The sequence below is a fragment of the Burkholderia sp. Bp8992 genome, from assembly GCF_003853705.1.
In the GTDB taxonomy this organism is placed as follows: domain Bacteria; phylum Pseudomonadota; class Gammaproteobacteria; order Burkholderiales; family Burkholderiaceae; genus Burkholderia.
In genome coordinates this window covers 344174-445028 of record NZ_QTQI01000003.1, presented here as the reverse complement: position 1 = coordinate 445028, position 100855 = coordinate 344174, and the positions used below count along the sequence as shown (strand labels likewise).

The 100855-nt window shown below is 66.9% G+C and carries 97 protein-coding genes (1 of these 97 only partly in view); 65 read left to right on the top strand and 32 right to left on the bottom strand.

What is annotated here, in order from left to right; translation table 11 throughout:
• Positions 1-88: 88 nt before the first annotated feature.
• From DIE03_RS07120 to DIE03_RS07090, 7 genes are all read left to right on the top strand, one after another.
• Positions 89-1003 (top strand): ABC transporter permease subunit, encoded by a 915-nt coding sequence (locus DIE03_RS07120; RefSeq protein ID WP_124448824.1) that lies wholly within the window; start codon positions 89-91, stop codon positions 1001-1003.
• Positions 1000-1932, top strand: a complete 933-nt coding sequence (locus DIE03_RS07115) for an ABC transporter permease subunit (protein ID WP_124448822.1) — start codon at positions 1000-1002, stop codon at positions 1930-1932. Before DIE03_RS07120 ends, DIE03_RS07115 begins: the two co-directional genes overlap by 4 nt.
• Before the next feature lie 21 nt (positions 1933-1953).
• Positions 1954-3519: a DUF3138 family protein gene (locus DIE03_RS07110; RefSeq protein WP_124448820.1), complete on the top strand. Its 1566-nt coding sequence runs from the start codon at positions 1954-1956 to the stop codon at positions 3517-3519.
• A gap of 26 nt (positions 3520-3545) precedes the next feature.
• Positions 3546-4838, top strand: coding sequence for an FAD-binding oxidoreductase (locus DIE03_RS07105; protein WP_124448818.1), 1293 nt, complete (start codon positions 3546-3548; stop codon positions 4836-4838).
• 71 nt (positions 4839-4909) lie between these two features.
• Positions 4910-5290: a cupin domain-containing protein gene (locus tag DIE03_RS07100; RefSeq protein WP_124448816.1), complete on the top strand. Its 381-nt coding sequence runs from the start codon at positions 4910-4912 to the stop codon at positions 5288-5290.
• Positions 5291-5335: 45 nt separating this feature from the next.
• Complete coding sequence (locus tag DIE03_RS07095; RefSeq protein ID WP_124448814.1) at positions 5336-6751, top strand: amidase family protein; 1416 nt, start codon at positions 5336-5338, stop codon at positions 6749-6751.
• Positions 6752-6776: 25 nt separating this feature from the next.
• Positions 6777-8267 (top strand): aldehyde dehydrogenase, encoded by a 1491-nt coding sequence (locus DIE03_RS07090; protein WP_124448812.1) that lies wholly within the window; start codon positions 6777-6779, stop codon positions 8265-8267.
• Between the two features lie 55 nt (positions 8268-8322).
• Here DIE03_RS07090 and DIE03_RS07085 read toward each other — a convergent pair whose 3' ends face one another.
• Together DIE03_RS07085 and DIE03_RS07080 are read right to left on the bottom strand one after the other, a co-directional pair.
• Complete coding sequence (locus tag DIE03_RS07085) at positions 8323-8835, bottom strand: DUF4262 domain-containing protein (RefSeq protein ID WP_124448811.1); 513 nt, start codon at positions 8833-8835, stop codon at positions 8323-8325.
• 74 nt (positions 8836-8909) lie between these two features.
• Complete coding sequence (locus DIE03_RS07080) at positions 8910-10754, bottom strand: ABC transporter ATP-binding protein (RefSeq protein WP_124448809.1); 1845 nt, start codon at positions 10752-10754, stop codon at positions 8910-8912.
• 302 nt (positions 10755-11056) lie between these two features.
• Here DIE03_RS07080 and DIE03_RS07075 point away from each other — a divergent pair, with 302 nt between their 5' ends.
• The 6 genes from DIE03_RS07075 (at position 11057) to DIE03_RS07050 (ending at position 15356) form a co-directional block, all read left to right on the top strand.
• Complete coding sequence (locus DIE03_RS07075) at positions 11057-11623, top strand: TetR/AcrR family transcriptional regulator (RefSeq protein WP_124448807.1); 567 nt, start codon at positions 11057-11059, stop codon at positions 11621-11623.
• A 224-nt stretch (positions 11624-11847) separates the two neighbouring features.
• Positions 11848-12273: an organic hydroperoxide resistance protein gene (locus DIE03_RS07070; protein WP_124448805.1), complete on the top strand. Its 426-nt coding sequence runs from the start codon at positions 11848-11850 to the stop codon at positions 12271-12273.
• 58 nt (positions 12274-12331) lie between these two features.
• Positions 12332-13366 carry an alpha/beta hydrolase gene (locus DIE03_RS07065; protein ID WP_124448803.1) on the top strand — a complete coding sequence of 345 codons (1035 nt, stop codon included), beginning with the start codon at positions 12332-12334 and terminating at the stop codon, positions 13364-13366.
• A gap of 348 nt (positions 13367-13714) precedes the next feature.
• On the top strand, positions 13715-14086 hold the full coding sequence (locus tag DIE03_RS07060; protein ID WP_124448801.1) for a CidA/LrgA family protein: 372 nt from the start codon (positions 13715-13717) through the stop codon (positions 14084-14086).
• Positions 14083-14817 carry an LrgB family protein gene (locus tag DIE03_RS07055; RefSeq protein WP_124448799.1) on the top strand — a complete coding sequence of 245 codons (735 nt, stop codon included), beginning with the start codon at positions 14083-14085 and terminating at the stop codon, positions 14815-14817. Before DIE03_RS07060 ends, DIE03_RS07055 begins: the two co-directional genes overlap by 4 nt.
• Positions 14818-15050: 233 nt before the next feature.
• Complete coding sequence (locus DIE03_RS07050; RefSeq protein ID WP_124448797.1) at positions 15051-15356, top strand: hypothetical protein; 306 nt, start codon at positions 15051-15053, stop codon at positions 15354-15356.
• Positions 15357-15453: 97 nt separating this feature from the next.
• Here DIE03_RS07050 and wrbA read toward each other — a convergent pair whose 3' ends face one another.
• Together wrbA and DIE03_RS07040 are read right to left on the bottom strand one after the other, a co-directional pair.
• Positions 15454-16056: an NAD(P)H:quinone oxidoreductase gene (wrbA, locus tag DIE03_RS07045; RefSeq protein WP_124448795.1), complete on the bottom strand. Its 603-nt coding sequence runs from the start codon at positions 16054-16056 to the stop codon at positions 15454-15456.
• A gap of 61 nt (positions 16057-16117) precedes the next feature.
• Positions 16118-16843 (bottom strand): pirin family protein, encoded by a 726-nt coding sequence (locus DIE03_RS07040; RefSeq protein ID WP_124448793.1) that lies wholly within the window; start codon positions 16841-16843, stop codon positions 16118-16120.
• 128 nt (positions 16844-16971) lie between these two features.
• Between DIE03_RS07040 and DIE03_RS07035 the strand changes: the two genes are divergently transcribed.
• From DIE03_RS07035 to DIE03_RS07020, 4 genes are all read left to right on the top strand, one after another.
• The gene (locus tag DIE03_RS07035; protein ID WP_124448791.1) at positions 16972-17889 is read left to right on the top strand and encodes a LysR family transcriptional regulator; all 918 of its coding nucleotides are present in this window, start codon (positions 16972-16974) and stop codon (positions 17887-17889) included.
• Between the two features lie 94 nt (positions 17890-17983).
• Positions 17984-19105, top strand: a complete 1122-nt coding sequence (locus tag DIE03_RS07030; RefSeq protein ID WP_124448789.1) for a Fic family protein — start codon at positions 17984-17986, stop codon at positions 19103-19105.
• Between the two features lie 29 nt (positions 19106-19134).
• Positions 19135-19323 carry a hypothetical protein gene (locus tag DIE03_RS07025; RefSeq protein WP_124448787.1) on the top strand — a complete coding sequence of 63 codons (189 nt, stop codon included), beginning with the start codon at positions 19135-19137 and terminating at the stop codon, positions 19321-19323.
• A 130-nt stretch (positions 19324-19453) separates the two neighbouring features.
• Positions 19454-20524, top strand: a complete 1071-nt coding sequence (locus DIE03_RS07020) for a lysozyme inhibitor LprI family protein (protein ID WP_124448785.1) — start codon at positions 19454-19456, stop codon at positions 20522-20524.
• Between the two features lie 23 nt (positions 20525-20547).
• On the opposite strand, the gene DIE03_RS07015 is transcribed toward DIE03_RS07020, so the two are convergent.
• The gene (locus DIE03_RS07015; protein ID WP_124448783.1) at positions 20548-21633 is read right to left on the bottom strand and encodes a LacI family DNA-binding transcriptional regulator; all 1086 of its coding nucleotides are present in this window, start codon (positions 21631-21633) and stop codon (positions 20548-20550) included.
• A gap of 241 nt (positions 21634-21874) precedes the next feature.
• Between DIE03_RS07015 and rbsK the strand changes: the two genes are divergently transcribed.
• From rbsK to DIE03_RS06935, 14 genes are all read left to right on the top strand, one after another.
• The gene (gene rbsK, locus DIE03_RS07010) at positions 21875-22801 is read left to right on the top strand and encodes a ribokinase (RefSeq protein WP_124448781.1); all 927 of its coding nucleotides are present in this window, start codon (positions 21875-21877) and stop codon (positions 22799-22801) included.
• 60 nt (positions 22802-22861) lie between these two features.
• Positions 22862-24181, top strand: coding sequence for an MFS transporter (locus tag DIE03_RS07005; protein ID WP_124448779.1), 1320 nt, complete (start codon positions 22862-22864; stop codon positions 24179-24181).
• 44 nt (positions 24182-24225) lie between these two features.
• Positions 24226-25173: a dihydrodipicolinate synthase family protein gene (locus DIE03_RS07000; RefSeq protein ID WP_124448777.1), complete on the top strand. Its 948-nt coding sequence runs from the start codon at positions 24226-24228 to the stop codon at positions 25171-25173.
• A 294-nt stretch (positions 25174-25467) separates the two neighbouring features.
• Positions 25468-26271, top strand: coding sequence for a transporter substrate-binding domain-containing protein (locus tag DIE03_RS06990; protein WP_124448775.1), 804 nt, complete (start codon positions 25468-25470; stop codon positions 26269-26271).
• A gap of 4 nt (positions 26272-26275) precedes the next feature.
• Positions 26276-27010: an ABC transporter permease gene (locus tag DIE03_RS06985; RefSeq protein ID WP_124448773.1), complete on the top strand. Its 735-nt coding sequence runs from the start codon at positions 26276-26278 to the stop codon at positions 27008-27010.
• On the top strand, positions 27007-27774 hold the full coding sequence (locus tag DIE03_RS06980) for an ABC transporter permease (RefSeq protein WP_124448772.1): 768 nt from the start codon (positions 27007-27009) through the stop codon (positions 27772-27774). Before DIE03_RS06985 ends, DIE03_RS06980 begins: the two co-directional genes overlap by 4 nt.
• Positions 27775-27800: 26 nt before the next feature.
• Positions 27801-29183 carry an LLM class flavin-dependent oxidoreductase gene (locus DIE03_RS06975; RefSeq protein ID WP_124448770.1) on the top strand — a complete coding sequence of 461 codons (1383 nt, stop codon included), beginning with the start codon at positions 27801-27803 and terminating at the stop codon, positions 29181-29183.
• Between the two features lie 337 nt (positions 29184-29520).
• Positions 29521-29934: a DoxX family protein gene (locus DIE03_RS06970; protein WP_124448768.1), complete on the top strand. Its 414-nt coding sequence runs from the start codon at positions 29521-29523 to the stop codon at positions 29932-29934.
• A 237-nt stretch (positions 29935-30171) separates the two neighbouring features.
• A complete protein-coding gene (locus tag DIE03_RS06965; protein WP_124448766.1) occupies positions 30172-31137 on the top strand; it encodes an SDR family oxidoreductase in 966 nt (321 codons plus the stop codon).
• A 234-nt stretch (positions 31138-31371) separates the two neighbouring features.
• Positions 31372-31944 carry a plasmid fertility inhibition factor family protein gene (locus tag DIE03_RS06960; protein WP_124448764.1) on the top strand — a complete coding sequence of 191 codons (573 nt, stop codon included), beginning with the start codon at positions 31372-31374 and terminating at the stop codon, positions 31942-31944.
• A gap of 289 nt (positions 31945-32233) precedes the next feature.
• Positions 32234-33583 (top strand): reverse transcriptase family protein, encoded by a 1350-nt coding sequence (locus DIE03_RS06955; protein ID WP_124448762.1) that lies wholly within the window; start codon positions 32234-32236, stop codon positions 33581-33583.
• A gap of 324 nt (positions 33584-33907) precedes the next feature.
• Complete coding sequence (locus DIE03_RS06945) at positions 33908-34237, top strand: H-NS family nucleoid-associated regulatory protein (RefSeq protein WP_124448758.1); 330 nt, start codon at positions 33908-33910, stop codon at positions 34235-34237.
• A 262-nt stretch (positions 34238-34499) separates the two neighbouring features.
• A complete protein-coding gene (locus DIE03_RS06940; protein ID WP_124448756.1) occupies positions 34500-35747 on the top strand; it encodes an MFS transporter in 1248 nt (415 codons plus the stop codon).
• Between the two features lie 44 nt (positions 35748-35791).
• A complete protein-coding gene (locus DIE03_RS06935) occupies positions 35792-36349 on the top strand; it encodes a DNA-binding protein (protein WP_260434818.1) in 558 nt (185 codons plus the stop codon).
• 83 nt (positions 36350-36432) lie between these two features.
• On the opposite strand, the gene DIE03_RS06930 is transcribed toward DIE03_RS06935, so the two are convergent.
• A complete protein-coding gene (locus DIE03_RS06930) occupies positions 36433-37413 on the bottom strand; it encodes a helix-turn-helix domain-containing GNAT family N-acetyltransferase (protein ID WP_124448752.1) in 981 nt (326 codons plus the stop codon).
• A 203-nt stretch (positions 37414-37616) separates the two neighbouring features.
• Here DIE03_RS06930 and DIE03_RS06925 point away from each other — a divergent pair, with 203 nt between their 5' ends.
• Positions 37617-37991 (top strand): sugar ABC transporter ATPase, encoded by a 375-nt coding sequence (locus tag DIE03_RS06925; protein ID WP_124448871.1) that lies wholly within the window; start codon positions 37617-37619, stop codon positions 37989-37991.
• Between the two features lie 31 nt (positions 37992-38022).
• Here the strand turns inward: DIE03_RS06925 and DIE03_RS06920 are convergent, their stop codons facing one another.
• The 6 genes from DIE03_RS06920 to DIE03_RS06885 all read right to left on the bottom strand — a co-directional run bounded on the left by DIE03_RS06920 (position 38023) and on the right by DIE03_RS06885 (position 46037).
• On the bottom strand, positions 38023-40458 hold the full coding sequence (locus tag DIE03_RS06920) for a PEP-utilizing enzyme (RefSeq protein WP_185658121.1): 2436 nt from the start codon (positions 40456-40458) through the stop codon (positions 38023-38025).
• A gap of 478 nt (positions 40459-40936) precedes the next feature.
• Positions 40937-42115 (bottom strand): ABC transporter ATP-binding protein, encoded by a 1179-nt coding sequence (locus tag DIE03_RS06915; protein ID WP_124448750.1) that lies wholly within the window; start codon positions 42113-42115, stop codon positions 40937-40939.
• Positions 42112-42765 carry an ABC transporter permease gene (locus DIE03_RS06910; RefSeq protein ID WP_124448748.1) on the bottom strand — a complete coding sequence of 218 codons (654 nt, stop codon included), beginning with the start codon at positions 42763-42765 and terminating at the stop codon, positions 42112-42114. The genes DIE03_RS06915 and DIE03_RS06910 overlap by 4 nt, the downstream gene beginning before the upstream one ends.
• Before the next feature lie 10 nt (positions 42766-42775).
• A complete protein-coding gene (locus DIE03_RS06905; protein WP_124448746.1) occupies positions 42776-43681 on the bottom strand; it encodes a glycine betaine ABC transporter substrate-binding protein in 906 nt (301 codons plus the stop codon).
• Complete coding sequence (locus tag DIE03_RS06900; protein ID WP_124448744.1) at positions 43678-44394, bottom strand: ABC transporter permease; 717 nt, start codon at positions 44392-44394, stop codon at positions 43678-43680. Before DIE03_RS06900 ends, DIE03_RS06905 begins: the two co-directional genes overlap by 4 nt.
• 548 nt (positions 44395-44942) lie before the next feature.
• Positions 44943-46037 carry an AraC family transcriptional regulator gene (locus DIE03_RS06885; RefSeq protein WP_124448742.1) on the bottom strand — a complete coding sequence of 365 codons (1095 nt, stop codon included), beginning with the start codon at positions 46035-46037 and terminating at the stop codon, positions 44943-44945.
• Between the two features lie 252 nt (positions 46038-46289).
• On the opposite strand from DIE03_RS06885, the gene DIE03_RS06880 reads away from it, so the two are divergent.
• From DIE03_RS06880 to DIE03_RS06870, 3 genes are read left to right on the top strand one after another with little or no spacing between them, the layout of a single operon-like run.
• A complete protein-coding gene (locus DIE03_RS06880) occupies positions 46290-47681 on the top strand; it encodes an APC family permease (RefSeq protein ID WP_124448740.1) in 1392 nt (463 codons plus the stop codon).
• Between the two features lie 50 nt (positions 47682-47731).
• A complete protein-coding gene (locus DIE03_RS06875) occupies positions 47732-49129 on the top strand; it encodes an aspartate aminotransferase family protein (protein ID WP_124448738.1) in 1398 nt (465 codons plus the stop codon).
• A gap of 30 nt (positions 49130-49159) precedes the next feature.
• Positions 49160-50584 (top strand): aldehyde dehydrogenase family protein, encoded by a 1425-nt coding sequence (locus DIE03_RS06870; RefSeq protein WP_124448736.1) that lies wholly within the window; start codon positions 49160-49162, stop codon positions 50582-50584.
• Positions 50585-50701: 117 nt separating this feature from the next.
• On the opposite strand, the gene DIE03_RS06865 is transcribed toward DIE03_RS06870, so the two are convergent.
• Entirely contained in the window at positions 50702-51556 is an 855-nt protein-coding gene (locus tag DIE03_RS06865; protein WP_124448734.1) for a FadR/GntR family transcriptional regulator, read from the bottom strand.
• A gap of 230 nt (positions 51557-51786) precedes the next feature.
• Between DIE03_RS06865 and DIE03_RS06860 the strand changes: the two genes are divergently transcribed.
• The 8 genes from DIE03_RS06860 (at position 51787) to DIE03_RS06825 (ending at position 60550) form a co-directional block, all read left to right on the top strand.
• Positions 51787-52995 (top strand): ABC transporter substrate-binding protein, encoded by a 1209-nt coding sequence (locus tag DIE03_RS06860; RefSeq protein ID WP_124448732.1) that lies wholly within the window; start codon positions 51787-51789, stop codon positions 52993-52995.
• A 70-nt stretch (positions 52996-53065) separates the two neighbouring features.
• Positions 53066-53926, top strand: a complete 861-nt coding sequence (locus tag DIE03_RS06855) for a branched-chain amino acid ABC transporter permease (protein ID WP_124448730.1) — start codon at positions 53066-53068, stop codon at positions 53924-53926.
• Positions 53923-54966, top strand: coding sequence for a branched-chain amino acid ABC transporter permease (locus DIE03_RS06850; protein ID WP_124448728.1), 1044 nt, complete (start codon positions 53923-53925; stop codon positions 54964-54966). Before DIE03_RS06855 ends, DIE03_RS06850 begins: the two co-directional genes overlap by 4 nt.
• Positions 54963-55730, top strand: coding sequence for an ABC transporter ATP-binding protein (locus DIE03_RS06845; RefSeq protein ID WP_124448725.1), 768 nt, complete (start codon positions 54963-54965; stop codon positions 55728-55730). The genes DIE03_RS06850 and DIE03_RS06845 overlap by 4 nt, the downstream gene beginning before the upstream one ends.
• Positions 55727-56428, top strand: coding sequence for an ABC transporter ATP-binding protein (locus tag DIE03_RS06840; RefSeq protein ID WP_124448723.1), 702 nt, complete (start codon positions 55727-55729; stop codon positions 56426-56428). Before DIE03_RS06845 ends, DIE03_RS06840 begins: the two co-directional genes overlap by 4 nt.
• A 32-nt stretch (positions 56429-56460) precedes the next feature.
• Positions 56461-57741, top strand: coding sequence for a Zn-dependent hydrolase (locus DIE03_RS06835; protein WP_124448721.1), 1281 nt, complete (start codon positions 56461-56463; stop codon positions 57739-57741).
• Complete coding sequence (locus DIE03_RS06830; RefSeq protein ID WP_124448719.1) at positions 57738-59240, top strand: M81 family metallopeptidase; 1503 nt, start codon at positions 57738-57740, stop codon at positions 59238-59240. The genes DIE03_RS06835 and DIE03_RS06830 overlap by 4 nt, the downstream gene beginning before the upstream one ends.
• A gap of 122 nt (positions 59241-59362) precedes the next feature.
• Positions 59363-60550 (top strand): beta-propeller fold lactonase family protein, encoded by a 1188-nt coding sequence (locus DIE03_RS06825; RefSeq protein ID WP_124448717.1) that lies wholly within the window; start codon positions 59363-59365, stop codon positions 60548-60550.
• 73 nt (positions 60551-60623) lie between these two features.
• On the opposite strand, the gene DIE03_RS38680 is transcribed toward DIE03_RS06825, so the two are convergent.
• Positions 60624-60758 carry a hypothetical protein gene (locus DIE03_RS38680; protein ID WP_006405345.1) on the bottom strand — a complete coding sequence of 45 codons (135 nt, stop codon included), beginning with the start codon at positions 60756-60758 and terminating at the stop codon, positions 60624-60626.
• A gap of 401 nt (positions 60759-61159) precedes the next feature.
• On the opposite strand from DIE03_RS38680, the gene DIE03_RS06815 reads away from it, so the two are divergent.
• Both DIE03_RS06815 and DIE03_RS06810 read left to right on the top strand, forming a co-directional pair.
• The gene (locus DIE03_RS06815) at positions 61160-61627 is read left to right on the top strand and encodes a hypothetical protein (RefSeq protein ID WP_124448715.1); all 468 of its coding nucleotides are present in this window, start codon (positions 61160-61162) and stop codon (positions 61625-61627) included.
• An 86-nt stretch (positions 61628-61713) separates the two neighbouring features.
• Positions 61714-62526 carry an alpha/beta fold hydrolase gene (locus tag DIE03_RS06810; protein ID WP_124448713.1) on the top strand — a complete coding sequence of 271 codons (813 nt, stop codon included), beginning with the start codon at positions 61714-61716 and terminating at the stop codon, positions 62524-62526.
• Positions 62527-62572: 46 nt separating this feature from the next.
• Here the strand turns inward: DIE03_RS06810 and DIE03_RS06805 are convergent, their stop codons facing one another.
• The 3 genes from DIE03_RS06805 to DIE03_RS06795 are packed head-to-tail and all read right to left on the bottom strand — an operon-like array spanning position 62573 to position 66641.
• A complete protein-coding gene (locus tag DIE03_RS06805; protein ID WP_260434816.1) occupies positions 62573-64561 on the bottom strand; it encodes a DUF4034 domain-containing protein in 1989 nt (662 codons plus the stop codon).
• Positions 64562-64575: 14 nt separating this feature from the next.
• Entirely contained in the window at positions 64576-65358 is a 783-nt protein-coding gene (locus DIE03_RS06800; RefSeq protein ID WP_124448709.1) for a DUF1266 domain-containing protein, read from the bottom strand.
• Complete coding sequence (locus tag DIE03_RS06795; protein WP_124448707.1) at positions 65352-66641, bottom strand: hypothetical protein; 1290 nt, start codon at positions 66639-66641, stop codon at positions 65352-65354. The genes DIE03_RS06800 and DIE03_RS06795 overlap by 7 nt, the downstream gene beginning before the upstream one ends.
• A 611-nt stretch (positions 66642-67252) precedes the next feature.
• Between DIE03_RS06795 and ampC the strand changes: the two genes are divergently transcribed.
• Entirely contained in the window at positions 67253-68422 is a 1170-nt protein-coding gene (gene ampC, locus DIE03_RS06790) for a class C beta-lactamase (protein ID WP_124448705.1), read from the top strand.
• A 21-nt stretch (positions 68423-68443) separates the two neighbouring features.
• Here the strand turns inward: ampC and DIE03_RS06785 are convergent, their stop codons facing one another.
• Both DIE03_RS06785 and DIE03_RS06780 read right to left on the bottom strand, forming a co-directional pair.
• On the bottom strand, positions 68444-68815 hold the full coding sequence (locus tag DIE03_RS06785; protein ID WP_409364412.1) for a cupin domain-containing protein: 372 nt from the start codon (positions 68813-68815) through the stop codon (positions 68444-68446).
• A gap of 77 nt (positions 68816-68892) precedes the next feature.
• Positions 68893-70011, bottom strand: a complete 1119-nt coding sequence (locus tag DIE03_RS06780; protein WP_124448701.1) for a polyamine ABC transporter substrate-binding protein — start codon at positions 70009-70011, stop codon at positions 68893-68895.
• A gap of 271 nt (positions 70012-70282) precedes the next feature.
• Here DIE03_RS06780 and DIE03_RS06775 point away from each other — a divergent pair, with 271 nt between their 5' ends.
• From DIE03_RS06775 to DIE03_RS06760, 4 genes are all read left to right on the top strand, one after another.
• Positions 70283-71140 carry a helix-turn-helix transcriptional regulator gene (locus DIE03_RS06775; protein ID WP_124448699.1) on the top strand — a complete coding sequence of 286 codons (858 nt, stop codon included), beginning with the start codon at positions 70283-70285 and terminating at the stop codon, positions 71138-71140.
• On the top strand, positions 71133-71846 hold the full coding sequence (locus tag DIE03_RS06770) for an ankyrin repeat domain-containing protein (RefSeq protein ID WP_260434815.1): 714 nt from the start codon (positions 71133-71135) through the stop codon (positions 71844-71846). Before DIE03_RS06775 ends, DIE03_RS06770 begins: the two co-directional genes overlap by 8 nt.
• A gap of 377 nt (positions 71847-72223) precedes the next feature.
• On the top strand, positions 72224-73243 hold the full coding sequence (locus DIE03_RS06765; RefSeq protein ID WP_124448697.1) for an aldo/keto reductase: 1020 nt from the start codon (positions 72224-72226) through the stop codon (positions 73241-73243).
• A gap of 17 nt (positions 73244-73260) precedes the next feature.
• Positions 73261-73677 (top strand): SRPBCC family protein, encoded by a 417-nt coding sequence (locus DIE03_RS06760; protein ID WP_124448695.1) that lies wholly within the window; start codon positions 73261-73263, stop codon positions 73675-73677.
• A 230-nt stretch (positions 73678-73907) separates the two neighbouring features.
• On the opposite strand, the gene DIE03_RS06755 is transcribed toward DIE03_RS06760, so the two are convergent.
• Together DIE03_RS06755 and shc are read right to left on the bottom strand one after the other, a co-directional pair.
• Positions 73908-74819: a LysR family transcriptional regulator gene (locus DIE03_RS06755; RefSeq protein WP_124448693.1), complete on the bottom strand. Its 912-nt coding sequence runs from the start codon at positions 74817-74819 to the stop codon at positions 73908-73910.
• Positions 74820-75117: 298 nt separating this feature from the next.
• Positions 75118-77157 (bottom strand): squalene--hopene cyclase, encoded by a 2040-nt coding sequence (shc, locus tag DIE03_RS06750; protein WP_124448691.1) that lies wholly within the window; start codon positions 77155-77157, stop codon positions 75118-75120.
• Between the two features lie 53 nt (positions 77158-77210).
• Here shc and DIE03_RS06745 point away from each other — a divergent pair, with 53 nt between their 5' ends.
• Positions 77211-77900, top strand: coding sequence for a TetR/AcrR family transcriptional regulator (locus DIE03_RS06745; protein ID WP_124448689.1), 690 nt, complete (start codon positions 77211-77213; stop codon positions 77898-77900).
• Positions 77901-78045: 145 nt separating this feature from the next.
• Here DIE03_RS06745 and DIE03_RS06740 read toward each other — a convergent pair whose 3' ends face one another.
• Positions 78046-78429, bottom strand: coding sequence for an ATP-dependent protease (locus DIE03_RS06740; protein WP_124448687.1), 384 nt, complete (start codon positions 78427-78429; stop codon positions 78046-78048).
• A 451-nt stretch (positions 78430-78880) separates the two neighbouring features.
• Here DIE03_RS06740 and DIE03_RS06735 point away from each other — a divergent pair, with 451 nt between their 5' ends.
• Together DIE03_RS06735 and DIE03_RS06730 are read left to right on the top strand one after the other, a co-directional pair.
• Positions 78881-79435, top strand: coding sequence for a hypothetical protein (locus tag DIE03_RS06735; protein ID WP_124448685.1), 555 nt, complete (start codon positions 78881-78883; stop codon positions 79433-79435).
• A 302-nt stretch (positions 79436-79737) separates the two neighbouring features.
• Positions 79738-79971 (top strand): hypothetical protein, encoded by a 234-nt coding sequence (locus tag DIE03_RS06730; protein WP_006487081.1) that lies wholly within the window; start codon positions 79738-79740, stop codon positions 79969-79971.
• Positions 79972-80170: 199 nt separating this feature from the next.
• On the opposite strand, the gene DIE03_RS06725 is transcribed toward DIE03_RS06730, so the two are convergent.
• Both DIE03_RS06725 and DIE03_RS06720 read right to left on the bottom strand, forming a co-directional pair.
• Positions 80171-80749 (bottom strand): DUF4337 domain-containing protein, encoded by a 579-nt coding sequence (locus DIE03_RS06725; protein WP_124448683.1) that lies wholly within the window; start codon positions 80747-80749, stop codon positions 80171-80173.
• 63 nt (positions 80750-80812) lie between these two features.
• Positions 80813-82108 (bottom strand): citrate synthase family protein, encoded by a 1296-nt coding sequence (locus DIE03_RS06720; protein ID WP_124448866.1) that lies wholly within the window; start codon positions 82106-82108, stop codon positions 80813-80815.
• A 103-nt stretch (positions 82109-82211) separates the two neighbouring features.
• On the opposite strand from DIE03_RS06720, the gene DIE03_RS06715 reads away from it, so the two are divergent.
• The 3 genes from DIE03_RS06715 to DIE03_RS06705 all read left to right on the top strand — a co-directional run bounded on the left by DIE03_RS06715 (position 82212) and on the right by DIE03_RS06705 (position 85925).
• On the top strand, positions 82212-83645 hold the full coding sequence (locus DIE03_RS06715) for a CoA transferase (RefSeq protein ID WP_124448681.1): 1434 nt from the start codon (positions 82212-82214) through the stop codon (positions 83643-83645).
• A gap of 107 nt (positions 83646-83752) precedes the next feature.
• On the top strand, positions 83753-84163 hold the full coding sequence (locus DIE03_RS06710; protein ID WP_124448679.1) for a VOC family protein: 411 nt from the start codon (positions 83753-83755) through the stop codon (positions 84161-84163).
• A 196-nt stretch (positions 84164-84359) separates the two neighbouring features.
• The gene (locus DIE03_RS06705) at positions 84360-85925 is read left to right on the top strand and encodes a methyl-accepting chemotaxis protein (RefSeq protein WP_124448677.1); all 1566 of its coding nucleotides are present in this window, start codon (positions 84360-84362) and stop codon (positions 85923-85925) included.
• A gap of 49 nt (positions 85926-85974) precedes the next feature.
• Here DIE03_RS06705 and DIE03_RS06700 read toward each other — a convergent pair whose 3' ends face one another.
• Positions 85975-86382, bottom strand: coding sequence for a DUF3224 domain-containing protein (locus DIE03_RS06700; protein ID WP_124448675.1), 408 nt, complete (start codon positions 86380-86382; stop codon positions 85975-85977).
• A 175-nt stretch (positions 86383-86557) separates the two neighbouring features.
• Positions 86558-87538, bottom strand: coding sequence for a YafY family protein (locus DIE03_RS06695; protein ID WP_124448673.1), 981 nt, complete (start codon positions 87536-87538; stop codon positions 86558-86560).
• Positions 87539-87637: 99 nt separating this feature from the next.
• On the opposite strand from DIE03_RS06695, the gene DIE03_RS06690 reads away from it, so the two are divergent.
• Positions 87638-88300 carry a glutathione S-transferase family protein gene (locus tag DIE03_RS06690; protein ID WP_124448671.1) on the top strand — a complete coding sequence of 221 codons (663 nt, stop codon included), beginning with the start codon at positions 87638-87640 and terminating at the stop codon, positions 88298-88300.
• A 74-nt stretch (positions 88301-88374) separates the two neighbouring features.
• Here the strand turns inward: DIE03_RS06690 and DIE03_RS06685 are convergent, their stop codons facing one another.
• A complete protein-coding gene (locus DIE03_RS06685) occupies positions 88375-89205 on the bottom strand; it encodes an alpha/beta fold hydrolase (protein ID WP_124448669.1) in 831 nt (276 codons plus the stop codon).
• Between the two features lie 168 nt (positions 89206-89373).
• Between DIE03_RS06685 and DIE03_RS06680 the strand changes: the two genes are divergently transcribed.
• The 4 genes from DIE03_RS06680 (at position 89374) to DIE03_RS06665 (ending at position 92810) form a co-directional block, all read left to right on the top strand.
• Positions 89374-89823: a MerR family transcriptional regulator gene (locus DIE03_RS06680; RefSeq protein ID WP_124448667.1), complete on the top strand. Its 450-nt coding sequence runs from the start codon at positions 89374-89376 to the stop codon at positions 89821-89823.
• A gap of 176 nt (positions 89824-89999) precedes the next feature.
• Positions 90000-90917, top strand: a complete 918-nt coding sequence (locus DIE03_RS06675; RefSeq protein ID WP_124448665.1) for an acetoacetate decarboxylase family protein — start codon at positions 90000-90002, stop codon at positions 90915-90917.
• Between the two features lie 43 nt (positions 90918-90960).
• On the top strand, positions 90961-92205 hold the full coding sequence (locus tag DIE03_RS06670) for a trans-acting enoyl reductase family protein (protein WP_124448662.1): 1245 nt from the start codon (positions 90961-90963) through the stop codon (positions 92203-92205).
• 125 nt (positions 92206-92330) lie between these two features.
• The gene (locus tag DIE03_RS06665; RefSeq protein WP_124448660.1) at positions 92331-92810 is read left to right on the top strand and encodes a MerR family transcriptional regulator; all 480 of its coding nucleotides are present in this window, start codon (positions 92331-92333) and stop codon (positions 92808-92810) included.
• On the opposite strand, the gene DIE03_RS06660 is transcribed toward DIE03_RS06665, so the two are convergent.
• A complete protein-coding gene (locus tag DIE03_RS06660; RefSeq protein ID WP_124448658.1) occupies positions 92807-93514 on the bottom strand; it encodes a type 1 glutamine amidotransferase domain-containing protein in 708 nt (235 codons plus the stop codon). The genes DIE03_RS06665 and DIE03_RS06660 overlap by 4 nt on opposite strands.
• A 132-nt stretch (positions 93515-93646) precedes the next feature.
• Positions 93647-94300 (bottom strand): TetR/AcrR family transcriptional regulator, encoded by a 654-nt coding sequence (locus tag DIE03_RS06655; protein WP_124448656.1) that lies wholly within the window; start codon positions 94298-94300, stop codon positions 93647-93649.
• 99 nt (positions 94301-94399) lie between these two features.
• Here DIE03_RS06655 and DIE03_RS06650 point away from each other — a divergent pair, with 99 nt between their 5' ends.
• Entirely contained in the window at positions 94400-95875 is a 1476-nt protein-coding gene (locus DIE03_RS06650; protein WP_124448654.1) for a coniferyl aldehyde dehydrogenase, read from the top strand.
• Positions 95876-95928: 53 nt separating this feature from the next.
• On the opposite strand, the gene DIE03_RS06645 is transcribed toward DIE03_RS06650, so the two are convergent.
• On the bottom strand, positions 95929-96807 hold the full coding sequence (locus tag DIE03_RS06645; protein WP_124448652.1) for a LysR substrate-binding domain-containing protein: 879 nt from the start codon (positions 96805-96807) through the stop codon (positions 95929-95931).
• Between the two features lie 132 nt (positions 96808-96939).
• On the opposite strand from DIE03_RS06645, the gene DIE03_RS06640 reads away from it, so the two are divergent.
• On the top strand, positions 96940-97572 hold the full coding sequence (locus tag DIE03_RS06640; RefSeq protein WP_124448650.1) for an FMN-dependent NADH-azoreductase: 633 nt from the start codon (positions 96940-96942) through the stop codon (positions 97570-97572).
• Positions 97573-97599: 27 nt separating this feature from the next.
• Here DIE03_RS06640 and DIE03_RS06635 read toward each other — a convergent pair whose 3' ends face one another.
• Positions 97600-98217, bottom strand: coding sequence for a LysE family translocator (locus DIE03_RS06635; protein WP_124448648.1), 618 nt, complete (start codon positions 98215-98217; stop codon positions 97600-97602).
• Positions 98218-98284: 67 nt separating this feature from the next.
• On the opposite strand from DIE03_RS06635, the gene DIE03_RS06630 reads away from it, so the two are divergent.
• Both DIE03_RS06630 and DIE03_RS06625 read left to right on the top strand, forming a co-directional pair.
• Entirely contained in the window at positions 98285-99208 is a 924-nt protein-coding gene (locus tag DIE03_RS06630; protein WP_124448646.1) for a LysR family transcriptional regulator, read from the top strand.
• Positions 99209-99601: 393 nt separating this feature from the next.
• Positions 99602-100243: a hypothetical protein gene (locus DIE03_RS06625; protein WP_124448644.1), complete on the top strand. Its 642-nt coding sequence runs from the start codon at positions 99602-99604 to the stop codon at positions 100241-100243.
• A gap of 292 nt (positions 100244-100535) precedes the next feature.
• Here DIE03_RS06625 and DIE03_RS06620 read toward each other — a convergent pair whose 3' ends face one another.
• Positions 100536-100855: the 3' portion of a hypothetical protein gene (locus tag DIE03_RS06620; protein ID WP_124448642.1), read on the bottom strand. 34 nt of this gene lie beyond the right edge of the window; 320 of the gene's 354 nt are visible here — the last part of the coding sequence; its start codon lies off the right edge, out of view — the gene reads right to left on this strand; it ends in the stop codon at positions 100536-100538.

The following is a 100855-nucleotide window of genomic DNA, read 5'->3' as shown; positions in this document are numbered from 1 at the left end:
ATGAACGACAACGCACCGGCGTGGAACGACGACGTGTTCGTGTCGTGGTCGCCGGCCAGCGGCGTCGTGCTGACGCAGTGAGGACGCCATGACGAAACTTTCCGCTTCCTCGCTGTCGCGCTTCCTGCCGTCGGGCCGCGGCGTTGCGATCGGCGTGCCGTTCCTGTGGCTCGTGATCTTCTTCGCGCTGCCGTTCGTGCTGGTGCTGAAGATCAGCTTCGCCGATCAGATGCTCGGCATCCCGCCCTACACGGCGCTCGCGCGGCTGGAGGCCGGCACCGTGCAGTTGGTGCTGTCGCTGAAGCATTACGCGCTGCTGCTGCAGGACGACCTGTACCTGAACACGTACGTCAGCTCGCTGAAGATGGCCGCCGCGTCGACGCTGATGTGCCTGCTGGCCGGCTATCCGATCGCGTACTGCATCGCACGCGCGGCGCCGGCGCGCCGCAACCTGCTGATGATGGCCGTGATGCTGCCGTTCTGGACGTCGTTCCTGATTCGCGTCTATGCATGGGTCGGGATCATGAAGGACGACGGGCTGCTGAATCACGCGCTGGCCGCGCTCGGCATGATCGCGACGCCGCTGCGCCTGTATCACACCGACGCGGGCGTCTACATCGGGATGGTCTATTCGTACCTGCCGTTCATGGTGATGCCGCTGTACGCGCACCTCGTGAAGATGGACCTCGCGCTGCTCGAGGCCGCGAACGATCTCGGCGCGACGCCGTGGTCCGCGTTCTGGCGCATCACGCTGCCGCTGTCGAGGAACGGCATCGTCGCGGGCAGCCTGCTCGTGTTCATCCCGGCCGTCGGCGAATACGTGATACCCGAACTGCTCGGTGGCGCGAACACGCTGATGCTCGGCCGTGTGATGTGGGACGAGTTCTTCAACAACATGGACTGGCCGATGGCGTCCGCCGTCACGGTGACGATGGTGCTGGTGCTGCTCGTACCGATGGCGCTGCTCCACTACAGCCAGACCGAAGCGGAGGCACGGCAATGACCCGCGCGAATCGCATCCTGTCCGCGTGGGTGCTGGGCGCGGGCTTCCTGTTCCTGTACGTGCCGATCGTCAGTCTGGTCGTCTATTCGTTCAACGCGTCGAGGCTCGTGACTGTATGGACGGGCTTCTCGCTGAAATGGTACGGCGCGCTGCTGCACGACGACGAACTGCTGACGGCCGCATGGCTGTCGCTGAAGATCGCGCTGCTGACGGCCACCGCGTCGGTCGCGATCGGCACGTGGGCCGGCTTCGTGCTCGCCCGCATGGGGCGCTTTCGCGGCTTCACGCTGTATGCCGCGATGATCAACGCGCCGCTGGTGATTCCCGAAGTGATCCAGGGCATCTCGCTGCTGCTGCTGTTCGTCGCGATGCAGCAGACCTTCGGCTGGCCGGCCGGGCGCGGCTGGCCGACGATCTGGATCGGCCACGTGATGCTGTGCCTGTCGTTCGTCGCGGTGATCGTGCAATCGCGCGTGAAGGAACTCGACCGCTCGATCGAGGAGGCAGCACTCGATCTCGGCGCGCGGCCATGCAAGGTGTTTTTCGTGATCACGTTGCCGCTGATCGCGCAGGCGCTGGTGTCCGGCTGGCTGCTCGCGTTCACGGTGTCGATCGACGACGTGATCCTGTCCGCGTTCCTGTCCGGCCCCGGCTCGACGACACTGCCGCTCGTCGTGTTCTCGCGTGTGCGGCTCGGGTTGAATCCGGAGATGAATGCGCTTGCCACGGTGTTCATCACGGCCGTGACGATCGGTGTCGTCGTCGTGAACCGCGCGATGCTGGCCCGCGAACGGAAGCAGGCGCGCGACGCGCGTGCGTGGCATGCGGCGTCCGCGCTCGATGCATCGGCGCCGTCTTCCGTCTTGCCGCCCGAGCGCCCATCGCCCGCGCAGCCCCGGCATGCCCCCACACCGCATCCCGTGAAGTGAATGACGACAAGGAGACTTTCCGTGAAAAAGAAACTGCTTTGCGCGCTGATCGCCGGTGCGCTGCCGGGGCTCGCCGCCGCGAACTCGAGTGCCGACCAGATCAGGGCGCTGCAACAACAGCTCGCGGTGCTGCAGCGGCAGATGAACATGCTGCAGTCGCAACTCGCCGCGAAGCCGGCGGCGGCACCGGTCGCGTCGAATGCGATTTCCGCCGCAGCGGCCGCCGATCCGTCGGCGCCCGGCTACGGGCAGGCGCCGGCCGCGCTGACCAACGACGACGTGACGGAAATCCGCCAGCAGGTCGCGAACCAGCAGCTGAAAGTCGATTCGCTGACCGATGCCGCGCGCACGGGACCGATCGCGGGGCTGTCGGTGACGGGCTATCTCGACCCGACCTACGTGTACAACCGCGGCGGCGGCACGTCGTCGTTCCAGTTCGCGAATCATGAGAACGCGTACACCTATTACAACAGCACGTTCGGCGACGTGTTCCTCGACATCAAGAAGACCTTCGGCGTCGGCCCGACCGCGCCGTCCGCGGAAATCACGCTGATGCCGAACCGCGGCGCGGGCCTGTCGATGATGACGGGCAGCGGCGCGAGCGGGCTGAACATCGTGAACACGGCAATCGTCACTGTGCCGCTGTCGGGCACGACCTCGTTCGTCGGCGGGCTCGTACTCGGCTTCGGCGGCTACGAGTACCAGCAGTCGAGCCAGATGCTCACGCTCACGCACAACCTGCTGTACGACTTCTCCGATCCCGGCTCGTCGATCGGCGCCGGCATCAATTACCAGAGTGCGGACGGCCACTGGGCATGGAAGTTCTTCGTCGGCAACGAGCAGTTCCGCAGCGCGGGCGCGGTCACGCAGACGGGCGTCAACGCGCTCGGCGATCCGATCACGACGAGCAACAAGGTGCCGACCTTTACCGCGCGCGTCGACTACATGCGCGGCAGCGCGCTCGACCTCGGCGGCTCGATCAACATCGGCCGCCAGACGCTGGTGAGCGCCGTCGATCCGGCGACCGGCAACGTGCGCTATGGCGTGGGCGGCAACGCGCCGACCGCGTACGGCGCGTTCTTCTTCGGTGAAGCCGATGCGACTTACACGGTGGCCGATGCGCAGTACAACGCGGAACTCGACTACGGCCAGCAGCAGCACGGCGCATTCAACGGCGGGCTCGCGCAATGGTTCGGGCTGTCGCTGCTCGCGCACCGCAAGTTCAATGCGCCGGTGGTCGGACGCATGGGTGCGACGGTGCGCTACGACTTGCTCGTGAACCGGAAGAACGGTGGGGGCGGCTCGTCGATCGGCCTGAACGGCAACGGGATGGATCCGAACAACGGCTTCGGCATCGACGCGGATTGCCTCGCGCAGTCGAAGGCGAACGGCGGTGTCGGCTTCGAATGCAAGGGCGCGACGCGGCAGGCGGCGGCGTTCGACCTGCTGTTTTACCCGACCCAGCAGGTGACGGTGAAGGTCGAATACCGGCACGACTGGGCGAGCAACAAGGTTTTCCTGCGTCACGACGGGTCGTATGCGAAGTCGAACGACCTGCTCGCGACCCAACTCATCTACGCGTTCTGACGCGACGCCGGTCGCGAGTCTTACCTATGCTCAAGTTCAAGAACCAGCAACATGTTCAGTCATACTATGCAGCGACGGTCAATAACCGCGTGCGGCATCCGGCGCTCGACGGGGCCGTGAGCGCCGATGTGTGCGTGATCGGCGGCGGGCTCACCGGCCTGTCCGCGGCGCTCGATCTCGCGGAGCGCGGCCATTCGGTCGTGCTCGTCGAGGCGTCGAAGATCGGCTGGGGTGCAAGCGGGCGCAACGGCGGCCAGCTGATCGCCGGTTACTCGTGCGACATCGATACGTTTTCAGCCCATCTGCCGGAGGACGACGTGCGGCGTATATGGGCGATGGGGCTGGAATCGGTCGACATCGTCAGGCAGCGGGTCGAACGGCACGGCATCGATTGCGACCTGACCTTCGGCTACCTGACCGCCGCGAACAAGCCGCGCCATCTCGACGCGCTGCGTGCATGGCGCGATGCCGTGGCGAGCCGTTTCGGCTATGGCGGCTGCGACATCGTCGAGCGGGCCGACATGCCGCACTTCGTCGCGTCCGACCGTTACGTCGGCGGCCTGTTTCACGAAGGCAGCGGCCACCTGCATCCGCTGAACTACACGCTCGGCCTCGCACGCGCGGCACGCGAAGCCGGCGTGACGATCCACGAGGACACGCCCGCGCTCGCGCTCGATCGCGCCGCGCCATACCACCGCGTCCGGTGTGCGCGCGGGCACGTGGATGCCCGCTATGTCGTGCTGGCATGCAACGCGTATCTCGGGCAACTGGCGCCGTCGGTCGCGCGCAAGATCATTCCGGTGGCGACCTACCTGATCGCTACGGAGCCGCTCGGCGACGCGCGTGCGGCGCAGACGATGCCGGCCGACGCGGCGATCAGCGACTGCAATTCGGCGCTCGACTATTTCCGGCTCACGCGCGACCGCCGGCTGCTGTGGGGCGGCAAGGCCAGCAGCTCGACGAACACGCCGCGCGACCTCGCGGCCGCGATGCGGCGCGACATGCTGAAGACGTTCCCGCAGCTTGCCGACGTGCGGATCGACTACGCGTGGGGCGGCCTGATCGACGCGACGATGAACCGCGCGCCGCATTTCGGCCGGCTCGAACCGACCGTGTATTTCGCGCAGGGTTTCTCCGGGCACGGCGTCAACGTGACGGGCCTGGCCGGCCGGCTGATCGCGGAAGCGATCGATGCGCAGGCCGCGCGCTTCGACCTGTTCGGCCGGATCCGGCATCGCGATTTCCCAGGCGGGCGCGTGCTGCGCACGCCGATGCTGGCGCTCGCGATGGCATGGCACCGGGCCATGGACCTGCTTTGACCTGCGCCGGCCGGCTCGCCCGGTCGCGCGGACCCGCGACGTTTGCAAACACTCACACCCTGGAGGCAACCATGACCGACATCACCCATCTCGTCGACCTGATGCGGGCGCCGGCGAAGCTCACGCAGAGCCGCGTGCCGAGCGGGCTGCTGCTCGACGGCAACCCGATGCAGACGCTGTCGCATCACTACATCAGCCCGTGCGGGCAGTTCAGTTGCGGGATCTGGGCATGCACGCCCGGCCGCTGGACGATCGAATACGACGAGTCGGAGTACTGCGAGATGCTGAGCGGCGTCGCGATCGTGCGCGACGCGGACGGCCGCGAACGCGTGCTGCGCGCCGGCGACCGTTTCGTGATTCCGCCGGGCTTTCGCGGCACGTGGGAAGTCGTCGAAGCGTGCCGCAAGATCTACGCATCGCACGCACCGCAGGCTGCACAGCCGGGCGCGTGACGCGGCCGAGTCAATCCAATCAGCGAGATCAACGAGGAACAACCCATGACCCAGGAATTGTGGCGTCTCAGCGCAGCAGAAATGGCCGCGCATGTCGCCCGGCGCGACGTGTCGGCGACGGAACTCACACGCAGTTGCCTGCAGCGGCTGGAGCAGGTGAACCCCGTCATCAACGCGATCGTCGACGTGATGGCCGACAGCGCGCTGCAGGCGGCGTCGGAGGCCGATGCCGCGATCGCGCGCGGCGCGCCGCTCGGCCCGCTGCACGGCGTGCCGGTGACCGTGAAGATCAACGTCGATACGGCCGGACACGCGACGACCAACGGCGTGCGCGCGTTCTCCGACCTGATCGCGCAGGAAGACAGCCCGGTGACCGCGAACCTGCGCAAGGCCGGCGCGATCGTGATTGGGCGCAGTAATGCGCCGGCGTTTTCGTACCGCTGGTTCACCGACAACGAACTGCATGGCCGCACGTCGAATCCGTGGGATGCGTCGCTGACGCCGGGCGGCTCCAGCGGCGGCGCGGCCGCGGCGGTGGCCGCCGGCATCGGCGCGATCGCGCACGGCAACGACCTGGGCGGTTCGATCCGCTACCCGGCCTACGCGTGCGGTGTCGCGGGGCTGCGGCCGAGTACCGGGCGCGTGCCGGCGTACAACCCGACGCAGTCGAAGGACCGCACGCTCGCGGTGCAGCTCGCATCGGTGCAGGGGCCGCTCGCGCGGACGGTCGGCGATCTGCGTCTTGCGCTCGACGCGATGTCGGCAGCCGACGCACGCGACGCATGGTGGATGCCGGTAGCGCCGGCCGTGCGCGAGGCTGCGTTCCCCGCGCGCGTGGCGGTGTGCGCCGAACTGCCCGGTGTGCCGACCGATCCGGTGGTCGTCGACGCGATCCGGCAGGCCGCGCGCTGGCTCGAAGACGCCGGCTGCATCGTTGAGGAAGCGACGCCGCCGCGGTTCGCCGAAGCGTGCGAACTGTGGCTCGACCTGGTGACCAACGAGGCGCGCAGCGGGCTCGGCGACGTGATCATGCAGCACGGCGACGCGGCGATCCGCACCGCGTTCGCGAGCCAGCGCAATCTGGCCGCGCCGCTGGACCTGGCCGGCTACATGAACGGCCTTGCGCGGCGCACCGCGCTGCTGCGCGACTGGCAGCAGTTCTTCGCACGCTATCCGGTGCTCTTGATGCCCGTGTCGTGCGCGCGGCCGTTCGCGATCGACGCCGACTTGCAGGGCGACGCCGCGATGCGCGAGATCGTCGGCAGGCAGGGGCCGCTGCTTGCAACCGCGCTGCTCGGCCTGCCGGGCCTGTCGGTGCCGACCGGCATCCGCGACGGCGTGCCGACCGGCGTGCAACTCGTCGCCGGGCGCTTCCAGGAGGCGCTGTGTCTCGCCGCGGGCGAAGCGATCGAGGCGCGCGCGGGCATCTTCACGCCGATCGATCCGGTTCGCGGATCGTGATGCGTCACTTTTCACGAGGAAACGCATGACTCAACCGACATTCGAAGACTGGCAGGCCCGCGCGGCCCTGCTGCAGATCGAAGGGCGCGCATTCATCGACGGCGAGGTGCGCGACGCACATGCCGGCGCGACCTTCGCCTGTGTGAGCCCGATCGACGGGTGCGTGCTCGCGCACGTGGCCGATTGCGCCACCGGCGACGTCGACCACGCGGTCGCCGCCGCGCGCCGCGCGTTCGATGCGCAGGTGTGGGCCGGCATGAATCCGCGCGCCCGCAAGGCCGTGCTGCAGCGCTGGGCCGCACTGATGCGCGAGCACGCGGACGAGCTCGCGTTGCTCGAGACGCTCGACACCGGCAAGCCGATCGCCGATACCACGGCGATCGACATCCCGGCCGCCGCGTACTGCGTCGAATGGTTCGCGGAAGCGATCGACAAGATCGGCGGCGAGGTCGCGCCGGCCGACCATCATCTCGTCGGGCTCGTGACACGCGAGCCGATCGGCGTCGTCGCGGCCGTCGTGCCGTGGAACTTCCCGTTGCTGATGGCCGCATGGAAGTTCGCGCCGGCGCTTGCGGCAGGCAACAGCGTGGTGCTCAAGCCGTCCGAGAAGTCGCCACTGACCGCGATTCGCGTCGCGCAGCTCGCGAGCGACGCCGGTATGCCGGCGGGCGTATTCAACGTCGTGCCCGGCGGTGCGGAGCCGGGCAGGGTGCTGGCGCTGCATCGCGACGTCGACTGCATCGCGTTCACGGGGTCGACGCGCACCGGGCAGCAGATCATGGCGTGCGCCGCGCAATCGAACCTGAAACGCGTGTGGCTCGAACTCGGCGGCAAGTCGCCGAACATCGTGCTGCCCGATTGTCCCGATCTCGACCGCGCCGCGCAGGCGGCCGCCGATTCGATCTTCTTCAACATGGGCGAAGTGTGCACGGCCGGCTCGCGCCTGCTCGTGCACCGCGACATCAAGGATGCCTTCGTCGCGAAGCTGGTCGATGCGTCGCGCCGCTTCGCGCCCGGGCATCCGCTCGATCCTGCGGTGACGATGGGCGCGATCGTCGATCGCACGCAGCTCGATCGCGTGATGGGGTATATCGGTCTCGGGCGCGACGAAGGCCGCCTCGTGACGGGCGGCGCACGCGTGCGCGAGGAGACGGGCGGGTTCTATGTCGAGCCGACGGTGTTCGAGGTGAAGCCCGATGCGAGGATTGCGCGGGAGGAGATCTTCGGGCCCGTGCTGTCGGTGATCGCGTTCGACGATGTCGACGAAGCCGTGCGCATTGCCAACGACACCGAGTACGGGCTCGCGGCGGCGGTATGGTCGGCAAACCTCTCGACCGCGCACGCGGTCGCAAGGCGCCTGCGGGCGGGTACCGTGTGGGTCAACTGCTACGGCGACGGCAGCGACGACATGAACTTTCCGTTCGGCGGTTACAAGCAGTCGGGCAATGGCCGCGACAAGTCGCTGCATGCGCTCGACAAGTACACCGAGCTGAAATCGACGATCGTGCGGCTCTAGCGTCGGGATGCGCGGCACGCTTGCAACAAGGTGTCGCGCGATTGAGCTGCGCCGGTCAGTGGCGATCGTCGCCCGGGACGAACAGGCGCGGCTGCGCGGCGTTCAATGCGTCGTTCGCTTCCGGCTGCCACGGAAACACCCCGTTGCGGTCGGGCCACAGCAACTGGACGCACGGGAAGTCGTCGTTGCCGTAGAACCAGCGGTTCCAGCCGAGGTGGGCTTCGTAGTGGGCTTGCTCGACTGGCATCAGCAGCGCGTTCGCATTGCTGTAGACGGCATCCGTGACTTCACCGACCGGCGGCGGCGTGCCAGCCGCGACCATCCTGTAGACGTCCCACAGCACATCGTGGACGATGCGCGCCGGCAGTGAGAACACGATGATTTCCGGGAAGCCGTGGTTGACCCACAACCCGGTCGTGAACGAGAAGCCCGGCTTGTCTCCTTCTGCGAACACTTCGGTGCGGAACCACCCGTGCTGGCGAATCTGATGCACGAATCGTTGCTCGTCCTCCTCGAGCACTGAATCGGGTGCATCGAGTGCGGTGGCGATATCCGGTCGAGTGGTCATGCGGGCTCCTTGGATGGGTGTCGGTCGAATTCGCCGATGACCGATGCGCCGCCATGTTGCCATGGCCGCCGCGCTTACTGTACCGCTTCCTCCGTTTCGCCGAGGAACCCGCCGCTCTGGTGCGCCCACAGCGCCGCATAGATGCCGCCCGCGCTCAGCAGCTGCTGGTGCGTGCCTTCCTCGACGATGCGCCCTTCGTCGAGCACGATCAGCCGGTCCATCGCGGCGATCGTCGACAGCCGGTGCGCGATCGCGATCACCGTCTTGCCGCTCATCAGCGTGTCGAGGCTGCGCTGGATCGCGACTTCGACTTCGGAATCGAGCGCGCTGGTCGCCTCGTCGAGCACGAGAATCGGTGCGTCCTTGAGCATCACGCGCGCGATCGCGACACGCTGCCGCTGGCCGCCCGACAGCTTCACGCCGCGCTCGCCGACCTCGACGTCGTAGCCGCTGCGCCCGTGGCGGTCGCGCAGCCGGTCGATGAACTCGGTCGCTTCGGCCCGCGCGGCCGCCTCCTGCATCTCGCGCTCGGTCGCGTCGGGCCGCCCGTACAGCAGGTTCTCGCGCATCGTGCGGTGCAGCAGCGACGTGTCCTGCGTGACCATCCCGATCGCGCTGCGCAGGCTGTCCTGCGTCACGTGCGCGATGTCCTGCCCGTCGATCCGGATCGTGCCGCCGCTCACGTCGTAAAAGCGCAGCAGCAGGTTCACGAGCGTCGACTTGCCGGCGCCCGAACGGCCGATCAGGCCGATCCGCTCGCCCGGCCGGATCGTCAGGTTCAGCCCGTCGAACACCGTGCGGTCGTTGTCCTCGTGTGCGAACTGCACGTTGTCGAACACGATCCCGCCGCGCTGCACGACGAGCGCCTTCGCATCGGGCGCGTCGACCACGCTGCGGACCTTCGTCAGCGTGTTGATGCCGTCCTGGATCGTGCCGACGTTCTCGAACAGCTCGGTCATTTCCCACATGATCCAGTGCGAGTAGCTCGACAGGCGCAGCGCCATCGCGATCACGGCCGCGACGACGCCCGCGCTCGCCTCGCCGTGCATCCACAGGTAGAGTGCGAGCCCGGCCGAGCCGACCAGCAGCAGCGTCGACAGCAGGTGGTTGACGATCTCGAACGCGCTGACGAGGCGCATCTGCGCGTCGCCGGTCGCCTTGAACGCTTCCATCGCGTGTCGTGCATGGTCGGCTTCCCGCCGCGTGTGCGAAAACAGCTTGACGGTCGTGATGTTGGAATACGCGTCGGTGATGCGGCCCGTCATCAGCGCGCGGGCGTCGGCCTGCCGGCTGCCGACGGCGCCCAGGCGCGGCACGAAGTACGCGCACGCGGCGCCGTAGCCGAGCGCCCACAGCATGAGCGGAATCATCAGCCGCCAGTCGAAGCTGGCCGCCAGCACGAGGATGCCGATCAGGTAGGCGGTGACGCCGATTACGACGTCGACCGACATGAACAGCGCGTCGCGCACCGCGAGCGCGGTCTGCATGATCTTGGTCGTCACGCGGCCCGCGAACTCGTTCGCATAGAACGACAGGCTCTGGTCGAGCATCAGCCGGTGAAACAGCCAGCGCAGCCGCATCGGGAAGTTGATCGCGAGCACCTGGTGCTTGACCATCGTGTGCAGCGCGATGAGCAGCGCGCTGCCCGCGAGGATCGCTGCGAAGCCGGCGAGCGTGCCGAAGTGGCGGCCGCCGAATTGCGCCGGCGTCGACGCCGACAGCCAGTCGACCACGTGCCCCATCATCGCGAACAGCGCGGCTTCGTAGGCGGCCAGCGCGGCCGACGTCAGCGCGATCAGCAGGATCCAGCCGCGTGCGCCTTTCGTGCATGCCCAGACAAACGAAAAGAATCCCTTCGGCGGCGTGACGGGATCTTCGAGCGGGAAGGTCGGCAGGCGACGTTCGAACCACGAATACATTGAAACTTCTCCTTGGTGCGGTGAGGTCGATCGGCCGGATCGGTCATGCAGGCCGCGGGCGCGACACCGGTCGGTACACCTTTCTGCCCGACCCGCGATCGCGCGGTCGTCGCGTCACCAGGCCGAGAGTGTCGCATCGATCGGGTTCGGCTGCAGGCCGGTTGTAAGCCGCTTCCTTGGTGGCGGGTCGATGCGCCCGCACGTGGAATTCGGAGTGGGCGAATGGCGGGAGCCTACGCCATCGAATCGGACCCTCAAAAAAGTCCTTGACCATCTATCTATGAGTAGATAAAGTTCGATCCATGGAAACGAAACCGACCGTCCGCGAACAGATTCTCGACCACGCGATCACGCTGATGATGCTGCGCGGTTACAACGGCTTCAGCTACCGAGATCTGTCCGACCTGGTAGGCGTGAAGACGTCGAGCATCCACTACTACTTCCCGTCGAAGGACGATCTCGTGCTGGAAGCGGTGGCGGTGTACAGCGACGAGGTTCTCGCGGCCATGCGGGCGATCGATCGGGCGTTGCCGGCCGACGTGAAGCTGAGCCTGTACACGAAGATGTTCGGCCGCACGTTGGGTGACGGCAACCTGATCTGCCTGTGCGGGATGCTCGCGTCCGACATCGAGACGTTGCCGGAGAATGTGCGGCAGGCCGTGCAGACGTTCTTCAAGGCCAACGAAAGCTGGCTGGCGGAACTGCTGGCGCAGGGCGCGCAGGAAGGCACGCTGCAGTTCAGCGGCGAGCCCGACACGGCGGCGCGCACGTTGTACGCGGCGTTCCAGGGAAGCGTGCTGGCCAGCCGGCTGTTTCATACACGGGCGCGTCTCGAGGATGTCGAGGCCGTCTGGAAAACGCGGCCCTGACGGGCGGCGCAAGCAGCAAGGCGGATTTCCGCCTTTTTATTGGATCTCGATATCTATCTGTTGGTAGATAGATTAATGGCGCAGATGGGGCGACCCTCTGCATTTTTTGGGGACGTTTATCTATCTATGAGTAGATAAATAAACGTGATGCGGGCGGCGAGGCTGCCAGCACGCGGTCCCCGGTTCGAAGGCTGTTTCATTCATTTGCTGAAAAGGAGTCTGTCATGTCGATCGAAAAAGTGTTGTACCGCGCCCATGCAAAAGCCACCGGCGGCCGTGACGGCCGTGCGACGGTGCCCGAAAGCGGCCTCGACCTGAAGCTGACCACGCCGCGCGAGCTCGGTGGCGCGGGCGGTGCGGGCGCGAACCCCGAGCAACTGTTCGCCGCCGGCTACAGCGCGTGCTTCATCGGTGCGATGAAGTTCGTCGCGGCCCGCGACAAGATCGCGATGCCCGCGGACGCGTCCATCGAAGGCAGTGTCGGCATCGGCGCGATCCCGAACGGCTTCGGCATCGAAGTCGAACTGAAGATCTCGCTGCCGGGCCTCGATCGCGACGTTGCGCAAACGCTGATCGACCGCGCACACCTCGTATGCCCGTACTCGAATGCGACGCGCGGCAACATCGACGTCACGCTCACGCTTGCCTGATCGATCGCATTACGAACCATCCATCGTCATTGACCTGTTGAAACCAAGGAACACCATCATGAAGATCGTCAAGCCGCTGCTGATCGCCGCCGCCGTCGCCGCCGCGCTGTCCACTGCACCCGCCGCATTCGCGGCGAGCGGCGACGCCGTCCGTCCCGATACGAAGACGAGCGCGTTCCTCGCCGTGCTGAACGGCCAGAAGGGCCCGGGCCTCGAAACGCTGAGCCCCGCGAAGGCACGCCAGGTGCTGGTCGACGCGCAGAACGGCGCGAAGGTCGATCTGTCCGGCATCGACGTGTCGAACCGCACGATCGAGCAGGACGGGCTGTCGGTGCCGGTCACGATCGTCCGCCCGCAAGGCGCGACGGGTACGCTGCCGGTATTCGTGTTCATCCACGGCGGCGGCTGGGTGCTCGGCGACTTCCCGACGCACGAGCGTCTCGTGCGCGATCTCGTCGTACAGTCGGGCGCCGTCGCGGTGTTCGTGAACTACACGCCGTCGCCGGAAGCGCATTACCCGGTCGCGATCAACCAGGCGTATGCGGCAACGAAGTGGGTGGCCGCGCATGGCGCCGAGATCGGCGTCGACGGCAGCCGCCTCGCGGTGGTCGGCAACAGCGTCGGCGGGAACATGACGGCCGTGGTCGCGCTGATGGCGAAGGACAAGGGCGGCCCCGCGATCCGCTTCCAGGGCCTGATGTGGCCGGTCACGGACCACAACTTCAACACGGGCTCGTACAACGCCTACCAGCAGGGTCACTTCCTGACGCGGCCGATGATGAAGTGGTTCTGGGATGCCTATACGAAGAACGAAGCGCAACGCAACGAGATCTATGCGTCGCCGCTGCGCGCGAGCCTCGCGCAGTTGAAGGGCCTGCCGCCCGCGCTGATCCAGGTCGCGCAGTTCGACGTGCTGCGTGACGAGGGCGAAGCATACGGCCGCAAGCTCGACGCGGCCGGCGTCGATGCGACGACCACGCGCTACGACGGCACGATCCACGATTTCGGCCTGCTGAACGTGCTCGCCGACGATGCGCCGACGAAGGCCGCGACGAAGGCGATGGCGAATGAAATCGCGACGCGGTTGAAGTAACGCGATCGGTGGTCGTTCGAACGTGAACGGCAGGACGGCGGGCATGTGCCCGCCGTTTCCGCGTATTGGCCACGTGAAATTTGGGTGGCTGCGCTTTCGGACCGGCGCGTTGTCGCTCCTTCGTCGCACCTGGGCGGCGTCCGGCTCATGCCGGGTAGCATGTCGGGCGGCCTGTCTTCCACGATCGCGTGCCGGGTTCAACCCGCCCGAAGCGGTTGAACGGGAATCGCGCCGTCGCGACCGGCCACGGGCATTGTTGGTACGATCGCGCGTAGGTTCATGCCGGCACCGCAAGCCGCCGGCTCATCGGCCGCGCGCCAGCGCGGCCACGTTCGGGAGAAGCGGTTCATGTTGCAGGCGTTCGCGGTCTTGCTGATCTTCCAGTGTCTCGGGGAAGGCGTGTCCTATCTGTTCGGCCTGCCGGTGCCGGGCCCCGTGATCGGCATGCTGCTGCTGTTCGGCTTCGTGATGCTGCGCCCGCAGGCCGCCGATGCGATCGAGCCGACCGCGCTCGAGCTGCTGCGTCACCTGTCGCTGCTGTTCGTGCCGGCCGGCGTCGGCATCATGGTGTCGGCCGACCGCGTGCGCGGCGACGCGGTCGCGGTCGTCGTCGCGCTGGCCGTGAGCACCACGCTGGCGATCGCGGTGACGGCGCTCGTCACGCGCGCGCTGTTGCGGCGCCAGCGCCGCGCGGGCGGCAACGCGGAGGGCGTGCAATGACGGCCTTCCCGAAACTCGGCGCGATCTGGGTGTATCTCGCCGCGAGCCCGTTGCTCGGCCTGACCATCACGCTGGTCGCGTATCTGTTCGCGCAGGCCGTCTATGCGCGGGCGCGCTTCAACCCGCTCGCGAATCCGGTGCTGATCGCGGTCGCGCTGATCGTCGGTCTGCTGACGATCACGCATACGCCGTATCCGACGTATTTCGAAGGCGCGCAGTTCGTCCACTTCCTGCTCGGCCCCGCGACCGTCGCGCTCGCGCTGCCGCTGTACCGCCAGTGGTCGAAGCTGCGGCGCACCGCGCTGCCGCTGCTCGTCGGCCTGCTCGCGGGCTCGCTGACGGCGATCGTGTCGGCGGTCGGCATCGCCGCGCTGTTGGGGGCGTCGAGCCAGACGATCGCGTCGCTCGCGCCGAAATCGGCGACCACGCCGATCGCGATGGCGGTGGCCGCGGAGATCGGCGGCATTCCGTCGCTCACGGCCGTGCTCGTGATCTCCACCGGGATCTTCGGTGCGGTCTGCGCACGCGGGATCCTCAATCTGCTGCGGGTCGACGAGCCGGCCGTGCGCGGTTTCGCGCTCGGCGTCGCGTCGCACGGGATCGGCACCGCGCGCGCGTTCCAGGTCAGCGAGGAGGCGGGCGCGTTCGCGGGGCTCGGGATGGGGCTGAACGGCGTGCTGACGGCATTCGTCGTGCCGATCCTGCTGCCGATGCTGTCGCGCTGGATCTGAGCGGGCGCCGCCCTGGGGCTATCGGTTTCCCTGATGGCGCGGACGATTTGCCGAAAGGACGGCGCACACGGCGCGCATGTATCGTGGCCGTTATCAGGAGAATTCAGGAACGCACACGGACATTTGGGTATTGATCGGCTAACGTTGCATCGGCGCCGTTGTCGCAAGCCGTCGCGTGCGCGCAGGTGTCCGACCCACAATCAACAATCAACAACCGACAAGGAGATTCGGCCATGAAGCAGTCTCGCGTGGTTTCGGTGGCAGTAGCGGTAACGGCGTCGTTCGGTCTGTTGTTGACCGCCGTGCCGGCGGCATACGCGCAGGATCCGGCGTCCGCGCCGACGCAGAAGCAGCTCGACAAGGCGCAGAAGAAGGCGGCGCGCAAGGCGGCCCGCGCGCGGCACGCGTCGGACCTGAAGGCGATCGGCACCGGCAGCGGCTACCGGCTGACCGGCGACCAAAGCAACTATCCGCAGAACGCCGTGCAAACGGCGCCCGCGACGAAGGCGGCGCCGGCCGCACCGGCGTCGGGCCAGTAACGGCCGCCAGCCGTGCACAGGACGAACGGCGCCGGTTGACCCGGCGCCGTTCGTTCATGTGCGCAACTGCGGAACCGCGGGGCGCGAGGCCGCCGCGTTACGACGCGAGCTTGCTCGCGATTTCCGCGACATGCTTGCCTTGATAGCGCGCGATGTCGAGCTCGTTCGCGCTCGGCTGGCGACTGCCGTCCGCGCCCGCCAGCGTCGTCGCGCCGTACGGCGTGCCGCCGGTGATTTCGCTCATGTTGACGAGCCCGCTGCAGGCGTATGGCACACCCACGATCACCATCCCATGGTGCAGCAGCGTCGTGTGGAACGACGTGATCGTCGTTTCCTGGCCGCCGTGCTGCGTGCCGGTCGACGCGAACACGCTGCCGATCTTGCCGACGAGCGCGCCCTTCATCCACAGGCCGCCGGTCTGGTCGAGGAACGTGCGCATCTGGCCGGCCATGTTGCCGAAGCGGGTCGGCGTGCCGAAGATGATCGCATCGTAGTCGGCGAGTTCGTCCACCGTGGCGACCGGCGCGGCCTGGTCGACCTTCACGCCGATCGCGCGGGCCTGGTCGACGGGAATCGTTTCCGGCACGCGCTTGAGCGTGACCTCGACGCCAGGCACCGATTTCGCGCCTTCCGCGATGTGCTGCGCCATCGTTTCGACGTGCCCGTAGGACGAGTAGTAAAGAACCAGAACCTTGGCCATGTTGCGAATCTCCGATTAAAAGGGCCCCGCGTTCAGCGGGGCCCGGTTTCCCGAACGGGCGTCATGCCCACTCGGCCGTCACTTCGACCGGACGCAGGTCGAACACCAGCACTTCGGCGTCCTTGCCGTCCGCGATCGTCAGCGCCTGTTCGCCGCGGATGCGCGCACCGTCGCCTTCGCCGAGCGTCACGCCGTTGACCGTCACGCTGCCGCGTGCCACGTGCACGTAAGCAAAGCGGCTCGGGTCAAGTTCCAGCGTAGTGCTTTCATCGCCGTCGAACAGGCCCGCGTAAATCCGGGTGTCCTGCCGGATCTTCAGCGAACCGGCGTCGCCGTTCGGCGACACGACGAGGGCGAGCTTGCCGCGCTTGTCTTCGGCCGCGACATTCGTCTGCTGATAACGCGGCTCGGCACCCTTTTCGGCCGGCCCGACCCAGATCTGCAGGAAGTGGACCGGCGTGTCCGGCGAGTGGTTGAACTCACTGTGGCGCACGCCCGTGCCCGCGCTCATCAACTGCACGTCGCCCGGCACGATCACCGAGCCGGTGCCCATCGAGTCCTTGTGTTCCAGTGCGCCGTCGAGCACGTACGACAGGATTTCCATGTCGCGGTGCGGGTGCGTGCCGAAGCCGCGGCCCGGCGCGACGCGGTCGTCGTTGATCACGAGCAGGTCGGAGAAGCCGACTTGCTTCGGATCGTAGTAATTCGCGAACGAAAACGTATGACGGGAGCTGAGCCAGCCATGCTCCGCACGGCCACGTTGGTTTGCTGCACGGATTTCGATCATGATTTTTTTCCTTCAAGTCGCCGGTCCTCGGAAGTGGGCCCGGCTGTTCGTTGAGAGGAATCTTAGGTCAATCGATTTGACAAATAAATGGCTGTAGAGATAATGACTGTCGCTATGGAGTGGACAATATGGAACTCAACGACCTGAGGATCTTCGTCGCGACCGTCGATGCGGGCAGCTTCACGGCGGCGGCCGACCAGCTGATGCTGTCCAAGCAGTTCGTCAGCCGCCGCACGATGGCGCTGGAGGCGTCGCTCGGCGTGCGGCTCCTGCACCGCAATACGCGCAATCTCGCGGTGACCGAATCGGGGCAGGAGTTTTATGCGCGCGCGCAGCGCATCCTTGCGGAGATCGCCGACGCCGAGCAGGCGATGTCGGTGCGCAGCACCGAGCTGCACGGCTCGCTGAAGATCAGCGCGCCGCTGTCGTTCGGGATCACGCACGTGTCGCCGCTGATCGCCGAATTCCTGTCCGCGCATCCGGCCGTGCGGCTCAACCTCGACCTGACTGACCGGCGCGTCGACCTGATCGGCGAGGGTTTCGACCTCGTGCTGCGGATCGGCACGCTCGAGGATTCGACGCTGATCGCGCGCCCGCTCGGCGCGTGGCGGATGATCGCGTGTGCGAGCCCCGCGTACCTGAAGCGGCTGGGCACGCCGCAGGCGCCGGCCGATCTCGCCGGCCACACGTGCCTGCTGTACGGGCGCGAGCGGCGCGTCGGCTGGGAATTCCGCGTCGACGGCGCGTTGCGCACGTTCGACGTGCAGGGGCCGCTCGTCGCGAACAACGGCGAAGTGGTGCGCGACGCGGCGATCGCGGGGCTCGGTATCGCGCTGCTGCCGCACTTCATCGTCGGCGCGGCGCTCGACAGCGGCGCACTCGTGCCGGTGCTCGACGCGTATGTGCCGCCGCCGATCACGCTCAATGCGGTGTTTCCGCAGCATCGGGAAGGGTTCGTCACGCTGCGCACGTTCATCGGGTTTCTTGCCGAGCGGCTCGGCGACGCGCCGCCGCCAGGGAAGCGCGGCGCGGGCCGGGCGCGGTAGCGGGCCGGCATGCGGCGAATAGGGTGAATATTCTCCGTAGAATTTGCGGAGAATATTGTGCCGTACGGTGAATCGGTGGGATAATCTCCGCATCATGAGCGGAGATTACACTTTCATCTGGGAGTCGGCCGACTGGCCGGCGTGGCGCTTCGACTTGCCGGCACTCGCCACGCCGCTGGCCGACGTCAGCCGTGCGCAAGGCATGCTGGCCGGGCGGCTGGCGGATATCGGCCTGGCGCTGCGCGACGAGGCCAGCCTGGCCGCGCTGACGGAGGACGTCGTCAAGACCAGCGCGATCGAGGGCGAGACGCTGAACGTCGCGTCGGTCCGCTCGTCGATCGCGCGCCGGCTCGGGGTCGACATCGGCGCGCTGGCGCCGGTCGATCGCCACGTCGAGGGCGTCGTCGACATGGTGCTGGACGCGACGAGCCACGCGGCGGCGCCGGTCACCGAAGCGCGCCTGTTCGGGTGGCATGCGGCGCTGTTCCCGACCGGCTATTCGGGATTGACGCGCATCACGGTCGGCGGATGGCGTACGGACGCGAGCGGGCCGATGCAGGTGGTGTCCGGGCCGATCGGCCGGCAGCGCGTGCATTTCGAGGCGCCGCCGGCCGCACGACTGGCGCACGAGGTCGCGCGCTTTCTCGCATGGCTCAATGCCGAAGCGGCCGAACCGTTGCTGATCCGGGCCGGCCTGGCCCACCTGTGGTTCGTCACGCTCCATCCGTTCGACGACGGCAACGGCCGGATCGCGCGTGCACTCGGCGATCTGGTGCTGGCGCGTGCCGACCGGAGTCCGCAGCGCTTCTACAGCCTGTCGGCGCAGATCCAGCGCGAGCGCAACGCGTACTACGACGTGCTGGAGCGCACGCAGCGCGGTTCGCTCGACGTCACGGAATGGCTCGCGTGGTTTCTGGATACGCTCGGCAGGGCCATCGATCACGCGCACACGACGCTCGACGCGGTGCTGGTGAAGGCGCGCTTCTGGCAGCGCTGTGCAGGCTTCGCGATGAACTCGCGCCAGGTCAAGGTGATGAACCGGCTGCTCGACGGCTTCGAAGGGAAACTGACGACGACCAAATGGGCGGCCCTCGCGAAGTGCTCGCAGGACACCGCGCTGCGCGACATCACCGAGCTTGTCGAGCATGGCATGCTGCGTCGCTCGGTGTCCGGCGGCCGGAGCACGAGCTACGAACTGGTGCCGTTCGACGGCTGATGTCCTAGCGACGGCTTGCCTCGACCGGGATGGACGTCCATCGCGGTGTTCCACCGATCGCTTCTGCGCTGCGCCGGCCGCCTGCCACCGACCCGAGCGATGAGCGTAAAGGCCCCGCCGCGATCTTCGAGCACGCGACGGTAGCCGCGTTGCGCGACGGCATCGTGCACCGCAGCGCGGCCGCCGAAATGGTTGCGACGACATCGAACGTCGATTGATCGGCGTCGCGCATTCGGGTTACGCTCCCGCGGGCGGCGGCATGCGTCGCATGCCGGGCCGGGCGTTTTTACCTCGAATGTCGCGTGCAGGTAGCTTCTACAGGCGCGCGACTCAGCGACGATCAAGCCAATGACCATCCAGAACCGATCGAATACGCGCGAACACGCCGCGATTTCCGCATCTGACGCGCGGCACACGCATCTGCCACGCCTCGCGGCGGCCGCGCTGCTGACGCTGCTGCCGGTTGCCGCGCACGCGGCCGGCTTCGACTGCACGAAGGCCGCTTCGCCGACCGAGAAGACGATCTGTACGGATACCGTACTGTCGAAGCTCGACGGCGACCTGTCGGCCGCGTGGAAAAAGGCACTCGCGAAGGGCGGCGATACGGCCGCGCTGAAGGCCGCGCAATTGAAGTGGCTGAAGCAGCGCGACCAGTGCGGCAGCGACGCGCCGTGCCTCGGCGACCGCTACCGCGAACGGCTCGCGAGCCTGAACGGCACGCCGCTCGCCGCCGACCGCTGGCAGCAGACGTGGTACTTGACGAGCGACAACCCGTCGTTCGGCGGTGTGCTGACGTTTACGGGCACGGTGCCGCGCCTGCATTTCGAGTTGAGCGCCAACAACGGCGCGAATACCGGCGGCCTCGACGGCGACATTGTGCTGCACGGCGACAGTGGCACCTATCGCAAGGACAAGTGCCGGCTCGATTTCGACCGGAAGGGCGGGCGCATCCGCGTCACGCAGCAGGGGGCCGATTTCGATTGCGGCGCAGGCATGGGGGTCATGTACGCGGGCGACTACGTGACCGCCGCGCAATCCCGGGCCCAACCGCAGGCCGATCTGCTGAGCCTCAAGGTCGTGACCGACGCGCAACAGAACGCGATCGCGCACAAGCTGCTCGGCGCCGACTATCAAGTGCTCGTCGAGACGGTCAATTCCAGCGCCGACGAGAAGGATCTCGACGGCCTGAACGCACACGTGACGTCGTACTGGGTGCGCGGCATCGCGACGACGAACGCGGCGATCGTGATGCGCCGCGGGTCCGACCTGTGGATCGGGCTGCTCGTGTTCGATGCGAAGAACAACGTCCGGATGCGCTATTACTCGAACGTGCCGGCGTGGAAGAAAACCGTGCCGAAGACGATCAACGCGTGGCGCGACAATCTCGACAAGACGCTGCCGGTCGACGTGATGCAGTAAGCCGGCGCCGCCCGGCGCGTTTTTCATTTCCTGCGCACTGCACGCTCGCGCGCCGGCGGCGCGGCCGATTCCCGCGTGCGCAACTCGGGCAGGACGGCACTCCCGGGCCCCGTGGCGCCGTTCTCGAGCGCGTCGAGCAACGCGTGCGCGGCCTGGCGCCCGATCGCGTCGGTGTCGACCCACATCGTCGTCAGCGTCGGCTGGATCTCGCGCGCGAGCGCGATGTCGTCGAACCCGGTGATCGACAATTGAGCGGGCACGTCGATGCCGAGCGCCTGCGCTTCGAGCAATGCCCCGAGCGCGAGCGCGTCGTTGCCGCAGATCACGGCCGTCGGCCGCGTCGCCGCATCGCTGCCGGCGATGGCGCGCAGGCTCGCGCGCCCGAACGCGATCGTGGCCGCACCTTCGTGCTGGTGCACGGGGCGCACCGCGAGCCCGTGTGCGGCCAGCGTGTCGTGAATGCCGCGCAAGCGGGCCTGGACACGATCGTTGTCCGCCGACGGCTGCATGATGATCGCGAAGTCGCGGTGGCCAAGGTCGAGCAGGTGCGTGGTGAGCCGCGCGAACGCCGCGCGGTTGTCGAAGCCGATGCAGCAATGCGGGCTGTCGTCGCGATACGCATAGGTGACGACGTACGGCACGCGATGCATCGCAAGGAGTTCGAACAGTTCCGGCGGATACGCTTCACCGACCAGCGACACGGCTTCCACGCCGCGCGACAGCATCGCGCGCACCTGCGCCAGTGCCTGCGCGGGATCGTAGTTCGAGCAGCCCAGGAACAGCGTGATGCCGTGCTCGGCCATGACCGCCTGCATGCCCGCGACTTGCGACGCGAACACCTGGTCGTCCAGCGTCGGAATGATCGCGCCGGTGATGTGCGTGCGCGTCGACGCGAGCGCGCGGCCGGCCGCATTCGGAATCCAGTTCAATGTGCGCGCCGCGTCGCGCACCCGCTGCTGTACGTCGGCCGACACCTTGCCGGGGTCGTTGTACACGCGCGAGACGGTCGCGGTCGACACACCGGCCAGTTTCGCGACATCGCCGAGTACCGAGCGGCCGCTGCCGCGGCGCGCCCGCGACGTGCCGGCGCGGGACGGGGGCGTGCTCATCGGCTGTCTCCCGGCAGGGTGCGCCTGCCTGCGCCGTGCGTTGCCAGTCGCGTCATTGTTTACCCTCGATTCATGGTGGCCGCGCTTGCATCCACATTCGATCCTGTGAGAATGTAAGCGCTATCTTCCTGATGCTTCGTATTATGTCAGACATGGATTCCACCCGCATCGCGAAATTTTCCGAGACGACGGCCTTTCCGGCCATTTTGTCGGTCTCAAATGTAAGCGGTTACATTCGAGCATGAGCGACACCACTTCACCGCGTATCGCTGTCGTCGGCAGCGTCAACATCGACCTCGTCACGCGCGCGCCGCGCCTGCCGGTGCCGGGCGAAACGCTGCTCGGCACGGCATTCCAGACCGTTCACGGCGGCAAGGGGGCGAACCAGGCGGTCGCGGCTGCGCGTCTGGGCGCATCGGTCGCGATGATCGGCTGCGTCGGCGACGACACGTTCGGCGCACGCCTGCACGGCGCGCTGGCGGCGGAGCGCATCGACGTGACGCATCTGAGCCGGATCGGCGGCACGGCGACCGGCGTGGCGACGATCACGGTCGACGACGGCGGCGCGAACAGCATCGTCGTCGTGCCCGGTGCGAATGCGTGCCTCGATGCCGACCGGATCGACGCGGCGCGCGAAGCGATCGCGGGGGCGGCGCTGCTCGTGTGCCAGCTCGAAGTGCCGGTTGCCACCGTCGCATGCGCGATCGCCTGTGCCAGCGAGCGCCGCACGCCGGTGCTGCTCAATCCGGCACCCGCGCAGCCGCTGTCCGATGCATTGCTGGCACGGGTCGACTACCTCGTCGTCAACGAGACCGAAGCCGAGTCGCTGACCGGCATCGCCGTCGGCGACGATGCGTCGGCCGTGCGCGCCGCCGACGCGCTGTGCGCGAAGGGCGTCGCCAACGTGCTGGTTACGCTCGGTGCGCGCGGCATCTGCTGGCGCGGCATCGCAGGGAACGGCCGTCATCGGGCAATGACGGTGGTGGCCGTCGATACGACCGCGGCCGGCGACACGTTCGTCGGCGGGTTCGCGGCCGCCCGCGCAGGCGGCGCGTCGATGGACGACGCGATCGGCTTCGGCCAGCGTGCGGCCGCAATCAGCGTCACGCGCTACGGTGCACAGACCTCTATCCCGACGCGTGACGAAGTAAACCGTATGGATAACTGAATTCCGAACGCGACGGAATGGCCGGAATTGGCCGATACCCGTGAAATGGAGACAACCGACATGAACGAAAACCAACCTGTTCCGCCCGCGCCGCCACGCATCCGGCGCGGACAACGCATCGCGCTCGCGCTGTTGATGGCGAGCGGGATCGTCAACTATCTCGATCGCGGCACGCTGGCCGTCGCGAGTTCGGCGATCCGCGGCGATCTCGGCCTGTCGCTCGCGCAGGTGGGGCTGTTGCTGTCCGCGTTCTCGTGGAGCTATGCGCTGTGCCAGTTCCCGGTCGGCGGCCTCGTCGACCGCATCGGCCCGCGCCGGCTGCTCGGCATCGGGCTGATCGTCTGGTCGATCGCGCAGGCGGCTGGCGGCATCGTGTCGACCTTCGGCTGGTTCATCGTCGCGCGCATCGCGCTCGGCATCGGCGAGGCGCCGCAGTTCCCGTCGGCCGCGCGCGTGGTCAGCAACTGGTTTCCGCTGCGCGCGCGCGGCGTGCCGACCGGCATCTTCAACGCCGCATCGCCGCTCGGCACCGCACTCGCGCCGTTGCTGCTGTCGATTCTCGTTGCGTCGTTCGACTGGCGCTGGGCATTCGTCGCGACGGGGGCGCTCGGCCTCGTCGTCGCCGTCGTCTGGTTCGCGCTGTATCGAGATCCGGTGCGCGCGCAACTTTCCGCCGCCGAGCGCAGCTATCTCGATGCCGACGCGCAAAGCGTCGCCGCGGTACCGAAACTGACGTTCGTCGAGTGGCGCAGCCTGTTCTCGCACGGCACGACCTGGGGGATGCTGATCGGCTACTTCGGCTCCGTGTACCTGAACTGGGTCTACCTGACCTGGCTGCCGGGCTACCTGACGATGGAGCGGCACATGAGCCTCATCCGTACCGGATTCGCCGCGTCGGTGCCGTTCCTGTGCGGGTTCGTCGGTTCGCTGGTCGCCGGCTGGCTGTCGGACGTGGTCACGCGCCGCAGCCGCTCGCCGGTCGTGAGCCGCCGCAACGCGGTGGTGGTCGCGATGCTCGGAATGGTCGCCTTCACGATTCCGGCCGCGCTCGTGCAGAGCAACGCGGTTGCGCTCGCCTGCATTTCGGTCGTGATCTTTCTCGCGAACGCGGCGTCGGCCTGCTCGTGGGCGCTCGCGACGGCGGCCGCGCCGCCGAGCCGTGTCGCATCGCTCGGCGCGATCCAGAATTTCGGCGGCTTCATCGGCGGCGCGCTTGCGCCGATCCTGACGGGCATCATTGCGCAGAAGTGGTCGTTCGTGCCGGCGCTGCTGACGGCCGCGGCGATCGCGTTCGCCGGTGCGATGGCGTATCTGCTGCTGGTGCGCAAGCCGATTCCCGAGCAGGCCGCGAACGCCGCGCCCGGACCGTTGCCGGCATGAGCCCGCGGTCCGCCCACCGTATTCATTGAAGCAAGGAGAAACAGATGCAACACCCGCAGCAATCGAACGTGACCATCGAGGGGATCGTGCCGGTGATGCTGACGCCGTTCGACGACGCCGGTGCAATCGACTACGCCGGGCTCGAGCGGCTCATCGAATGGTATCTGGCGCATGGCTCGGATGCGTTGTTCGCGGTCGCGCAATCGAGCGAGATGCAGTTCCTGAGCCTTGCCGAACGCGTGGAACTCGCGCGCTTCGTGGTCGATCGGGTGGCCGGACGTGTGCCCGTCGTCGCCTCCGGGCACATCAGCGACGATCTCGATGCGCAGGTCGCCGAGCTGTGCGCGGCGGCCGAATCGGGCGCGCAGGGCGTCGTGCTCGTGACCAACCGCCTCGATCCGCAGCGCAAGGGCACTGCCGCGTTGCTCGACCACCTGCACCGGCTGCTCGCGCGCCTGCCGTCGGATCTCCCGCTCGGCCTGTACGAATGTCCGGCCCCTTACCGGCGGCTTCTTTCGGATGACGAACTGCGTGCGTGTATCGATACGGGCCGGTTCGTGATGTTGAAGGACGTGAGCTGCGATCTCGACACGGTGAAGCGGCGTGTCGCGCTCGCCGCCGGGTCGCCGCTGAAGATCCTGAACGCGAACGCCGCGATTGCGCGGGACGCGATGAAGGCCGGGTCCGCCGGCTTCAACGGCGTGTTCACCAACTTCCACCCGGATCTCTACCGGTGGCTGCGTACGCAAGGCGACACGAATCCGGCGCTGGCCGATGAATTGTCGACGTTCCTGGTCGTGTCGGCGGTGTCGGAGGCACTCGGCTATCCGGCACTCGCGAAGATTTACCATCAGCGGATCGGTACGTTCGGGTCGATCAAGTGCCGTGCGATCGACTACGACGTGCGGGAACGATTCTGGGCGCTCGACGCGGTGCTCGACAAGATCGTCGCGGGGACCGAGCATTTCCGTCGGCGGATCGCGGCGCAGTGACGGATCGAGACATCCGGTGCGGCGGCGTTGTTCGACGCCGCCTTCACGCGACGCGTCTGTCTCGAGCGCCTGCATAAGGACGACGCCGTAGAAGCGCGATTCGTTGGGTGAATGACGTCGGTTCGACGGATATGAATTTGGCGCGTGCCGGATCCACACGGGCGGCATATGACCCGATCAGATATCCATCGAAAAAATAACCATTTGGTACACGCTTCGGCAGGCACTACAGTCTCGCATCCTGCTGCCGGCTGCGAAGCCGGTCGTTCCGACGTTATTCCGGAAATTCGCCACATGAATCGTTTGATGCGTTCGAGGGTCCGCCGTGCCGCGGCCGCGCTGTTCGTATTCGGCCTCGCGCCGGTTTCCCATGCGGCCCAGCCGACACTGCGCGTCGGCATCGACGCCGAGTCCTATCCGCCGTTCTTCTCGAAGGACGCTGCCGGCAAGTGGAAGGGCTGGGAAGTCGACGTGCTCGATGCCGCATGCGGCAAGCTCAACGTGCGGTGCGAGCTTACCGACATTGCATGGGACGGCCTGATTCCGGCGTTGCAGAACCGCAAGATCGACGTGATCTGGTCGTCGATGACGATCACCGGCGAACGGCAGAAAGCGATCGATTTCAGCCGTGCGTACTACGAATCGCCGACGGTGTTCGTCGGTGCGAAAAGCGACCGGCGCCGCGTCGACTGCGCGGTGCCCGCGACCTTCAAGGGCCGCGTGATCGGCGTCGAGGCCGGCACGAATTTCTCGGCGTTCCTCGATTCCCGCTTCAAGCAGGACGCGCAGATCAAGGCGTTCGACAAGTTCGACAATGCGCTCGCGGATCTGGTGTCCGGCCGCGTCGACTACGTGCAGGAAGGCAAGGGGCTGTTCACCACGTTCCTCGCGTCGCGCGACGGCAAGGACTTCGAAGTCAAGGCCACGTGCGCGGACAATCCGGTGCTGGGTCTCGGCATCGGCGCGGGCGTGCGCCACGGTGACGCACTGCGCGGCAAGCTGTCGACCGCGATCGCGCAACTTCAGCAGGACGGCACATGGGATGCGATCACCGCCCGCTACCCGAACCTGAAGGGCACGATCGAGAAGGGCCGCTGACCCGATGGCCGCGGACGATTCGCTGCTCGCGCTGCTCGCATTCGGCGACGGCGGGTATGGCCGCGTGTTCGCGAGCGCGTTCGCACTGACGTTCGGCGTCGCAGCAGCGTCGTTCTGCACGGGCGCACTGCTCGGCATCGCCGGCGCGCTCGGCAAGCTGTCGCGATACGCCGCGCTTGCATGGCACGTGCGTCTCTATACGACGCTCGTGCGCGCGCTGCCCGAACTGTTGTGCCTGCTGCTGGCGTTCTACGCAGTTGCGCCTGCCGTCGAAAATGCGCTGCGCGGCAGCGGCCTCGTATCCGCCGACTTCGCGTTCGATCCGTTCGTCGTCGCCGCGCTGTCGCTCGGTTTCATCCAGGGCGCGTATCTGACCGACATCTTCCGCGCGGCGCTCGTCAACGTCCCGATCGGCCAGGTCGAAGCTGCGCACGCGTACGGGATGACGCCGTGGCAGACGTTGACGCGCATCCGGCTCCCGGCCGCGGCGCGGCTCGCGTTGCCGGGCGTCGGCAACGTGTGGCTGAACGCGACCAAGGACGCGTCGTTCATCAGCGTGCTCGGTTCGTTTACGGATCTGCTGAAGGCAAGCCAGCTCGCGGCCGGTGCGACGCGGCACTACGTATTCTTCTATCTCGTCACGGCCGCGCTGTTCCTGCTGCTGAGCATCACGTCGACCGGCATCGTCGCGGCGCTCGAGCGGCATGCGAATCGTGGCACGAGGCGCGCGACTCCATGATCTTCTCGCTGCCGTTCCTGCTCGACACGGTGATGCCGAAGCTGCTCGCCGCGGTGCCGACGACGCTGGCGCTGACACTTTTGTCGGGTGCGGCCAGCATGCTGCTGGGTGTGCCGCTCGCGCTCGCCGCCGGTGCACGCCACACGCCGCTGCGCTGGTCCGCGCGCAGCTGGCTGATGCTGATCCGCGGCACACCGCTACTCGTGCAACTCTATCTGCTGTACTACGGATTCGGGCAGATCGTCCCGCGCGAATGGATGCGCGACAGCTGGGCGTCGCCGCTGCTGCGCGATGCATTCTGTTACGCGGTCGTCGCGTTGAGCGTGAACGAGAGCGCGTATGTCGCGACGATCCTGCGCGGCGCGATCGCCGGCGTGCCGGCCGGCGAGATCGAGGCCGGCCATGCATACGGGATGACGCGCGTGCAGGTGCTGCGCCGCATCGTCGGCCCGCGTGCATGGCGGCTGGCGCTGCCCGCGCTCACCGGAGAGGCGATCCTGCTGCTGAAATCGACCGTCCTCGCATCGACCGTTACCGTGTTCGACGTGATGGGCACGGCCAATACGCTGCGCTTCGAGACGTTGCGCGTGTACGAACCGCTGATCGGTGCGGCCATCGTCTATGTCGTGCTGGTCGCGCTGCTGACCATTCCCGCCGCCCGCCTCGAGAAGCGCGTCAATCGCTACCTGATGCGCGCGCCCGACGACCGCATGCCCGCACGGCGCCGCCGCGCGTCGTCGGGTGCGTGGGCGGCACCCAACTGATGACTGCCCTGGTAACGAAATCCACGATGTCCGATCCTCGCCCCTTGCTGTTTTCCCTGTACGAACAAGCCAGCGTCGGCTGCGGCGGCGCGCCGAGCCTGTGGACCCATCCGGCCGACGAACGGCTGCGCGCGAATACGCTCGCGTTCTGGTCGAACCTTGCGCGCACGGCCGAGCAGGCCGATCTCGACATGCTGTTCTTCGCGGACGTGCTCGGCCTGTACGACGTCTATGGCGGGTCGGCCGACGCCGCGTTGCAGTGGGCGGTCGAGGCGCCCGCGAACGATCCGATGATGCTGATTCCGGCGCTCGTCGCGCAGACCGAGCGGCTCGCGTTCGGCGTGACCGCGAGCACGACCTACGAGCATCCGTTCGCGCTCGCGCGCCGCTTCAGCACGCTCGATCATCTGAGCAACGGCCGGATCGGCTGGAACATCGTGACGTCCTACCTGACGAGTGCGGCGCGCAACTTCGGTCTCGACCGAATGATCGGTCATGACGAACGCTATGCGCGCGCGGAGGAATTTCTCGACGTCGTGTACAAACTGTGGGAAGGGAGCTGGGCGGACGACGCGGTGGTCGCCGACAAGCGCTCGCCGCGCTATGCGCGTGGCGATCGCGTACGGCCGATCGCGCACGAAGGGACGCACTATCGCGTGCAGGGGCCGCACGTCTGCGCGCCGTCGCCACAGCGCTCGCCCGTGCTGATCCAGGCCGGCTGGTCGGGGCGTGGGCGCGAATTCGCGGCGAAGCACGCGGAGGTGGTGTTCGTCGCGAAATCGAATCCGCACGAGATTCGCGCAGGCCTCGACGAGATACGCCGGCTGGCGGCCGAACGCGGCCGGGCGGCGGACGACGTGAAGTCGCTGACGGTGCTGCGGATCGTGACGGCGCGCTCGTCGAGCGACGCGAAGGAGAAATATCACACGCTTCAGCAGCATTATCACCAGCACGCGCAACTCGTCAGCTATGCGGGCGACACCGGCATCGACATCGACCGCTATGCGGACGACGAGCCGCTGACGACGCAGACGGAAGGGCTCACGTCCTACGTCGTGCGGCCTGACGGCAGCGGCAAGCCGCTCACCGCCGGCGACGTGCGGCGCAAGTTCGCGAGTGTCACGCGCGGCACCGACCTGATCCTCGTCGGCTCGCCGGACGAAGTCGCGGACCAGCTCGCCGAGCATGCGCAGCTGTCGACGACAAGCGGCTACATGCTCAATCCGCTGGTCAGCCCGGGCACGCTCGACGATTTCGCCGAACTGGTCGTGCCGGAACTGAAGAAGCGCGGCCTGTACCGGACGACGGCACCGGCCGGTACTTTCCGTTCGCGCCTGAGCGGACGCGATCGGTTGCCTGACAGTGCGTATGGTGCGTCGTTCAGGCACTCCCCTGCAGAGGCGGACTGATCTCGAATCGTATCGTGCCGGTCTCTTCAGTAGCGATCCGCGCGAGATTTCCGGGTTGTTTGGCTTCGGTCGTGCAAATTGTCCACTAAATTGAGACAGCGAATCATGTTTTGACGGATTGATGATTTCCGGCGGGACAGTAGACTGCACCCGTGCTTCGCCAGAACCGATTCGAAGCGCGCCGCAAGCGGCGCGACCGGACGGATTCTTCGGCAACTGGCCGTGGTATCGGCCGGCGATCCGATCGAGCGAGGAGTGGCCCGTTGCCGGCCACGCGCGCCGCTCCGGCGCGCATCGGCAACGGCCGCATCAAACCGTCAATTCAAGGGTGATTGCTATGCGTTACGTTTCGCTGGAGTCGAAGAAGGACGAGCTGCTGCTGGCGGCTCGCGTGCTGATGATGATCCTGTTCGTGCTGTTCGGCTGGCAGAAGCTGAACGGCTTTTCGGGCACGGTCGCGTACATGGCGTCGACGGGAAACCCGGCGCCCGAACTGGCGGCCGCGATCGCGGTGGCGGTGGAACTGGCCGGCGGCGCGCTGATCGCGATCGGCTTCTATACGCGTCCGCTCGCGCTGGTGTTTGCCGCCTATACGCTCGCGACCGCGCTGATCGGCCATCGCTACTGGGCGCTGCAGGGGATGGAGCAGTACATGGCGATGATCAACTTCTACAAGAACGTGAGCATCATCGGCGGGTTGCTGTTGCTCGCGCTGACCGGGCCCGGGCGGTATTCGGTTGACCGGAAGTAACGCAGGACGAAGTTTCCGTTCAGTGTGACTGGCGCGGTGCACGGATGTGTACCGCGCGCTGCGTTTTGGGGCGGGCGATGGCGCGGGCACGGCGCGTGTCGGCCGCAACGCCTCGTGTCGGTCGTGTCCGCCGCCAAACTCGGCTATCCTCGGCACGTTCATCGTTCGAACGTCGACCCTGACATTCGAACGTGGATCGCGACCTCGCGCTCCGCCACGTCACCCGAATCGCCGCTCATGCCAAGCCCAACTCCGTCCACCGAACGCAAGACCATCCTCCTCATCGGCGCCTCCGGCCTGCTTGGCCGCGCGGTTGCCGCGTCGCTGGCGAGCGAATCGTCGTTGACGCTACTGGCGACCATCCGGAACCCGCAAAGCGCGGGCGCAAAACTTCTGGCATTGCCGCCGGAAAACGTCGCGGAACTGGACGTCCTCGACCAGCCGGCCCTCGAGCACCTCTTCGACACCCGCAAGCCGGCCGCCGTCATCCTCTGCGCCGCCGAACGCCGCCCGGACGTCTGCGAACGCGACCCGGCCGCCGCCCGCGCGATCAATGTCGACGCGCCGGCCCGCGTCGGCGCGCTGGCCGCCCGATACGGCGCATGGACACTCGGCATCTCGACCGACTACGTGTTCGACGGCAAGGCGGCCCCGTACCGTGAAGACGCGACACCGAACCCGCTGAACATCTACGGCCGCACCAAGCTGGAAGGCGAGGCGGCACTCCTCGCGGCATCTTCGCTCTCCTGCGTGCTGCGCCTGCCGTTGCTCTTCGGCCCGATCGCCGACTGGAGCGAATCGGCGGTCACGAGCCTCGTCCCGGCCGTTGCCGCGTCTGCGCGTCCGGGTGCCCGCGCGGTCGGCATGGACGCCTGGGCGATCCGCTACCCGACCTACACGCCGGACGTCGCGAAGGTCATCCGCGACCTGACGCTGCGCCATCTCGCGGGCGAAGCCGTCACCGGCATTCGTCACTGGTCGGGCGAGGAGCCGATGACGAAGCACGACATCGCGCAGCAAATCGCGGCCGCGCTCGGCATCGACGCGTCGCTCACGCGGATCGACCAGCCGACCGACGCCACGCCGCGCCCGTACGATTGCCATCTGGACGCGTCACGCGTGCGCGCCCTCGGGATCGATTACGCGACGCCGTTCGATACTGCGCTGCGCACCGTGCTGCGCGATGCACCGCAGGCGCCGTAGGATCGCCAACGAAACGCGCGGATTGAAGCCGGTTTCCGTTCGACAGGGCGCGTGGCCGGTGCCCACCGGGTGGCGGGCACCGTGCCTGTCGTCCCGTCATCGAAAGGCGATACACTGCGCGGGTTCCCGATCCAGTCGGGAGCGTCAGGGTACCGGGTGAACCGGCGGCGACGGCGCGGATCGCGCCACGCGCCCTGACTCATTCGAACAAATCGAGAGAGAAAGAGAGGGCCCATGCTGACACGTCTTCGTAACGGACTCGACCGCGCACGCGACCTGCGCGAGTCCGGATCCGCTTCACCCATCACGTTCCGGCCGACGGCGTGCGAATTGGTCGACCTGAGCGCGAAGCGCGCGATCTGGCGCGTTCCCGTGCCCGGCCAGGTCGACTGCTATCTGGCGGCCGAGCCGGCCGGGGTGGAGCGTTTCGTCGTCCATCTCGATGCCGAGGCGTTCTATCGCCGCTGGCTCGAAACGAGCCCCGCGTTCCCGAAACAGGATTCGCAGGACTGCGTACCGCGCCGGGCCATGCCGCTCGACAGCAAGTTCGCGATGGCTGCCGCTGCGTTCAGGGGCGGCCGCGAGGCGCCGGTGGCGCTGCCGCCGGTCGGCTACTGGCCGGCGGGAAGCGGGTACGAGGTCGCGATGAGCGACGGCATGACGCGGACCTTCTGGCTGCTCGCCAATCGCGTGCGGTCGTTCCCCGTCAGCGTGGCCGACGCGACCTGGGCGACGATGCTGAGCGGCATGGCCGGCATCGGCGCGGCGCCGATCGCATACAGCGCGCTGTTCGCGCGGGGCGTGTAAGCGCGGCAACGCAATGCGGAGCGCGGGCCGGCGACACGCGCGGCCCGCAGCACATCGCATGCCGTTCCGCCTGATTTGACACGTGGCGTGCGCGCCCATTACAGTCGCGACGCGGGCCGGTGGGTCAAGCACATACCCGGAACAGGCGGTCGATGTTCCAGGACCACGGGGCTACCCCGTGGATCGGATCGACACACCGATGCGTCGCAAGGGGCCCGGTTTCGCGTTGCGCAACATATCCCCTCGCAGCACCAGCCACGTTGGCTCATCGTCCCGCCCATTCCTGGCCATGTACTCATCCCTGCGCGACACCACATGCACGATCGCCGAGGCGATGCTCGCCGGTTCACCCGAGCGCGACGGCGTCGTCGCGCGGATGGCGGCCGTGCTCGGCGACGCGCCGGCGTGGACGCATGAGGTTGCGGATGCATCGCTCGCGCGCTTCGGCACACGCTGGTCCGACACCGGCATCGACGTGCTGGCGGACGTCGTGGCCGAGGTGCCCGGATTCGTGCGCGCGTGGTATGGCGACGCTCGGCCGGCCGTGATCCGCGTCGTGCGGCGGCCGCCCGTCCAGCGGCCGTTGCCGGCGCCGCTCGCCGGGTGCGACGTGCCGCAATGGGCGACGCCCGGCGATCTCGCCGGCTGGCTCGGCGTGAGCGTGCCGGAACTCGACTGGCTGTCCGATCACTGGCGCGTCGATGCGCGCAGCAGCGCCACGCCGCTGCATCACTACACGTACGTCGCGGTCGACAAGCGCAGCGGCGGATGCCGCCTGGTCGAGATCCCGAAGGGAAGGCTGCGCGAAGCGCAGCGCCGCATCCTGCACGGGCTGCTCGATCGCATTGCGCCGCACGGCGCCGTGCACGGTTTTCGCAAGGGGCACGGGATCGTGTCGTTCGCGGCGCCGCATGCCGATCGCGATGTCGTCGTCCGCTTCGACCTGGCGGACTTCTTCGTCTCGGTGCGCGCCGCACGCGTCCATGCGCTGTTCGCCACGCTCGGGTATCCGGTCGAAGTCGCGCGCACGCTCACCGGGTTGTGCACGAACCGCGTGCCGTCGGCGCGGCTGCTCGCGCCGGACCTGCGCGACCGGTTCGACTGGATCGGCCGCCAGCGCTATCGCGAACGGCATCTGCCGCAGGGCGCGCCGACGTCGCCGGCGCTCGCGAACCTGTGCGCGTTCCGGTTCGACATGCGGCTCGCCGCGCTCGCGCGTTCGCTCGATGCGACCTACACGCGCTATGCGGACGATCTCGCGTTCTCCGGCGGCGGCGCGCTTGTGCGCAACATCGAGCGCCTGCAAATCAGGGTTGCCGCGATCGCGCTCGAGGAGGGCTTCGCGCTGCAACTGCGCAAGACGCGCGTGATGCGGCGCGGCGTGCGGCAGCAACTGGCCGGTGTGGTCGTCAATCGTCATCCGAATCTGGCGCGCGATGAGTTCGATCTCCTGAAGGCCATCCTGACCAACTGCATCCGGCGCGGCCCGGCCTCGCAGAATCGGAGCGCCCATCCGGATTTCCGTGCGCATCTCGCCGGACGCGTGGCGCACGCCGCCGCGCTGAATGCCGCACGCGGCGCGAAGCTGCGTGCGCTGTTCGACCGGATCGCATGGGATGCGCACGACGCAGGGCGGTAAGCCGCCTGCTCCGCATCCGTTCCGTTGCACGACTTCTGCAATACGATGTCGCGCACTGCTATCATTCGCGCCATGCCGCGCCCGTGCCAGGGGCGGCGCCTGACTTGCCGCAGCCGTTCGCCGTGCCTGTTCGTGTGCGACGCGCCGTGTGTCGCCGGCCCGGTCCTGCCCGCAATGACGCACGACGTCGTTTAGTGCGCATCGCGCAAACCATGCCGGCTCAGGAAAACGATTCACATAGTTGACAGACCCGATCGGCGGAACTTCGTGGTAGGTTCGGCCATCGGAGTTTTTTGCAAAAACATGCCCAAAGAGGATGAATACATGACCCAGGCCCTGCAGGAGCTCGAAGCACAACTTCGGGACCTGAACATCAAGCTGTCGGATGCGAAGCAGAAGGAGAAGCAGGCCGCGCTCGCGGCTTTCAAGGAACAGGTCGAGCTTTTGGGAATTTCGCAGCAGGAAGTGCTGAGCGCGCTCGGCTACATCGTCCAGCGAAAACGCAAGGCGCCTGCCAAGTACTACGATCCGACGACCGGCCGCTCATGGTCGGGTCGCGGCCCACGGCCGAAATGGCTCGAAGGCAAGGATCTCGATTCGCTCGCCGTCGACCGCGAGGCCAAGGCCTGGTGGCCCGGCGAGGATCAAGGCTGAAGCAGGCCGTGCCTCAGGGCCGCGCGGCGCCGTCCGGTTCGCGCCGGCGGGGCCGCCTGTAACACCCCGTCCCTCCGCAGTCTTTCATCCGGTGTCCGGCCTGGCCGCGACATCGCCGGCCAGGCCGCCGACACCGGATCGACGTTTTCCCCGTTCATTGCCCGTCATGTCCCGCCTGCCGCTCCGGCAGCGGCGCCGATGCGCGCCCGTCGTTCGCGGGCACAGGCCTTAAAATGTCGCCGGACATTCGCGGCAGGACACCATGGCAGCAAACATCAAATCTTCGACGCTCGGCGGCCCGTCGGCCACGCGTGTAGAGCAGGTCGGTTCGTACGCGTGGAAAGCGCTGGCCGGATCGGCGATCGGCTATGCGATGGACGGTTTCGACCTGCTGATCCTCGGCTTCATGCTGCCGGCGATCACGGCGGCGCTGCAGCTGTCGCCCGGACAGGGCGGCGCGCTCGTCACGTGGACGCTGATCGGCGCGGTCGCGGGCGGGATACTGTTCGGTGCACTGAGCGACCGCTACGGGCGCGTGCGCGTGCTGACCTGGACGATCCTGCTGTTCGCGATCTTCACCGGCCTGTGCGCGTTCGCGCGCGGCTTCTGGGACCTGCTGGCCTACCGCACCGTAGCGGGCATCGGGCTGGGCGGCGAGTTCGGGATCGGCATGGCGCTCGCGGCGGAGGCGTGGCCGGCGAGCAAGCGCGCACGCGTGTCGTGCTACGTCGCGCTCGGCTGGCAGGCCGGCGTGCTGCTGGCCGCGCTGCTGACGCCGTTCCTGCTGCTCCACATCGGCTGGCGCGGCATGTTCCTGGTCGGCGTGCTGCCTGCGCTGCTCGCGTGGGCGATGCGCAACAAGCTGCACGAACCGGAGGCGTTCGTGCAGCGCGCGACGCAGCCGAAGTCCAACGCGTTCCGCATGCTCGTCGCCGACAGCCGCACCGCGCGCACGAGCCTCGGCATCGTGATCCTCTGCTCGGTCCAGAACTTCGGCTATTACGGGATCATGATCTGGCTGCCGACCTTCCTGTCGAAGCAGATGGGCTTCTCGCTGACGAAGTCGGGGCTGTGGACGGCGGCGACCGTGGTCGGGATGATGATCGGCGTGTGGGTGTTCGGGCAACTGGCCGACCGCATCGGGCGCAAGCCGACGTTCCTGCTGTACCAGCTCGGTTCGGTCGTCACGGTCATCGCGTATGCGCGACTGACGGACCCGACCGCGATGCTGTGGGCCGGCGCGCTGATGGGCATGTTCGTCAACGGGATGGTCGGCGGCTACGGGACGCTCATGTCGGAAGGCTACCCGACCGCCGCGCGCGCAACCGCGCAGAACGTGCTGTGGAATATCGGCCGGGCGGTCGGCGGCTTCGGCCCGGTCGCGGTCGGCGCGCTTGCCGCGCACTACTCGTTCCAGACGGCCATCGCGCTGCTCGCGGGCCTCTACGTGCTCGACATGGTCGCGACGCTGTTCCTGATCCCCGAGCTGAAGGGCGTCGAACTGGAATGAGCGTGGTGCTCGCGCGTACTGCAACGATTTCACCGGAAACCACGATGCAATGTAAGAACAGGACGATCGGCGTGATGGGCTCGGGCAAGGAGCCGTGGCTCGCGTTTTCGGAACCGCTCGGCGCATGGCTCGCCCATGCCGGCTTCAACCTGCTGACGGGCGGCGGCCAGGGCGTGATGCTGGCCGTCGCGCGCGCGTTCGCCGGCGTACCGGGGCGGGCCGGCCGATCGATCGGCATCCTGCCGACGCAGGCCGATCCGGTCGCGGGCTTCGTGCCGCTCGACGGCTATCCGCATCCGTTCGTCGACATCCCGATCCTCACGCCGCTGCCGCGCCGCGAACCGGATGCCGATCCACAGACGATCAACCGCAATCACGTGAACGTGCTGAGCAGCGACCTGATCGTCGCGTTGCCGGGCGGGCACGGCACGGCGCAGGAAATCTCGCTGGCGCAACGCTGGCGCAAGCCGCTCGTCTGCTTCGGGCCGGACGGCGCGTTTCAGGCGCTGGCGGCCGATGCCGTGTGCACGTCGTCGCTCGACGACGTGATCCGGTTCGTCGAGGCGGCATTCGCGGAGGAGTACGCGCAGGGCGCGCGATAGTTCGAGCGGCCGATTCGGCGGCTACGGATGCGCGCGTGCCTGCGGCGCGAGCTGCTGCAGGCACGGTTCGGTTCTGATGACCATCAGCTGCCGGCAGGCCCGGGCCGGCTGAAACGCTGCTCGATCACCTCGGTTCCCCAGTGCGTGCCTGCCGATTCGTGCGTCAGCGTAAAGCCGAACGACTCGTACAGGTGGCGCGCCGAATCCAGTCCCTTGAACGTCCACAGGTAGGTCTCGCGAAACCGGTGCGCGTCGACGAAGCGCATGGCCAGCGTCATCATCTGGCGCCCGATGCCGGACCCGCGCAACGCGTCGTTCACGATGAACCAGCGAAGGTGCGCGACGCCGGTCGCGGGGTCGCCGTCGATCGCGAGCGACGCGAGCGTCCGCCCGTCTTCCCGGCAGAGCCAGAGCGCCTTGCCGTCGGCCGGCAACGTGCTCGCGAACTCGGCCAGCTCGGTCGCCACCCGCTTCTCGAAAAAGGCGCCGAACCCCCAGTGCTCCGAATAGAAGCGCGCATGCAGGCTCGCGATGTCGCCGATACAGCCCGGCTGGTAGCCCTCGAGAATCGACGGCGCGTCGGGTGTCGCCGCGGGCGCCTTGGCCGCATTGTCCTGCGCGAGGGCATCGGCATACAGCGCGAGCGAACGCAGCAGCGCCTGCTGGTCGGCGGGAATCATGCGACGCAGCGCATTCGACACCTGATCGGTCGCGAACGTGTCGATTCTTTTCTGGAGTTTTTTCCCTTCGGCGGTCAGGTACAGCTCGATCGCACGCGCATCCTCGCTCGACACGCGCCGCTCCACGACACCGGCCGCCTCGAGCCGCGCGAGCTGCCGGCTCGTGTTCGATTTGTCGAGCCGCAGGATGTTGCCGAGATCCTTCGCGTTGATGCCGGGCGCCATCCCGATCTCGAGGATCGCGTGAACGGCCGACGGCGCCCAGTCGCTGTCGGCGAGCGTCGCGCGCATGAAGCCGAGCTCGCGCACCAGTTTGCGGGAGAAGTCGCGCAGTTCGAGGATGGTCGCGTCGCGAGGCTTGGCGGGCGCGTCGATGAGATCCATGGTTTGCCCCAAATGGTTGCGTATCGCAATCGATAATAGTTGCGACTCGCAACTTGTCAAGGTGAATGTGCTGGCGAACGGGAGCGGTGTCGGCGCGGATGGCGGCGTGCCGCCAGGTGGACGCATACTGCGTGGATCGGGCGACCTGCAAGCGGGGGCGTTACCCGATCGTCGATCCAGGTCCGCGTGCCACGGAGACCACCATGAACAGGCTGTTGCCGATGTCGATTGCACTGCTTGCCGGATGCGGCATCGGTGCCGGATCGCTTCACGCTGCCGGCGACCTGGATGCGCCGCCCTGCAGCGCCGCGCATGCGGCGGACCCGGGCGGCAACGCGGCGATGCCGGGCACGTCGGTCCGCAGCTTTTCCACCGCCGGCTGTTCGGGCGCGGTGCTGCAGGGCGACCGCGCCACCGCGACGGTCAACGGCGACCGGATCGAACTGCGCGACGGCGTCGTCTATGTGAACGGCCGCTCGTACGGCGCCGTCACGCCTGTGCAGACGGTCGAATACGAGGCCGCGCGCGACAGGCGCACGTTGAAGGTCGACGGAAAAATCCGCACGCCGCTACGCTGAGCGCCGGCCCCTTCGACACGCCGCCGGGCGCTTATTCGACCAGTGTCAGCCGGCCGTCGCTGAGCCGCACTTCGCGCCCGATCCACGCATCGTCGACGCGCGGCAGCACGGCCGAAGGCTTGCGCAGCTCGCGCAGCAGCGTCGCGCCGTGCGACAGCCGGCCGCCCATGCGCGCGATCACCGCGCGGGCGGCCTGATACTGCGCGTGCCGGCCCGGATCGAGCGAGTCTTCGAGCAGGATGTCGTGGCCGAGCACGCCCTGCGTGTGGCCCGGATAGATCATGAAGCCGGCTGCCTCGTCGGTGCCTTCGCTGCCGTCCTGCCAGAAGCTGCCGTTGCGTTCGCGGCGCTCGGGATGCGGCGCGAACCACGTGTCGCGATCGGCGGCCGGCATCGCGTGATGCAGGCGGAAGAACACGCGCATCAGGTTGTCGCGATACCACTCGCGCACCTGCAGATACCAGCCGCGCATGCCCGGCGCGCCGAGCGTGTGCAGCACGCGGACCGGCAGCGGCCAGTCGGGGAAGGGCTGCAGCGGCAGGTCGGCGGCCGCGGGCCGCGCGGTGCCCGGATCGGTTTCCCATGGCAAGCGGTGCGGGCTGTCGTCGAGCTGGCCATAGGCGGTCGGCGGACGTCCCCACAGTGCGCCGCCGCTGCTGGCGAGCGATGACGCGATGCACAGGTTGCCCTGCACGACGAATACATAGAAGCGCGTGAACCAGTCGGCCAGTTGCTGGCCGTCGGCGCGCTGTCCGGCGAGCGTGGCAAGTTCGGCGTCGAAGCGCTGCAGGCCGCGTGCAAGCGTCGGCAGGTGAGCGCGCGCGACGCGCAGCATGCGCCAGAACACCGGCAGCGAGCACAGCAGCCGCAGCGGACGCCAGCGCAGCGGCGGCGTCGCGCCACCGATCTCGCCGCTGTAGTTCGCGGCCGATACGCCCCAGTCCGCGAGACGCGCGAGGAACAGGTCGTTGTTGATGTACGACGCGCCGCCGTACAGCGCGGTGAACGGTTCGTTGTCGCGCAGTACGCGCGCATCCCAGCGCGCCATGATGGCCGGGATGCTGCCGGCCGCGCGCCGTTGCGCGTACTCGACCAGCCGGCTCGGCTGCGGCGGCAGGATCTCGGCGATGTTGGCCGAGGTCAGGTGCCGGTGCCAGCCGTAGCTGCTGATCGGGCGGTACTGCAATAGCCACAGCTGCGTGCCGTCCCATGCCCATTCGACGTCGCCCGGCACGTAATGGAACGCGCGCAGCACCTGTTGCAGGAACGCCCAAAGTTGCTGCGCGGTCAGCCCGTGCGCGGGTGCGAACGTGCCGCGCTGCCAGGGTTCGCCGAGCCGCGACAGGATCGCGCGCCGTGGGCTCGCCTGCCCGTCGGCGAGCGATTCGAGGTGGCCTTCCACCCATTCGACTTCGACCGCGAGATGGCGCACGAATGCGATGCCGGACAGCACGGGCGTGACGAAGCGCTGCACGACCGCTTCCTCGAGGCCGCCGTCGAGCAGTTCGGCCACGCGAACGGCCGCATCCGATGCCGGTACACGCAGGAACGTCGAATGCAGGCCGGCATTCGCCGCGTCGGCCTGGTCCTCGCCGTGGCTCGACGAGCGGATCGCCCATTCGGCGCCGGGCTGGCTCGCGAGAAAGCCGGGCAGGCGCGGGTCGTCGGCGCGGGTCAGCGACAGGGCGGGCGGCACGGGGAGGCCCGCCATCGCGGCCAGCGCCAGGCGCCCGCCTTTCGTGTGCGCGACGAAGCCGGTGTCGCCGGCTTCGAGCCACTGCGCAAAGGCCGCAGGCGCGTCGATCCACGGATAGTGTCCCCAGCCGGGCTGCAGCGTGACGGTGAGGTCGGCGCGGGCGAGGATCGCCGACCACGCGGCGGCCTGGCGTACGCCGAGCATGGCGTCCTGGTCGCCCCACACGAGCTCGATGCGATCGGCGACCCACTCGAGCAGCGGCAGTGCGGTATCGGCGCGCACGAGGTCCCAGTGCGGCAGGAACGCGCGGCAGCGCGCATAGCCGGCGCCCATGCGGCGGTATTGCGCGGGCGTCCAGGTCCGGTTCGAGAATTTGCGGGCGAACAGCGTCGGGTAGTGCGCGAGCAGCCAGTGGATCGTCTTGCGCAACGGCTTCGGCGCCATCAGTTTCGGCAGGCGCCGTTCCCACAGGAACGCGCCGACGGGCGCGAGCAGCACGCTGCGGCCGAAGTGGCCGGGGCGCCGCTGCAACGCGTGCAGCACCAGCAGCGCGTTCACGCCGACCGCCATGATCGCGTGGCCCGGTTCGGTCGCGTCCAGCAGCGCCTGCGCATACGCGGCAAGGTCCTCGCACGGCGGCGCGGGGTGATCGCCGAAGCCCGGCAGTTCCAGCGGCACCGGCCGGTAGCGCCGGAAGTGGGGCAACGCATCGTCCCACCAGTCGGCCGCGCTGCCGTTGCCGGCGAGGAGGTACAGGATCGGTTTGCTCATGAATGCTTCGTCGGTCGACGATCGTCGCGGTCGCGCGCGCCCGACCGGGGCGGCGACGGCGGAGGTCACGGCGCTCGTTGGTGTTGTTGTGCCGATGCGAGTGGAATGGAAGGGCGGCCCGCTCGGATGATTGTTGCGGGCATTCTACGCGAGTCGATTTCGTTCGATTCGCGGTTCGTTCCGGTTCCGGATTTCTCGACGCGCGATCGAAATACACGCCCGGTTGTCGATCGACGGAAAAGCCCGCAGCCGATTAGTCATCCGAAGCGAAGTGCGCATGTCACGCCGGCGCGGAACGAAGAGTGTGCAAACAATCCGGATGACGGAGACGGCGTTCGCCCGCCGCTTTCGGTTTTCCGTTTGACGGGTTTCTTGAACGACGCTTTGTCGTCAAACGTCGCTGCACATTTTCCGTACGGTGGGCGATCTCTGTTCCGTTCCCGGCGCCGGTGTGATGTCACACCGGCGCGGGATTGAATCAGTGCGTGGCCGCCGCGCCGACCGCATCGACAGGGCTGCCCGGCGGCTGCCCCGTTTGCCGGCGCGATCGGCCCGAGCTCAGGTACGCGGCGATCGAGTCCTGCGTGACCTCGCCGATCCATACGCCGTCGGCGTCGAGCACGGGCATCCACGACGCGCTGTACTGGTACATCTTCGACAGCACGATGCGCAGGTTGTCGTCGGCCGAGACCCCGGCCGGGAACGGCGTCACGCGTTCGCCGCATACGCCGCCGCCATCGGTACGTGCGGCGCGGCGCGTCACGTAGCCGAGCGCGCGGCCCGCGTCGTCGAGCACGGTCAGGTAGCGGCAGTCGGCTTCGTCCATCACCGCGAGCGCGTGCGCGAGCGGCGTATCGACGCGTGCCGTTTCGGGCTGCGTGGCGGCGTCGCCGGCTTTCACGAGCAGCAGGCGCTTGAGCGTGCTGTCCTGGCCGACGAACTGCGCGACGAATTCGTCGCGCGGGCGCGCGAGCAGCGTGTCGGGGTGATCGTACTGCACCAGCTGGCCGCGCCGGAACACCGCGATGCGGTCGCCCAGCTTGATCGCTTCGTCGATGTCGTGGCTCACCATGATCACGGTCTTGTTCAGTTGCCGCTGCATCTGGAAGAACTCGTTCTGGATCGATTCGCGATTGATCGGATCGACCGCGCCGAACGGTTCGTCCATCAGCAGCACGGGCGGATCGGCGGCCAGCGCGCGAATCACGCCGACGCGCTGCTGCTGCCCGCCCGACAGCTCGCGCGGATAGCGTTTCAGGTAGAGCTTCGGATCGAGCGCGACCATCGACATCAGGTCGCGTGCACGCTCGGCGCAGCGCTTCTTGTCCCAGCCCAGCAGGCGCGGCACGACCGTGATGTTCTCTTCGATCGTCATGTTCGGGAACAGCCCGATCTGCTGGATCACGTAGCCGATGTGGCGTCGCAGGTCGACTTCGTCGAGCTGCGCCGTGTCCTCGCCGTTGATGAGCACGCGGCCCGAGGTGGCGGCGATGAGCCGGTTGATCATCTTGAGCGTGGTGGTCTTGCCGCAGCCCGACGGGCCGAGAAACACGCAGATTTCCCCCTCGGGTACCGACAGGCTCACCGAGTCGACCGCGCGCACGGCCTGGCCGTCCTTGCGCGTGAAGGTCTTGGTCAGTTGGTCGAGTTCGATCATGTCTTCTGCACTCCCTTCGGTGTCAATGCCCGCTGCAGCATCTGCAGCAGCCGGTCGGCGACGATCGCGAGCAGGCTCACGAGCACCGCGCCCACCAGCAGTTTCATCATGCTGCTCTGCCCGATCGCGCGCAGGATCAGCGTGCCGAGCCCGCCCGCGCCCACCACGGCGGCAATCGTCATCACGCCGATGTTCATCACGACGGCGGTGCGCACACCCGCGAGAATCACGGGTACCGCCAGCGGCAGGTCGACGAGACGCAGGCGTTGCCACGAGGTCATGCCGATGCCGGTGCCGGCTTCCTTGATCCCCGCATCGACGTTGTGCAGCGCGAGGTACGTGTTGCGCATGATCGGCAGCAGCGAGTAGAGGAACACGGCCGTGATCGCGGGCGCGGCGCCGATGCCCTGGCCGAAGCGCGAGAAGAACGGGATCATCAGGCCGAAGAGTGCGATGGACGGCAGCGTGAGCACGATCGTGGCAATACCGAGCAGCGGCCCGGCGAGCCAGTCGTGGCGATTGATGAGGATGCCGAGCGGCACGCCCGCGACGATCGCACAGCCCACGGCGATTGCGACGAGCCATACGTGTTGCAGCGTGAGCTGCAACAGCTCGGGCCAGCTCGAAGCGAGATAGTCGAATACGCTCATCAGTTTTCCTTCAAGGTAGCGGATGCGTGCGCAGGAACGCATCGGCGACGTCGTGCGGCGACTGGCCGTCGAGGTCGACGGCCTTGGCCATGGCCTGCATCACGTCGTTGTCGAGCGCGGCCGACAGCGCATTGAGCTGCGTCGCGAGTTTCGGATTGCGGTCGAGGGTGTCCTTGCGCACCACGGGCGTCGCGTTGTACGGCGGGAAGAAGTGCTTGTCGTCCTCGAGCGGCACGATGCCGAAGCCCTTCACGCGCCCGTCGGTCGTGTAGACGAGCCCGATCTTCAGCTGGTTGTTGTGCAGCGCCGTGTACACGAGCCCCGGGTCCATCTGCTTCAGCTGCGCGCGGCTGAACTGCATGCCGTACGCGGCCAGCAGCGGCTTCAGGCCGTCGGGGCGGTTCGCGAATTCCGCGTCCATGCCGAACACGTAATGCTTCGCGGCCGGGTCGGTCTTCAGGTGCTCGGCGAGCTGCGACACGGTACGGATGCCGGTAGCCTGAGCGAGCTGGCTCGGCAGGCCGATCGCGTAGGTGTCGTTGAGCGGCGACGCGTCGAGCCACACGAGCCCGCGCGGCACGTCGAGCGCCTTGACGCGCCGGTACATCGCTTCGGGCGAGAGCTTGTCCTGAATCTTGTTGTAGACGAGCGCGGCGGTGCCCGTGTAGTCCCACATCAGGTCGAACTGGCCGTTTTCCAGCGCGCTGCGGGCGAGCGTGCTGCCGAGGCCCGAGCGGACTTCCACGTCGTAGCCGCGCGAGCGCAGGTACTGCGACGTGACTTCCGCGAGCACGTATTGCTCGGTGAAATTCTTCGCGCCGAGCACGAGCTTCGCGGCGAATGCCGGCGTGCCGGCCGCCATGCACAGCGCGACGGCGGCGCACAGGCGTGTGATCGATCGGAGGGAGCGCATCATGCTGCCCCTCCGTGGCGTGCGAGCCAGTGGCGGCTGCCGGCCGCGACGATGCCGTCCAGCGCGAGCGCGAGGATCGCGGTGAGCGATGCGCCGAGCAGCAGCAGCGGCTGGTTGTCGAGGTAGATGCCGGGGAAGATCAGCGAGCCGAGGCTGTCCGCGCCGATCAGGTACGCGAGCGGCGCCGTTCCGACGTTGATCGCGAGCGCGGTGCGCACGCCGCCGACGATAATCGGCAATGCATTGGGCAATTCGACGCGAACCAGCGATTGCCAGCCCGTCATGCCGATGCCCTTGGCGGCTTCGCGCAGCGCGGCCGGCACGTTCTTCATGCCTTCGTATGCATTGCGCGTGATCGGCAGCAGCGACGCGAGAAACAGCGCGACGATCGCGGGCACGTCGCCGATGCCGAAGATGCCCAGCGCGATGGCCAGCACCGCGAGCGACGGGATCGTGTTGCCGATGTTGAAGACCTGCATGAAGCGCTCGGCCTGGTGCTGGAACCGTGGCCGGCTCAGCAGCACGCCGGCCGGTACGCCCACGGCGATCGCGAGCGTCATCGAGTAGACGACCAGCAGCATGTGCTGGCCCGCGTAGTAGGCGAGATCGTCCGCGCGCTGGCGGAACGTGTCGGCGCCGATACCGCGCGCCAGTGCCCAACCGACTGCGATGATGGCTACCAGGCTGCCCACCAGCTGGACAGTGCGTCGAGTCATGAAGATACGCCTCCTCAATCCGGTGCGGCACGCGCGCAGGCACGCGCCGCGATGACGCCGAATGGCGTCGCGATGGAAGTTCGTGATCCCGGCATGGCCGCGATTGAACTGACGGAAACAGTACTGCCGGCTGCACCGAGGTGCGGCTGGCGGTCGGGTGAACGCGATGCTGCGTTCGTCTGATTGTCAGGTTCGGCCCGGCGGCGCCGTAACGGCGAGGCGCGTTCGAGCAGGGCACCGTCCTGCGAAGACGGCATGGATGCGGGTGGCTTGACGCCAACCGCTGGGGCCGGTGGCCCCTTTGACGCGGCGAAACGGATGCATGCGCAACAAAGTGCGAAATGACATCACGTTGCGTGCGAGATCATGCGTTTTGTGATGAAGTTGGGGCGAGTATAGAGCAATCGAACGATCGCGTCTACCTTGGGCAAGACACGCAATCTCGTCGCGGCATCGATATCGATGAAGTCGGCGGCCTCCGTGGAAATGATTCGAACTCCGAATTCATGGATGGCGAAATCGTTCCGAACCGGCTTGCGTGAGCGGTATTACATGTCGATGTCGGCGTCCGCGCGCGGCGTCTTGCCGGTCCAGCGCCGATACGCGTGACGGAAGCTGCGCGGCTCGCTGTAGCCGAGCCGTTCGGCGATCGCCGCGACCGTCAGCGAGTGGTCGTCGAGCAGCCGGACCGCTTCGTCGTGACGCACTTCGTCGAGCAGCGACTGGAACGTGATGCCGTCCTTGTCGAGCCGCCTGCGCAGCGTGCGTTCCGTCAGGTGCAGCGCATGCGCGAGCGACGTCATCGACTTGAAGCGCATGAGGTCGCGCGCCATCAGCTCCTTCGCGCGGTCGGCGAAGCGCGTGCCGACGGATGCGGCCCACTGCCGTTCGAGCACTTCGCACTGGCCGTGCAGCGCATTGAAGCTGACTTCGTTCGCGAGACGCGGCGTTTCCGTGCCGTTCACGGACGTGAACACGAGACGGTTGTCGGCCGCGTTGAATGTGACCGGACAACCGAAGTGGCGTGTGTAGTCGGCTGCATTGCGCGGCGTGCGGCGGGCGAGTTGCAGCTGCTCCGGCCACACCGGCTTGCCGACGAGATCGGACACGATCAGCCGCAGGCTCGACAGGCACATGTCGACCTGGAATACCTCGAGATCGGGTTCGCCGTTGTAGCGGCTGATGGTCACGCTCATGCCGTCCGCGTGCGCGTCGATGCGCACGTCGAAATACAGCCCCATGAACAGCGGAAACTGGCCCATGCAGCGGAACGCCTGCATCACGGAGCCGCTGATCAGCATCGCGTAGCCGGCGAGGCCGAGCGTCGACACGTGCAGCCGCGCACCGATCGACAGCCCGATCGACGGTACGCCGCTGCAGCGCAGCAGGTTGCGGAAGCAGCGCTGTTCCTGGCCGCGATTCACGTGCAGGTTCGGCGACGCGACTTCGTTCGCGCCGAGCCCGGTACCTTCGAGCAGCGCGGCGCCGTCGATGTGCCGCACGCGGCACTCGTCCAGCGCGACCGCGATCGCATGGACGGTGGCCGGAATATCCTCCTGGCGCCCGACCGGGCGTGCGAGGCCGAGCGACATGCGCAGACTGCGCTCGGCCCGGCTCTGGTTTCGTTGGGAGCGGCTGTCCATGGTGCCGATACGGTGACGTGGTCGCGTAGAACATAGCCGGAATGTCCGCAAAACGCCAGTGCGGCACAGCAGCATGCAGGACGCGGATCGTGCAGTGCGCGACATCGTGTCCGGAAATATCCCTCTATTACGTCCGCATTTCTCATTCGTTCTCGATTTTTTGGCGCACCACACTTTCTTCCAGCCGTGCCCCGCCGCCAGCGCCGGATGCACGCGTGTTGAGGTCATGGACGCCACCCACGTGAGGACAGCATGGACAACGACAGGCCCGGTCGAACCGCATTCGCCGCCGCGACGGATGACCTTGGCGCACCCGCACATCGAGGCGCTCCGTACGAACGCCGCAAGCCGCACCTGCTCGGCCCCTCGACGCTGGTGATCTTCGGCCTCGCGTACATGTTGCCGATGACGGTGTTCACGACCTACGGCCTCGTCACGAGCGAGACGAACGGGCATCTGACGGCCGCGTATGCGGTCACGCTGGTCGCGATGCTGTTCACCGCGCGCAGCTACGGCCACATGGCGCGGCTGATGCCGAGCGCCGGGTCCGCCTATACGTTCGCGAGCCGCAATTTCGGCACGTCGGCCGGCTTCATGGTCGGCTGGGCGTTGCTGATGGATTACCTGTTCATCCCGATGATCAGCTACCTCGCGATCGGCATCTACATGAAGCAGATTTTCCCCGGCGTGCCGGCCAGCGTATGGATCGTCGGCAGCATCGCGCTGATTACCGGGCTGAACATCGTCGGCATCCGCCTCGTCAATCGCGTGAACCTGATCCTGATCGCGAGCCAGCTCGTGTTCATCGCGATCTTCGTCGTTGCCGCGGCGCGCGTCGCCGCGGGCGAGGGGCTGTCGATGGCCGTCGCGTTGCCGTCGTCGGGCGATGCGCGCGCGATCTTCGCCGGCTCAGCGATCCTGTGCCTGTCGTTCCTCGGCTTCGATGCGGTCACCACCCTGTCGGAGGAGACGCGCGAGCCGCGGCGCACGGTGCCGCGCGCGATCCTGCTCTGCACGCTGGCGAGCGGCCTGCTGTTCATGCTGATCGCGTACGTCGGGCAAATAGTGTTTCCCGACTGGCGCGCGTTCAAGGATCTCGATTCGGCCAGCCTCGAACTGATGCGGCGCATTGGCGGCGGCACGCTGTCGGCGTTCTTCGTCGCGGTATACGTGGCCGGCTGTTTCGCGAGCGCGATGGCCGGCCAGGCGAGCGTGACGCGCGTGCTGTTCGCGATGGGCCGCGACCGCGTGCTGCCCGAATGCGTGTTCGGTCACCTGCATGCAAGGCTGCGCACGCCGGTGCGCGCGACGCTCGCGGTCGGCGTCGTGTCGCTGTCCGCGCTGTTCATCACGCTCGACCTCGCGTCGACGATGATCAGTTTCGGCGCACTCGTCGCGTTCGCGATCGTGAACCTGTGCGTGATGCGCAGCTATCTGGCTGGGCCCGAGCACCGTCATGTCGCGGGCTGGATCACGTTCGGCGTGATGCCGGCGATCGGCTTCGCGATGAACGTGTGGCTCTGGTCGGGGCTGTCGCGCCAGACGTTCTACGTCGGCATCGGCTGGCTCGTGCTCGGACTCGCCCAGCTCGCGTGGCTGACGCGCGGCTTCACGCGCCCGGCGCCGACGCTGTCGATGAATTGAACGACCGGCCGCGCGGTGCCGGTTCTGAAACCCTGAAGGAGGAGTGACCCATGAACGCTGTTGACGTCAATCTCGATGCGGACCTGCAGGCGCTCGGCAAGCGCCACCTGCTGATGCACTTCACGCATGCCGATGCGTACCGCGAGAACGCGCTGACCGTGTTCGACCGCGGCGAAGGCTGCTGGCTCGTCGATCGCAACGGCAAGCGCTATTTCGACGGGCTGGCGGGACTGTACTGCGTGCAGGTCGGCTACAGCCACGGCGCGGAGATCGGCGATGCGATCCGCGAGCAGATGGTGCGGCTGCCGTTCGCGACCAACTGGGGCTATGGCCACGAACCGGCGATCCGGCTCGCGCACCAGCTCGCGACGCTCGCACCCGAAGGCCTGAACCGCGTGTTCTTCACGTCGAGCGGCTCGGAGTCGAACGAAGCGGCGATCAAGCTGGTGCGCCAGTATCACCAGTCGCGTGGCGAGCCGCAGCGGCGCAAGTTCATCGCGCGGCGCGTCGCGTATCACGGCACGTCGTTCGGCGCGCTCGCGCTGAACGGGATGACGAACTTCCGCAAGCACTTCGAACCTTTGATGTCGGGCGTGCGGCACGTGGGCAACACGAAGCGCTACGGCCGCCCGGCGAACGAGACGGAAGCGCAGTTCACGCGCCACCTGCTCGACGAGATCGAATCGCTGATCGTGCAGGAAGGGCCGGACACGGTCGCCGCGATCGTCGTCGAGCCGTTGCAGAACGCGGGCGGCAGCCTGACGCCGCCGGCCGGCTACGCGGCGGGGCTGCGCGATATCTGCGACCGGCATGGCGTGCTGCTCGTCGCGGACGAGGTGATCTGCGGGTTCGGCCGGCTCGGTGAATATTTCGGGTCGGCGCGCTATGGACTGAAGCCGGACATCATCACGTTCGCGAAAGGCATTGCGTCGGGCTATGTGCCGCTCGGCGGCGTGATCGCGAGCGATGCGGTCGTCGACACCGTGCTCGACGGGCCGCAGCAGATGTTCCTGCACGGCGCGACGTACGGCGGCCATCCGGTCGCCTGCACGGCCGCGCTCGCGAACCTCGAGATCATGGCGCGCGAGCGCGTTCTCGAGAATGTTCGCGACAACGAAGCCGTATTCCGCCAGACGCTCGACGGGCTGCTCGAATTGCCGTGCGTCGGCGACGTGCGTGGCGACGGCTACCACTATTCGCTCGAGCTCGTGACCGACAAGGCCGCGCGTCGCTGGGCGGCCGGCATCGGCGCGCAGGCGTTCGTGTCGACGATGCTCGCGCCCGCGATCTTCGACGCGGGGCTGCTGTGCCGCGCGGGTGTCGATCACGAAGGCACGCCGATCGTGCAGTTCTCGCCGCCGCTCGTGATGACGCGCGACGAGATCGTTTGGTTCGTCGCGCAGATCCGCGACATCCTCGTCGACACTTACGCGCGGGCGACGCGCTGAGCGCGGCGTCCCTCATTTCAGGAGTATTCGATGCGAACGTCACAACAGTCCTATATCGACGGCCAGTGGCTCGATCCGGCCGATGCACGATCGATCGACGTGATCGACCCGGCCACCGCGCAGCCGTATGCGCAGCTCAGGATCGGCGTCGCGGCCGACGTCGATCGCGCGGTCGACGCGGCGAAACGGGCCTTCGATACTTACTCGCGCTGGTCCGTGGCCGAGCGCGTCGCGTTGTTGAAGCGCGTGCTCGAGATCTACCAGCGCCGCTATGAAGAAGTCGCGCAGACGATCAGCCGCGAAATGGGTGCGCCGATCGCGTTTGCGCGCGCGGCGCAGGCCGCGGTGGGCACCGCGCACCTCGAGCAGACGATTCGTGCGCTGCAGTCGTTCCGCTTCAGCACGCAGGCCGATGGGCTGCTGGTGTCGCACGAGCCGATCGGCGTGTGTGCGCTGATCACGCCGTGGAACTGGCCGATCAACCAGATCGTGTGCAAGGTCGCGCCGGCCCTCGCCGCCGGCTGCACGATGGTGCTCAAGCCGAGCGAGATCGCGCCGTTCAGCGCGATCCTGTTCGCGGAGATCCTGCACGAGGCCGGCGTACCGCCCGGCGTGTTCAACCTCGTGCACGGCTACGGGCATGAAGTGGGCGACGCGCTGTCGCGACACCCGGATGTCGGCATGGTGTCGTTCACGGGTTCGACGCGCGCCGGTATCGAGGTCGCGAAGGCGGCCGCCGATACCGTCAAGCGCGTGCACCAGGAGCTCGGCAGCAAGAGCCCGAACCTGATCCTGCCCGATGCCGACATCGAGGACGCCGTCACGCGCGGCGTACGCAGTTGCTTCAGCAACAGCGGCCAGTCGTGCAATGCACCGACGCGCATGCTCGTGCATGTCGATCATCTGCCGCGGGCCGAGCAGGCGGCGCGGCGCGAAGCGGAACGCACCGTCGTCGGCGATCCGCATTCGACGGAAACCGGCATCGGGCCGGTGGTCAGCCGTACGCAGTTCGATCGCATCCAGCACTTCATCCGGCTCGGGATCGAGGAAGGCGCGACGCTCGTCGCCGGCGGCCCCGGCCGGCCGGAAGGGCTCGGCGACGGGTTCTACGTGCGCCCGACGGTGTTCTCGAACGTCACGCCGGACATGACGATCGCGACCGAAGAGATCTTCGGCCCGGTGCTGTCGATCATGACCTACCGGACCGAAGAAGAGGCCATCGCGCTCGCGAACGATTCGGTGTACGGGCTCGCGGCCTACGTGCAGTCGACTGATCTCGAGCGGGCGCGCCGGGTCGCGGCACGGCTGCGGGTCGGCAACGTGCACATCAACTATCCGGCGTGGAACCCGGCCGCGCCGTTCGGCGGTTACAAGCGTTCGGGCAACGGGCGCGAGTATGCGGAGTTCGGCCTCGTCGAATATCTGGAGACGAAGGGCACGACGGGGTACGCGTGAGCGGCGTGCGATGACGCGCTGATCGCCCCGGGGAACCGCGCGGCGAATGCGTTCCCGCCGGCAGCGGCGCCGCGCGCGGCGGTCGGCCTTGACCCCGCGCGCCGCCCATGCCGACGTTCAGCGGTCCTCCGGATCCACCGCGGCCGCATCGGATCCCGCAACGGAAGCGGCGGCGCGCCTGCGAATCTCGGAATCGAGGATCAACCGCCCGCGCAGCTTGCCTTTCATCCGCTTCACATGCTTGGGCGCCTCGGTCATGTGCTCGACCATCAGCGCACGGACGCGCTCGGTATCGCGCTCGCGCGCGGCCTGCAGGATCGCCTTGTGGATCGACACGTTCGCTTCGCCGAAGCGCTTGTGCTCGGCGAGCGGCGTATCGTTCCGGAATTCGATCAACTGCCGGATCATCTCGTTGATCAGTTCGCAGCTGAAGCGCAGGAACGGATTGGGATTCGCGGCCGCGAGGATGTCGTGGAACGTCGTGTCCTCCTGCCGCTGACGCAGCATGTGGCCGCGATCGTGCACGCCCGACGCGCCGTCGCAGCAAGCAATGTTCGATTCCAGGGCCGCGAAGTCGCGCTCCGTCAGGTGTGGTACCGCGCCGGCGGCCAGCTCGGGTTCGAGCAGCTTGCGCACCGTATAGATGTCGTCGATCGTCACGTCCTTGAAGAACAGGTAGTTCTGCAGGAGCTGAAGCGTGCGGTCGAGCGGCACCTCGACGACCATCCCGCCGCCCGACGGTCCTGTCGTGACCTTGATGAGCCCCTGCACCTCGAGCGACTTCAGCGCCTCGCGGATCGTGCTCTTGCTCACCGCGTAGAGCTGCTGCAGCTCGGCTTCGCGCGGCAGGCGGTCACCGGGTTTCAGGTCCTTCTCGGTAATCAGCCGCTTGATCTCCTCGGCGACGAGATCGGCGCGCTTCGGCTGCTTGATTTCGACCGCGAGGCCTGCCCTGGCTCGGTCCATGACCATCTTCAAGACTCCTTTGTGTGGCTGCGCGCCGCGTCATCGTCGACGACCGGTCCCGGCGCGGGTACGGAATTTTGCCTGATTGACACCAATTTTGATCAACTCTAGCATCAGGTTCATTCTATTTATCATGATAAATAGGATCAACCGGCGGCGCGCATCCTGGAATGGCGTGGGCACGGTTTGGCAGTCGGTCGTATCGCGTGTGTCCCCCCATCATGAGGAGCGTCAACTTGAATCGCCGAGAACTGTTGAAACTGGCCGCGCTGTCGGCCGTGCCGGGCGCGCTCGGCAGCATGTCGTCCCGTGTCGCGTTCGCGCAAGGCTCGTCCATCCAGCTTGCATGCCCGGTGCCGATGTCCGGGCCGTTCGCCGCGAACGGCAAGTACGCCGATCTCGGCATGCAGCTCGCCGTCAAGCAATACGGCACGGTGCTCGGCGCGCCGCTCGCGTATACGGCGCTCGACACCGAGGGCAAGCCGGCGACGGCCGTGCGGCGCGTGCAGGAAATCGCGCAGCAGAAGGGCGTGCGTTTCTTCGCGGGCGGCATCCTGTCGTCCGAATCGCTGGCGATGGGCAAGGAAGTGCAGAAGGCGGGCGGCGTGTTCATTACGACGGCCGGCGCGGACGAGATCACCGGCAAGGATTGCAACGCGGCGACCTTCCGCTGGTCGGTGCCGACCTTCGGCGCGATCGAGCAGACGGTGCGCCCGCTGATCCAGATGCTGCCGAAGGCGAAGCGCTGGTACACGATCACGCCGCAATACGTGTTCGGCGACGGCCTGCTGTCGGCCGCGAAGGCGGTCTTCAAGGAGAAGGGCATCGAGCACGTCGGCAACAGCTATCACTCGCTCGCCGAGAAGGAGTTCAGCGGCTACCTGACGAATGCGGCGGCCGCGCAGCCCGACGTGCTGCTGATCCTGAACTTCGGCTCGCAGTCGTCGGACACGCTGCGCCAGGCCGTCAGCTTCGGAATGAAGCGCAACTGCACGATCCTGCTCGCGTGGGCGTCGGGCCTCGAGCAGTTCGAGGCGCTCGGCCCGGACATCTGCGACGGCGTGTATTTCGGCGCGCAGTACTGGCACGGCATCGATTCGCCGCTGAACCGCGATCTCGTGAAGCGCGCGAACGCCGCATTCAAGGCAAACCCGAACTACAGCCTCGCGGGTTCGTACATCTGCTCGAAGATCCTGATCGACGCAATGGTGAAGGCCGGCAGCGCCGATCCGAAGAAGGTCGTCGCGGCGATGGAGGGGATGAAGTACGACGGCCTCACGGGGCCGGAGGAAATCCGCAAGGGCGACCACCAGGTGCTGAAGAACTACTACCTGCTGAAGGGCAAGCCGAAGGGCCGGATGAAGAACGCGGACGACTATGCCGACATCGTCAGCTCCGGCCAGTCGTTCCTGCCGCTCGACAAGACGGGCTGCAAGCTCGCGTGACGCCGTGCATGCGTTCGCGGCGCATCGCGCGCCGCGGGCGTCCGTTACCTTCCTTTCCGACACGGAAGCCATGAACGTCTATCTGCTGCAGATCGTCAACGGCATCGGCGTGGGCATGCTGTATTTCCTGCTCGCCGTCGGCCTGTCGATCGTGTTCGGCCTGCTGCGCTTCGTGAATTTCGCTCACGGCGCGTTCTATCTGCTCGGTGCGTACCTCTGCTACCAGGCGCTGCAATGGTCGGCGAATTTCTGGGTCGCGCTCGCGATCGTGCCGCTCGTCGTCGGCGCGTTCGCATGGATCGTCGAGAAGCTGGTGCTGCGTCACGTGTACGCGCAACAGCATGAATTCCACATCCTCGCGACGGTCGGGCTCGCGCTCGTGCTGCAGGAATGCGCGATTCTCGCGTGGGGGCCGCTCGGCGACAACGTGCCGCCGCCCGATGGGCTGAATGGCGTCGTGATCTGGGGCGCCTTCGTCTACCCGAAGTACCGGCTGTTCGTGATCGCATTCACGGCCGTCCTCGCCGCGTTGCTGTGGTGGGTACTCGAAGGCACGCGGCTCGGCAGCACGGTGCGCGCGGGCAGCGAGTCGACGGAAATGGTGTCGCTGCTCGGCATCAACGTGACGCGCGTGTTCAGTCTCGTGTTCGCACTCGGCGCGGCGACGGCCGCGCTGGCCGGCGTACTCGCCGCGCCGATCCGCGGCGTCGATCCGTTCATGGGCATCGAGGCGCTCGGCGTCGCATTCGTCGTGGTCGTCGTCGGCGGGATGGGGAATTTTCTCGGCGCGCTCGTCGGCGGGCTGCTGGTCGGCATCGTGCAGAGCCTGATGAGCACACTGTGGCCCGAAGGCGCGCGGCTGATGATTTATGTCGCGATGGCGGCCGTGCTGCTGCTGCGTCCGAACGGTTTGCTGGGGAGGGCCGCATGATCGATTCGTCGAAACCGATGCCGCCGGACGCGGCAGCGTCGCAACGCCCGCAGCCGTGGCGCGGCGTGCTGCAGCGGCCGGAAGGCTGGCTCGCGGTGGCGGCCGCGTGCGTGTTGCCGCTCGTGTTGAGTTCGGGCTCGCTCGCGACCGAAGTGCTGGTGTTCGCGCTCGCCGCGCTCGGCTGCAACCTGCTGCTCGGCTACACGGGGTTGTTGTCGTTCGGGCAGGGCATCTTCTTCGGGCTCGGCAGCTACGCGGCGGGGCTGGTGCTGACGCGCGGCGTCGCATCCGTGACGGCGGCGCTGGTCGCGGCCACGGTGCTCGGCGCCGCCGCGGCCGCACTCGTCGGCTGGTTCTCGATCCGGCAGCGCGGCACCTATTTCGTGATGCTGACGCTCGCATTCGGGCAGCTGTTCTACTTCCTCGCGTACACGACGCCGGATGTGACGGGCGGCGACAACGGTTTGCTCGACATTCCGCGCCCCGTGCTGTCCGCGTTCGGGCATCCGCTCGTCTCGCTCGATTCGCCGTGGCGTTACTACGGCTTCGTCGCGGTGCTGTTCGTCGCGGTGTTCTGGCTACTGCTGCGCGTATCGCGCTCGGTGTTCGGCCGGACGCTGCTCGCGATCCGCGACAACGAGGCGCGCGCGGCGGCAACCGGCTACGACGTGAAACGCTTCAAGCTCGCCGCGTTCGTGATCTCGGGCGCGGTCACGGGCCTGGCGGGGGCGCTGCACGCGTTGATGACGGGCATCGCGCCGCTGTCGAACATCGACTATCACACGAGCGAAATGATTCTCGTGATGACGGTGATCGGCGGCACGGGCAACCTGTTCGCGTCGGTGCTCGGCGCGGCGTTCTACGTACTGTTCGCGGACTGGCTGTCGACGTTGTGGCCGCGCTGGCTGCTGCTGCTCGGCCTCGTGCTGATCGCGGTCAGCCTGTTCATGCAGCGCGGGTTGTGGGGGCTGGGCGAACGCATCGTGACGTCGCTGCGGCGTAGCGACGGCGCGGCGGGAACGGTCAAGGAGCGGCAATGAGCGAAGCGATTCTCGAAGCACGCGGCATCGTCAAACGTTACGGCAAGTTCACGGCGCTGGGCGGTGTCGATCTGCGCATCATGCCGCGCACCGTGCATTCGGTGATCGGCCCGAACGGCGCGGGCAAGACGACGCTGTTCCATACGCTGACGGGCACGCTGCCGATCACGTCGGGCTCGATCCTGTTCGATGGCCAGGACGTGTCGCACGAACCCGATCACAAGCGCGTGCGGCGCGGCATCGCACGCTCGTTCCAGGTGACGAGCCTGTTTCCGAACCTGAGCGTGCGCGAAAACCTGCGCGTCGCCGCACAGGGCGTCGAATCGCGGCGGGCGCTGAATCCGTGGACGCCGCCGCGCGGCGCGCTCGCGCATGACGGCATCGTCGACGACGTCCTCGAGCGGCTCGGCCTGCAACGCTTCGCCGACACGGCAGCGGGCGTGCTGTCGCATGGCCAGCAGCGCCGGCTCGAGGTCGGCATGGCGCTGGCGGCGCGGCCGCGCGCGATTTTCCTCGACGAGCCGACGTCGGGCATGGGCATCGACGATCTCGACGACATGAAGGCGCTGATCCGCGGCCTGCGCGACGACTACACGGTGGTGCTGATCGAACACAACATGGGCATCGTGATGGATATCTCGGACACGATCACGGTGATGCAGCAGGGGCGCGTGCTGGTGGAAGGCAAGCCCGACGCGATTCGCGGCGACGCGCGCGTGCGCAGTGCGTATCTCGGCAACATGATCACCGGAGGCCGCGCATGATGCTCGACGTGAAGGAGGTTCATGCGTGCTACGGCAAGAGCCACGTACTGCAGGGCATTTCGCTGAGCGTGAACGAAGGCGAGACGGTGACGCTGCTCGGCCGCAACGGCGCGGGTAAATCGACGACGCTGAAGACGATCGCGGGCGTCGTCCCGCCGACCGGCGGCACGGTGACGTTCGCGGGCCGGCCGGTGTCCGGGCAGCCGGCGCACCGGATCGCCGCGCAAGGGCTGTGCTTCGTGCCCGAGCATCGCGGGATCTTCCGGCTGCTGTCGGTCGAGGAAAACCTGCGGCTCGGCGCGCGTCGCGATTCGCCGTGGCAGCTCGACGATATCTACCGGATCTTTCCGCGCCTGAAGGAGCGCCGCCGCAACGGCGGCGCGCAGTTGTCGGGCGGCGAGCAGCAGATGCTCGCGATCGGCCGCGCGCTGATGAATCATCCGCGGCTGCTGATGCTCGACGAACCGGTCGAGGGACTCGCGCCGGTGATCGTCGAGGAGATCGTCGAGCAGTTGAAGCGGATCAAGGCGGCCGGCGTCGCGATCCTGCTCGTCGAACAGAACCTCGAAGTGTGCACGCAGCTCGCGGATCGTCACTTCGTGATCGAGCAGGGCGTGATCGTCTACGAAGGCAGCAACGCGGCGTTCGCGGCCGATCATGACGTGAAGGACCGGTACCTGGGCGTCGGCGTCGCATGAGCCGTGCCCTTTCAATGCGAGGAATGGCAACGATGCAAGTACAGGATTTGACTCCGGGCGTCGCGGCGTCCGGCTTGCGCGTCGATGGTGCGCGACTGTGGGACAGCCTGATGCGTCTGGCGCGGATCGGCGCGACCGAGAAGGGCGGAGTGTGCCGTCTCGCGCTCACCGAACTCGATCGCGAGGCGCGCGACCTGTTCGTCGCGTGGGCGAAGGAAATCGGTTGCACGGTGCGTGTCGATGCGATCGGCAACATCTTTGCGCGACGCGTGGGCGAACGGGACGACCTGCCGCCCGTGGCGACGGGCAGCCATATCGATACGCAGCCGACGGGCGGCAAGTTCGACGGCAATTACGGCGTGCTGGCCGGCCTCGAGGTGCTGCGTACGCTCGATGACGCCGGGGTGCGTACGCGCGCGCCGCTCGAGGTTGCCGTCTGGACCAACGAGGAAGGTTCCCGTTTCGTCCCGGTGATGATGGGTTCCGGCGTGTTCGCGGGCGCGTTCACGCTCGACCATGCGCTCACGCAATGCGATCGCGATGGCGTGTCGGTGCGCGATGCGCTGGCCGCGATCGGCTATGCGGGCGACGCGAAGGGCGCGCATCCGGTCGGCGCGTATTTCGAGGCGCACATCGAGCAGGGGCCGGTGCTGGAGGCGCACGATACGACGATCGGCGTGGTCGAGGGCGCGCTCGGGCAGCGCTGGTACGACGTGACCGTGCACGGCATGGAGGCGCACGCCGGCCCGACGCCGATGGCGCTGCGGCGCGACGCGCTGCTCGTCGCGTCCGATCTCGTGCGCAAGGTGAACGAGATCGCGTGTGCGCATCCGCCGCATGGGCGCGGCACGGTTGGCTGGGTCGACGTGCACCCGAACTCGCGCAACGTGATTCCGGGCCGCGTGACGGTGACCGTCGATTTGCGCGCGGCCGACGACGCGACGCTGACGGCGATGGATGCGCAACTGCGTGCGGCATGCGCCGACCTGGGCGCGGCGGCCGGGATGCGGATCGACATCGAGCCGGTCGTGTACTTTCCGCCGCAGCCGTTCGATACGGCACTGGTCGGGCAGGTCCGCGCCGGCGCGCACGCGCTCGGGCTGTCGTCGATGAACGTGATCAGCGGCGCGGGTCACGACGCCGTGTATCTCGCGCGTGTTGCGCCGACCGCGATGATCTTCGTGCCGTGCAAGGACGGGATCAGCCACAACGAGATCGAGGACGCCGATCCGGCGCATCTGGAAGCCGGCTGCAACGTGCTGCTGCAGGCGATGCTGGGTGCTGCCGGGATCGCGGAGGGCGCTGCGCGATGAAGATCCTGATCGCCCGGATGAACCACGAGACCAACACGTTCTCGCCGGTGCCGACGCCGCTTGCCGCATTCGGCCGCAACGGGCCCGACTGGGGCGGCGACGCGTATCGCGCGAACCACGGGATGCGCACTGCGATGGCCGCATTCATCGATGCGGCCGCGCGCGAGGGCGCCGACGTCGTGACACCCGTGTCGGCGGCCGCGAACCCGAGCGGGCCCGTCGCGGCCGACGCGTATGCGGCGATCTGCGACGCGATCGTCGCGGCCGCGCCCGGTTGCGACGCGGTGATGCTCGACCTGCACGGCGCGATGGTCGCCGAGCAGAGCGCGGACGGCGAGGGCGACCTGCTCGCACGCGTGCGCGCGGCGCTGCCCGATGCGCCGATCGCGGTCGCGCTCGACCTGCACGCGAACGTCACGCAGAAGATGGTCGACAACGCGGACGTGATCGTCAGTTTCAAGACCTATCCGCACGTCGACATGTATGAGACCGGCGAACACGCGGCGCGGCTGCTGCTCGACCGGCTTCACGGCCGTGCGCGGCCGGTGCTCGCGTGGCGGCAGCCGCCGCTGATGGCGTCGACGTTGCGCAGCGCGAGCGCGGAAGGCGCGATGCGGCGCGCGGTGGAGGCCGCACGCGCGGCCGAAGCCGACGGGATGCTCGCGGTATCGGTGCTGCCCGGCTTCTCGCTCGCGGACATTCCCGCCCCGTGCATCAGCGTGGTCGTGGTGGCCGATGGCGACCGCGCCGCGGCCGATGCGGTGGCCGAGCGCATTGCGCGGCAGATCTGGGACGCGCGCGACGACTTCGTCTATCGCAGCGCGCCGCTCGCCGAATCGGTTGCGCAGGCTGCGGCGCTCGCACAGGGCGCGGACCGCCCCGTGCTGATGCTCGATCACGGCGACAACTGCATGTCGGGCGGCCCGTGCGACACGATGGACCTGCTCGAGGCTGCGCTCGCGCACGGGCTCGACGGCATCGTCAGCGGGCCGTTGTGCGATCCCGAGGCCGTCGCCGCGCTGATCGACGCGGGTGTCGGCGCAACGGTCACGGTGCCGGTCGGCAACCGGCTGCCGTCGCATGGCGGCGTGCGGCGCGAGCCGTTCCGTGCGACGGGCGTCGTGCGAGCGATCACCGACGGCGAATACGTGATCACGGGGCCGACGTATACGGGGCAGCGCGCGTACATGGGCCGCGCGGCCGTGCTCGACATCGGCGCGGCCACGCTCGTCGTCACCGAGCGCACGCAGGAGCCGTGGGATCTCGGCGTGTTCGAGAGCGTCGGCGTCGATCCGCGCCGCGCCCGTTTCCTGCTGCTGAAGTCGCGGATGTATTGCCGGCCGGTGTTCGTGCCGATCGCGGCGGCGCTGGTCGAATGCGACAGCCGCGGCGTGACGGGCTCGGACTACGGGCTGTTCCGTTACGAGCGGCTCGTGCGGCCCGTGTATCCGCTCGACGATGCCGCACAGTGGGAGTCGGGCGCGCGATCTGCAACCTGACGGATCGCGGCGCGAGACACCGGATCCGCGCGCTTTCGGGCATCATGCGATGGCGTCGACCCGTCGAGCAGCAGGGTCGTGCCATTCATTGCGTCCGCAACCGATCCGGAGAACCGACCGCCATGCATTCGAATCCCTTCCGCCTGCGCAGCGCGCGCCTGCTCGCCGCGCTGACCCTCGCCACGACGGCCGTTGCCGTGCACGCCGCCGACTGGATCGTGTCCGGCAACGACGGCAAGTACCAGCGCGTCGAGGGCCGCGACACCTATCTGCCTTCCCCGCCCGCCGACACGCTGACGCTGCTCGACGCCAGCACGTTCCCGCCGAAGGTCGCGCTGCAGGTCGACGTCGAGAACGGCATCCAGGGCCCGCCGCAGGCCGTCGCGATCACGCCCGACGCGAAGCTCGCGCTCGTCGGTGCGCCGACGCGCTACGACACGGCCGCGAAGCAGCTCGTGTTCGATACGTTCCTGCAGGTCGTGACGCTCGACGCCGCGCCGCCCGCGATCACGCGCATCGAGCTCGGCACGCATCCGCAAGGGATCGCGATCGACCGCTCGGGCCGGCTCGCGCTCGTCGCCAATGTCGACGGCAGCGTGTCGATCCTGCGCATCGATGGCACGCAGGTGACGCTCGACGGCAACCTGAAGATCGGCAAGAAGCGGCTGGCCGGGATCAGCTTCACGCATGACGGCAAGCACGCGCTCGTGTCGCTGCGCGACGAGCAGGGCGTCGCGGTGCTGAACGTCGACGACGGCAAGGTGACCGACAGCGGCACGCGCCTGAGCACGGGCGTCGCGCCCTACACGATCGACGTGTCGAGCGACAACCGCTGGGCCGTCGTCAGCAACGTGGGGCTCGCGGGGCTGCCCGGTTATACGGGCACGCTCGCGGGCGATGCCGATTCGGTCGCACTGATCGACGTGTCGCGCGTGCCGTTCCGCACGGTCCAGTACCTGACGGTGCCGTCGCTGCCGGAGGGCGTCGCGATCTCGCCGGACGGGAAGTGGATCGCCGTGCAGGCGATGGACGGCTCGAACCTGACGCCCGACAACCCGGGCCGCCACAAGCTCGGCAAGGTGCTGCTGTTCGCGATCCGCGACGGGCAGGCCGTGAAGGTGAGCGAGCTGCCTGGCGGCGAAGCCGCGCAGGGCATCGTGTTTACCGCCGACAGCCGGCACGTGATCGTGCAGTTCAACGTCGAACGGCAGCTTGCGCTGTATGCGGTCGAAGGCGGCAAGCTGCGCGATACCGGCAAGCGGATCGCGCTGACGGGCGGGCCGTCGTCGTTGCGGACGCTGCCGCGCTGACGCGCACGGCGTCCCGCTCGTTCCTCCCGGTGAGTTCATGCGGCGCCCGGATTTACGGGGCGCTGACCGGGCATTACGGACGCAGCAGATCGAACCCGCCGAACACGACGACACCGCTGAGCGCGATCATTGCGACGGAGTGCTGGCCAAAGTAGAGAATCGCGGCGGCAAGCCACGTCGTGATGCAGAAGGCGCCGATGCGGGCCATCGTGTGTTCCTCGAATGCGTGATGAATGAAGCGCGCGCCGCATGGCGTTCGCCGCTCGAACCGGCGAGCGGGTCACGAAGGCGGACGGAAAAGGCGACCCGCTGCGCTGCGATTGCGGCGTCGGCACGCGTGGCATGCGGCGCCGGACAGGGCGGGAGTCGATACCGGCGACGTTGCGCGTAGGCGCCCGAAGGCGGTCGGCGCGCGATTCCGGCCGGCGAATTCGCGATTTTACCAGCGCTGCCGCGGCGCGAATCTGGCCCTTTCGCGACCGGAACGGGGCGATCTGCGAAGCATTCGTCCGATCGCGGTACTCAAGTTTCGTGTGACGAATGCCGTAAACGAGTTGGAAGGCTTTCCCGCCCCGTCACGATTCGTATACCGACCCACGGACCGACACGATGCAGATCGATTTCTCCACGACCGCACGCGCCTCGCTGGCCGACAGCGGCGCAACCGCAAACCCGGCGGCCGCCCCGGCCGCAACCTCGTCCACCGACGGCACGACGTCTGCCACGGGGAGCACCGGCGCGTCGGGCACGAGCAAGACCAACGGCACCCAGGCGGCCGGCGACACCGGCGAAACGCTTGGCGCGGCGGGTGCCGCGTCGGCGGAGGACCCGGCCGTCGCCCAGTTGAAGGCATTGGTCGAGCGGCTGCAGAGACAGCTCGCGACACTGGAACGGCAGATGGCGGACGCGGCCCGGCGCGCGAAGGACGATCCGTCCGCCGTCATCGAGCAGCAGACGCTGGGCGCGGAAGCCAGCTCGATCTCGGCGGCGCTGTCGACGGCGATCTCGCAGCTCGCGGCGGCGCTCCAGAAGTCGGGCAACCCGTCGTCGGGCGGGCTGGTGTCGACGCAGGCCTGACGGTTTCGCGCGGCGCAGCCGTCACGGCTGCGTCGCCCGTACGCATTACAATCGCAGCTCGTCTCATTCGAAAGGATGGCAGAACGATGCATGCGGAACTCGACGACGACGAACTCGTCCGCTTCGACGCCCACGGCGGCACGCCGCTGCCGCCGGCCGATGCCGAAGGCTGGCTGGAACACGACGGCGCGCGCATCTGGCACGCGTCGTTCGGCCATGGCCCGCCGGTCGTGCTGCTGCACGGCGGCCTCGGCCACGGCGGCAACTGGGGCAACCAGGTGCCGGCGCTGCTCGCGGCCGGCTACAGCGCGATCCTGATCGACAGCCGCGGCCACGGCCGCAGCACGCGCGACGCGCAACCCTATTCCTACGAACGCATGGCGTCGGACGTGCTCGCGGTGCTCGATGCGCTGCAGGTCGATCGCGCGCGCTTCGTCGGCTGGAGCGACGGCGCGTGCATCGCGCTCGTGCTGGCGGCCCGCGCACCGGAACGCGTGGCCGGCGTGTTCTTCTTCGCGTGCAACATGGACCCGAGCGGCACGAAGGAGATGGTGCCGGGCCCGCTGATCGACCGTTGCTTCGCACGGCATCGCAAGGACTATGCGCAGCTGTCCGCGACACCCGACCAGTTCGACGCGTTCGTCGCGGCCGTCAGCGAAATGATGCGCACGCAGCCGGATTACAGCGAGCAGGATCTCGCGGCGATCGCGGTGCCGGTGACGATCGTGCAGGGCGAGCATGATGAATTCATCCGGCCCGAGCATGCCGCGTATCTGGCGCGCACGATTCCCGGTGCAACGCTGACGATCCTGCCCGGCGTGAGCCATTTCGCGCCGCTGCAGCGACCCGCGCGATTCAACGCGGCGATGCTGGCGTTTCTCGACCGGCTGCCGGGGTGATGCACGCACGGCCCGCTGGCGAGGGGGCGCGTGTGCCGGGCCGGGTTCAGACCATCGCGTTGTCAGCGCCAGGGATCTCGTGCGCCTTGATCTGCTTGCGCTGCAGCTTGTAGCGCAGCTTCCCGAGCATGCCGTCCTCGTGGCTGGTGCGCGTGATGTTCAGCACGTATTCGTCGTCCGGCGCGATCGCGTGCGCACCCATGATCCAGCGCACGCTTTCACGATAGTCGTACAGCGACTTGTCGTTGATGTCGGCAAGGAAGTACGACAGTGCGGCCATCGCGGTCGGGTGGCCGCCTTCGGCATGTCGGCGCAGCTCGTCGACGTAGCGATGGCGCGACGGATGATCTTCGAGGTCGCCGATGAACATCAGCATGCACGCGAGGCCGTCGGTATGCCCCATCTCGTGCGCCTTGCGTGCGGCCTCGACGGCCTCGACCTGCATGCGCGCGCGTTCGGCCCGGTCCGTGCTGGTGTGCCCGATGTGATGGTACGTGTAGCCGAGCCGGTACGCGGCCATGTTGCCGCCGGCTTCCATCGATTCGCGAAAGTAGTGGGCGGCGCGGTACGGGTCGGCCTCGACATGCGTGCCGTCCTCGTAGAAGCACCCGAGCAGGTAGCCGCACGAATCGCCGCCCGCCTCGTAGCCGAGCTGGCAGATGGCGAAGGCATCGGCGGGGCGCCGGTTGTCGTACTCCAGCGCGCTGGCGATCTGGTTCCATGCGAGCGAGCCTGGCTCGTTCAGGCGCGCGGCTTCGAGCCATGCGTCGCCGCGCGCGTGGTCCTGCGCGAAACCGAACGCGCCGGTGCGATGCCCGTAACCGCGCAGGATCATCGCCGACGTGCACGCGCGAGCGTCCGATGCACGTTCGACCGCGCGGGTCAGCCAGTCGCCATGTGGATCGAGGCGGAGCGCCAGTCGCAAACCCATCCCCATCGCGCGGTTGTCGTCGATCGGCTCGTTGCGTTCGGCTTCCTGCAGCCGCGCATAGGCCTGTTCGTACTCGCTGCGCGCGAAATGGCTGTGCGCGAGCCAGCGCAGCGTCTCCGAGCGGTGATACGGATGCAGCGCGGCCTTCGCACGCGCGAGCGTCACGGTGATCGCGTGGCGCGCATCGTCATCGTCGTCATCCGAATCGAGCGTATTGCCGGCGTAATCGTCGCGCCAGATCTCGTGCAGCAGCCGGTCCTTCTCGACCGCATCGAGGTGCGCGCACGCATCGGACGCGACGAACGCGCGGATGTGATCGTGCGAGCCGCCCCAGCGCGGCTGCATGTACCAGATGAACGTGCGCATCGGGAAGAACAGGCTCCGGTGGATGTGCAGCGTCGCTTCCATCCAGTACCACTTTTCCTTGCGCAGCTTCTTGCCCTGAACGGGGCCCGGCAGCGCGTCGGGAAATTCCGCCGGGCACGCGACCGGCACGTCGGGATTCAATCCGGAGCGCGCGAGCATGCGCTGCAGGTCGGCGCGCGTGGCTTCGTCTTCTGCGCCGACGTTCAGGTGCAGTTCGGTGACGGGCCAGCGGCGCTCGCGAACGAGCTGCGTGAGCCACTCGGGCTCGCCGAACGACGATACGCTCGTGAAGATCACCTTCGGCGCGCTCCACATCGTCGGCGCGAGCACCAGCGCGCGCAGCGCGGCGACGATCGTCATTGCGGCGCACGCATGCGCGCAGATCCAGCCGGCTTCGGTCACCGTCTCGGCCCAGCCGGAACCGCGGTATTCGTAGGCCCAGTGGTGCCAGTAATGCGCTTCGCACAGCCACGCGTGCGCGGAGCGCGGGTTCGCGGCCTGCCAGGCGCGCAGGCGCGCAAGGCCGTCGGCGCCGGCGGCGATGCACGGCTGCACGTCGGCCGGCAGTGCGTCGACGTACAGCGCTTCGGCCGTGCGGTCGGCGAAGCTGGCGGCGAGCGCGGCGTCGAGCTGCGCGTCGAGCGCGGCAAACTCGCCCGCGCGCAGCAGCGTGTCGACGTCGCAGATGAACCATCGGGACTTCGCGGGCGGGATCAGGTCGGCGGGAACGGAGGACATGTCGGTGTCGGCGGTCATGACGAAACGGGTTGGGGATCGAAGATGCGGTAGCGCTTCCACGGCAGCGAAAGCCAGTTTCCGGATGGATTGCGCAGGTGCTCGCGCACTTCCTGCGTGGCGCGCGACGACGCGGGGCCGTCCTGGCCGCTGCCGCGCAGCCAGTGCTGGCGCGCCCGTGCATACGCGAGACCGAAGTCTTCCCAGCTGTCGAAGCTGTCTTGCGCGCGCTGCGCGTTGAGCAGCAGCACGACCCACGCGTGCTGTTCGGATGCCCAGCCGAGCAGCGCGATGCAGCGCACGAGGAACGCGGTGCGCGCGCAGTCGAACGCCAGCGCGTCGCGCACGCGGCCGACGGCGGCGAGCTGTTCGTAGAAGCCTTCGTGCGAGCGGCCGACGCCGCGGATCCAGCCCGCGAGGATCGACGGCACGCGCTGCACGATCTGCCACTCGGGCAGGTCGGCCGGCAGGTCGAGTTCGCGCCGCATCTGGAGTGCGAGTTTCTCGCGCTGGGCATCGGGCAGCGTGTAGACGAGGTCGTCGCAATCGCAGCGCAGCCCGTTGCGGATCAGCAGGATGTCGGCGAGCGCCAGCGCCCAGCGGCGGCGATTCGGCGGCGCCTGGTCGGCCAGCGAGTGCGCGAGCCTGACGGCCGTGGTCTTCCGCACCGCTACCGCGCCGTCGGCCCCCGCGGCCTGATCGGCGTCGACTTCGCGCACCATTCGCGCGGCGACCCGGAACGATCGCCACACATACCACGCGAGCCACAGCACGGCGATTCCGATCAGCAGTTTCAGCATGACGCGCTCCCGTCTGCCGGTGCAGGCAGCGCGAATGCCGCGCACAGCGCGGGATCGATCGCGATGCCTTCGATTTCAAAAGCGGCCGTTGCCGGTGATGCATCCGGTTCGCGTGCGGCCGGCAGTGCATCGGCCGGCAACGCATGGCGTGCGGCAGCCGCGACGGCCGGGTCGATTTGCCGGAGCTGGCCGAGCGCGTAGGGCGCGTTGCGCAGCAGCAGCCATTGCAGCACGGCCGGCGGCTGCGGGAAATGCTCGATCAGGTGGAAGTTCTCGCTCATCACGCTCAGCAGATGGTCGGGCGAGCGCACGTCGGTGACGAAGGTCCACGTGCCGACGGCCGCGCCCGGCGCGTCCGGTTCGAACACGAGCCCCATGCCTTCGCAATCGGGGTGACGCTCGCCGCGCGGCGCGAGCGCGCGCAGGAACTGGCGTACGTCGTCCGCATAGCGGCGCACCGGATGGCGGTTCTGCTTGCCCTTGATCTGGTCGATGCGCAGGCCGTCGCCGGCCACCTGCAGGCTGATCGTCACGTGAGGCTGGTTGCCCGCGCCGCGCAGCGTGAACAGGCGCAGCCGGCCTTCCTGCGCGGCCTGCGCGTACTGCTCGCCGTAGCCGCCGCGCAGCCGGCGGCGATCCGCGAACTGGCCCAGGCAGTGCTGCATGTAGAACGACTCGTAGGCCAGTTCCTCGCGCAGCGCCGCGTGTTCGCCGATGAATTCGAACACGATCCCGTTCGGCGTGCGCAGCACTTCGCGCAGCGCGAGGCCGCTGCTCGGCACCCAGCCCTTGTCGCGACGCGCCTGCATCCGCTGATGCTCGCGCTCCCACATGTCGAGCGCCATCGTGCACGTGATGCGTTGCAGCTTCTGCGCGAGCCGCGTGCCGGCGCGCGAGCGCAGGAATTCGACCAGCACGCGCTCGCGGTCGATCAGCAGCATGTGCTCGGGATCGATGAAGTAGAGCGGCGCCGGTTCGACGGCCCGCGGCGCTGCCGCGTCGACCGCCGTGCCGGATGCCGGTGATGCGCGGAACCTGCGCACGAGCCAGTCCGGCGCCGGCCGGTCGGCGCCGGCGATCGCGCGGTAATCGGCGAGCGACTCGAGCGGCTGCGCCTGCTCGAACGCGCCGACGACCCACCGGAAGAAGTGGTTGCCGAGCCACGCGAGGATGTCGGCCGGATCGCCGCGCTCGGCGCTGCGGCGCGCGATGGCCGCCTTGATGTCGGGTGCATTGACGACATCGCGCGGCCGATAGGCGGACGCGGCCACGGTTTCTGTCACGAGGTCACTCTCCGGTCAGGCGGGGTGTGCGCGGGCAGTGCGCGCAAGACCCCGGCGGTGCTTTCGGCTGTCGGGCGAAGCCGCGGACGTGCGCGCGAGCGATGCGCGGCAGCGTTGCGGTTTCCCGATACAGGTTGGTCGGTGCGTGAAAATCACGCGACCGGCCGGCAACCAGCGACGCGGGAGCGGGCGATCAACGAGTGGCGATTCATTGTTTCTCTCAGGATGGGTTTTATTTTTTACTTTCGCGAGTCTACTGCGATCCGCGCGGGTGAATCAATCGCGCGGCATGCCGGCGTCGGAGATTCTGACAAGAGTTATCTCTTTTTCATCGATTTTTTATGCGGCGCCATTCGGCGCCGGATTCGATGCTGTTAAAACCGACAGGTTTTCCCGCGCAAACCGGTCGGTGGCACGCGAATGCGGCGATGCAATCCGGCGCCTTGCGTATCTCATAAGATTTTCTTTAGGCTCGCGCAACATATCGTCGATTGTTGGCGGCCGGCCTGCAGCGGATAGTCCTGCTTCGACAGGCCGGCCAGCACGATCGTCGTGTGGTCCGTACCGGCCTGTTGCTCATGCAACCATCCGATACCAAAGGAACCGCAACCATGCGATTCAACGTGACACGCTTCGCCGCGACGCTGCTCGTCGTCGCGTGCGCCACCGCCGCGGCCGGCCGCGCGGCTGCCGCCGCGCAGGACGACCTCCATGACACCGTGACCCGCCACATCGCGCCGCTGATGAAGCAGTACGCGATTCCCGGCATGGCGATCGGCATCGTCGCCGACGGCAAGCCGTACGTGTTCGACTACGGCGTGATGTCGACGCAAACCGGCAAGCCCGTCACCGGCGATACGCTGTTCGAGATCGGCTCGGTCAGCAAGACGCTGACCGCGACGCTCGCGGCGGATGCGCAGGAGGGCGGCGAGCTGTCGCTGGCGGACCCGGCCGCCAAGTATCTGCCCGAACTGCAGGGCAAGCCGTTCGGCGTCGTCACGCTGCTCCAGCTCGGCACGCACACGCCCGGCGGCATGCCGCTGCAGGTGCCGGACAGCATCCGCGACGACGCTGACCTGATCCGCTATCTCGATGCGTGGCGGCCCGCGTATGCGCCGGGCACCTGTCGCACGTATTCGAACGTCGCGATCGGGATGCTCGGGTGGCTTACCGCGAAGGCGATGCACAAGGACTTCGCGGCGCTGATGGAGCAACGGCTCTTTCCCGCCCTCGGGATGACGCATACGTACATCGATGTGCCGGCCGGGCGCCAGGCCGACTACGCGCAGGGCTATACGCAGGACGGCAAACCGATTCGCATGAAGGGCGGCATGCTGTGGCAGCCGGCATACGGCGTGCGGACGACGGCGGCCGATCTGCTGCGCTTCGTGCAGGCGAACATGGGGCTGGTCGACACGGCGCCGCGGCTCAAGCGCGCGCTCGAGCACACGCACACCGGCTATTTCCGCGCGGGGCCGCTGACGCAGGACCTGATCTGGGAACAGTATCCGTACCCGGTTGCATTGCCGACGCTGCTCGAGGGCAATGCACCGAAGATGCTGTTCAACGCGACGCCGGCCAGCGCGATCAAGCCGCCGCTCGCGCCGAGCGCCGACATGTGGATCAACAAGACAGGCTCGACCAACGGCTTCAGCACGTATGTCGCATTCGTTCCGTCGAAGCGGATCGCGATCGTGATGCTCGCGAACCGCAGCTTCCCGATCGAGGACCGCGTAAAGGCTGCGTACGGGATTCTCGGCGCGCTCGGCGGCGAGCGGTAACGTTTCCGCGGGCGTCGCTGCTTACTCGGGCGGATGCTCGTCGTACGCGACGAAGATTTTTCGCGTGCGTTCGACGACTTCCCACGTGCCGCTGAAGCCCGGTGGAATCGTGAAGCGGTCGCCGGCGCGCACGGTTTTCGTGTTGCCGTCCCGATCGGCGATCACGGACGTGCCTTCCAGGATCTCGCAGTATTCGGCTTCGGTGTACGCGACGTGCCAGCGGCCGGGTGTGCTCTCCCAGATGCCCGTCGAGAAGCGGCCGCACGGGCTCGTGAAGCCGGGCGTAAGCGTCTGCAGCGGGTCGCCGGCAATCAGCTTCGCGGGCGGCAGGCGGTATTGCACGGGCTCGCCGCTCGGGGCGAGTGCGTCGGTGATGGTGGAAATGTCGAGCACGGCTGGCATCCTTCGTCGAATGGAAATGAACGCGCCGGCGGCGCGTTCGCATGATTTCACAGTTGCGGGCGGCGCGGTCAGTTGCCGGTTTTCAGTTGCTGCCACAGGCGGTTCTCGAGCCTCGCGATGTCGGCCGAACGCGGCTTCGACAGCGTCATCCTGTCGAGCACGTCGGCGGACAGGTACACGTTCGGATCGTGCGCGACGGCCGGCGTCACGTACTGATGGGCCGCCTGGTTCGCGCTCGGGTAGTAGATCTCGTTGGTGATGCTCGCGTTGACTTTCGGGTCCTGGATGTAGTTGATCCACTGCAGCGCGGCTTCCGGGTGCGGCGCATCCTTCGGAATCGCCATTACGTCGAACCACAGGATGCCGCCTTCCTTCGGGTTCGCGTAGCGGATCTCGTAGCCGCGTTTCGCCGCCGCCGCTTCGCGGCGCGCGACGCTGACGTCGCCCGACCAGCCGAGCACGACACAGACGTCGTTGTTCGCGAGATCGTTGTTGTAGCCCGACGAGTTGAACTGCGTGATGTACGGGCGCACCTTCTTCAGCATGTCGAATGCCGCGTGGTAGTCGGCCGGGTTCTTGCTGTTCGGGTCCTTGCCGAGATACTGGAGCGCGGCCGCGAACACGTCGTCCGGCGCATCGAGGAACGACACGCCGCAGCTTTTCAGCTTCGACACGTTGGCCGGATCGAACACCAGCGCCCAACTGTCGAGCGGCGCACCGTCGCCGAGCGCCTTCCTGACCGCCTGCACGTTGTAGCCGACGCCGTCCGTGCCGTAGGCCCACGGCACGCCGTACTGGTTGCCCGGGTCGGATTCGGCGATCTTCTTCATCAGCGCGGGATCGAGGTTCGCGAGGTTCGGCAGTTTCGTCTTGTCGAGCTTCTGGTACACGCCGGCCTGGATCTGCTTGGCCATGTAATTCGAGGTCGGCACGACGATGTCGTAACCGGAGCTGCCGGCCAGCAGCTTCGACTGCAGCGTGTCGTCGCTGTCGTAGACGTCGTAGCGCACATGCACGCCGGTCTGTTTCTGGAAGTCCGGGATCGTCGTTTTCGCAATGTACTCGGACCAGTTGTAGACGTTCAGCTCGGTGTCGGCCGCGCGGGCCGGCGACACCGACAGCGGCGCGAAGCACGCAACGGTTGCGATTGCAACGGGGAAGGCGAGACGAAAAACGCGGACGATCATGGTCACTCCCTTTCGGAACGAAGGCGGCGCACTGCGTGGCGCATGCGCGCCGCGGGTCGGACAGCGAGGCGCGCGGCGGTTCGCGTCGAACCTGCGAGGCGCCGACGGGCCTCGCCGGATATCGGGGATGACTGTATGGGGCGGCCGGCCGGATGTCTGTCCATGAAATCCGTACAGCCGCGCGGCCGCGCGGACCGGAACCGGGCGCGAGAGAATTGGCAACGTACTTTTGGCGTGGTAACGATAATCGTCCCGTTCTCCCGTGCACCGTATGACCGACCAAGACGCAGCCGCGACGATCGATATCCAGTTGAACCAGCTCGTGTTCATGTCCGACGCGCTGTCGGCCGTGGCCGGTGCGATCGGATCGCCGAATTTCGTCGCGGTCGTGTTCGAGAACCTGACGCGCATCGTCGATTGCGATTCCATTCATCTGGATTACGAGGACGAGTCGTTGCTCGACCGCCGGGTCGGCTGGATCGGCAGCTACGGTACGTATCCCGACCAGATCGAGCGCACGATGACGCGCTATTACCGCGATTTCGCGCAGGTCGATACGACGTTCGACTGCATCCGCGGCGAACGCGATACGCAGTTGCTGCAGTTGTCGACGCTGCGGTTGAACCCCGAGATCCGGCGCGCGTTCTACGACACCGAGGACATACACGACGAATGCGTCGTCACGTATCGTGTGGACGAGCTGACCTATGCGTTGTCGGTGTGCCGTGCGCGCCGGCTGCCGCCGTTTTCGCTGAAGGAGCTGAGCGTCGTCCGGCACGTCGCGCTGATCGTGTTGCCGCTCGCGGTCGCGCATCGGCGCATTGCCGGCGACCGTTCGTCCGATGCGCAAGCGCCTGCGCCGCGCACGCCGGAAGGCGGGACCGCGCAGCGCCTGAACGATGTATTCGACAAGCTGACGTCGCGCGAATCGGAGGTATGCGCACGGCTCATTCGCGGCCGAAAAACGCAGGATATCGCGCACGAACTCGGCATCCGGCCGTCGTCGATCGATACCTACGCGCGGCGCGCGTTCGCGAAGCTCGGCATCGAATCGCGCCGCCAGCTGCTGAATCTGCTCGTCGATCATGATGCACTCGACGCGTCGTCGGCCCGGAGAGGCGATGCGTGATCGCCATGATGCGCACGTGCCGCGCAATGAGGAGGAGCGCCGCTTGAGCCTCGTATGGGACGGCATCACGGGCGCCGACGTGCTCGGCGACGCGCAAATCGCGAGCCGGCACGCGCTGGCCGACGCGGCACGCAACGGCGAATGGTCGACGGTGCTCGACCTCGTGACGCAACAGCCAGGTCTCGTCAACGCCACGCGGCCTGGCGGGACGTCGCTTTATGCGCCGTTGCATCAGGCCGCTTACGGCGGTGCACCGGAAGAGGTCGTCACCGCACTGCTGCGGCTCGGTGCGTGGCGCCTGCTGCGCGATGCACGACGTGACCGCGCGATCGACATCGCCGTGCGGCGCGGGCATCGGCATCTGGTCGGGTTGCTGACGCCGCAGCCGCGACGCTTCGTACCCGACGACACGCTGCGCGCCATTCAGCGCCATTTCCACGACATGATCCTCGGCCGCATTTCGCAGCTGCGCGTCGACGCGCTGCGCCTGCCCGAACTCGAACCGCTGCTCGAACTCGACGCGCAGGCCCGAAGCACGTGGTTCGCGGTGCCGGGCATGTACGGCGGCTTCAGCTACGCGCTGCACGCGGACGGCGACGCGGCCATGCTCGTGTCGGCGAGCTGGAGCCGCGTGGTCGGCGGCTCGGGCCAGCGGCACGAAATCACCGCGAATGGCTGTACGCTGGTCGAAGAGGGATTCGTCTGACGCGGCCGATCACATCACCGCATGGGAGGTGCAGGTCGAAGCACGGCATGATGCTCGACTGGATCCGCAACGAGATGCCCGTTGCGATGTGAAGTCGGTGCATCGACCTCGATGAAGGAAAGATTGCGAGCATGGGAAAAAACGGTCGCCGGCTCAAATGACTTTTGATCTGGAATCACGAATCAAGTGCTGATTCGGTCGAAATCCTTGCCGCACGGGCGTCTCGTCTGAACGGGGTGTCGGGGCCGCCGCGCGAGACAGGCATCAAACAGGCCGATCAGACCTCCTGGGACTCAAGTGTGTCGAATTCCGTCTTGGACAGACTTAACCTGCCTCCATAGACTGAACTCGCTTTCCCTCATTCCCTGGAGAAAATCGTGAGTCTCAAAGACAAGCTGCCCGGTAACAAGATCCTCGGTTTCGGTACTGCCCCGCTCGGCAACATGTTCCGCAACATTCCCGACGCGGAAGCCGCGGCCACCGTCGAGGCGGCATGGCAACACGGCATCCGTTATTTCGATTCAGCCCCGTTCTATGGTGCCGGCCTCGCGGAAATCCGCCTCGGCGACGCGCTGGCGAACCACCCGCGTGACGAGTATGTCCTGAGCACGAAGGTCGGCCGCGTGATCCTCGACGAAATCGAAGACGTGACGGCGCGCGATCTCGGCGAAAAGGGCGGCCTGTTCGAATACGGCCGGCCGAACCGTATCGTCAACGACTACACGGCCGACGCGACGCTGCGTTCGATCGAGGACAGCCTGAAGCGCCTGCGTACCGACCGCCTCGACATCGTCTGGGTGCACGACATCGCTCAGGACTTCTACGGCGACGAATGGCTCGCGCAATTCGAAGTGGCGCGCAAGGGCGCATTCCGCGTGCTGAGCAAGCTGCGTGAAGAAGGCGTGATCAAGGCCTGGGGCCTCGGCGTAAACCGCGTCGAGCCGATCGAACTGGTGCTCGATCTTGCCGAACCGCAACCGGACGGCATGCTGCTGGCCGGCCGCTACACGCTGCTCGATCACGAGCGCGCGCTGCAACGCGTGATGCCGGCTGCTGCCGCGCAGAACGTCGGGATCGTCGTCGGCGGCCCGTACAGCTCGGGCGTGCTCGCCGGCGGCACGCACTTCGAATACCAGAAGGCGTCGCCGGAAATCCTCGCGAAGGTCGAGCGGATCAAGGCGATCGCCACGCGTTACAACGTGCCGATCAAGGCCGCCGCGCTGCAGTTCTCGATGTCGCATCCGGCGACCGTCGCGGTGATTCCGGGCGCGAGCCGTCCGGAGCGGATCGCGGAAGACCAGGCTGCGCTGAACGTGGCGATTCCGGCCGACTTCTGGCGCGAGATGCGTGAACAAGGCCTGATTGCGGCCAGTGCGCCGCTGCCGGCCGGTCGTTGATCCTGATAGGTGATGACATGGCACAGGCAAATGCCGGCATCGAACTCCCTGCTTCGGCCGGGGCCGTCTGGCAACTGATCGGCGGCTTCGGGTCGCTGCCCGACTGGCTGTCGTACATTCCGGCCAGCGAGCTGAGCGAAGGCGGGCGCGTGCGGCGTCTCGCGAACCCGGCCGGCGAGGCGATCGTCGAGCGGCTGGTCGCGTTCGACGAAGCGGTACGCAGCTACACGTACGCGATCCTCGAAGCACCGTTCCCGGTCGTGAACTATCGCTCCACGCTGCGCGTGCGCGAAAACGGCCCGAACGCGTCGACCGTCGAGTGGTCGGGCACGTTCACGCCGCACGGCGCGACCGACGACGACACCGTCCGGCTGTTCCGCGGGATCTACGAAGACGGCCTCGCGGAACTGGCGAAGCGGTTCGCGGCGGCCTGACGGCAGCGTATCGCTTCGTGCGAGCAGGAGTGGGGTCGTATTCAACTTCCACCACGCGCCACGCCGTCGTCGCAGGCTCAGGCCCGCGGCGACGGTGTGGCGCATTCGTGCCGCGTGTCGATCGCAAGTCGCGCGCGGCGTGAGGAAGATCAGGGTTGCGAAGCAATCGGCGCGCTCGCTACCGATGCGTGGGGCGCCGCGATGCGATGGCGTCCCGTGCTTTCACGGTTTCATTTTCCCGTTGTCGCGACGATCTCCTCGCCGGTCAGGATCTCGCGGAAGATGCCGACCAGCGGCCGCAGGTTGACCTTGTGCCACGCGGCCCACAGCGGTGTGCGGTAGCTGAACCACGGCAGTTCGCGCAGCACGACGCCTTCCGGTACCTGGTGGCGCAGGCTCTGCTGGATCATCGTCACGCCGAGCCCGGCGGCGACGAGCCCCAGCGCTGCGAGCGGCTCGGTCGCTTCCACCGAGATGTCCGGCGAGAAGCCGGCCTTCGCACAGGCTGCGACGAACGCGCCATGACGCGGCGCGCTTTCCTGCTGCGTGACGCCGATCCACGCCTGCGCGGCGAGATCGTCGGCGACGAGCGTCTTTTTCTTCGCGAGCGGGTGTCCATCGGGCATCGCGAGCAGCATCGGATCGTTCAGCACCATCGTCGAATCGAGTTCGGGATCGTCCGGCGCGGGCGGCTCGGTGACCAGCGCGATGTCGAGGCTGCGCTCGCGCAAGCCTTCGAGCTGCGCAGCAGACTGATAGTTGTACAAAGCGATGTGAACGGCTGGGCGATCGGCGCGCAGTGCCTTGAGCGCGCGTGGCAGCACGCCCGAGTGCGTGGCCGTTTCCAGGTAGCCGATGCAGAGGCCGCCTTCGTCGCCGCGACCGAGCCGGCGCGCGAGCGATTCGAGCCGGTTTGCATGGCGCAGGAACGCATGCGTTTCGCTGAGGAACGTGCGGCCGTCACGCGTCAGACGAATGCGCTGCTGGCTGCGTTCGAACAGCGTCAGGCCGAGCTTTTCCTCGAGCTGCGCGATCTGCCGGCTGAGCGGCGATTGCGAGATGTGCAGGCGTTCGGCCGCGCGGCCGACGTGTTCCTCTTCCGCGACCGCAATGAAATACTGAAGCTGGCGGATGTCGAGCATATAAGACCTTCGAGGACTCAAGTTTCGAGAATTATGTCGCGAAAGGACTTATTCGTGCAACCTGGACTGGGGGCGCTTTCCTGTCAAACCTGGAGCAACACACGAGTCCCAAAGACACGCCAAATCGCGCCTCGGCGACGCGCTCGCCGGCCATCGTCGCGACGCTGCCGGTCGATCGTCGAGCGTTGCGCGATGCGTTCGCGACGATGAGGGAGAAGGGGGGGCGAGTGATGCGGCGGGGAGGGGGATCCTGTAACGACCGCGCCGGGTGCCTTCGGGCACCGCGGCGCGCGATCGATCAAGCGACTGCGGTGTCGGTTGCTTCCACTGCGGCCGGTGCCGCAGCCGCAGCACCCGCCAGACGCCGGTAACGCGCGAGCGCCCACAACGGGAAGTACGCGGTATAGCCGTGATACTTCAGGTAGAAGATGCGCGGGAACCCGGGCGCATTGTGCGAGCGGTGCCACCAGAAGCCGTCGTCCTGCTGCACCGACTGCAGATACGCGATGCCGCGTTTCACCGAATCGGATTCGTGGTCGCCGAACGCCATCTGCGCGAGCAGCGCCCACGCGGTGAAGTTCGACGTGCTCTCGCCGCCGTTCGTGCCGCCCAGCTTCGGGTCGATATAGCTGTCGTTCGTTTCGCCCCAGCCGCCGTCCGCATGCTGCCGGGCGCGCAGCCAGTCGATCGCGCGCGCGATATACGGCTGCGACTTGTCCTCGCCGGCGAGCGCGAGGCCGGCCAGCACGCTCCACGTGCCGTAGATGTAGTTCGTGCCCCAGCGGCCCCACCAGCTGCCGTCGGGCTGCTGCGTGCGCTTCACGTAGTCGATGCAGCGCGCGAGCGAAGCGCGTTCTTCCGCGCGTTTCGTCACGCCGAAACACAGCAGCACGCGGCCCGACACGTCCTCGGTCGGCGGATCGAGCAGCGCACCGTGATCGGCGAACGGAATCGCGTTCAGGTACATGCGGTCGCAATCGGCATCGAACGCCGCGAAGCCGCCGTTGCGCGATTGCAGCCCGCGCATCCAGTCGAGCGCGCGTGCGACGCGCGCCGCGTGCGGGTTCGTGCCGTCCGCGTTGCGATGCGTGCGGCCGCGGCGATCGAGCATCGCGGTGACGACCGCGGTGTCGTCGATGTCGGGGTAGTACGGGTTCGCATACTGGAACGCCCAGCCGCCCGGCTCGACGTCGGCCGGCACGTTCTCGATCCAGTCGCCGCGCAGGTCGTTGACCTGGCGCACGGCCAGCCAGTCGTATGCGCGTGCGATGCGTTCATCGAGTTCGCGCAGCGCGCCCGAAGCGGCCTCGCCGGCTTCCGGCGCCGCGACGCCGCGCGCCTGCTCGAGCGCCATCGTGCTCCATGCGGTGTCCCACACCGGCGACAGGCACGGCTGGCAATACATGCTGCCGTCCGGCCGCGTGACCAGCAGCTTCTCCAGCGCGTTTTCGCAATCGCGTCGCAGCGGATGGTCGTCCGGATAACCGAGCACCTGCATCATCTGGTAGCTGTAGACGATCGGCGGGAAGATGCCGCCGAGGCCGTCCTCGCCGTTCATCCGTTCCGCGCACCACGCTTCCGCATGCCGGATCGCGCGCTGCCGCAGGCGCTTCGGCATCAGCGGCTCGATATGCCGAACCGTGCGGTCGAGCGCGAGGAACACCTTGCGCATGCCGCTCGCGGGCGGGAAGTACTGGCGTTCCTCGTCCGGCGGCGTGACGAACAGCTCGCGGATCGAGATGTTGCGGGGATTGCGCGCACGCGCCTTCAGCGAGCACAGCACCAGCAGCGGCACCATCGTCGTGCGCGCCCAGTACGCGACCTTGTACATCGAGATCGGCACCCACTTCGGGAACAGCACGAATTCGATCGGCATGAACGGTGCCGCGCGCCACGGCACCTGGCCGAACGTCGCGAGCAGGATGCGCGTGAATACGTTCGCGCGCGCCGCGCCGCCGAGCTTCAGGATCGCGTCGCGCGCACGGATCATGTGCGGCGCGTGTTCGCTGTCGCCGGCCGCCTTCAGCGCGAAATACGCCTTCACGCTGCACGACACGTCCGGTGCGCCGTCGACGTACAGCGCCCACGCGCCGTGCGTGTCGAGCCGCTGGTTCGCGCGCAGGTAACGCGCCATCTTCTCCTGTCGATCGTCGTCGATCTTGTCCATGAAATGCATCATCAGGATGTATTCCGCGGTGATCGTCGCGTCGGATTCGAGTTCGAAACACCAGCTGCCGTCGGGCTGCTGAAGACGCACGAGCGCATCGCGTCCACGGGCGATTGCGGTGTCGAGGGCGGACCAGGGAGAGGGGGCGGATTTGTTCATGCGGCGGATCATACCATCCAGCCGGAATGTTTATATCGAGACGCGCGGGTGCTACCATCCGCACCATGAAAAAACGCCTCGAACCCGCGCCGCAAGACGTGTCCGCGCCTGTCGAACCGGCTGGAATGGCCGGCCCACGGGCGTCTGAAGGATCATCGGCGCCGGCCGCCGCCGCCGCCGGAGTGCGGCGGAAAAAAGCGCCGGATCAGGTGCGCGCGCAGTTGCTGGCGGCTGCATCGGAAATCGCGACACATCACGGCGTGGCCGCGCTGACGCTCGATGCGGTGGCCGAGCGTGCCGGCGTGACGAAAGGCGCATTGCAGTATCACTTCGCGAACAAGCAGGGGCTACTGGATGCGCTGTTCGGGCAGGCGACCGCGCGGTTCGGTGCGCAGATGGACGCGCGAATGGCGGCGGATCCGAACGGCGACGGCGCGGCGGCGCGCGCCTATTTGCATGCGGTGCTCGATGCGGCGAATCCGGCCGCGAGTACCGATGTGCTGCGCGTGCTCGTCGCGTCGATGATTACCGAGCAGGACACGCGCGAGCGGTGGTCGGTGCCGATGCGCGAATGGACGCGGCCCGATCCCGTGCCGCTCGAGCAGGCCGCGACGCTGATGATCTGCCGGCTCGCGGCCGACGGGTTGTGGATTTCGGAATTGCTCGACAGCGTCGAGGTATCGACCGAACTGCGCGCGGAGATCGTGCGGCAGCTCGATGCGATGAGCAGGGGCGTGTTTCCGAAGGGCGGCTGACGCAATCTGTATTGCCGGCGTGTTCACGCCCGGACGGTTCGTCATTCCGATGCGCATGAATCGATCGCACAACTATCCGATCATTCGCGCCGCACTTTTTGCCGGCGGAGTCGCCATCGACCGAGACCCCGACGGCAAGCACGGATCAGAGATCTCCGCGCACTTCCCCGGTTCCCAGCGCGTTCCGCTGTCGATTGACTTCCGCCCAAAGCTCATCGCTGTCGTCGTCGCGCAGCAGGACCATCCAGTCCAGTTGGTCGTCGGTCACGCCGAAGTATTCCAGGATTTCCTGGCGAACCGCATCGATGAACTGCGCGTATTCCGGGGTTGCCTGCGCCTGCGCGTGCAAGGCGTCGTATTCGGCATCGTCCACACCGCCGCCATGCTCGTCGATGTAGCGCGAGATCCACTGGTCCCGTTCGTGGTCGTAGTCGGCCTCGGCGCGCATCGCTTGCACGGCCGTGTGGAAATCCAGTTGGGCAAACGCGGCGATCGCCGCCGTTGTCGCCTCGTCGAAGGTAGTGGTCATTCCATTTCTCATGTTGGTCAGGGCGCATGATCGCACGGACCGCGCCCGGACATGCCGTTTGGCATCGACGTTTGCGCTCGTGCGAAGGCGGCATACCCGAGGCTCAAGCCGTCGGGTGCGATTCTCGTCGGAGCCGCATGGGCGACAGGGTACTCGTTTTGCTGCACTGCAAGCATCGCGATGAAAGCAACCGGGCGCCGTAGATCGCAGAACAAGCTTCGCGCCTATCGGCGCGAGCGTCACGCCTGCTCGTAAGCGCTAATGCGGGCGCGGGTCATGAATTGCTTGTAATGGCCGAATTTGGCCGGATACCAGCGGCTCAAAACGACTCGGAGCGGTCGTTCCGCTCGCCCGATAGCAGCCACTGGATTAGCACGACGCTGACGAAGATAATAGGCACGAACCGCGGTGACGGGGAGATGTTATGCAATTCGAGACTGCCGAGAGGACAATGTGGGATCTCGTGCAAACTTACACAGGTCGAGTCGGATATCAGCGCGGCGTGAAGTCGGAAGGCCTATTCGCCGACCCGCCGGTCATCGACTGCTCGGGGTGGACCAGGGTGCTCCTGACAAAGGCGATGCAAGCAGAGAACGAGGCCGCAGGCCGCGCGGTGTTCGGTTCTGGTGACGTGAAAGCCCTTCAAGTGTGGTCGGATAGGATCATTCAGGAGATCGCGACTCGCACGGACTTTGTCCTCGAAGGGGACAAAATTACGACTCACAGTCTCCCGCGCTGCGCCACCATTGGCCTGAAAATGGGAGAGCCTTCGTGGGCGAGCAACCATCCTCGTGCTCGCGGAATCACCCACATTGTTCAGATCGTGCGCCGCCCTGGCGATAGCGCGCCGTTTGTCTCCGAGTCGTTCGGCGGCACAGTTTCACCAGGCATCGGTCTCACGCCGCTCGAAGAGTGGCTCGCTCAGTCACAGCCTCGTCTCCGCGAGGGCGAAATGTGGGCCGTTGATCCGTTCCGGCTGGCCTCAAAAAACCGAATACCCCCTTGAATGTCATTTCCCGGCCGACCACGGCCTGCCGCCGCCCTGCAACGTGCGACCGGCGCAGATCGACCCAGAACGGCCCTTCAGATTTATCCAAAGCGGCCAATCGTTGCGATCTGCGGCGGGATTTTATAGCCACGCTCGATGAGTATCTTGGCCTCGGCGCGGCTGCGGAATCATTCCCGATTAAATCGCTTCTCCCGCAGCGTGCCGTTGGAACCTTCAACGGAGTCGTTCTGCCAAGGGCGGCAAGAACGGACACAGCGTGTACGATCTGGTCTTCAAGAAAACCATCCAAGGAGAGAGGAATGAATCCGGAACAGGCCCGAGCCGAAGAAACCGAGGCGATGGAGCGCATGGTGGCCGCCACGCTGCGCGTGCAGAGTACGTTCGCCTCGATGCAGAAGCAATTTCCGCCGCAAGGCAGCGGCGAGCCTTCGCCGTTCGCGCTGCAAACCTTTGATGCCGCCCTGCAGGAACTTGAAGACGCACAGGCCGCGTTCGATGCGCTGCTGAACGATCTGATCGACGGTAACCGCTAAAGGCTACGCCCTTATCCGCACCGATTGTCGACGATCTAAAAAGCTGTGTCGAACGGCCGTTCGTGGCCGAGCGCGGCCGGCCGCTGCCCCGTGACGCACGCCCGGCGCAGATCGGCCCGAAGCGGACGATGCCCCTGTTCCGAAGGAGCGCACAAGCGTAAAACCACCGGCGGCTGACAATACCGCCACGTTCTCGACCTTACACACCGAAGAACGCCAGCCCTGCCAGGACGACACCGATCGCGGCAGCACCCATCGACAGCCGTGCCATCCATGTCCGCCGCGTGAGAATCGTGATCGCAGCAAGCGCAATCGAGATCTGGATGATGGTAGTGGCCTGCGCCCACCGATGGTGCCGGTGTAGCCGCTCCTCGCTTGCAGCATTGCTCTTCACGACTTCCTGCTCGAGCGCTTCGGCGCGGGCGCGGATCGGCTCCTTCTCTTCGCGATATCGCGCCGCGTCTGCTTCGAAACGCTTTCGTTGCGGCGACGCTTCCTGGCTCAAGGCCGCGCCGAGCTCGGCCAGATTCTGCTTTTCGCCCTTTGCCTGGTAATAGGCCCACAGGTTGGCCGCCTCGGTTTTCTGGATCGCGGCCTCGTTCTTGTGCAGCAATGCGAAATTCTCGTCCGCACCGCTCTGGTATGCGGAAATCGCGCCAATGCAGGCCAGGACGGCCGTCATCACGGCGATGCGCGCCGCTCCGTGGTCTTCTCCGTGCGCCGCAGGATGCTCTACTGCATGATCGTGCGGGCCGTGAACTTCAAAATCTTCTGGCATAACAGGGAGGTTCGCATGAGTTGAAGGGTTTATACGCGCTTCGCACACCACTTGCACGCTACGCTAACGGGCTTTGAAAAACGTCGCAAGTATGTCGTTTTCCGGCCCCGCATGTTGCGCCACGGACCGCTTCCCCGATCGCCCGCGTGACCGCGGCTGCGCCGAGCCTGCATTGACACCGTCTGGCCGAACGCCCGTATACACCGCACGAGGCCGGATCAACTCGGGATGTCCGCGTTGCTCGAGCCCGTGCGCGATCCAGCCGATCGAGCGGCCTAGCGCGAACAAACCGAACGCGGCGCCAACGGGAAGCCGCAAATGCCTGCGCAGCGCGACGAGCGCGAGATCCACCGAAGGCTTGTGGCCAACCAGCGAACTACCTGCATCGATCATCGTTTTCCATTGCGGATGGCGCGGCAGGATGCGCGACAGCAGGGTTGCCGCGCGCACGTCGCCATCGGGATAGAGCGAATGTCCGAACCCCGGCAGATCGTCGCCACGGTGCAGACGCTCGCGCATCTTTCGCTCGACGTCCCGGTTGCCGATTTCATCCCACATCGCTTCGACACGCGCGGTGGTGGCGCCGTGCCGCCCGCCCGACAGGGCGGCGAGGCCGCCGATCACGACCGCGCGCAAGCTTGCATTCGTCGATGCCACGCATCGGCCCGTAAAGCTCGATGCGTTCAGTTCGTGATCCGCGCACAGCACGAGCGCGATCCGGATGAGGTCCGCACCCGACGGCCCGACGCCCCATGCACGCGCGCATTGCTCGTGGACGGGCGCCGTATCGAACCCGGTGCGCAACAGGCATGCCGCGAGGATCCGTACCAGGTCGCCGCAGCCCTGCGCCTGGCTGTCGGCCGATTGCTGCCACGCTGCCGTCGGCGCGTCGTCGGTGGCGACGGCGAACAACGACAGGAGCGCTTGCTCCGCGCGTTGATCGCCGTAGTGTTTGAACAGGGTTCGCAACACCGCGGGTGTGCGGGGGACGCGAGGGCCGAACGCAGTCCGCTCGCCGCATTGCCACAGCAGCGCGGCGACTTCCTCGAGACTCGCGCGGCCGGCGAGCTCGAGTGCGTCCACGCCGCGATAGAAAAGCCGGCCGCCCTCGATCAACGTGATGCTCGATTCGAGCACGGGCGAGCCCCAGTTCAGCGCGGCTTTCGCGACTTCTTTCGGTTTGCGGCCGCGCGCACGTTCGGCCGCGAGCCGGTCGACGTCCGCTGCGAAGTAACGGCTTTCACGCGGATGGCCGGAGGGTTCCGCGCGCAGCAGGCCGCGGCTGACGTAAGCGTAAAGCGTCTGCCGCGAGACGCCGAGCCTCGCGGCCGCTTCGGTCGAATTCAGGTAGGGCGACATGGCGCGAGACTCGATTCGTTCGGCAGGTTGATCAGGATAATCAACGTTGACAATAAATGCGAGCAAGCCGATCTTTGCATCACCCAAACGATTCGAGGCGAACATGCGTGTCGATCAAATTTCCCATGTTGCGGCTGCGGCCGACGAGGGGCTGATGCCGCGTCATCTGCAGGAATTCTGGGCTGCGCTGGGTGGCGCGCCGCAACGTCTCGAGCATTGCAGCTTCAGCGGGACGGGCGAACTGCTGTCGGCGTTTCGCGTGACCGACCTGGCCGGTGCGGCAATCGGCGCGGCAGGTGCGGCCGTAGCCGAATTGCTGCGCGAGTCGAGCGGCATATTGCCGGCGGTTCACGTCGACCGGCGCATGGCGTCGCTGTGGTTCGGCATTTCGCTGCGCCCGTCGGGATGGACGTTGCCGCCTCAATGGGATCCGGTGGCCGGCAACTATCGGGCGCGCGATCGCTGGATCCGGTTGCACACCAACGCGCCGCATCATCGGCAAGCCGCGTTGACGGTGCTCGACTGCGCCGCAGACGCCCAGGCGGTCGCGCGAGCGGTCAGCCGCTGGGATGCCCATGCGCTCGAAGACGCGATCGTCGAGCGCGGCGGGTGCGCGGCAGTGATGTACTCGCGGCAGGAATGGGCCGCGCATCCGCAAGGCAAGGCCGTTGCGTCCGAACCGTTGCTGCACGTTCACACCACGCAGGCGGTTGCGGCACGCGACTGGCAGCCGTCGCGAAACCGGCCGCTGCGCGGCATTCGGGTGCTCGACCTGACGCGCATACTCGCCGGCCCCGTCGCGACGCGATTCCTGGCGGGCCTCGGCGCCGACGTGCTGCGCATCGATCCGTATGGCTGGGAAGAGCCGGGCACGGTGCCCGACGTCGTCCTGGGCAAGCGCTGCGCTCGGCTCGATCTGAAGCAGCCCGCGGATCTCGCGACGCTCGAGCGGTTGCTGCGCGACGCGGATATCGTCGTGCACGGTTACCGGTCCGACGCGCTTGCGCGTCTCGGGCTCGATGCCGCGCAACGGCGCGCGCTCAATCCCGCGCTCATCGACGTATCGCTCGACGCATATGGCTGGACCGGCGCGTGGCGTTGCCGGCGCGGCTTCGACAGCCTCATCCAGATGAGCACGGGAATCGCCGACGCGGGCATGCGCGTGACGGGTAGCGACGAGCCGGTGAACCTGCCCGTCCAGGCGATCGACCATGCGACAGGCTACCTGATGGCGGCGTCGGCCATACGTGGATTGACGGCGCGACTGAAGGGCGGCGTGGGCACTGAAGTTCGTGCTTCGCTGGCGCGTACGTCGGCCGTCTTGCAGTTGCGTGCGGAGCCGATGAGCGACGTGGTTGTCGTGGCTCCGGATACGCAGCATGATCGCGCGGAGCACGTCGAAACGACGTCATGGGGGCCTGCCACGCGGCTTCGCGCGCCGCTCGAGATCGAGGGTGCGCCGCTCGCGTGGTTCCATCCGGCGCGCGCATTGGGCGCCTATGAACCGCGGTGGCTGGAGTCGAACGCCAGCCTTTGACGAACGGCGAAGGGGGCGCGGTACTTGAGCAATCCTTCGCATTCCTTTGCAGACCGCCGGTGCGCGGAGCACAATACCGCTGACACCCGCATCGGAGGTTGCGCACCATGGCCCTATTCCAGCCCGATGGATGGCATACCGTCACGCCGCGCATTGTCGTGCCGGATCCGCAAAACCTGATCGCATTCGTCCGGACGGTGTTCGACGCCCGCGGCGAATTCCGCGCCGGCTTGCCTGCCGAGATTCGCATCGGCGATTCCGTCGTGATGATCAGCGGCGCAGACGGCCTGCGCGAGCCGATGCCGGCGTTCCTGTACGTGTATGTCGAGGATACCGATTCGATTTATCGACGGGCGATCGCGGCGCAGGCGGTTTCGCTGGAAGCGCCCGCCGACCTGCCTTACGGCGACAGGCGCGCGATGGTGAGGGACTCGTGGGGCAACGTCTGGCAGATTGCCACGCACCGGTACGACCTGTCGGCCGACGAGATCAGGGCGAGGCTGGCCGACGGCAGGTAGCGCATGCGGCTTCCGCGTCGCCTCCATCTGTCGCAATCGTCAAGATTCACGTCGCGTACAGGTAAAACCTCGCCGTTTCCCCCGCCGTTAACCCGTTCGCAGCCCCCGCGCCGCGTATTGCGATGCGGCGCCCGTCTTTCGTGATCCGGAATCCACATCCGCCGCTGGCCGCACCGGGCCCGCGCAAGGGAACGTCATGCGAAAACAATTCACCATCCGCGGTGGACTCATCGCGACCATCGCCGGCTATACCGTGCTGCTCGTGCTGGTGGTCGGCGCCGGCATTGCTGCGCTCTACATCGGCAACGGTTCGCTCGAGGCGATGTACCGCGACGACACCGCGTCGCTGTTGCACCTGAAGACCAGCTCCGAGCGGATGCTCGTGCTGCGCGAACGCATGAGCGACGTCGCGCAGATCATCAGCGCGGGTCAGTCGGGCAAGGAGGGCGCCGCGCAGCTCCATACGCTCCTCAAGCAGAGCAATGACGAACTGGATGCCTACACGCGCCTGCATGCGCGCGACGGGAACGAGCAGGCGCTGTTCGACACGCTGCAGCGCCACCGCCGCGCGCTGCTTGATCGTGTGTTCCTGAAAGCGCTGTCGCAGCTCGACGGCGACGACGCGTTCAATTTCCTCGATACGCAACGCACCGCGCCGCCGGCGCTGTTCGCCGCCTACCAGGATGCGATCGACGCGCTCGAATCGTTCCAGGTCGCGCGCCAGAAGGCCCGTTACGATGCGGCCGGCGTGCATTTCCACCGGATCGTGTGGGGGATGGCGGCGGTCGCCGGGCTGTCGCTCGTCGTCGGTTTCTTTGCGCAGCGCGTGCTCGCGAAGGCGATCATCGAACCGATCAATCTCGCGGTCGGCCAGTTCGAGAAAATTTCGAAAGGCGACCTGACGGGCACCGTCGTCATCGCGGGCGAAAACGAAATGGCCTATCTGCTCAATGCGCTGAAGCGGATGCAGGACGGCCTCGTCGACACCGTGAACCAGGTGCGCGCGAGTACCGAAACGATCGTCGGCGACGTCCGCACGATCGCGAGCGGCAACGTCGACCTGTCCGCGCGCACCGAGCAGCAGGCCGTGTCGCTGCAGCAGGCGGCCGCGAGCGTCGAACAGTTGACGGCGGCCGTGCGCCAGAACGCGGACAACGCGCGCGATGCGCGTACTTACGTCGAGGGGGCGGCCGGCATCGCGTCGCGCGGTGGCGAGGCGATGCAGCGCGTCGTCGAGACGATGTCCGCGATTTCGACGAGCTCCGCGCGGATTTCCGGCATCGTCGGCACGATCGAAAGCATCGCGTTCCAGACCAACATCCTCGCGTTGAATGCGGCCGTCGAAGCCGCGCGCGCAGGCGAGCAGGGACGCGGGTTCGCGGTGGTCGCGACGGAGGTGCGCGGGCTCGCGCAGCGTTGCGCGTCGGCGGCGAAGGAAATTCGCGACCTGATCGGCAATGCCGCACGGCGTGTCGAAGGCGGCAGCGGCCTCGTCACGCTGGCCGGCTCGGCGATGAGCGAGCTCGTCGCCGCGGTCGAACGCGTCAACGCGATCATGGGCGAGACCAGCAACGCGTTCGAGGAGCAGTCGTCAGGCATCGAGCAGGTGAATGCCGCGGTCATCCAGATGGAACAGACGATGCAACGCAATGCGGCGCTGGTCGAGGAGGCGGCAGCCGCGGCGTTGTCGCTCGATGAACAGGGTTCGCGACTGAGCGCGGCGGTCGCGCAGTTCCGTTTGCGCGACGAGGCGTTCGCGTGACGCGGGAACGTGTCAGCGCCGCGAGTCTAGCGGTATTTCATCGAGCGACTCACTGCGCAGCATCGGGCAATTCATAGTCGAAGCTGTACGAATGCAGGCCGTTGTCGATATGGATGATCATCGAACCGGAAAGCCCCAGCAGTTCTCCCGTCCCGGAATCGGGCACGACGGTGATCGACTGCTTCGGCTCCCCGCGCGTCATCGTGGAGCTGTGCTGGAAGACGAAGCTGCCCTGGCGCCCGCCGAGCACACCCTGTACCGTTTCCATCGCCACGTAGCCTGCGGAGCCCTGGACGCTGCTGCGAAACGCGAGCATTTCACCGTGGCTGACGGCTTCCAGATCACCGTGAAATTGCTTGTCGAGCGACATGCGCCCGAGCCCGGAATGTTCGGCTACGGCACTCAGGGATTCCGGATTCAGCTTCACTTCGAACGGACCGTTGGCCAGCAGTTTCATCACAGCGCTCCTCGTTGAATGGACAGTCCGCACTATAAGTCAGTAGGGGCTGCCGGAGATAGCTGTTTGCCTTACGAGCTGGCATCGGGGAAACCGGATTCGACATCGGGCCGTGAATGCGGCTCGGTTGCAACCCCTTCTCGACGCGTTTCCGATGAGATCTGACGGCGGCGCTTCAAGCGTCAGTAGATGGATAAAGCGCCGATACCTGCGATAACTCTTCGATGAACCGATCCTTGAGCGCCTGCGGCCCGAGGATTTTTACGTGTGCGCCGAAGCCCAGCAGCTTGCGCGCACCGTGCTCGATCGATTCGATCGGCATCAGGAATGCTTTCCATCCTGGCGGCACGTCGGTACCGGATGACGTTTCGAGGATCGGTGCGGTCTTGATCCGCGCGTTGGCAAGCCAGGTTTCGCCGCGCGGCGATACGGCGATATGGGCGGTCAGCTGATGGAGATCTTCTTCGTACCGCTTCATCGCGTCGCGCCAGTGCGCGGCCAGGTCGAATCGCGCCGGGCGCCTGAAACGGCGGCGCGTTGCGTTGAATTCGAGGATATTGGCGAGCCGGAAGGTGAGCGCACCGCGCTTGCCGACCACTTTCGCAATCAGGTACCAGGCACCGCCCTTGAGCACGAGGCCGAGCGGTTCGAGCGCGCGGCGCGATATGCCGCGCCAGCTCTGGTACGTCACGTCGATCCGATACGCACCCCACACGGCGTCGGCAGCTTCACGCAGGAACGCGGGCGTTTCCTGCGCGCGGTACCAGTCCACGGTATCGATATGCAGCCGGCTGGCGACACGATCGGCCCGCTCGCGCGAGGCCGGCGGCAGGCTCGCGATCATCTTCAGCCGCGCGGAAGTGGCCATGCCGTCGAGACCCAGTTCGCTCGCCGGCCCGGGCAAACCCGCGAGGATCAGTGCGTGCGCCTCGTGTTCGGTCAGCCCCGTGAGATCGGTGCTCCAGCCGTCGCGCAGCTGGAATCCGCCGTTGCGGCCGCGGTCGCCCCAGATCGGCACGCCGGCCGTGGAGAGCTGGTCGATATCGCGCAGGATCGTGCGCTCGGATACTTCCAGCGCTTCGGCCAGCGCCGGCGCGGTCATCCGGCCGCGCGCTTGCAGCATCATCATGATCGACAGCAGGCGGCTCGCTTTCATGCATGACACATTACTCCAAATACATGACATAAGTTGTCATGTTTTCAGGCTTATGCTTTGCCGCATCCCTGACCCGTTCCATTGAAGCGGAGACGAACCATGAAGATCATTTCAGGACCGCTGAGCATGTTCGGCGCCAAGGTCGAGATTGCAGCGCACGAGAAGGGCATCGACTTCGAACGGGTGATGGTGCCGTTCAGTCAGCAGCGCGGCTACGAGCCCAGGCATCCGGACGTCTTGCGCATCAATCCGAAGCGCCAGGTGCCGGTGCTGATCGACGGCGATCTGGAAATCTTCGATTCGACGCAAATCTTCGAGTATCTCGAGGACCTGAAGCCGACGCCCGCGTTATGGCCGGCGCAACCGGCAGCGCGCGCCGTCGCGCGCCAGCTCGAACATTGCAGCGACGAAATCTATTTCCCGCACGTCGTCCGGCTGATGGGGCTCGAGGGCACGCCGGACGATCCGGCGGCGCAGGCCGCGCGTGCCGAAGCGGCGCGATACTACCGGCAGATGGAGCGTGTGCTCGACAATCGGGATTTTCTGGCCGGCGCTTATTCCTACGCCGACATCGCGTTCTACATGGCGCAGTTGTTCGGTGCGCGCAAAGGTGCGCCGATGACTGCCGAAACACCGAACCTGCTTGCGTGGCGCGAACGGATGACGGCGCGTCCCGCCGTGCGCAAGGTGGCCGGTGCGATGGCGGCATATCTTGTGTCGATCGGCGAAGCGGTTCCCGATTTTCTTCGCGAACTTCACTAGCTGCGTTCGGCAGCTGCTCGGGAAGGCCTTCAGCCTGCGATTCCAGCTGAAGGCCGCACCGTCATTCGCCGGGTTCAGCTGCGGATGAACGCGAGCAGGTCGGCGTTGATCGTATCGGCGTTCGACGTCGGCATGCCGTGCGGAAAGCCCGCATACACCTTCAGCGTGCTGTTCCTCGCCAGCTTCGCCGACAGCAGGCCGGAATCGGCGCACGGGACGATCTGGTCGTCGTCGCCGTGCATCACGAGCACCGGGATCGAGGTGCGCTTCAGGTCTTCGGTGAAATCGGTCTGCGAGAACGCGACGATGCCGTCGTAGTGCGCTTTCGCGCTGCCCATCATGCCCTGCCGCCACCAGTTCCAGATGACGCCTTGCGACGGTGTCGCGCCGTCGCGGTTGTAGCCGTAGAACGGGCCGGCCGGCACGTCGTAGTAGAACTGCGCACGGTTCGCCGCGAGTTGCGCCTGCAGGTTGTCGAACACCTCTTTCGGCAGCCCGCCCGGGTTGCTGTCGGTCTTGACCATCAGCGGCGGCACGGCGCTGATCAGCACGGCCTTGGCGACGCGGTCCTCGCCATGGCGCGCGACGTAGTGGATGACCTCGCCGCCGCCGGTGGAGTGGCCCACGTGGACGGCGCCCTGTACGCCGAGGTGGTTCACGACCGCGGCGACGTCGTCCGCGTAGTGATCCATGTCATGGCCGTCCCAGACCTGGCTGGAGCGTCCGTGGCCGCGACGGTCGTGCGCGATCACGCGGTAGCCCTGCGCGAGGAAGAACAGCATCTGGGCATCCCAGTCGTCGGCGCTGAGCGGCCAGCCATGATGAAAGAAAATCACCTGGGCGTCGCGCGGACCCCAGTCCTTGTAGAAGATGTCCACGCCATCTTGCGTAGTGACGTATCCCATGTCTGCTCCTGTTCGGTGAACGATATCGATCCGTGACGGCCTTGCCGCGTGTCGCGATCGCCAGGCCCGTGCAACGTGCGCGGCGGCATCGGCCGTCCGCCCGGCTTGGCGATGCGGTTACTCTAGGTTTAAAGTTAGGTTTAATGTCAACACGCGGGCGAGGTAGGGATGAGAATCGGGGAACTCGCGAAGCTCAGCGGCCTGTCCGCATCGCGGATTCGCTTTTACGAGGCCGAAGGATTGATCACGGCCGTCGAACGCAGCACGAATGGCTATCGCGACTACGCCGATGATGCGGTGTGGATGCTCGAGATCATTGCCAGTGCGCAAAGTGCGGGTTTTTCGCTCGAGCAGATCCGTCATCTGCTGCCGGTGAAGGCCGGCAACTGGCAGCACGAGGGGTTGGTGGAGGCGCTCGAGCGGAAAGTCGCCGAGATCGAAGCGATGCAGAAGCGCCTCAAGGAGAACAAGGCGCAACTCCGCGTCGCGATCGACAGCATCAAGAACCGGCCGACCGAACTCGATTGCGCCGAACGCACGCGCTGGGTGATGGACCGGCTGCGCGATCACGGCGTGGTGTCGATCCGCGGCAAAGGCCGCCGCACGACGGCCAAATGATCCGCCGGTGCGACGGCGATCACCGCAAGGTCACTCGAACGCAGCCTGACGTGCTCCTCTATTCCGAGCCTTGACCTTAAAGTTGACTTAAAGCTTAGAGTGCTTGCTGACGGCAGTGAATCAGCAGGCTTCGGGTGTTGCCTGCCACGGTCAATCATCGACGAGAGGCGACGAGCATGGACAGGCGTTTTACACAGGTCGAATTCGGGCCGCATACGGTCGACGTGCCGGAAGGCGGGTACTACGACCGGTTCCGGATGAATCCGGACCTGGACGAGGTGGCGCGCGATCCCGCGGCGGGGAACATCGATTTTTTCCGCCGGATTCCGAAGCGTCAGGTTGCGTCGCGGGTCGGCCCGACCTGGGCGCCGAACTTCTACTACCGCTCCAGCAGCATCCAGCTGCTGTTTCTTGCGCCGCTCGACCGCGTGCGGGCCATGCTGCCGGCGCCGCTCGAACCGCTGCGGGCGCTCCCCGGCTACGGGCTGGTCGCGCTGACGTTCTTTTCGTATTCGGTGTGCGACAACGATCCGTACGATGAAGTCTCCGTCGCGGTGGTGATCCGCCGGCCGGGCGCGACAGGGTCGCCGGCACGCGAGCTGATCGACTCGATGCGGCGCCGCAGTTTTTTCGCGCACGTGCTGGCGCTCCCGGTCACGACGGAGATCGCGCGGGTGCGCGGCGTGCATGGCTATCAGCTGCCGAAATGGCTCGCCGATATCGACGTGGACATCGGCGCTACCGCACGTGCGCGCATTGCCGGACCCGGCGACCGGCCGGACCTGAGCCTGAGCGTGCCGCTGCCGGCGCTGACCACCGTGCCGTCGCAATCGCACATGGGCACGACGACGATGGTCAACCGCATCGACGGCGAATGGCATCAGTCGTCGGTGCAGACCAACATGCTCTCGTTCGCGCAGCGCCTGCTGCCGCGCAACGTCGAACTGGTGCGGCACGGCGGGCCGTTGAGCCAGTTGCTCGACGGGCTTGGTGCGTCGACCATCATGCGGCTCGACGTGGTCAAGGACGCGCAACTGGTCCTGAACCTGCCGACGCCCCTGAAGACCTTCGATGAACCCGGAAAGCCACGCTGACGATACGGATGCGCGCGACACGCGTGCACCGAAGGAGATGCCCATGTCGCAACCGACCTACGATCTCGTCGTATTTGGCGCCACCAGTTTTGTCGGGCAGATCCTGACCCGCTATCTGTCCGACTATCTGGCGGGCGCCGGCGAGACGCTGCGCTGGGCGATCGCCGGCCGGTCCGAGGCGAAGCTCAGGCAGGTCAGGGATACGCTCGGTGCGGCCGGGCAGGCCGTGCCGATCATCGTCGCGGACGCGGCCGACGAAGCGCAGCTTCAGGCGCTTTGCGCGCAAACGCGGGTGGTCGTGTCGACCGTCGGACCGTACGCCCTTTACGGGGAGCCGCTGGTCAGGGTCTGCGCGCAAACCGGCACCGACTACTGCGACCTCACCGGCGAGACGCAGTGGATCAAGCGGATGATCGACCGGTACGAACCCGCGGCCCGGCAATCGGGTGCGCGCATCGTGCACTGCTGCGGCTTCGATTCGGTGCCGTCGGACATGGGTGTTTTCTTCCTGCAGCAACAGGCAGGGCGGCAGTGGGGCGTGCCGGCCGGGCAGGTGAAGATGCGCGTGCGGACGCTGAAGGGCGGCGCATCGGGCGGTACCGTCGCGAGCGTGATCAACGTCGTGCGGGAAGCGGCGGCCGATCCCGCGTTGCGCCGGGAACTGCTCGATCCTTATTCGCTGTGTCCGAAAGGGCATGGCTTCACGGTGCGGCAGCATGCGGTTCGGTCTGCCGATTTCGATCGCGACTGCGACGCGTGGATCGCACCGTTCGTGATGGCGGCGATCAACGAGCGCGTCGTGCATCGCTCGAATGCGCTGGCCGGCAATGCCTACGGCAGCCGCTTCGCCTACGACGAAGCCGTGATGACGGGCGCGGGCCTCAAGGGCCGCCTGACCGCGCTGACGATGGTCGCCGGCCTCGGCGCATTCATGGTGGGCGTGCTCGTCAAGCCGGTGCGCAGCCTGATGGAACGTTTCCTGCTGCCGAAGCCCGGCGAGGGGCCGAGCGTCGCGGCCCAGCAGGCCGGCCGCTTCGACCTGCGTTTCTTCGGCCGGGCCGACGACGGGCGGACCTTGCGCGTGAAAGTCACCGGCGACCGCGATCCGGGCTACGGCTCGACCGGCAAGATGCTCGGACAGGCTGCGATCAGTCTCGCACTGGATTGCAGTAGTGACGGCGTCAAGAGCGGGCGCGGCGGCGGCTTCTGGACACCCGCGACGATGTTCGGCGAACGCTATGTCGAGCGTCTGGTACGCCATGCCGGGTTGGGCTTCGAGGTGATTTGAGCGCAATCCTTCCTGCCATTGGCGAGGCAAGGATAAAGATCGGAATGCGAATCGACGTGAGGAGGCGGCTGACTGTCACGGTGAGTTGAATGGCCGGATCCGTTCCGGCCGGGGAGTATCGGAACATGAAGATCGGGGAACTGGCAGAACGCACCGGCCTTGCCCCTTCGCGCATCCGCTTCTACGAACGCATCGGCCTGTTGACGCTGGTCGAGCGCGAAGCGAACGGCTATCGCACGTATCCGCAGGAAGCGGTGACGGTGCTCGATCTGATCTCGGCGGCGCAGAAGGCGGATTTCAGTCTGGACGAGATTCGCACGCTGCTCCCGTCCGACTTTGCGCAATGGCAATGCGGGTCGTTGCTGGACGCGCTGTGCCGCAAGGTGAAGGACATCGAGGCGCTGGAGGTGCGGCTTGCACGCAGCAAGGCGCACGTCGTCGCGCTGATTGCCGGGATCGGTGCGAAGCCCGATACGGTAGATTGTGCAACCCATGCGAAGCGGCTGCTGTCGCCGGCTCTATCCGCGAATGCGGCGAACCCGGGCGACGCTGCCGCCGGCGACGTGCGTGACGAACCGCTTCCGCGCCGGACGACCGCCCGTTAGGCGGCCGCCGTCACGTCGCGTGACAGCAGCGCGACGACCTGTTCGGCCGTCGCCTTCGCCGATTGTGGATTCTGGCCGGTCACGAGGCGGCCGTCGACGACGACGATCGACGTGAACGGCAGCAGCGCCTTCTCGTAACGTGCGCCGCGCTGCTGCATCTGCTGCTCGACGTTGTAGGGCACTTTCTTCGCGACGCCGGCCAGGATTTCTTCCACCCACGAGTAGCCGGTGATCCGGCGCCCGGCGACCAGCAGCGAGCCGTCCGACAGCCGGGTGTTCAGCAGCCCGCAGTAGCCATGGCAGACCGACGACACGATGCCGCCGTGCTCGTAGATCGCGCGCGTGAGCCGCTGCAGCCCCGCGTCGTCCGGGTAGTCCCACATGACCGCATGGCCGCCGGTAAAGTAGATCGCATCGAATTCGGCCGGATCGATCTCGTCCGGGCGCGCGGTGTGCGCGAGCAGCGCCGCGTTGGCCTTGTCGGCGCGCCACGCCTTCGACGCGGCGTCCGCGTGCGGCCATTTCAGCGAGCGCGGCTCCAGCGGCGACACGCCGCCTTTCGGGCTCACGAGCCGCTGCTCATAGCCTTTCGCCGCGAAGATCTCATGGGCATGGGTCAGTTCCGACAGCCACAGGCCGGTCGGTTGCGACGGATCGGCGTAGTGCGCGACATTGCTGACGACATGAAGGATGCGCTTGGTCATGATGCGGTTTCCTCTTGATCGGCCACGGGCGGACGTCGTCGACGTGCCGCCGGATTGTCGGATGGCAGTACCCATACCCATGGCCTCGATACGCTGCCGAGGCAAACCATAACCTTTAAGTGAAGTTAAAGGTCAAGGCTTTTTCGCCCTGGTCGTACGCATGCGCGTGTCGGGCAGCACGAGTCCGTCCAGCAGCGTCGTCAGTGCGTCTTCGATCGCATGATCGCCCACCTTCTCGCGCACCAGCCGTCCGTCGATCGCGAGCATCGTCAGGCCATGGAGATGGGCCCAGCAGGCAGTCGCCTGGCCGAGCGCCGAGCGCGGGCGGATCGTGCCGGCGCGCTGGCCGTGCTCCAGGATGTCGACGACCAGCAGGAAGGGCGCCTGCACGCGCGGATCGAGATGAATGTCGGACGGCTCCCCGGCATCCGCGGCGAACATCAGTCGATACAGATCCGGGTTGCGCTGTCCGAACGCGAGATGGGCATACGCGAGCGCGAGCAGCACGTCCGGTGCGGCCGCCGCGGGATCGATGGACGTGGCAAGTTCGTCGCGCAGGCGATCGAAGCCGATCAGCGCGAGTTCGTGCAGCAACGCGGCCTTGTCCGGGAAATGCCGGTATGGCGCGGAGTGGCTGACGTTCGCGCGCCGCGCGATCTCGCGCAGCGTGAACTGCCAGCCTTGCTGCTCCTGCAGCGTGTCGAGCGCCGTTTCGATGATCGCGCGACGCAGATCCCCGTGGTGATAAGCCTTTTGCCCGGCATCCGCATCCCCTTCCGACGACATCGCGTTGCTCCTATGTTGACAAGGAACACATTGTGGCCCTATGATCCGTCGCATGCAAGTTGACAGTGTCTACATCGACGCAACCTCGTGAGGTGCACCATGGCCGTTTCCGCAGAATCCAGCTCGAGCATCGACCCGGCGGCGTTGCTGGCCCGTCAGCGCAAGGCATTCGTCTCCGAGGGGCCGCCGGGGATTCAGCAGCGCAAGGCGAAGCTCGCGCGGCTGCGTGCCACCGTGCTCGCGCATCGCCGCGACGTGGAAGCGGCCATCAGTGCCGATTTCGGGCATCGCTCGCATCACGAAACCGCGATCATGGAACTGATGGGCGTGGTCCAGGCGATCGATTACCTGACGCGCAACCTGCGCCGTTTCATGAAGCCGCAGCGCCGGCACGTCGGCTTCCTCTACCGCGCCGGGCAGGCGCACGTGGAATACCAGCCGCTGGGCGTCATCGGCGTGATGGCACCGTGGAATTACCCGTTCGCACTGACGTTCATTCCGCTGGCCACCGCGCTGGCCGCAGGCAATCGCGCGATGCTCAAGCCGTCGGAGCTGACGCCGCGCACCAGCGAATTGATGCGCCGGATGCTGGCGGACATCTTTCCGGGCGAAGAAGTCGCCGTCGTGCTCGGCGGCCCGGAAGTCGGCGCCGCCTTCAGCGGGTTGCCGTTCGATCATCTGCTGTTTACCGGCAGCACGCAGGTGGGCCGCAAGGTCATGAAGGCGGCGAGCGACAACCTCGTGCCGGTCACGCTCGAACTCGGCGGCAAGAGCCCGGCGATCGTCGCGAGGGGGCACGTCGATGGCCGGACGATGTCCAGCATCGTGTTCGGCAAGCTGTCGAACGGCGGACAGACGTGCGTGGCGCCCGATTATGCGCTGGTCCATGAAGACGACCTGGATGCGTTCGTCGCGCAATACGATGCGGCCGTCGCGCGTTTCTATCCGGACGGGCCGACCAGTCAGGACTACACGTCGATCGTCAGCGACCGGCATTACGATCGATTGAAGGGGCTCGTCGACGAAGCGCGCAGCAAAGGCGCACGCGTGATCGAGGCGGGCGTGCATCCGCAGCACGCGGCGACCCGCAAGCGCACGCTCGCGCCGACGCTGATCGTCGGGGCGGGCGACGACACGGCCGTCATGCAGGAAGAAATCTTCGGGCCGATCCTGCCGGTGCGCACGTATCGCACGATCGACGAGGTCGTCGACTACGTGAACGCGCGTCCGCGGCCGCTGGCGTTGTATTACTTCGGTGTCCGGGACGGCGATTGCGAGACGCTGCTGACGCGCACCACGTCGGGCAACGTCGGTATCAACAACACGGTCCTGCACGTCGCGCAGGAAGACCTGCCGTTCGGCGGCGTCGGCCCGAGCGGAATGGGCGCGTATCACGGCATCGAGGGATTCCGCGCGATGAGCCATGCGAAGGGCGTGTTCGTGCAGGGCCGCTGGAGCCTGCCGACGCTGCTGCGCGCGCCGTTCGGCAAGCTCGCGGATATCACGCTGGCCGCGTTGCTCGGGCGCGGTCGGGAAACTGCTGGCGGGCGCGTCGAATGGAGTACGAAGCGTTGAGTCGGGCGGGGCACGGAGCGTGCCCTGTGTGAATTTTCGCGAGCGCCCGTCCGTCAGGCTCGGTGGCGTTTGCCGGCCGCTGCTCGAACGGCAGTTTCATCCGCGATCGTTGCGGCGAATTCGGCGGCTGCCGGTACCGCGGCGTCGTGCATCATCACGAATTCCATGTCCGACAACTCCGGCAATCCTTCGGATACGCCCAATTCACGGAGCGTGTCGTCGAGCGCACTGCGCGGCAGCGGCGCGATCGCGATACCGGCGCGCGCGAACGTGAGGATGCCGGCGACGCTCGGGCTTTCGCACGCGATCCGGTAGCCCATGCCGGCCAGTGCGAGCGCCTTGACGGCGGCGCCGCGGTACGGGCACGGATCGGGGAAGCACGCGAGCGGCACGTCGCCTTCCGGAAGCGGCTCGTGGCGCGCGAATGCCCAGACGAGCGGCTCCTGCCACAAGGTCGTGCCCTGGCCAAAATGCGAGCACCGGCTGCCGATCACGAGATCGAACTCGCCGTTTGCGTGACGTCGAAACAGGCTGTCGCCGATGTCGACCACCAGGTCCAGCCGCAAGCCGCGCCGCGCGGCGCAATGGCGGCGCATCACGTCGGGAAGCCAGTCTCCGGCAAAGTCTTCCGACGCGCCGATCCGCAGCTTGACGTCGACCGCGTTGCCGGTTCCGAGCCTCGCACGTGCTTCCTCGCTCAGATTGAGCATCGCGCGCGCATAGCCGAGCAGTGTCTCGCCATGCGCGGTGAGCGCGACGCTGCGCGTGTTGCGGACGAGCAGCGCGCGGCCGACCTGCTCTTCGAGCCGGACGATCTGCGCGCTTACCGCGGATTGGCTGAGGTGCAGCCGGTGGCCGGCGCCGGTAAAGCTTCGCACGTCGGCGACCGCAACAAACGTATGAAGCAGGGTCGTGTCGAGGGGAGCGCTCATTGATCACCAATCCAGGTTAAATCGATTCATTAATATCATTTCCGGATTGTAAGCTGTCCCGATACGCTGCGAATCGCAGTGGGCGATCGCGCATCCCGTGCGGCGCCGTCACTTGACGCAGGGATCGGCTCCATGACACGCGTGCTCTATATCGAAGGCTCCCCCAACAAGGCATATTCGGCGTCCATCGACGTGTGCCGTGCATTTCTCGATGCGTACCGGCACGCGCATCCCGATCATGAGATACGGACGCTCGACATCTGGGACGTGGCGCTGCCGGAATTCGATGCAGCCGCGCTGGCCGCGAAATATGCCGGACTGAGCGGCACGGCGTTGACGCCGGAACAGGCTGCGGCATGGCAGCAGATCGAACGGCTCGCGGCGCCTTTCCACGAAGCGGACAAGTTCCTGTTTGGCGTGCCGCTGTGGAATTTCAGTATTCCGTACAAGCTCAAGCACCTGATCGACGTGATCTCGCAGAAAGATGTGCTGTTCACGTTCGACGGATCGCGGTTCAGCGGCAAGCTGGCCGGAAAAAGGGCGGCGGTCGTGTATGCACGCGGGCTCAGCTACGACGCGCCGGGTTCGTTTACGCCGGCCGCCGAATTCGACCTGCAGCGCCCGTACATGGAAACCTGGCTCAAGTTCGTCGGTGTGACGGACGTCACCGGGATTGTCGTCGAACGCACGTTGTTCGGTCCGGACGGGCAGGTCGATCGCAGCCGTGCGATCGAAGAAGCGCGGGCGATCGCGCTCACGTTCTGACGTTGCCGTTCGTCGCGGGCGGCGAGGTCAGCGCCCGCCGCGCGCAATGGCGAGCGCGACGCCGAAGCCCACGAGCAGGCATCCGAAGGTGCGGTCGATCCAGTGACGCAGCGACAGCAGGCGATCGCGGACGGCCGTCGCCGAGAAGCAGACGGCCACCAGACTGAACCAGCCGGCGTGTGCGACCGCGATGAACGCGCCGTAGCCGAGCTGCACGATCAACGGCGTGTCCGGGCGGACGGCCTGCATGAACAGGCTGACGATGAACACCGTGGTCTTGGGATTCAACGCATTGGTCAAGAAGCCGGTGCGCAGTGCGGCGAGATCGGACAGCGGGGCCGCCGGTGCGTCGGGTTGCCCGTCGCGGGCCTGGGTCATGAGCATCTTCACGCCAAGGTAGATCAGGTAGATCGCGCCGATCAGCTTGACTGCATTGAAGAGCCACAGCGACTGGCGGATCAGCAGCCCGACACCCAGCAGCGTGTAACTCACGTGAACCGTGACGCCCAGCCCGATTCCCAGCGCGGTGAGCACGCCGGCGCGGCGCGACAGCATGAGGCTGTTGCGCGTGACCATCGCGAAGTCCGGGCCCGGGCTGATGACGGCCAGCAGCGTGATGGTGACTACGACTATCAGTTCGGTCATTGCCTTTTCCTTGCGGCGGGAGTCTTGATGGCACAATGCTAGCAACCGTGTTCCATCATGAAAAACGATGATTTCTGACCAGAATGGTGAGGCTGACTCACAATCGACTCGTACGAGCCTGCCGTCATTGATGGCGTTGCGCTGTTTCGAGGCGGCGGCGCGTCACGAGAATTTCAGTCGTGCCGCCGACGAGCTGTGTTTGACCCACGGCGCGGTCAGTCGCGCGGTGCGGCTCCTCGAGGATGATCTGGGCGTCGCGCTGTTCCTGCGGCGCAGTCGTCGTGTATTCCTGACCGATGCGGGACGCAAGCTGGCGCAGGCCGTCCATGACGGCCTCGGCCTGATGCGTCACGCCACGCAGGAATTGCGTAGCGAGGCGGCGCGTGCGCGGCGGTGGGTGTTGTCGTGCGAACCGACGCTTCTGATGCGCTGGCTGATCCCGCGCTGGCCGGATTTCCAGGCGCGATACACGGGTGTCGATATCCACCTGGTCGCCGCGGGCGGGCCGTTTTCGTTCGACAGCGGGATCGACATGGCGATTCGCCGCAACGATTTTGCGTGGCCGGCGGGGTATCACGCGGAGCAGCTGTTTGCCGAGCGGGTGGGGCCGGTCTGCCGGCCGGACAAAGTCGGTGCGTGGTTTGCCGCGCGTCGCGGTGCGCGTTCGTTGAAGCAGGATGCGCCGCTACTGCATACGCGGACCCGGCCGGATGCATGGAAGGAATGGACGGTGGCGGCCGGTCAGCCGGCGGCGCGTGGGCGCGGGCAGGTGCTGGAGCATTTTTACTTCAGTCTGCAGGCGGCTGTCGCGGCGCTGGGCGTGGCGATCGGGCCGTGGCATCTCGTGCGCGACGACATCGAAAGCGGTGTGCTGGTTGCGCCGATGGGGTTCGTCGAGGATGGTTCGCATTACTGCCTGTTGACGCCGGCGCCGGTGGTGGAGGGGAGTGCGCAGGCGGAGTTGTTGGGGTGGTTGAGGGCTGCGGTTTGATGGGAGAGTGAGATTCAGATTTGAGGCAAATCGGGGAAGATGCCCGGAGCGTGGCGATTGAGGGCGAACACGATCGGTTGTTGTCGATCCGAAGGAGACAGTCGACATTCCCAAAAGCTGCCGTTCCATCCAGCTTTGTACGTGACCATTGTTGACGGCTGACACCTCCCAAATTACGCTCCACCATGGGTTTCACACCACGGCAAATCAATGAACGACGGAGCAACCGAACTGGTGATTACACCGGCCAAACATGTCATCGGTCGGTTGCAAACTACCTTCCCTGGTTGGAGCAAGATCTATGTTCGCGTTGTGGCCTACACAGGCTGATCGCCACGAATCTTGGCCTGACAGTCCAATGCGGCGATAGTCCGCAAGGCTAAGGAGAAGACCATGACTCTGAGCCGTGACGGCTTCCTATCCACGCACATTAACGCCCTCGCGGATGAGGCGTTTCGGGACTATTGCCCCGGCCATGCGGCGCTCGTAGAGCAGATCAACCGCTTCGCCATCGCCCTGCTGATCGTGCCGCGCGACATCCAACAGCGTGACGCCGACCTTTTCGCCGTCACCCTTTTTGGGCGAGCCGTTCAGGACTTCGAGGGTGCTGTGCTCCTGAGCGCCAGGGGGCTGCGTGCGCAGTCGCGCGCAATGGTGCGATCGACCTTCGAAACTGCGCTGTACTGCGTGGCCGCCTCCCGCGACATCGTGCTGTCGCACGGCGCCAAAATCAAACTCAAGAAGGGCGAAGCGCCGACGACGCGGTTCGTCGAGGCGTTCGAGGGTGGGCACCAGCGATTTCGCGGGCACGTCGCGGCTGAGTTGCGGGATATGCCAGAGGTGCCAGCCGAAACGGGAGCGGCGCTCGACGCATTGCTCGACGAGATCGGCACGCCAGGGAAGCACCAGGACATTGACCTTTGCGGCTTGGCGAAAGACCTGAGCCTGTCTGATCTTTATACCGTCGTCTACCGCTCTCTCTCTCTCAGGATGCCCACCCGTCCGCCATCTCTCTTCAGCACCACGTTGAGGTGAGCGCCACAGGTAAGATAACCGGTCTGCGCATCGGCCCCGACTACTTGCAGTTTGCCGACACCTTGGCTCTCGCGGCCTGCTCCTTGCTGGTCGCGTTAGACGGGTTTGTGGGCCGCTTCGGGACACCAGAAGAGCAGGAGGCCCTGGGGGCGCTTGTGAATGCCTATCGAGAACTCCACGAGCCTCTTGGCGCCTCTCCCCGATAGTCCAGTAGGTCGCATTTCGAGCCCCGCATCAATGCCGTTACGGCCGTGGGGCTGAGGCTGAAGGTCCCTTCCTGGCCGCTAAACGCCTACAGCTTTGAGGTGACGCCCGTCGTGTCAACGGTGATACAGAAGTGTATTCGGTCCGTCGTTTCTGGATAAGTTTTCGACCACTCTAGTGCGGCGGCCCGGATTGTCCGCCGACAGAAGTCGGCAGCATCGGGTATCGAAAGACTCTCCAAACTCGTTGTTCCCTGCGGCGCATTGCCGTGACCGACCCGCCCATCCGCAGACTGAATCCATCCTTCCCAACCCAGGAGGTGAATCTGGTTGATCGCGCACCAATCAATTGCGGCAATAGCCGCATTGAGCGGAAGGACAATCTCCCTACGTGAAATTGAGTGCCGCG

What these genes read in the sequence shown, in the direction of transcription:
- DIE03_RS07120 (WP_124448824.1), top strand. Translation starts at nt 89, where the DNA reads ATGACGAAACTTTCCGCTTCCTCGCTGTCGCGCTTCCTGCCGTCGGGC.
- DIE03_RS07115 (WP_124448822.1), top strand. Translation starts at nt 1,000, where the DNA reads ATGACCCGCGCGAATCGCATCCTGTCCGCGTGGGTGCTGGGCGCGGGC.
- DIE03_RS07105 (WP_124448818.1), top strand. Translation starts at nt 3,546, where the DNA reads ATGCTCAAGTTCAAGAACCAGCAACATGTTCAGTCATACTATGCAGCG.
- DIE03_RS07100 (WP_124448816.1), top strand. Translation starts at nt 4,910, where the DNA reads ATGACCGACATCACCCATCTCGTCGACCTGATGCGGGCGCCGGCGAAG.
- DIE03_RS07095 (WP_124448814.1), top strand. Translation starts at nt 5,336, where the DNA reads ATGACCCAGGAATTGTGGCGTCTCAGCGCAGCAGAAATGGCCGCGCAT.
- DIE03_RS07090 (WP_124448812.1), top strand. Translation starts at nt 6,777, where the DNA reads ATGACTCAACCGACATTCGAAGACTGGCAGGCCCGCGCGGCCCTGCTG.
- DIE03_RS07085 (WP_124448811.1), bottom strand. Translation starts at nt 8,835, where the DNA reads ATGACCACTCGACCGGATATCGCCACCGCACTCGATGCACCCGATTCA.
- DIE03_RS07080 (WP_124448809.1), bottom strand. Translation starts at nt 10,754, where the DNA reads ATGTATTCGTGGTTCGAACGTCGCCTGCCGACCTTCCCGCTCGAAGAT.
- DIE03_RS07075 (WP_124448807.1), top strand. Translation starts at nt 11,057, where the DNA reads ATGGAAACGAAACCGACCGTCCGCGAACAGATTCTCGACCACGCGATC.
- DIE03_RS07070 (WP_124448805.1), top strand. Translation starts at nt 11,848, where the DNA reads ATGTCGATCGAAAAAGTGTTGTACCGCGCCCATGCAAAAGCCACCGGC.
- DIE03_RS07065 (WP_124448803.1), top strand. Translation starts at nt 12,332, where the DNA reads ATGAAGATCGTCAAGCCGCTGCTGATCGCCGCCGCCGTCGCCGCCGCG.
- DIE03_RS07060 (WP_124448801.1), top strand. Translation starts at nt 13,715, where the DNA reads ATGTTGCAGGCGTTCGCGGTCTTGCTGATCTTCCAGTGTCTCGGGGAA.
- DIE03_RS07055 (WP_124448799.1), top strand. Translation starts at nt 14,083, where the DNA reads ATGACGGCCTTCCCGAAACTCGGCGCGATCTGGGTGTATCTCGCCGCG.
- DIE03_RS07050 (WP_124448797.1), top strand. Translation starts at nt 15,051, where the DNA reads ATGAAGCAGTCTCGCGTGGTTTCGGTGGCAGTAGCGGTAACGGCGTCG.
- wrbA (WP_124448795.1), bottom strand. Translation starts at nt 16,056, where the DNA reads ATGGCCAAGGTTCTGGTTCTTTACTACTCGTCCTACGGGCACGTCGAA.
- DIE03_RS07040 (WP_124448793.1), bottom strand. Translation starts at nt 16,843, where the DNA reads ATGATCGAAATCCGTGCAGCAAACCAACGTGGCCGTGCGGAGCATGGC.
- DIE03_RS07035 (WP_124448791.1), top strand. Translation starts at nt 16,972, where the DNA reads ATGGAACTCAACGACCTGAGGATCTTCGTCGCGACCGTCGATGCGGGC.
- DIE03_RS07030 (WP_124448789.1), top strand. Translation starts at nt 17,984, where the DNA reads ATGAGCGGAGATTACACTTTCATCTGGGAGTCGGCCGACTGGCCGGCG.
- DIE03_RS07025 (WP_124448787.1), top strand. Translation starts at nt 19,135, where the DNA reads ATGGACGTCCATCGCGGTGTTCCACCGATCGCTTCTGCGCTGCGCCGG.
- DIE03_RS07020 (WP_124448785.1), top strand. Translation starts at nt 19,454, where the DNA reads ATGACCATCCAGAACCGATCGAATACGCGCGAACACGCCGCGATTTCC.
- DIE03_RS07015 (WP_124448783.1), bottom strand. Translation starts at nt 21,633, where the DNA reads ATGAGCACGCCCCCGTCCCGCGCCGGCACGTCGCGGGCGCGCCGCGGC.
- rbsK (WP_124448781.1), top strand. Translation starts at nt 21,875, where the DNA reads ATGAGCGACACCACTTCACCGCGTATCGCTGTCGTCGGCAGCGTCAAC.
- DIE03_RS07005 (WP_124448779.1), top strand. Translation starts at nt 22,862, where the DNA reads ATGAACGAAAACCAACCTGTTCCGCCCGCGCCGCCACGCATCCGGCGC.
- DIE03_RS07000 (WP_124448777.1), top strand. Translation starts at nt 24,226, where the DNA reads ATGCAACACCCGCAGCAATCGAACGTGACCATCGAGGGGATCGTGCCG.
- DIE03_RS06990 (WP_124448775.1), top strand. Translation starts at nt 25,468, where the DNA reads ATGAATCGTTTGATGCGTTCGAGGGTCCGCCGTGCCGCGGCCGCGCTG.
- DIE03_RS06985 (WP_124448773.1), top strand. Translation starts at nt 26,276, where the DNA reads ATGGCCGCGGACGATTCGCTGCTCGCGCTGCTCGCATTCGGCGACGGC.
- DIE03_RS06980 (WP_124448772.1), top strand. Translation starts at nt 27,007, where the DNA reads ATGATCTTCTCGCTGCCGTTCCTGCTCGACACGGTGATGCCGAAGCTG.
- DIE03_RS06975 (WP_124448770.1), top strand. Translation starts at nt 27,801, where the DNA reads ATGTCCGATCCTCGCCCCTTGCTGTTTTCCCTGTACGAACAAGCCAGC.
- DIE03_RS06970 (WP_124448768.1), top strand. Translation starts at nt 29,521, where the DNA reads ATGCGTTACGTTTCGCTGGAGTCGAAGAAGGACGAGCTGCTGCTGGCG.
- DIE03_RS06965 (WP_124448766.1), top strand. Translation starts at nt 30,172, where the DNA reads ATGCCAAGCCCAACTCCGTCCACCGAACGCAAGACCATCCTCCTCATC.
- DIE03_RS06960 (WP_124448764.1), top strand. Translation starts at nt 31,372, where the DNA reads ATGCTGACACGTCTTCGTAACGGACTCGACCGCGCACGCGACCTGCGC.
- DIE03_RS06955 (WP_124448762.1), top strand. Translation starts at nt 32,234, where the DNA reads ATGTACTCATCCCTGCGCGACACCACATGCACGATCGCCGAGGCGATG.
- DIE03_RS06945 (WP_124448758.1), top strand. Translation starts at nt 33,908, where the DNA reads ATGACCCAGGCCCTGCAGGAGCTCGAAGCACAACTTCGGGACCTGAAC.
- DIE03_RS06940 (WP_124448756.1), top strand. Translation starts at nt 34,500, where the DNA reads ATGGCAGCAAACATCAAATCTTCGACGCTCGGCGGCCCGTCGGCCACG.
- DIE03_RS06935 (WP_260434818.1), top strand. Translation starts at nt 35,792, where the DNA reads ATGCAATGTAAGAACAGGACGATCGGCGTGATGGGCTCGGGCAAGGAG.
- DIE03_RS06930 (WP_124448752.1), bottom strand. Translation starts at nt 37,413, where the DNA reads ATGGATCTCATCGACGCGCCCGCCAAGCCTCGCGACGCGACCATCCTC.
- DIE03_RS06925 (WP_124448871.1), top strand. Translation starts at nt 37,617, where the DNA reads ATGAACAGGCTGTTGCCGATGTCGATTGCACTGCTTGCCGGATGCGGC.
- DIE03_RS06920 (WP_185658121.1), bottom strand. Translation starts at nt 40,458, where the DNA reads ATGAGCAAACCGATCCTGTACCTCCTCGCCGGCAACGGCAGCGCGGCC.
- DIE03_RS06915 (WP_124448750.1), bottom strand. Translation starts at nt 42,115, where the DNA reads ATGATCGAACTCGACCAACTGACCAAGACCTTCACGCGCAAGGACGGC.
- DIE03_RS06910 (WP_124448748.1), bottom strand. Translation starts at nt 42,765, where the DNA reads ATGAGCGTATTCGACTATCTCGCTTCGAGCTGGCCCGAGCTGTTGCAG.
- DIE03_RS06905 (WP_124448746.1), bottom strand. Translation starts at nt 43,681, where the DNA reads ATGATGCGCTCCCTCCGATCGATCACACGCCTGTGCGCCGCCGTCGCG.
- DIE03_RS06900 (WP_124448744.1), bottom strand. Translation starts at nt 44,394, where the DNA reads ATGACTCGACGCACTGTCCAGCTGGTGGGCAGCCTGGTAGCCATCATC.
- DIE03_RS06885 (WP_124448742.1), bottom strand. Translation starts at nt 46,037, where the DNA reads ATGGACAGCCGCTCCCAACGAAACCAGAGCCGGGCCGAGCGCAGTCTG.
- DIE03_RS06880 (WP_124448740.1), top strand. Translation starts at nt 46,290, where the DNA reads ATGGACAACGACAGGCCCGGTCGAACCGCATTCGCCGCCGCGACGGAT.
- DIE03_RS06875 (WP_124448738.1), top strand. Translation starts at nt 47,732, where the DNA reads ATGAACGCTGTTGACGTCAATCTCGATGCGGACCTGCAGGCGCTCGGC.
- DIE03_RS06870 (WP_124448736.1), top strand. Translation starts at nt 49,160, where the DNA reads ATGCGAACGTCACAACAGTCCTATATCGACGGCCAGTGGCTCGATCCG.
- DIE03_RS06865 (WP_124448734.1), bottom strand. Translation starts at nt 51,556, where the DNA reads ATGGTCATGGACCGAGCCAGGGCAGGCCTCGCGGTCGAAATCAAGCAG.
- DIE03_RS06855 (WP_124448730.1), top strand. Translation starts at nt 53,066, where the DNA reads ATGAACGTCTATCTGCTGCAGATCGTCAACGGCATCGGCGTGGGCATG.
- DIE03_RS06850 (WP_124448728.1), top strand. Translation starts at nt 53,923, where the DNA reads ATGATCGATTCGTCGAAACCGATGCCGCCGGACGCGGCAGCGTCGCAA.
- DIE03_RS06845 (WP_124448725.1), top strand. Translation starts at nt 54,963, where the DNA reads ATGAGCGAAGCGATTCTCGAAGCACGCGGCATCGTCAAACGTTACGGC.
- DIE03_RS06840 (WP_124448723.1), top strand. Translation starts at nt 55,727, where the DNA reads ATGATGCTCGACGTGAAGGAGGTTCATGCGTGCTACGGCAAGAGCCAC.
- DIE03_RS06835 (WP_124448721.1), top strand. Translation starts at nt 56,461, where the DNA reads ATGCAAGTACAGGATTTGACTCCGGGCGTCGCGGCGTCCGGCTTGCGC.
- DIE03_RS06830 (WP_124448719.1), top strand. Translation starts at nt 57,738, where the DNA reads ATGAAGATCCTGATCGCCCGGATGAACCACGAGACCAACACGTTCTCG.
- DIE03_RS06825 (WP_124448717.1), top strand. Translation starts at nt 59,363, where the DNA reads ATGCATTCGAATCCCTTCCGCCTGCGCAGCGCGCGCCTGCTCGCCGCG.
- DIE03_RS38680 (WP_006405345.1), bottom strand. Translation starts at nt 60,758, where the DNA reads ATGGCCCGCATCGGCGCCTTCTGCATCACGACGTGGCTTGCCGCCGCG.
- DIE03_RS06815 (WP_124448715.1), top strand. Translation starts at nt 61,160, where the DNA reads ATGCAGATCGATTTCTCCACGACCGCACGCGCCTCGCTGGCCGACAGC.
- DIE03_RS06810 (WP_124448713.1), top strand. Translation starts at nt 61,714, where the DNA reads ATGCATGCGGAACTCGACGACGACGAACTCGTCCGCTTCGACGCCCAC.
- DIE03_RS06805 (WP_260434816.1), bottom strand. Translation starts at nt 64,561, where the DNA reads ATGTCCTCCGTTCCCGCCGACCTGATCCCGCCCGCGAAGTCCCGATGG.
- DIE03_RS06800 (WP_124448709.1), bottom strand. Translation starts at nt 65,358, where the DNA reads ATGCTGAAACTGCTGATCGGAATCGCCGTGCTGTGGCTCGCGTGGTAT.
- ampC (WP_124448705.1), top strand. Translation starts at nt 67,253, where the DNA reads ATGCGATTCAACGTGACACGCTTCGCCGCGACGCTGCTCGTCGTCGCG.
- DIE03_RS06780 (WP_124448701.1), bottom strand. Translation starts at nt 70,011, where the DNA reads ATGATCGTCCGCGTTTTTCGTCTCGCCTTCCCCGTTGCAATCGCAACC.
- DIE03_RS06775 (WP_124448699.1), top strand. Translation starts at nt 70,283, where the DNA reads ATGACCGACCAAGACGCAGCCGCGACGATCGATATCCAGTTGAACCAG.
- DIE03_RS06770 (WP_260434815.1), top strand. Translation starts at nt 71,133, where the DNA reads ATGCGTGATCGCCATGATGCGCACGTGCCGCGCAATGAGGAGGAGCGC.
- DIE03_RS06760 (WP_124448695.1), top strand. Translation starts at nt 73,261, where the DNA reads ATGGCACAGGCAAATGCCGGCATCGAACTCCCTGCTTCGGCCGGGGCC.
- DIE03_RS06755 (WP_124448693.1), bottom strand. Translation starts at nt 74,819, where the DNA reads ATGCTCGACATCCGCCAGCTTCAGTATTTCATTGCGGTCGCGGAAGAG.
- shc (WP_124448691.1), bottom strand. Translation starts at nt 77,157, where the DNA reads ATGATCCGCCGCATGAACAAATCCGCCCCCTCTCCCTGGTCCGCCCTC.
- DIE03_RS06745 (WP_124448689.1), top strand. Translation starts at nt 77,211, where the DNA reads ATGAAAAAACGCCTCGAACCCGCGCCGCAAGACGTGTCCGCGCCTGTC.
- DIE03_RS06740 (WP_124448687.1), bottom strand. Translation starts at nt 78,429, where the DNA reads ATGACCACTACCTTCGACGAGGCGACAACGGCGGCGATCGCCGCGTTT.
- DIE03_RS06735 (WP_124448685.1), top strand. Translation starts at nt 78,881, where the DNA reads ATGTGGGATCTCGTGCAAACTTACACAGGTCGAGTCGGATATCAGCGC.
- DIE03_RS06730 (WP_006487081.1), top strand. Translation starts at nt 79,738, where the DNA reads ATGAATCCGGAACAGGCCCGAGCCGAAGAAACCGAGGCGATGGAGCGC.
- DIE03_RS06725 (WP_124448683.1), bottom strand. Translation starts at nt 80,749, where the DNA reads ATGCCAGAAGATTTTGAAGTTCACGGCCCGCACGATCATGCAGTAGAG.
- DIE03_RS06720 (WP_124448866.1), bottom strand. Translation starts at nt 82,108, where the DNA reads ATGTCGCCCTACCTGAATTCGACCGAAGCGGCCGCGAGGCTCGGCGTC.
- DIE03_RS06715 (WP_124448681.1), top strand. Translation starts at nt 82,212, where the DNA reads ATGCGTGTCGATCAAATTTCCCATGTTGCGGCTGCGGCCGACGAGGGG.
- DIE03_RS06710 (WP_124448679.1), top strand. Translation starts at nt 83,753, where the DNA reads ATGGCCCTATTCCAGCCCGATGGATGGCATACCGTCACGCCGCGCATT.
- DIE03_RS06705 (WP_124448677.1), top strand. Translation starts at nt 84,360, where the DNA reads ATGCGAAAACAATTCACCATCCGCGGTGGACTCATCGCGACCATCGCC.
- DIE03_RS06700 (WP_124448675.1), bottom strand. Translation starts at nt 86,382, where the DNA reads ATGAAACTGCTGGCCAACGGTCCGTTCGAAGTGAAGCTGAATCCGGAA.
- DIE03_RS06695 (WP_124448673.1), bottom strand. Translation starts at nt 87,538, where the DNA reads ATGAAAGCGAGCCGCCTGCTGTCGATCATGATGATGCTGCAAGCGCGC.
- DIE03_RS06690 (WP_124448671.1), top strand. Translation starts at nt 87,638, where the DNA reads ATGAAGATCATTTCAGGACCGCTGAGCATGTTCGGCGCCAAGGTCGAG.
- DIE03_RS06685 (WP_124448669.1), bottom strand. Translation starts at nt 89,205, where the DNA reads ATGGGATACGTCACTACGCAAGATGGCGTGGACATCTTCTACAAGGAC.
- DIE03_RS06680 (WP_124448667.1), top strand. Translation starts at nt 89,374, where the DNA reads ATGAGAATCGGGGAACTCGCGAAGCTCAGCGGCCTGTCCGCATCGCGG.
- DIE03_RS06675 (WP_124448665.1), top strand. Translation starts at nt 90,000, where the DNA reads ATGGACAGGCGTTTTACACAGGTCGAATTCGGGCCGCATACGGTCGAC.
- DIE03_RS06670 (WP_124448662.1), top strand. Translation starts at nt 90,961, where the DNA reads ATGTCGCAACCGACCTACGATCTCGTCGTATTTGGCGCCACCAGTTTT.
- DIE03_RS06665 (WP_124448660.1), top strand. Translation starts at nt 92,331, where the DNA reads ATGAAGATCGGGGAACTGGCAGAACGCACCGGCCTTGCCCCTTCGCGC.
- DIE03_RS06660 (WP_124448658.1), bottom strand. Translation starts at nt 93,514, where the DNA reads ATGACCAAGCGCATCCTTCATGTCGTCAGCAATGTCGCGCACTACGCC.
- DIE03_RS06655 (WP_124448656.1), bottom strand. Translation starts at nt 94,300, where the DNA reads ATGTCGTCGGAAGGGGATGCGGATGCCGGGCAAAAGGCTTATCACCAC.
- DIE03_RS06650 (WP_124448654.1), top strand. Translation starts at nt 94,400, where the DNA reads ATGGCCGTTTCCGCAGAATCCAGCTCGAGCATCGACCCGGCGGCGTTG.
- DIE03_RS06645 (WP_124448652.1), bottom strand. Translation starts at nt 96,807, where the DNA reads ATGAGCGCTCCCCTCGACACGACCCTGCTTCATACGTTTGTTGCGGTC.
- DIE03_RS06640 (WP_124448650.1), top strand. Translation starts at nt 96,940, where the DNA reads ATGACACGCGTGCTCTATATCGAAGGCTCCCCCAACAAGGCATATTCG.
- DIE03_RS06635 (WP_124448648.1), bottom strand. Translation starts at nt 98,217, where the DNA reads ATGACCGAACTGATAGTCGTAGTCACCATCACGCTGCTGGCCGTCATC.
- DIE03_RS06630 (WP_124448646.1), top strand. Translation starts at nt 98,285, where the DNA reads ATGATTTCTGACCAGAATGGTGAGGCTGACTCACAATCGACTCGTACG.
- DIE03_RS06625 (WP_124448644.1), top strand. Translation starts at nt 99,602, where the DNA reads ATGACTCTGAGCCGTGACGGCTTCCTATCCACGCACATTAACGCCCTC.